This window comes from Paenibacillus sp. JNUCC 35, from assembly GCF_058269095.1.
Genome location: NZ_CM177771.1, coordinates 2,239,158 through 2,354,500 on the forward strand (window position 1 = coordinate 2,239,158; position 115,343 = coordinate 2,354,500).

Below are 115,343 nucleotides of genomic sequence, written 5' to 3' on the forward strand. Positions count from 1 at the left end.
CAAGTCCGAACTGGGCTTGACTCCGGCTAACGACGGTACGGTGATCCGTCTGGTCATTCCGCCGCTTACGGAAGAACGCCGCAGCGAGCTGGTTAAACTAACCCGCAAATACGGGGAAGAGGCCAAAGTTGCGATCCGTAATATCCGCCGTGATGCCAATGATGACATCAAGAAGCAGGAGAAAAACGGTATTTCCGAAGACGAGTCCCGTCGTCACCAGGACGATATTCAGAAATTTACGGACAAATTCACGGCCGAAGTCGAGAAAGTCCTGACAGGTAAAGAAAAAGAAATTATGGAAGTGTAAACGGCTATCGTCGCCCCCTGAAATACCGGGGGCTTTTCATCTTTCCATAGTGGGGGAAAAGAGATGTTCAATCAACTGAAAAAATGGCTTGGAAACGAGTCTGCACAGGACGAGAAGTCTCCCCATTTGGAGTTGGACAACGTTCCGTCTCATATTGCCATTATCATGGACGGAAACGGACGCTGGGCGAAACAGCGCGGACTTCCCCGTGTGGCCGGGCACCATTCCGGTATGAAGAATGTGAAGAAAATCACCATTGCAGCCGACAGCATCGGAGTCAAGGTGCTGACGATGTATGCCTTTTCCACGGAAAACTGGAAGCGCCCTAAAGAGGAAGTCGAATTCCTCATGAAGCTGCCCCAAGAGTTCTTTCCGCTGGAGATTGAGGAACTGATTGAGCGTAATGTGCGGATCCGCATGACCGGCTGGAAAGAAAGCCTGCCGGATTACACACTGAATGCCATTGAAGATGCAATCGAGCGTACAAAGAATAACACAGGCCTCATCCTAAACTTTGCTCTGAATTACGGTGGCCGCAAGGAACTGCTCGCCGGCGTTCAGGATGTGCTGAGGGATGTCCAGGAAGGCAAACTTCGTCCGGAAGAATTATCGGAGGAAACATTTTCTTCGTATATGCTCACTTCCGGGCTTCCTGACCCCGACCTGCTGATCCGGACGAGCGGAGAGCTGAGGCTTAGCAATTTTCTGCTGTGGCAGCTCGCCTATACCGAATTATGGTTTACGGAAGCTTACTGGCCTGAATTCTCGGAAGAGCATTTTTACCGGGCCGTTGCCGAATACCAACGACGGGCAAGACGATACGGAGGCTTGTAAGCATCGGTTTGGAGGAATGAAGCGTTGAAGCAGAGGATTCTGACGGGAGCGATAGCCGGAGCCGGATTTTTGGGACTGCTGGCTGTCGGCGGCAACTGGTTTGCCGCCCTTATCGTATTAATGGCCATAATCGGCTTTGATGAGTATGTGCGAATGAACAAGTTGAAAGACCACCGGATCACATGGTTGGTCGGCATGATCGCCTTGATTCTGCTTACCCTTCCATGGGAAATGCACCGGTTTACCTATGAGCTCAATGAGGTCGGCCTGATCTGGGGAGCCGCCTTCGTACTGATGGCCGCTACGGTCTTGTCCAAGAACAAAATTACCATCGACATGGTGTCGCTTCTTTTTCTTGGAGTCGTGTACATAGGTGTCGGATTTCATTATATGATCATGACGCGGTGGATACCCGAGCATGGTTTGTTTTGGACGCTTCTTATTTTTGTCTGCATTTGGGCGACGGATTCCGGCGCGTATTTTGTCGGATCGAAATTCGGCAAACACTTGCTGTGGCCAGTAATCAGCCCTAAGAAATCGGTCGAGGGAGCCCTCGGCGGAGTACTGATTGCTATTGTAGCGGGACTCTGTTTTTCCCTGGCCCGTCCCGAACTTCTGTCTCCGGCTCGCGCGGTGCTGATCGGTGTCGTTATTGCCGTGTCGGGGCAGCTCGGCGACCTTATGCAATCCGCCTACAAGCGGGTGAAGGGAATTAAGGATACGGGGACCATCCTGCCGGGTCATGGTGGAATTCTCGACCGTGTGGACAGCTGGCTTATCGTTTTTCCGCTTGTCCACTGGCTTGCACTGATTCCGTCCTGAACCCGTGTACCCGTCCATCAGACAGAATCGGCTCAGGCTCATCCAACGGGGGAGAATATGAATAAACGAATAGCGATACTTGGCTCCACCGGATCGATCGGTACGCAAACGCTTGATGTCATTGCCCATCATCCGGATCAATTTACCGTAGAGGCTCTTGCCGGCGGACGGAACGTGGAGCTTCTAGCCGAGCAAATCCGCCGGTTCAAGCCGAAACTGGCTTCCGTGGCTACCCGGGAACTGGCGGATCGGTTGTCCGCTTTAATACCCGCAGGTACGCGTATTTTGTTCGGTGAAGAGGGTCTCCTGGAGACGGCAGCCGGAACCGATGCGGATTTTGTCGTAACGGCCGTAGTCGGCAACCAGGGGTTGGAACCGACGATCGCCGCGATTGAAGCGGGCAAAACGATCGGCCTTGCGAATAAAGAGCCGCTTGTGAGCGCGGGGCATCTGGTCACGGAAGCCGCGAAACGCAAAGGTGTGCGGCTGCTGCCCATCGACAGCGAACATTCCGCGATTTTCCAGTGTCTGAACGGCGAACGCCGGGAGGAGATCAGGAAAATTACCATTACGGCTTCCGGCGGCTCTTTCCGGGACCGTAGCCGGGCGGAGCTGGAAGGCGTTACGGTCGAGCAGGCGTTGAACCATCCGAACTGGTCCATGGGTGCGAAGATTACGATCGACTCGGCCACGATGGTCAACAAAGGGCTTGAAGTCATGGAAGCCCATTGGCTTTTTGACCTGCCCTACGATCAAATCGGCGTGCTTTTGCATCCGGAAAGCATCATCCACTCTTACGTTGAGTTCAAGGATAGCAGCATCATAGCCCAGCTCGGAAACCCGGACATGCGCGTGCCGATCCAATATGCGTTGTCCTACCCGAACCGGCTGCTTTCACCTGCGAAATCCCTGGATTTGGCGGAAATCGCTACACTGAATTTCCGGCCCATGGATTTCGACCGGTTCCCCTGCCTCCGGATGGCTTACGAAAGCGGCCGGACCGGAGGCACGGCGCCAACCGTGTTCAACGCGGCTAACGAACAAGCCGTTGCGAAGTTTTTGCGGGGAGAGATTCCTTTTCTCCGCATTGAAACCATCATAGAAGAATGTCTGCAAAGACACTCGGTCATGAGCAGTCCGCAGATCGGTGATATTTTGGAAGCCGACCGGTGGGCGCGTGAAACCGCGTCTCTGCTCGGCTGAGCCTCGATAAGGATAAACCGACCGCTCTGGAAATTTTCCGGACGGCCGGTTTTTTAGTCTATGAGCTCCATGTTCCTGCGTATACTGACATAGGCGATTGCTTGTATTAGGCCGCTCAATAATGGTACATTAGGAACATACGTAAGCATAAACGAGACGGCTTTCAGGAGAGAAAGCGCCGGAGGAGGCAGATGCGGGTTGGGAAGCATTGAGACAGGACTGAAAATCGTCCTTATGTTCTTCGTCCTCGTTACGATTCACGAGTGGGGACATTTTTATTTTGCGAAACGGGCCGGAATTTTGGTGCGTGAATTCGCTATCGGGTTCGGACCAAAATTGTTTTCATATAAAAAGGGCGAAACTCGTTACACCTTGAGATTGCTCCCGTTCGGCGGCTATGTCCGCATGGCGGGCGAGGATCCGGAAATCGTTCAAATCCAGGACGGACAGACGATAGCCGTAAAGTTAAACAAGGACAATCAAGTCACTAAGCTTTATTTGGACCAGCTTGACCAGCGGGCGAATGTCATTCAAGGTGCCGTGCAGCAGATCGATCTGGAAAAAGACCTTTTTGTAAAGCTTGAAGTGGGAGACGAGCAGGTCCGTTACCCTGTTCAGCCGGATGCCCTCATGGTTACCCGCGGTGTGGAGACACAGATTGCGCCGCTTGACAGGCAGTTTGGCAGCAAGACGGTGGGGCAGCGTTTCCTGTCCATCCTGATGGGGCCGGTTATGAACTTTTTGCTGGCCGCGGTACTGTTTCTTACCCTCGTTATTATGCAGGGAGTTCCGACGAACGTAAAAGTCGACAAGCTGGAGCCAGGCCGTCCGTCCGAGAAAGCGGGACTTATGGCCGGAGACGTCATCGTTTCGGTGAATCAGGAAACGATCGGGGACAACCGCGAGAAGTTTATGAAAGTGGTCGGTTCCTCCCCCAACCAGAAAATGAACTGGGTGATCCAGCGGAGCGGCGTGGAGAAGAAAATCGAAATCACTCCGGATGAGAACGGCAAGGTCGGGGTTTATATCACGGGAGACAAGCGTTCGGCTTCCTTCGGCGAAACGTTGAAGGGCACCTACAACTACGTTTCGACCTCGACGGTAGGTATTCTCGACGGATTCAAGAAACTTGTGCTAGGTCAGTTCAAAATGGACGACCTGGGCGGTCCGGTGCGCATCGTCCAGGTAACCGGCGAATTCGCCAGCCACGGCAGTGAATCGTACATTTACTGGGTCGCGCTGCTCAGCCTGTATTTAGGGCTCTTTAACCTGCTTCCGTTTCCTGCGCTGGACGGAAGCCGGCTCGTATTCCTCGCTATCGAAGCGGTTCGCGGCAAGCCGGTTGATCCCAACCGCGAAAGCATGGTTCACTTTATCGGCTTTGCCATGCTCATGCTATTGATGGTTGCCGTGACCTACAACGATATTTTACGTTTAATTAAAAGCTAATCTGTATTATGATAGATAGATGTAACCGTTAGGTGAAACGATGCCTGTCCGTCCGCCCGGGCGAACCTTGCGTTTGCCCCGCCGGACGGACTTCCGTAGGAGGATCCGTATGTCCAAAGATAAACAGTTTGTCCGGGAAATCACGCCGCAGGGTGAAGATTTCTCCCAGTGGTACATTGATGTCATCAAAAAAGCCGACCTTATGAGCTATTCCCCGGTTCGCGGGTGCATGGTCTTCAAGCCGGACGGCTACGAGATTTGGGAAAACATCCAGCGTGAGCTGGACAAGCGTTTCAAGGAAACCGGGCACCGCAACGCCTACTTTCCGCTTTTCATCCCGGAGAGCTTTTTCCAGAAAGAGAAGGAGCACGTGGAAGGCTTCAATCCGGAACTTCCCTGGGTGACCGAAGCGGGAGGAGAGAAGCTCGAAGAGCGTCTGGCCATCCGTCCGACTTCCGAGACGATGATCGGCCATATGTACGCGGAATGGATCAATTCCTACCGTGATCTGCCGCTCCTTATCAATCAGTGGGCGAATGTGGTCCGCTGGGAGAAACGTACTCTGCCATTCCTTCGTACGACGGAGTTTTTATGGCAGGAAGGGCATACCGCTCACGAAGACGAAGAAGATGCTCGCCGCGAAACGATGCAGATGCTGGAAATTTACAGAGACTTCGCCGAGAACTTCCTTGCCATGCCGGTCATTATCGGTCAGAAAACACCTTCCGAGAAGTTTGCCGGAGCGGTGGATACCTTCTCGATCGAAGCCATGATGAAAGACGGCAAAGCGGTACAAGCGGGTACTTCGCATTACCTAGGCACTAACTTTTCGGTTGCTTTCGATATTAAATATTTGAACCGGGAAAATCAGCACCAGTTCGTGCACACTACCTCCTGGGGAGTAAGCACACGACTGATCGGCGCGACGATCATGGCGCACGGGGACGACCGCGGACTGGCACTGCCGCCTAAAGTAGCTCCTACACAAGTGATCATGATCCCGATAGGTCCTCCTAAAACGAGGGAGCAGGTCGTGGCCCGCACGGACGAGCTGTTTGCCGAATTGAAGCAGGCAGGTGTCCGGGTAAGAGTGGACGACCGTGCGGACCTGAGCCCGGGCTGGAAATTCAACGAATACGAAATGCGCGGCGTTCCTATCCGTGTCGAGCTGGGACCTCGCGATATGGAGAACGGTCAGATCGTTCTCGTTTCCCGGATTACCGGAGAGAAGAAAATCGTCCAGCAGGTCAACTTCGTTCAGGAAGTTCAGCAGCTCTTGGAAGAGATACACCAGGAGATGTTCAACCGTGCGAAGCAGTACCTCGAAGAGCATTTGATCGCGGTAGATACGCTGGATGAGTTCAAACAATACTTGGAAACGAACCGCGGGTTTGCGCTTGCAGGCTGGTGCGGTTCGGAAGCTTGTGAAGCCCAGGTTAAAGAAGAGGCGGGAGCAACGAGCCGTAACATTCCGTTTTCGCCGCGGGAATCGAAAGAAACCTGTCTGGTTTGCGGAGATAAAGCCAAACACACCGTCGTTTTCGGTAAATCTTATTAAGCACGATTACAATGAAGGGCAAACGAGATTACTTTCTCTCTTTGTCCTTTTCTTTTTCCGGCCGGGTGAGAGCAAGGCGGCAATCGGAGCAAACCGGAAGCTTGGGGGAGGGAAGACATGAGTCAGACACCGGATAAAAGGCAGCGGTTCGAGCTTCTGATGAAGCAGGCGGACATACCGCACGAGATGTCAACGGTTCATTTTGCGGACGGGTATATCGACAAAGTAGAAATCAGCCGGAAAAACCGGGAGTGGACCTTCCACCTGGTAAAGCAGGAGTTGGTTCCTCAGGACGTGTACCGGTCTTTCTGCCGGAACGTTCAAGAAAAGTTCGCTCATATCGCCAAGACGCGATTTGTCATACACATGGAGAATGCCGAGCCGGGCAGGCTCGTGGAAGAATATTGGAGCCTTTTTCTGGAGTGGGTACAGCGCGAAGCCGTTACGGTAAACGGGTGGCTGAGCAAAGCCAAAACCGAAGTGCAGGGAAATCAGCTCACTTTGATTTTGCTGGATCAAATCGGTTTTGAACTCGCGAAGAAAAAGAACATGGATAACTGGGTGAAATCCTTCTTCCAGGATTATTTTAAAACCGAGTTTACCGTGAAGTATGCGCTCAGCGAGAAAAGCACCGAGGAATTCGAACGGTTTGCCCAGCAGATCGTCGAAGAGGAGAAGCTTGTTACACAGGAGATTATGCAGTCCATCGAGCAGGAGCTGCAGGCTTCGGCAATCCCGGATGCGGATGTCCGGCTGATGGTCGGCTACGATATCAAAGATGCGCCCGTGCCGATCCAGGATATTGTGGAAGAGGAGAAGAAGGTCACCATTCAAGGGGCCGTCTTCAATCTGGAAGTGAAAGAGCTGCGGAACGGCAGCACCCTTTATTCGTTTAACGTCACCGACTACACCGATTCCATTATGCTGAAATCGTTCGGGAAGACGAAGGAAGACGTGCGCATTCTCAATCTGCTCTCCAACGGCTGCTGGATCCGTGCGCGCGGACGCGTGGAATACGATCGTTTCATGATGGTGCCCGAGCTTGTCATGATCCCGTCGGATATCAACGAAGTACTGCCGCCCAAGGGAAGAATGGATGACGCCGAAGAGAAACGCGTGGAATTCCACCTTCATACGACGATGAGCACGATGGACGGAATCACTCCGGTGGACCAGTACATCAAGACGGCTGCAAAATGGGGCCACAAAGCGATCGCCATCACGGATCACAGCGGGGTTCAAAGCTACCCGGATGCGAACAAGGCGGGCAAGAAAAACGGCATCAAGGTGATTTACGGCGTTGAAGCGAACGTGGTGAACGATTCCGTTCCGATCGTCTTAAACCCGATTGATGCGGATTTGAAGCAGGCCACTTACGTCGTTTTTGATATCGAGACTACGGGGCTGTCCGTTCTGAATAATAAGATTATCGAGATTGCCGGCGTGAAGGTACAGGAAGGCAAAGAAATCGACCGTTATTCTACGTTTATCCAGCCGCATGAAAAAATTCCTTATCACATCCAGCAGCTCACCAATATCACCGACGAGATGGTAAAAGACGCGCCGGAGCTCGCGGACGAGCTTCCCAAGTTTATCGACTTTATCGGCGATTCCGTGCTTGTCGCTCATAACGCGCGGTTCGATATCGGTTTTATTCAGGCCAATTTGAAAAGATTGGGCCACCCGCAGATGACAAATGCGGTTCTCGATACGCTGGAAATGGCCAGGCTGCTTTTCCCTTCCATGAAAAACCACAGGCTGAACACCTTGTCGGACAAATTTAAAGTAAGTCTGGAAAACCATCACAGGGCGATTGACGATACGATTGCGCTGGGACATGTTCTTCAGCATTTGATTAACGAGGCCTACGATCGGAATATCACGAATCTTGGACGTATGAATGATTTTGTCGGGAAAGACTTGTCGAACCAGCGTCCGTTCCACTGCTGCATTTATGCGACAAATGCGGTTGGAAAGAAAAATCTGTTCAAACTGATTTCCATTTCCCATACGGAATACTTCAACAAAGTGGCGACGATTCCGAAAAGCAGGCTCATCGAGCTTAGGGAAGGGCTGCTTATTGCTTCGGGCTGCGAGAAAGGCGAGTTTTTCGAGACGGTTCTTAACAAATCGCAGGAAGAGGCCGAGCAGGTTGCCGAGTTTTACGATGTGCTGGAAATCCAGCCCGTCAGTTACAACATGCATCTGGTGGATAGAGGGCTGGTCGGCAGCCGAGCGGATCTGGAAGACGCGGTGAAGCGGATTGTCGCCATCGGCGCAAAACAGGGGAAACCAGTTATTGCGACGGGGAACGTCCATTACCTGGAGCCCCGGGACAAAGTCGCGCGCGATATTACGATCAATGGCATCACCGGTTTTAGTCCCCTCAAAGACATGAAGAAGCCGGACGCTCATTTCCGCACGACGCGAGAGATGCTGGAAGAATTCCGTTTCCTCGGTCAGGAAAAGGCCCATGAAGTCGTGGTGCGCAATACAAACGATCTGGCCGACCGCTTTGAAGAAATCGAGCTGTTTCCGACCAAGCTGTTCACGCCGATCATTGAAGGAGCGGACGACGAAATCCGCAACACATGCTATGACACGGCTCGTCAGATTTACGGGGATGAAGTTCCTGAAATTGTCGTGCAGCGGCTTGAAAAAGAACTGGTGCCGATCATCAAATACGGGTTCTCGGCCAACTATCTCATTTCGGAACGGCTCGTTAAAAAATCCAACGAAGACGGCTATCTCGTCGGTTCCCGGGGATCGGTCGGCTCCTCCGTAGTCGCCACATTCCTGGGCATTTCGGAGGTTAACCCTCTCCCGCCGCATTATATTTGCCGCTCGTGCAAATTCAGCGAATGGTTTACGGACGGCAGCATTCCGAGCGGGTTTGACCTGCCGGATAAGACCTGCCCGACCTGCGGCGACAAGCTTAAAGGCGAGGGCCAGGACATTCCGTTCGAAACGTTCCTCGGATTTAAAGGGGACAAGGTTCCCGATATCGACTTGAACTTTTCCGGGGAGTACCAACCGGTCGCTCATAACTACACCAAGGTTCTTTTCGGCGAAAAAAGCGTGTTCCGCGCAGGCACCATCGGTACCATTGCGGATAAGACAGCCTTCGGTTATGTGAAAAAGTATGAGGAAGGCCAGGGCAAAAAATGGCGGAACGCCGAAATTGTAAGGCTGGCCTCCGGATGTACCGGCGTTAAGCGAAGCACCGGACAGCATCCCGGCGGTATTGTCGTCGTGCCGGATTATATGGAAGTGGACGATATCACTCCCGTTCAATTCCCGGCCGACGATAAGAATTCCGAGTGGAAAACGACGCATTTCGACTATCACGCGTTTGACGCCAACCTGCTCAAGCTCGATATTCTGGGACACGACGATCCGACCATGATGCGTATGCTTCAGGATTTGACCGGCATTGATCCGACGACGATTCCGATGAACGATCCTAAAGTTATGAGCATTTTTCATTCGACGGATGCGCTCGGAGTTCCGCCTGAAAAAATCCGTACGTCTGTGGCCACCTATGGAGTTCCCGAGATGGGAACGAAGTTTGTCCGGCAGATGCTTCAGGAAACTCATCCGAGCAGCTTTGCCGATCTGCTGCAAATTTCCGGGCTTTCCCACGGAACCGGCGTATGGCTCGGCAACGCGCAGGAACTGATCAAGAAGGGCATTTGCAACATTAAGACCGTAATCGGCTGCCGGGACGATATTATGCTCTATCTCATTTATAAAGCCGGCATGGATGCGGGCCTGGCCTTCAAAATCACGGAGAGCGTACGTAAAGGGAAAGGCCTTACCGATGAGTGGAAGGAAGACATGAAGAAGCACAATGTGCCTGCCTGGTACATTGAATCCTGCGAGCGGATCGAATATATGTTCCCGAAAGCCCACGCCGCCGCTTACGTTATTTCCGCGGTGCGTACGGCTTACTTCAAGGTTTACCACCCGATCTCGTACTATGCGACCTATTTTACGGTCCGTGCGGAGGACTTTGATCTGGAGCTGCTCTGCCAGGGCTACGATGCGATCATGAAAAAGCTGATCGAAATCGAGGAGAAAGGGTTCCAGGCTCTTCCGAAGGAAAAAGCGATGATTTCCATTCTCGAGATGGCGCTGGAAATGACCGCACGCGGATTCAGCTTCAAGCCCATCGACTTATACCGCTCCGACGCCACGAAGTTTATTATTGACGGGGATTCGCTTATTCCGCCGTTCTCGGCCGTACCGGGAATCGGGGAGAATGCGGCCCGCAACATTGCCGCTTCCAAGGAAAGCGGAGACTTTCTTTCGATCGAAGATTTCCAAAACCGTTCGAAGGCTTCGAAGACGGTCGTCGAACTGTTGAACGGCATGGGCTGCTTCCGGGGACTGCCGGAATCCAATCAACTGTCCTTGTTTTAGCGGGCGCGAAGCGTAGGGGTGACAAGGTGAGTAACTTTTTCTTACTATTGTCAACCTTTAGACGGTTATGGTATAATTTTTCTTGGCAATAATGAGGATATCGACTGTGAACCGGAGAGTGGGGAAACCCACTCTTTACATTTTGCTAAGACTTTTTGGCAGGTTCACCGGGAAGGTCATACAGGAGGGTAGAGAGAAAACATATGAATTCACCAATTAAATCCGTCGTGGAAGATATGCTGCTGGATTATTTCAACGAGCAAGGCTTTGAGCTTGTCGACATCGAATACGTCAAGGAAGGAAGCAACTGGTTTCTCCGTGTATTCGTAGACAAAGAAGGCGGCATCGATATCGACGATTGCGGCCGCATCAGCGAATTCTTAAGCTCGAAACTTGATGAGAACGATCCGATTCCGACGGCTTATTTCCTGGAAGTCTCTTCACCGGGTGCCGAGAGGCCGCTAAAAAAACCGGAAGACATTAAGAAGGCTGTTGGCAAACATGTATTTGTAACTACATACGAGCCAATTGACAATAGCAAGGAATTCGAAGGTGAGCTTCTGTCGTTCGACGACGAGGAGCTTGTTGTGCAAACCCCGAAGAAACGCAGCGCCATTCCATACAGCAAAGTGGCCAGCGCGAGGCTTGCCATCGTATTCTGACGCGGTTAACCGCGTCTGCGAACCATTGAAAGGGGGAACTCGGTTCAAATGAACATGGATTTTATCGAAGCGTTGGCTGAAATCGAAAGAGAGAAAGGCATTTCCAAGGATCTGCTGATTGATGCGATTGAAGCCGCGATGATTTCCAGCTATAAACGCAACTTTAACACAGCGCAGAATGTGCGCGTGGATATTAATCGGCAAACCGGCACCATCCGCGTCTACGCACGCAAAACCGTCGTGGAGGATGTGCTGGACCCGAGGCTGGAAATCACGCTGCATGCTGCGCGGGAAATCAACCAGAATTATACGATGGACGATATTGTAGAGATTGAGGTTACACCGCGAGACTTCGGACGCATTGCGGCTCAGACCGCCAAGCAGGTTGTGACGCAGCGTATCCGCGAAGCCGAGCGTGGACTTATTTACAATGCTTTTATCGAGAAAGAAGAAGACATCGTTACGGGTATCGTACAGCGTCAGGATCAGCGCCACTATTATATCGATCTTGGCAAGGTGGAAGCGGTTCTGCCTCTCACCGAGGTCATGCCCAACGAGAAATTCAAGCAAGGCGAGCGTGTTAAAGCGTATATTACCAAAGTGGAAAACACGACAAAAGGTCCTCAGATCATTTTGTCCCGTACACATCCGGGGCTTCTCAAGCGCCTTTTCGAGCTGGAAGTTCCAGAGATCTACGAAGGCGTCGTAGAAATCAAGTCCGTTGCCAGGGAAGCCGGCTTCCGTTCCAAGATCGCCGTGCACTCCCGCAATACCGAAGTGGACCCTGTCGGTTCCTGCGTAGGTCCCAAAGGACTGCGTGTCCAGACGATCGTCGGCGAACTCCGCGGCGAGAAGATCGACATCGTACGCTGGATGGAGAGCGTGGAAGAGTACGTCGCTAACGCGCTCAGCCCTTCGAAAGTACTGGAAGTCAATGTGTTCGAGAACGAGAAGATGGCCCGCGTCATCGTTCCGGATTATCAGCTTTCGCTGGCAATCGGGATCAAGGGTCAGAACGCGCGTTTGGCCGCCAAACTTACCGGCTGGAAAATCGACATCAAGAGCGAGGCGCAGGCGGAGCAGGAATACGGCCGTCCGAGATCGCAGATCGAGGAAATGCATCAAGATTCCGTCAGCTTTGACTGACGCCGGCGGGGCGAGGTGAGGATGACGTGAAACAGCGGAAAATACCTCTGCGCAAATGTGTGGCCTGCCAGGAAATGATGCCGAAGAAAGAATTGATTCGGGTCGTTCGTACCCCCGAAGGGGAGATTCAAATCGATCTGAAAGGCAAAAAATCGGGCAGAGGCGCTTATTTGTGCGGCAAAGTGGCTTGCTTCAGGCTTGCCAAGAAATCCAAAGCGCTGGACCGAGCGTTGAAGCAATCGGTGGGCGCTCCCATTTATGATCAGCTTGAACAGGATTTTATCCAGGTGGAAGAAGAATTCCATGCGGGCAAAGATGGGATGGACGATGACGAATAAAAATTATTTTTCAAACTTAGGTCTCGCCATGAGAGCAGGCAAGCTTGTCACCGGAGAAGAGAGCGTGCTGAAGGCTATCCGATCGGGTGATGCGAAGCTGGTCATTATGGCGGAAGATGCGGCTGACAATACAAGCAAGAAGTTTCAGGACAAATGCCGTTCATACGACGTACCTTTGCTGGTCCTGGGCAACCGTGAGGAACTTGGTTCCAGCATAGGGAAGGAAGCTCGAGTCACGATTGCCGTCGTTGACGACGGCTTCGCCAGGATGCTGAAAAAGTATCGGGTATAACCTCCGGAGGTGAATGGGTTTGACAAATAAACAAGATCCTAAGGATAAACTTCGGGTTTATGAATATGCCAAATCTTTGAATATGAGCAGCAAGGAAATTATAACGATCCTGAAGCGTTTGAATATCCCCGTGAACAACCACATGAGCGTTATGGAAAACAATGCGGTCAGCAGCGTAGAAAAGTTTTTCCGTGACATTAAAGCGAATGCGGCTGCCAAACGGGCAGGATCAGATGGAGGTAACGTGAGTCCAAATTCAAATCAACCCAAACCAGACAAACAGTCCAACCCTAAAGCAGAGGTAAGCGCTAAGCAGCCTGTGCAGCAAGCGGGGTCCGAGCAAGCGAAGAAAGAGGAGCGTCCGGCTGCGGAAGCACGTCCGCAAGGCTCCCAGGATAACCGTGCACCGCGTCCGAGCGGTGACGGAAGAACGGGCGCGCCGCGCGGCGACCGTCCGCAAGGCCAAGGCGCACCGCGCAGCGGCGGCCAAGGCGGCGGACAGCGTCCGCAAGGCGGGCAGGGCGGATACAACCGCGGCCCGCAAAGCGGCGGTCAAGGCCGTCCTCAGGGCGGTCAGCGTCCGCAGGGCCAAGGCGGCGCTCCACGGAGCGGCGGTCAAGGCGGCGGCGGACCACGTCCGCAAGGCGGCCAGGGCGGCGGTTTCAACCGCGGACCTCAAGGCGGCAGCGGCGGCCAGCGTCCTCAGGGCGGCGGCGGTCAAGGCGGCCAGAACCGCGGCGGATCAGCCGGTGCCGGCGCAAGACCGGGCCAAGCTCCGCGCAGAACGGACGGACGTCCGGCTGCGGGCACGGATGCAGGCCGCGGCGGCCTGCGTACGGGCGACAACAGACAGGGCAATCGCGACGACCGCAGCAAATCCAGCCGTTACGACGACGGACGCGGCGGACGCGGCGGCGCAGGCAACCGTGGCGGCAACAACCGCGGCGGGCGCAATAACGGACGCGGACGCGGTCAAGAGCCGATGGTTAAGAAAGAAAAGATCGACAACACACCGAAGAAGATTATTGTGCGTGGCGCAATGACGGTCGGTGAACTTGCGAAACTTCTCCACAAGGACGTTTCCGAAGTCATCAAGAAGCTCCTGTTCCTCGGCGTGATGGCTACCATCAACCAGGAACTCGATCTCGATACGATTCAGCTCGTAGCCGGGGAGTATAACGTCGAAGTGGATCTGAAAATCCGTGTCGAAGACGACCGTTTCGAGCTGGAAGAAGAAGTCGACGATGCGGCGGATCTGAAAGAGCGTCCTCCTGTCGTTACCATCATGGGTCACGTTGACCACGGTAAAACAACCCTTCTTGACGCAATCCGTCATACAAGCGTGACGGAAGGCGAAGCGGGCGGCATTACCCAGCATATCGGGGCTTACCAGGTTGAAGCGAACGGCAAGAAAATTACGTTCCTCGATACCCCTGGCCACGAAGCTTTCACGACTATGCGTGCACGCGGCGCTCAGGTGACCGACATCACGATTATCGTCGTAGCGGCGGATGACGGCGTTATGCCGCAAACCGTCGAGGCGATTGCCCATGCGAAAGCGGCAGGCGTGCCGATTATCGTGGCGGTCAACAAAATCGATAAGCCGGAAGCCAATGTGGAAAAAATCAAACAAGCTCTTACCGAGTATGAACTCGTACCGGAAGAGTGGGGCGGCGACACGATCTTCTGCGAAGTTTCGGCTAAACAGCGGATCGGCCTGGAAAACCTGCTTGAAATGATTCTTCTCGTGGCTGAGGTTCAGGAATATAAAGCAAATCCGGATAAACGCGCCAGAGGTACGGTAATCGAAGCGGAGCTGGATAAAGGACGCGGTCCTGTAGCCCGCATTCTCGTACAGCACGGTACGCTCAAAGTCGGCGACAGTTTTGTTGCAGGCGTATGTTTCGGCCGTGTCCGCGCAATGGTAAATGATAAAGGCAAACGTCTTAAAGAAGCGGGTCCTTCGACTCCGGTTGAAATCACCGGCCTGACGGAGGTTCCGCAAGCGGGAGATCCGCTGCTTGCCTTCGAAGACGAGCGCAAAGCCCGCGATATTGCCGATAAGCGTGCTATCACGCTCCGCCAGTCCGAGCTTACGGCGAATTCCCGCGTTACGCTGGATGATCTGTATAAGCACATCAAAGACGGTGAAATTAAAGACCTGAACGTCATTATCAAAGCGGACGTTCAAGGCTCTCTCGAAGCGCTGCGCGGTTCCCTCGAGAAAATCGAAGTGGAAGGCGTACGCGTGAAGATGATTCACACGGGCGTAGGCGCCATCACCGAGTCCGACATCATTCTGGCATCGGCTTCCAATGCCATTATTATCGGCTTCAACGTTCGTCCGGAGCCTGCCGCTCAAGTAACGGCGGATCAGGAGAAAGTAGACATTCGTCTGCACCGGATCATCTACAATGTGATTGAAGAAATTGAACAAGCCATGAAGGGTATGCTCGATCCGATTTTCAAAGAAAACATTATCGGGCATGCGGAAGTCCGCAACACCTTCAAAATTACGGGCGTGGGCACCATTGCTGGTTGTATGGTTACCTCCGGCAAAATTGCGCGTAATGCGGAAGTTCGTCTGCTTCGCAGCAACATCGTAGTCTACGAAGGCAAAGTGGACGCGCTGAAACGCTTCAAAGACGACGCCAAAGAAGTGGCGCAAGGTTACGAGTGCGGTATTTCCCTGGAAAAATACAATGATATTAAAGAAGGGGACATCATCGAAGCCTTCGTCATGGAAACAGTAGAGAGGTGATCAGCTATGGCTAGAGTTCGTGTAGGCAGAGTGGGGGAGCAGGTCAAGAAAGAGATCAGCCAAATTTTGCAGAGCGAAATTAAAGACCCCCGCATCGGATTTCTTACGGTAACCGGGGTTGACGTAACGAATGATCTGTCTCAGGCCAAAGTTTATCTCAGTGTGCTTGGTACGGACGAGCAAAAGGAAGGAACTTTGAAAGCCTTAAGCAGTGCGAGCGGGTATATCCGTTCCGAGCTGGGCAAAAGAATCCGATTGCGCAAAGTACCCGAGCTTATCTTTAAATTCGACACATCGATTGATTACGGAAGCCGGATCGAAAGTCTGCTTCATGATCTTAACGATGGGAAATCCGCTGAATGACGGCGGGCCAGTTTATAGGCGGCGGCGCCTCCGGCAGCTATTTGGAGCAGTTGGAGGCGGCAAAGCAATTCATGCACGATCATAATGATTTCCTGGTGGTATCCCATGTCCAGCCGGACGGGGATGCCATTTCCTCTACTTTAGCCATTGCTTGGCTGCTTGACCGGATGGGAAAGCGCTATACGCTTGCTAACGAGGGGGACATACCGGAGAAATTCAGCAGGCTCTGGGGGTTTGACGGCATTTGGACTTTGTCCCAACTGCCCGATCACCTGTCCTATGATACGATTATAAGTGTGGATTGCGCCGATTTTTCAAGAATCGGACGGGTCAGCGAGAAATTTACCCCCGATGCCAAGCTGCTCAATATCGATCATCATGCGACTAACGACCGCTTCGGGGAATGTTCCGTTATACAGGCTTCCGCCGCGGCAACCGTTGAAATTATTTATGATTTATCCAAGCACCTTCAAATGGAAGCGGACATCGATTTCGGGACCTGTATTTATACGGGACTGCTGACCGATACGGGAGGTTTCCGGTATTCCAGTACGACACCCAAAGTGATGAAGACAGCGGCAGACCTTTTGGAATGGGGAGTAAAAGGATCGGAACTCGCCGAAGCTTTTCTGGAGAGAATGACCTTCCAGCAGATTCGTATTCTTCAGCAGGGGCTCGCTACGCTTGATTTTCATAAAAACGGGCGGATATCGACAATTGCGGTATCCACCGAAGTGATCGAAGCGACGGGCGCCACCAACGAAGATATGGACGGGCTGGTCAATTACGCCCGCAATGTCGAGGGAGTCGAAGTCGGGCTCTTGTTTAAACAAAGAAATGCATCGGCGGTTAAAGTGAGCCTGCGCTCCGCAGGTGCGGTAGATGTGGCTCAGATCGCACAGTCGTTCGGAGGCGGGGGTCATGTCCGCGCCGCCGGCTGTACGATTAACGGCTCCATTGAGGAAGCCATCCGACGGGTTGTAGAGGAAGTAGGGAATAAACTGCCATGACGATAGAAGGAATACTTCCAATCCTCAAGCCAAAGGGAATGACTTCCCACGATGTGGTAGCGAAAGCGCGCCGTTTTCTTGGGATTAAGCGGATCGGTCATACCGGTACGCTTGATCCTGAGGTTACCGGCGTGCTGCCGCTTTGTATCGGCCGTGCAACCCGCATGGTCGAATACATCCAGGAGCTGCCGAAACAGTATGAGGCAGCTATGGTTTTTGGATTGGCCACCGACACGGAAGATCTGAGCGGGAACGTGCTGGAAGAAATTCCGCTCGTTCAGCTTGCGGAGGACAAGGTCCGTTCCGTCATCCAGTCGTTCGTCGGAGAGATCAGCCAGGTTCCCCCGATGTATTCCGCCGTAAAAGTCGACGGAAAACGGTTGTACGAACTGGCGAGAGCGGGCGTGGAAGTCGAGCGTAAAGCCCGGAACGTAACCATTTACGAGATCGAGCTGCTCGAACTGGACTTGAACCGGGATCACCCGGAAGTCCGTTTCCGCGTGCTCTGCTCGAAGGGCACTTATATCCGTACCTTGTGTGTGGATATAGGAAGAGCCTTGGGCGTTCCGGCGGCGATGAAAGAGCTGGTCCGTTCTTCCACCGGACGAATCGGACTGGAGCAATGCGTGGCACTGGAAGACCTCCCTCGTTTGCGCGAGGAGGGTCTTCTGGATACAAAGATCATTCAGGCGGACCAGGCTGTCGATTATTTGCCTTCTCTCGTACTGAATGAGCAGCTGTCCGTTTTTGCCCTGCAGGGACGCAAAGTCCGGCTCCATGAGGCGCCGGCTCTGCAGGGCAGCCACGACAGCGAAACCGGAGTAGAGCAGACGGGAATTATCCGTGTTTATGATCCTCATAAACGGTTTATCGGTCTCTTTTCTTGGAATGAGACCGAAGGACATCTTGCTCCGGTCAAAGTTTTTAATTAGGATATAAGTAAGCCGGCCATCGGCCGGAATCTTCTAACCCCTGGCGGTATAAAGCGGTTCAAGGAATAGTAGGTGAACTCGTACCCATGCAAACCATTCATTTGTCTTATCCCATCGAAAATGCGGAACTTCTTCCGCTGGCCGGTAAAAAGGTCATCGCCATCGGCGATTTCGACGGTGTGCATCTCGGACACCGTGAAGTTATCCAGCGCGCTGTCGAGAATGCCCGCGAGCTGGGAGTCCCGGCCGCGATTATGACGTTCGATCCGCATCCGCGGGAGCTGCTCGGCCAGGAGAAGTATGCACGGCTTCTGACGCCGACCTCCTACAAGATGGAGCTCTTCGAGAAGCTGGGCGTAGACTGCACGTATGTACTCAAGTTTGATACGGCGCTGATGCAGGCTTCTCCGCAGCAGTTTGTCGATCGTGTCCTGGAGGCGCTTGGCGTTGAAACCGTCGTAGTCGGATTCGACTTTACGTTCGGCTACAAAGGCCGGGGAACGCCCGATACGCTCTGCGAACTGGGGCATGGCCGTTTTGCGGTGGAGGTGATCCGCCCGTACCGGATGAACGGCGCCAAGGTCAGCTCCACGGCAATCAGAGAAGCGTTATTGACCGGACATCCGCCAGCCGCTTCCGAACTGCTCGGCAGAGGGTACGGAATACGCGGTGTCGTCGTATCGGGCGATAAGCGCGGGCGTCAGCTCGGATTCCCTACGGCGAATCTGCAGATGTCCGAGAACTTTCTCGTGCCCGCTTCCGGCGTTTACGCCGTCCGTGCGTTTGTGGGAGGAAGCTGGTACCGGGCTGTTATGAACATCGGAACGAAGCCGACCTTCCACAGCGGTGAAGTCATGTCGCTCGAAGTGCATCTGCTTGACTTCGACCAGGACATTTACGGCAGCACCGTGTTTGTCGAATTTGTCGATTATTTGCGCCCCGAGCGCAAGTTTAACGGCATCGATGAGCTGATCACCCAGCTCAAAAGAGATGTAGCGACGGCCGAAGCGAAGTTTGCGCAGATTCTGTAGGCGTTGGCATTTACTTCTGTCCATCTTGTATGCTATACTGATTTACGTTGCTTCGGCTTTGCCGTAAGCTTCAATTACGAACCTTGGCGCGGAGCCGCGCTTCACCGACGCACTCTGGGCCATAGGCGATTATATGAATAGGAGGTGATTGGGATGGCATTAACTCAAGAGCGTAAACAGGAACTGATTCAAACGCACAAAACGCATGAAAGCGATACGGGATCTCCCGAAGTGCAAATTGCTATCCTGACGGAAAACATCGTAAACCTTACGAGCCATTTCCGTACACACAAGAAAGACCATCATTCCCGTCGCGGACTTCTTAAAATGGTTGGTCAACGCCGCAAGCTGTTGGCATACCTTAAGAACAAAGACGTTAAACGCTACAGTGCTTTGATTGAAAAGCTCGGTCTGCGTAGATAAAATCCGCATTCAGAAAGCAACCCTGCTGTTCTCTGTGGTGGGCTCCGAGCCGAGCTTCCGCAGCGGCTCCGGGTTGCTTTTTGTGTATTTTAAATCGTTGCAAAGAAGGAAATACTGTACATACGCAGAATCATTAGGTGATGCAGGAGGCGCGAGCTTCCTCAAATCCTACCGTTTTTTACCGAATGGAACCATTTTGCGCGGTATATGTTCGATTCCCGCGTGTTTTGAGATAAAATTAGGAGGTTTAGTATGGAAAAACGTGTGCAAATGGACTTGGCCGGACGTCCGCTTATCCTTGAAACCGGTCGTTTAGCCAAGCAAGCCAACGGCGCGGTACTTGCCCGCTATGGCGATACAGTTGTGCTCTGCACCGTGACCGCTTCCAGTGAGCCGAAAGATCTTGATTTCTTCCCGCTGACGGTCAACTATGAGGAGCGCTTATATGCGGCAGGTAAAATTCCGGGCGGGTTTATCAAAAGAGAAGGACGTCCGAGCGAGAAAGCGATTCTCTCCAGCCGTCTGACCGACCGTCCGATCCGTCCTCTGTTCCCGGAAGGATTCCGTAACGACGTACAGATCGTCGCGGTGGTCATGAGCGTGGATCAGGAATGTCCGCCGGAAATTACGGCCATGATCGGTGTTTCCGCCGCTCTTTCCATTTCCGACGTGCCGTTCAGCGGTCCGGTAGGGGGCGTCATTGTAGGCCGCATCGACGGTAGCTTCGTCGTGAACCCCACTCCGGCGCAGGAAGAGAAGAGCGACGTTCACCTCGTTGTGGCAGGCACCAAGGATGCCATTATGATGGTAGAAGCAGGCGCTGCCGAAGTACCGGAAGACGTTATGCTGGAAGCGATTATGTTCGGGCATGACGAGATCAAGAAAGTGATCGCCCTTCAAGAGCAGCTCGTTGCCGAAGCCGGCGTTCCTAAAATGGAAGTGAAGCTTCATACGGTGGACGGCGATATCAGCGCAGCCGTGCGCGAGTTTGCCGAAGCCCGTCTCGTTGAAGCGATTAAGATTCAAGAGAAGCATGCGCGCCAAGAAGCGATCGACACGGTCAACGCGGATGCCGTTGCGCATTTTACGGCGCTCTATGAGGAAACGCCGGAGAAGCTGAAAGACGTCAAAGAAGTGCTTCACGATATCGTGAAAGACGAAGTCCGCCGCCTCATCACGCATGACAAGGTAAGACCGGATGGACGCGCACTGGATGAAATCCGTCCGATCGACGTGGACATTAATCTGCTGCCGCGCACGCACGGATCCGGACTGTTTACACGCGGACAAACGCAAGCATTAAGCGTATGTACGCTCGGGGCGCTCGGCGACGTACAGATCCTCGACGGTTTGGATCTCGAAGAAACCAAACGCTTTATGCACCATTACAACTTCCCGCCGTTCAGCGTAGGAGAAGCAAGACCGCTTCGTCCGCCGGGACGCCGCGAAATCGGACATGGCGCTCTCGGAGAACGCGCGCTTTCGTACGTTATTCCAAGCGAAGCCGAGTTTCCGTATACAATCCGTCTCGTTTCGGAAGTTCTGGAATCCAACGGTTCGAGCTCTCAAGCAAGCATTTGCGCTTCCACGCTCGCTATGATGGATGCGGGTGTTCCGATCAAAGCACCGGTTGCCGGTATCGCGATGGGTCTTATTAAAGAAGGAGAGCATTTCTCCATTCTGACGGATATTCAAGGGATGGAAGATCATCTCGGGGATATGGACTTTAAAGTGGCAGGCACGTCCAAAGGGGTTACCGCTCTTCAAATGGACATCAAGATTGACGGAATCAATCGCGACATTTTGAAGCAGGCCCTGGATCAGGCTAAGGCAGGCCGTACATTTATCATGCACAAAATGCTGGAGCGCATCTCGGAACCTAAGAAAGAACTTTCCGCATATGCACCTAAAATTGTCGTGATGCAGATCAACCCGGATAAGATCCGTGACGTGATCGGAGCAGGCGGCAAAATCATCAATAAAATTATTGAAGAAACCGGCGTTAAGATTGACATCGAGCAGGACGGCAAAGTCTTTATCGCTTCGTCCAATGCGGAGATGAACGAACGTGCCAAGCAGATTATCGAGGGGATCGTACGCGACGTCGTTGTCGGCGAAACTTACCTCGGTACGGTAAAACGCGTGGAGAAGTTCGGAGCTTTCGTAGAAGTGCTGCCGGGTAAAGAAGGACTCGTCCACATTTCCCAGCTGTCAACCGAACGGGTTGCCAAAGTGGAGGATGTCGTTAAAGTCGGCGATACGATTACCGTTAAAGTCACGGAAATCGACAATCAAGGACGCGTTAACCTGTCCCGCAAAGCAACGCTCGTGAACAACGAAGTTTCCACTCAATCCTAATAACCGAATCGCACCAAACATACAAAGAGCCAGATCTTTCTGTCTCTTTTTTGCATGTTTAAACCGAATTTTTACGTGCGCGGCTGTATCGTCCAAGTCATAACCCTGTCCGGCTTTGCATAAACTCTGACATAATCTTTACGGAGGAGTCGGAATCTCATGCAAAAAAAGAAGCTGGTGCTGCTTGGCGGTATAACGGCCGGGTGTATATGGGTACTGCTGCAAAGCGAAAGTGTGCATACCTTTGTGGGAGCGATCCAGCAAGGAAAGCAGCCTTCCATGCAAACACAGACGAAGCTTTCCAATGATGCGGGAGGGCCGGAGGGTAACGGAAAGACCGCACAGCCGGCAGAGGACGCTTTGCTCGGACGAATCCGGGAAGAAGCGAAAGGTCTGTACATCGCTCCCATCGATGCGAAAGTGGACAGAGTATGGAAAGCGGTGCCGGGTTACAACGGGCTGGAAGTCGATATCGACAAGACCTACGAGGCGGCCAAAAAGAATGGGGCGGGAGACAAATTGCCTTTCGTCATGAAGCAAGTTTCGCCTCGAGTCAGCTTGAACGACCTTCCGCCGGAGCCTATTTACAAAGGGAACCCCAAAAAACCGATGGTTTCCTTCATGATCAATGTGGCGTGGGGAGAGGAGTTCCTTCCGTCAATACTGGAGGCACTCCGCAAAGAAAATGTAAGAGCCACATTCTTTTTCGATGGAAGCTGGCTTAAGAAGCATGTGGACATTGCCAAAGAAATTCAGAAACAGGGACACGAATTGTCCAATCACGCGTATTCACACAAAAATATGAGCACGCTCAGCCGCTCCAAGGCGTATGAGGAAATTGTGAAAACCGAGGATCTGCTGAAAAAGGAGCTTGGTGTCACCAATGTTCTTTTTGCTCCCCCCTCGGGAGACTTTGATGCCGAAACGGTCAAAATAGCCGCGGAGCTTAAGTTAAAGACCGTCATGTGGACGCTCGACACAGTTGACTGGAAAAACCCCGGCGCCCCCGCGATTCTTGCCAAAGTCCGCAAAAATATAGAGCCGGGCTCGCTCATCCTGATGCATCCGACCGAGTCTTCCAGCAGTGCGCTGCCCGAAATGATTTCGATTATCAAAAGCAGGGGGCTGCAGCTGGGATCGGTAAGCGAAACGCTGTCTCCGCAGCGGATATCGGCCCCTGCTCCGGGAGCGGGCCAAGCGGGCGACGAGCGGTCAGGTTGAGTCACTTCGACATTTTTGTTAAAATCAAAGTTGAACTTAAGGGCTCCTAAGCGGACCCCATTGTGCGCACATTTGAGGAGGAACAGCTTGGTGAATAAAACCCATTTAAATAACGGGCTCAGAGTCGTGACCGAGAAAATTCCGACCTGCCGTTCGGTAGCAATCGGAATCTGGGTAAAAACCGGTTCACGGAACGAAACTCAGCTGAATAACGGAATTTCCCATTTTATCGAACACATGCTCTTTAAAGGCACAGAGCGTCACAGCGCGAAAGACATCGCGGAAGTGTTCGACGGGATCGGAGGGAATGTGAATGCTTTCACATCCAAAGAATATACATGCTATTACGCCAAAGTGCTTGACGAGCATCTCGGCATTGCGGTAGATATTTTATCCGATATGTTTTTTAATTCCGTCTTTAATGAAGAAGAGCTAGAGAAAGAAAAGAACGTCATTTTCGAAGAAATCGCCATGTATGAAGATACTCCCGATGATCTGGTTCACGATCTCGTTGCGAAAGCGGCGTACGGCAGCCATCCGCTGGGGTACACCATTTTGGGAACGCAGGCGCATTTGTCCGGGATGAAGCCAAACGATCTGCGGGCTTATATGAAAGAATGCTACACCATTGAGAATACCGTCATTGCCGTGGCGGGGAACATCGACGATAGCGTGTTCGAACTGCTGGAGAAGCATTTCGGTCATTTCAACGTTTCGGGTACGCAGCAGAACCAGGAAGAGCCCTCGTTCATGAGCGAGCGCGTTTTCCAGGCCAAGACAACGGAACAGAATCATATCTGCCTGTCGCTCCCGGGTCTTTCTCTTCGTGAAGAAAACCTCTACCCGATGGTGCTGCTCAATAACGCGATCGGCGGAGGCATGAGCTCCAGGTTGTTCCAGGAAATCCGCGAAAAGCGGGGACTTGCCTATTCGGTGTATTCCTATCATTCTTCTCACATCGACAACGGGGTATTTACGATCTATACGGGAACGGCTCCGAAACAAACGGAGGAAGTTCTGAAGGTGACGATCGAAATGCTGAACGATATCGCGGAGAAAGGCATGACGGATGCGGAACTGAGAAAAGGCAAGGAACAGCTGAAAGGCAGCCTGATTCTCAGTCTGGAAAGCACCAACAGCCGGATGAACCGGATCGGCAAAAACGAGCTGATGACCGGAAGGCATTACACGCTCGACGAAATGATCAACCGGATCGAAAGCGTTGAAATGGAGCATATCCACGCCTTGACCCGCAAGCTGTTCTCCAAGCCATTCGCCATTGCGATGGTCGGCAGCCGCGACGAGGCTTTGCAGTCAATCAGAGGAGATGAGCTTCTTGGAAAATAACACACCTGTATTCCCCATCCGCATTAAACGCCTGCCCGGCAGCGAAGGTCTTCCGCTGCCGGAGAAAATGTCCGCCGCGGCAAGCGGCTTCGATCTGCACGCGGCGAATATCGAACCCCTCGATCTGGCGCCCGGTGAGCGGGCGCTCGTTCCGACGGGGTTCGCGCTGGCGATGCCCGTAGAGCTTGAGGCCCAGATCCGCCCGCGGAGCGGACTGGCCTACAAGCACGGCATCACCACGCTGAATTCGCCGGGCACGATCGATGCGGACTACCGCGGCGAAGTCAAAGTACTCCTGATCAATCATGGTCAGGAGACATTCACGATCCGCCGCGGCGAAAGAATCGCGCAGATGGTGTTCCAGCTCGTGCCGGCCGTCTTATTGACGGAAGTGGACGAGCTGGATGATACCACGCGCGGCGCCGGCGGCTTCGGGCATACGGGGCTGACCACCGAAGCGCGGAAATAACCTGCGTCCCTGCCGGTTACAGGCGGGAACCAGGAACGGTCCAGGCTTGGCCGCCGCAGTTGGCGGACCGTGCATGCTCTTATCCGTCAGTTCACTAACCTTGCAAGGTTGAAGTTTTAATGAAGAAGGGCCTCTATCAGTTTGAAGCTGATAAGAGGCCTTTTTTATGTCCGTTTGCCGGAGTCCGCCTTGAAAAAGGGGATGAGCCGTAATGTGCGGATGCCCGGCAAGCGGATGTCACCCTTCGGTAGGCGGCGGCATACTGTATGTTATCGAGACGGATGCACGTAAGGGAGGAACGGAAACAGTATGCTCACCGGAGCGGAAGTAATTTTTATCGGCGGCGATGCCCGTCAGCTTGAAGTGATCGATAAGCTGATCGAGCTCGATGCGTCCGTGACTTTAATCGGATTCGACAATCTGCAGAAGCCATTCGCGGGAGCGGCGGGCAAGCAGCTTTCACCCGAAGCGCTGGAGAAAGCCGACGCGCTCGTTTTGCCGGTTGTGGGAACGGATGAACAAGGGCGTGTGGAAAGTATTTTTTCCGGCAATGAACTGACGCTCACGCCGGATCTGCTGGGCGCACTTCCAAAACATGCCGTGATCTATACGGGTATGGCGAAAGCTTATTTGAAGCAGCTTTGTGCATCGCAGGGTCTTAAACTAGTCGAGCTTCTCGAGCGGGATGACGTGGCGATCTACAATTCGATTCCGACGGCGGAAGGCGCTTTGATGTTTGCCATTCAGAATACGGACATTACGATTCACGGTTCGCAATCGATGGTTTTGGGGTTCGGAAGAACCGGTTTAACGATGGCTCGTACCCTTCAGGGACTGGGAGCAAAAGTGAAGGTCGGGGTGCGAAAACCGGAGCATTTTGCCAGAGCTTTGGAGATGGGTTTTACGCCGTTTTATACGCGCGAACTCTATCAGGAAGTGGCGAATATTGACTTGCTTTTTAACACAATTCCGACTATGATAGTCACAGCGCAAATAATAACGAATATCCCGCATCGCGCGGTATTAATCGACTTAGCTTCCAAGCCGGGCGGAATGGACTTCCGTTTTGCCGAGAAGAGGGGGATTAAGGCGATGCTCGCTCCAGGCCTACCCGGGATCGTCGCACCGAAAACAGCTGGTCGGATTTTGGCGAATACGCTGAGTCAGTTGATGGTGGAAGACATCAGGAATGGGAGTGGTCCGGAATGAACTGGAACGGGATAACGGTAGGGTTTGCGTTGACAGGTTCTCACTGCACCTTGGAAGAGATTATGCCGCAGATTCAAAGATTCATAGACGCAGGCGCCGCGGTTGTACCGATCGTCTCCCAATCCGTTTTGACGACGGATACGAGATTCGGCAAGGCCGTCGATTGGCAGAAGCAGCTCAAAGACATGACTGGCAGCGATCCCATTACGACGATTGTCGAAGCGGAACCGCTCGGGCCTTCCAAGAAGCTCGACGTCATGGTAATCGCCCCTTGCACGGGCAATACGACAAGCAAGCTCGCGAATGCAATGACGGAAAGCCCAGTCCTAATGGCCGCTAAAGCACAGATGCGCAATCATCGTCCGCTTGTACTGGCCATTTCTACTAATGACGGGCTCGGACTGAATTCCGCGAATATTGCGAAATTGCTCGTTACGAAGAACATTTATTTTGTCCCGTTCGGCCAGGATGCGCCGGAAGCGAAGCCGAATTCACTTGTCGCCCGAATGGATTTGATTTCGGAGACATGCGAAGCGGCCCTGAACGGCAAACAGCTTCAGCCGATGATTATTGAGCGATTTCAATATTCTTAATTATAGATCATTTAAATAATGGGGGAGCAAACGACATGTCTAATGAAAAAACTTTTAACGTAGCAGTAGTCGGCGCAACCGGCGCCGTCGGAGAACAAATTATCCGCTTACTCGATGAACGCAATTTCCCCATTAAGGAATTAAAATTTCTTTCGTCCCCGCGTTCCGCGGGTACGAAAATTCGTTTCAAAGACAGAGACATCACGGTTGAAGCGGCAACGCCGGACAGCTTTAAAGGGGTAGACATCGCCCTGTTCAGCGCAGGCGGCGACGTGAGTAAAGAACTCGCTCCGATTGCGGCTGCCGGCGGTACGATCTGTATCGACAACACGAATGCCTTCCGCATGGATCCGGAAACACCGCTTGTCGTGCCGGAAGTTAACATTGAAGAGGTTCACAAGCATAAAGGCATTATCGCCAACCCTAACTGCTCCACGATTCAAATGGTAGCTGCCCTGAAACCTCTCTATGATCGTTTCGGCATCTCCAAAATCATCGTATCTACATACCAAGCCGTATCTGGAGCAGGCAGCAAAGCGATTGATGAGATGCTTCGCCAATCCCGTGAAGCGTTGGCTGGCAATCCGGTGAACCCGGACATTTTGCCGGTCGGTTCCCTTCCCGTTAAACATCAGATTGCGTTCAATGCGATCCCGCAGATTGATAAGTTTCTGGATAACGGGTTTACAAATGAAGAAATGAAAATGATCAACGAAACGAAGAAGATTATGAACGACGAATCCCTTGAGGTTACGGCAACCTGCGTACGGATTCCCGTCGTATACGGTCACTCCGAATCGGTTTACGTGGAATTGAAGGAAGACTTCGAGCTTGAAGAAGTGCGCAGCCTTCTTGCGGACGCACCGGGTATCGTACTCGTTGACAACCCGCAGGAGCAGCAGTACCCGCTTGCAACCGAAGCGACCGGTAAACTGGAAACGTTCGTAGGGCGTGTACGCCGTGATCTTCACAACAAACGCGCGCTTAACCTGTGGATCGTATCCGATAACCTGCTGAAGGGCGCTGCCTGGAATGCGGTACAGATCGCGGAATATTTTGCACAGAACAAGTAAACTCACACAATCGGCATCGTCATCAGACGGTGCCGATTGCTCGCATCATGATTAAACATCGACAAGAAAAGCGAATAGGAAAAGAGGGAAGGATATGCGTATTCGAGTTCAAAAATTTGGCGGCACTTCCCTGTCCACGCCTGAAGCCAGAAAACATGTGCTGGAACATATCCAAGCTGCGCGCAGCGAGGATTGTCAGCTTGTCGTGGTTGTATCTGCGATGGGGCGGCAGGGAGAGCCTTATGCTACCGATACTCTGCTCGGTTTGATCCGGCAGAATGGAGATCAGCTACCTGCAAGGGAGAGGGATTTGTTGATGTGCTGCGGAGAATGGATTTCCGCAGCCAATTTGTGCAGCCTGATTCAAGCGGAGGGTATTCCGGCGGTCGTTATGACAGGCGGCCAGGCGGGTATCGAAACGAATGACGCCTACGGCAATGCCCAGATTGTTTCGGTTCAGCCGAAGCGGATTCTGGAGCATCTGGACCGGGGCGAGGTCGTAATTGTCGCCGGGTTCCAGGGGCAGACGGCCGATCATGAGTTTACGACGCTCGGACGAGGAGGAAGCGACACGTCCGCCACGGCGATCGGCGGGGCGCTTAAGGCCGAAGTGGTGGACATTTTTACCGATGTCAACGGAATTCTGACAGCGGATCCGCGTATCGTGGAAGACGCTAGGCCTTTAACGCGCGTAAGTTATGCGGAAATTTGCAACATGGCCCATAACGGCGCCAAAGTGATTCATCCGCGTGCGGTGGAAGTGGCGATGCAGGCGAATGTCCCGGTCCGGGTACGTTCTACTTTCTCCAAAGAGGAAGGCACGCTCGTGACCAATCCCGATTCCTTGTACGGCGCGGAGAAACGGGTCGAAGACCGCCACGTGACAGGGATCGCCCATTTTGGGAACATTACACAAATTCAAGTGCCCGCGGCCGAAGGCCAATACGACCTTCAACTTCAAGTGTTTAAAACGATGGCGCAGCACAGCATCAGCGTCGATTTTATTAACGTAAATCCTTCGGGGGTTGTTTATACGGTATTTGACCACGTAGCGGAAAAAGCGCTTGACCTGCTGCGCGGGCTCGGCTATAAACCCACTTCACTGAGTGGATGCGCTAAAGTGTCCGTCATCGGGGGCGGTATGAACGGTGTTCCCGGCGTTATGGCCAAGATCGTCGAGGCGCTTACGGAAGAGAACATCCGAATTCTTCAATCCGCGGACTCCAATACCACCATCTGGTGCTTGGTACACGGGGAAGATATGGTTAACGCCGTAAGAGCGCTTCATAAATCATTCCAACTGCATAAATAGGCAAAAAGCATAAGTAGGAGGCGGGAATTTTGGATTTTGGAAGAGTAATTACAGCAATGGTAACTCCCTTAAACGAACAGATGGAAATCGATTGGGATCAGGTCGGCCCTTTAGTCGATTACCTGATTAACGAGCAGCGCAGCGAAGGGCTGGTTGTTTGCGGAACAACCGGCGAATCGCCGACCCTGTCGGGAGAAGAGAAACTGAAGCTGATCGAAGCCGTCGTAAAGCATGCGAACGGCCGGTGCAAAGTCATTGCGGGAACCGGCAGCAACGATACAAACCACACGATCGAGTTATCGCGGGAAGCGGCTAAGCTGGGCGTAGATGCGCTCCTTCTCGTCGCTCCGTACTATAACCGGCCCAGCCAGGAAGGCTTGTATCAGCATTTCAAAGCTGTCGCCGAAGCTGTCGATATGCCGATCGTCCTTTACAACGTCCCGGGCCGCTCCGGTGTCAATATCGACGCGGATACGATAATCAGGCTCTCGCACGTGCCGAACATCGTGGCCAGCAAGGACTGCTCAGGGACCGATCAGTTAACGATCGTAGCCGCCGGAGCCGCCGAAGGCTTTACGGTTTACAGCGGCGACGACAGCATGACGCTCCCCGCTCTGGCCGTCGGCTGTCATGGCATTATGAGCGTAGCGAGCCATGTTGTCGGCAAAGAGATGCAGGAGCTTGTTGAAGCGTATACATCGGGTGATGTAAAACGCGCGGCCGGGCTCAACGCGAAACTGCTCCCGGTATTTACCGGTTTATTCTGCGCCCCGAGTCCCGCTCCGGTTAAGTACGCCCTTAATCTGAAAGGCGTGAACACAGGCAGCGTCCGTCTTCCTCTTGTCGATTTAAGTGAGCAGGAACAGGCTTTCGTGGCGTCGTTGTTCTAATCCAATCGCAAAAATTTCCTTATTACGACCGGTGCCGCCTGGCATCGGTTTTGTCATTTTAGGAGAGACTACAAATCATATACGCACCAACTTGTAATCGGGTAGATCTTTCCTGTATAATGGTGGCAAGTGACTGGTTCGGTTTCATTATAAAAATCGTCGTCAAATGAATTCAAGGAGGTTACTTTTTTGTCTAAGAAAAATAACGATAAAGTTCTGATTTTTGCCCTTGGCGGCGTGGGCGAAATCGGTAAAAATATGTATGTGGTGCAGTATGCGAATGATATTGTGGTTATCGACAGCGGTTTGAAGTTTCCTGAAGAAGATATGCTTGGAATCGACATTGTCATTCCGGATATCAACTACCTGCTCGAGAATAAGGACAAAGTCCGCGGCATTTTGCTGACTCACGGCCATGAAGACCATATCGGAGGGTTGCCTTACGTACTTCGGCACTTGAATGTGCCTGTTTACGGTACGCGGCTTACCCTTGGGCTTGTGGAAAATAAGCTGAGAGAAGCGAATCTGCTTGGCGAAACCAAGCGGATTCTGATCAATGCGGATTCCGAGCTTAATTTGGGAACGATTACAGCCACGTTCTTCAAAACCAACCACAGCATTCCGGATTCCGTCGGGGTTGCTCTTGAAACACCCGAAGGAGTCGTCGTGCACACCGGAGACTTTAAATTCGACCAGACACCGGTTAATGATCAATATGCTGACCTGCACCGGATGGCCGAAATCGGAAAGAAAGGCGTACTGGCCCTTCTTTCCGACAGCACAAATGCCGAGAAACCCGGATTTACGGGTTCTGAGAAAAGTGTCGGCGTTACTATCGAGGAAGTATTCCGCAAAGCCAAGCAGCGCGTAGTTATCGCGACTTTCGCTTCGAACATTCACCGTGTTCAGCAGGTTATCGACGCAGCTGAGGCTACCCGCCGTAAAGTTACGGTAATCGGGCGGAGTATGGTTAACGTGGTGTCGATCGCTTCGGAACTCGGATATCTACGCGTTCCGGACGGCATGCTGATTGAACCTGAAGAAGTAAACCGTATGGCGGCCGACCGCGTGGTCGTTCTCTGTACGGGCAGCCAAGGGGAGCCGATGTCGGCTTTGACCCGTATGGCTCGCTCCACTCATCGTAAAGTGGACATTCTTCCAGGCGATACGGTAATCATTGCAGCTACTCCTATTCCGGGTAACGAGCGCTATGTCGGCCGTACGGTAGACGAACTGTTCCGTTTGGGTGCGGACGTCATCTACGGACCGGGTTCCAAGACGGGCGTACACGTTTCCGGACACGGAAGCCAGGAAGAGCTCAAGCTTATGCTGAACCTCATGAAGCCGAAATATTTTATTCCGATTCACGGGGAATACCGCATGCTTCGTCTTCACGGTCAACTTGCCGAATCCGTCGGAGTGGACCAAGAAGATATCTTCATTCTGGATAACGGGGACACCGTTGAAATCCAGGGTGGTGTAGCTCGTAAGGGTGCAAGAATTCAGGCAGGCAACATTTTGATTGATGGACTGGGTGTCGGAGATGTAGGTAACATCGTCCTGCGCGACAGAAAGCTTCTTTCTCAAGACGGCATTCTGGTCGTTGTCGTGACACTAAGCAAACAGGATGGGACCATTCTTTCCGGTCCGGACATCATTTCCCGCGGCTTTGTATATGTCCGCGAATCCGAAGGTTTATTGGACGAAGCGAATCGTATCGTGACGAGTACGCTGAATAAATTAATGAATGATAACGTAAATGAATGGGCGTCTTTAAAAACACATGTGAAAGACGCGCTTGGACGATTTTTATATGAACAAACCAGAAGAAGACCAATGATTCTTCCGATTATCATGGAAGTTTAGTCTCTCAAACTAGTCACTTAACCCAACCGAAACCAAAGCTCTCTCCATAGCCGGAGAGGGCTTTTTTAAATGCTTTCAGACCTCATTCATCGCTGCCTGAGAAGAGGATGAATAAAGTAATAGCGTTCCTGCCCACACTAACCTCGATGATCAATTAGGAGGAATAGCCATGGGAAACGGAAATCGATATAAAGGACAACAGAATAGACCCGCCTACACGGGAGCAGGTGTATCCTCGGAGCGTTATGCAGGCAGAAACGAATATCCGTTTCAGCAGGCGAACGCGAATGTTTCAGCGGGCAGCGGCGGCTCTTTGAACAGAGGAACCCGGTACAGCGGTCAACAGGGGGCCGGACAGAATGCTTTTCCTGAAGCCGGCAATACGAACCACACCTTTACAAGCGGTGCTCCAAGAGGCTCTTACGGGCAGGTGACTGCCCATACATTCAACCCGGCACCCTACGGCCTCAGGCAAAACGGTTCCTCCTACACAGCGGAAGAAACGGCTAACGATGCCGATAACGTTACGCTGCAGCAGGTTCATTTTGAAGAGCTAGGAGAGGGTGCGGCTGCGCTTAGAGCCGACGCTTCCGTTACAAGCGACTACAACCCGCGTCCTCAGGCGCCTTTTCCCGGACCGGCTCCTTTCAACGAGCCGCCCTCTTTCAGAAGCGAAGAGCAGCCCACGGAGGAACAAAAGAAGCTGGCAGCGGTAGAAACCATCCAGCAGCTCGGGCAAATCAACACGCCGGCCGGTGAGTCGAATATCTACTGCATGAGCATCATCGGTCAGGTGGAAGGGCATATCGTACTGCCGCCGCAAAACAAAACGACGAAATACGAGCACCTGATTCCTCAACTCGTAGCTGCCGAACAAAATCCGAAAATCGAGGGAGTCCTCGTTATTCTGAACACGGTTGGCGGCGACGTGGAAGCGGGGCTTGCTATCGCCGAGATGCTTGCAACGATTTCGAAACCTACGGTTACCCTTGTACTGGGCGGCGGGCATAGCATCGGTGTGCCGATCGCGGTAAGCTCGAACCGTTCTTTTATCGCAGAGACGGCTACCATGACGATTCATCCGATCCGCCTGACGGGACTTGTCATCGGTGTGCTGCAGACGTTTGAATACCTGGAGAAAATGCAGGAGAGGGTAACCCGTTTTGTCACGAAGCATTCCAAAATCTCCGAAGAGCAGTTCAAGGAGCTTATGTTCAAAACGGGCGAACTCACCAGAGACATCGGAACTACGGTTATCGGCCAAGACGCCGTTAAATACGGATTGATCGATGAAGTGGGAGGGATTGGGCAGGCAATCGCCGAACTGAACCGCAGAATCGAGGAACGCCGAGGTTCCCGGGGAGGCGGAACGGCATGACCCACTACACGATCCTGCCGGATGCAGTCGTTTACGAAGGCTGGGATGAATACGAACCCCGCTTCCGGGATGTTGAAATCAGCGGCATCCTGATGCAGGTTGAAGCTGTCGATGAGAGCCGGGTGCGGATTGTGCGGCTTTACAGCCCGGAGCCAAAACATTACTTAAATCCTCTTTTTACGCCAGGAAGTCTGATTAATTACGTGCCCGGCCCGCAGGGGATCTAGGCACTGCCGCCCGTGTTCCGCCTACCGAAACTGTGGTATAATGATTTATCGGAGGTGGAATAGAGTGGCAAAACGCCGTAAGAAAAGCAAGACGGTCAAGACTAATCTCATGTTTGAGCTGTACGGTATTTTAATCCTGATTTTCTCGGTGATTGCGCTGGCCAGAGAAGGTCATGTGGGACGTTCGTTTCATTACGTTTGCCGCTTTTTCATCGGTACGTGGGATTTTCTGATCCCGCTGATCTGCATATACATAGCACTGCATGTTATGGTGAAGCGTTCCTGGCCCTCACGATGGACAACCCGCAAAACCGGGGTTTTGTTAATTGTGACGGGTCTTCTTGTCATGAATCATATTAATTTATTTAAAGCTCTTTTTCCAGAAGGCAACTACGAGACGACAACGATTCTGTCCGTGACATGGGAAGCTCTGAAGCAGGGCCTGCAGCCCGCCAACGGCAAAATTCTTCTGAACGATGTGGGAGGAGGGATGATCGGAGCGATCGTCTACAGCCTCCTGTATTTTTTGTTTGACAATCTGGGTGCACGCCTCGTGCAATTTGCTTTATTTGCCATCGGGCTTATTCTGGTTACGAACTTGTCTTACGTGGAAGCTGTGCAAAAGCTGCGTGCGCGCATGAAGCGCTTTTTTACTTTGCTGGAAAAAAAATTCCAGAATATGCAGCGCGGCAAAGGCAGATCTTCGTCTGCGGCTAAAACAAAAGGGAAGGCTGCTGTTTCCGAGAGCAAAAGCGAACGAACCTACAAAGAGCCTGACTTTCCTTATGACGACGAATTCGATGAGGAAGTGTACCGCCCGGATCCCAAGAGGAAGAAACCCCGTTTCCTTCAGCTGTTAAAACAGCCCGGTCCGCAGCAGGAAGACGATCAGGACGAGGACGATTTGGCGGTTTCCGGCGCCGCCGGCGGTTATCCCGAGGAGAAAGTCGTATACAAGGTCGATTCCGGTAGAGAGCCAGCAGCGCTGGACATGAACGATGAACCTCAAGCCGACCGGGAGTTTTCCACCGTTTTCCGGGACTTCCAAGAGCAGGTGCAGAAGGAAGAAAAGGTCGTACCTTCCTCTCCGGTAACGGCAGGTACGGTAGGACCCGCAGCTTTGGCTGTGAGCGCTAAAGCGGCCCCTTCCGCAAACGGAGGGCAGGCTCCGACCGATGAGCAGCTTGAAACTGTGGATGACCTTCAACTGGTTGACACAGCCGTGCCGCCGGTTCTCCCGCCTTACGACCTGCCGTCTTTGACGCTTCTTACGAAACCGGCGGCGGGTAAGGGCTCCGAGATGGCGGATTACAAGGCCAACGCCCGCAAGCTCGAAGCCACGCTGGAAAGCTTCGGCGTGCGTGCTAAGGTGCTGGAAGTCGTCCGCGGACCTGCGGTGACCCGGTATGAAATTCAGCCCGACGTAGGGGTGAAGGTGAGTCGGATCGTTAGTCTGACGGATGACATCGCGCTGGCCCTGGCCGCCAAAGATATCCGGATGGAAGCGCCGATTCCCGGCAAATCCGCCATCGGTATCGAAGTGCCGAATTCCGAAGTATCCGTCGTTACGATGCGCGAGGTAATGGAAACTTCCGCCTTCCAGGAAGCTACTTCCAGATTGTCCGTTACTTTGGGCAGGGATATTTCCGGACAGCCGATCGTCGGCAACCTGGCGAAGATGCCCCATCTGCTCGTAGCTGGTGCTACAGGTTCGGGTAAATCCGTCTGTATCAACGGAATTATTACGAGCATCCTTTACAAGGCTAAGCCCAACGAAGTCAAGTTCCTGATGGTCGATCCCAAAATGGTCGAACTCAATGTGTATAACGGCATTCCTCATCTCATGGCTCCGGTCGTCACCGATCCGCGAAGGGCGTCTCTTGCCCTGAAAAAAGTCGTCGTCGAGATGGAGAAGAGGTACGAGCTATTCTCCAAGAGCGGTACGCGGAATATTGAGGGCTACAATGCCATGCTGATCGAAAACGGTACGGAAGCGCCTCTTCCGTACATTGTGGTCATCGTGGACGAGCTGGCCGATCTGATGATGGTGGCTGCCAACGATGTGGAAGACGCTATCTGCCGACTGGCTCAGATGGCGCGTGCGGCAGGCATCCATCTGATTATTGCGACCCAGCGCCCGTCCGTGGATGTCATCACCGGCGTTATTAAAGCGAATATTCCTTCGCGGATCGCCTTCGGGGTATCTTCTCAGGTAGACTCGCGGACGATTTTGGACATGGTGGGGGCCGAGAAGCTTCTCGGCCGCGGCGATATGCTATATCTGCCTGTCGGAGCCTCCAAGCCCGTCCGTGTTCAGGGAGCTTTCCTTTCCGATCAGGAGGTCGAGACGGTAGTCAATTTCGTCCGGACTCAACAGGAAGCGAATTACCGGGAAGATATGGTGCCTCAGGTGGAAGAGCAGCCGGAGCAGCAGGACGAGTTCGGGGACGAACTCTACGATCAGGCCGTTCAGATTGTCATCGAAGCCAAGCAGGCTTCGGCGTCTCTGCTTCAAAGGCGGATGCGTATCGGCTATGCGCGCGCGGGACGGCTCATCGATTCGATGGAATCCAATGGAATCGTCGGGCCGCATGAAGGAAGCAAGCCGCGTGAAGTCCTTATTTCACTGGAGCAATTCCAGCACAATCGCATGAGTTCCTGATCCAAGTTCAAGGACGCCCTGCCGGGTTTACGGCAGGGCGTTTTTCTTGCATAGAACGTTTCCTCCTTTCTCATAATAATCACTAACAGCCAGTCATCATGAGAGAAAGGTTGATAATGGAGCATGAATAAACGCATGAACAAACGTTTGATCGCCATCACGGTTTGCGTCGTATTTACCCTGTTTGCGGCTCTGCAGATTAAGCAGAACTTCACGACTGAAGCTACATTCAGCAAGAATCTCATCAGTTATGGAGCCAAAGGCTCCGATGTCAATGAGCTGCAGGGAAGGCTCAAGTTTCTCGGATTTTACACGGGGACTGTAGACGGCGATTACGGCTGGAGAACACTCCGGTCCGTAAAATGGTTTCAAAGCGAGTTCGGTTTGAAAGTGGACGGCCATGTGGGCCCCAAAACCAAGCTTAAGCTGTGGGAAGCCACGAAGAACTGGAAGCCGACCGCGCCTGAAGCCGCCAATACAGGCAAAGCGGCAGGCCAGGCTAACCAGGGCAATCAAGGCGGCACGGCCGTTTCCGGATCGAATCTGACGCCGACGACGCACAAAGGATTTTCCAAATCCGATCTCGATCTGATGGCTAATGCCGTTTACGGCGAATCCCGCGGCGAGCCTTACATCGGTCAGGTGGCCGTTGCGGCGGTCATTCTGAACCGGGTGGACTCGGCCAGCTTCCCGAATACCGTTTCCGGCGTCATTTTCCAGCCCGGTGCGTTTACCGCTGTTGCGGACGGCCAAATCTGGCTTACGCCAAATGAAACCGCCAAAAAAGCAGTCCGGGATGCCATCAACGGCATGGACCCTACCGGCGGCTGCGAATATTATTTTAACCCCGAAACGGCTACGTCCAAATGGATTTGGACACGCCCGCAGGTGAAAACCATCGGCAAGCATATTTTCTGCAAATAACCGGAACTGAACAGAACGACAGAGGAAGTGACCGCTCGGTTGCTTCTTCTGTTTATGAAGGAATATAATGGGTATAGCCATCTGGAGAACCGAATAGTTTAGACCCAAGACGGTTGTGAAGGGAGAACGACAGCATTGAGCACCCAACAGTTTGAACGGAGTACACTGCGTCAGATAAGGCTGCATGTACTGCCTACAGATCGCTATAAAACATTCGCCATTTCCGCTTACATAGGACGTCCTCTTTCCGAGGAAGACGTAACGCAGACGGCATTGGTCCCTTTTGTTCTGAGAAGGGGAACGGAAAGTTATCCCGAAACGAAGCAGTTCCGAGAGCATCTCGACGATCTCTATGGAGCGGGCTTCGGTTTTGACATTTACAAGCGCGGAGACTACCAGATCGTTCAATTCCGCATGGATGTAATTAACGACCGGTTTGTATCGTCCCCGGAATCTCTTTTGGAGAAAGCTCTTTCGTTTCTGGGTGAAGCCATCACGAAGCCGGCAGCTGAAGGAGACGCTTTCCTCTCCAAGTATGTAGAGTCCGAGAAGGAAACGCTGCGCAAACGGATCGAGTCCATTATTAACGATAAAATCCGCTTCGCCGCCGAACGCTGTATTGCCGAAATGTGCAAAGGGGAGCCGTATCGGCTGCATCCGCTGGGCGAGCTGAAGGATATTCCCGCTTCCACCCCCGAATCCCTATTTGCCTATTTCAAAAAATGGCTGGCCGAAGCGCCTATCGACCTGTATGTGGTCGGCAATACGACGCTCCAGGAAGTCGAGAACATCGTGAGCCGTTCTTTCCGGCTGGAGAGGGAAGAGAATCCCGTCTACACGCGCACTGCGCCTCAGCGCCGGACAGGGGAGACCAACGTCGTGGTGGAACGATTCCCCGTCACGCAGGGCAAGCTGAACATGGGCCTGCGCACTCCGGTTACGTACGGAGACGATGCGTATCCCGCCGCGCTTATGTATAATGGCATTCTGGGCGGATATCCCCATTCCAAGCTGTTCTTGAATGTGCGCGAAAGGGCGAGCCTCGCTTACTATGCTTCTTCCCGGCTTGACGGGCACAAAGGCATCCTGACGATCCAATCGGGCATCGAGATGCAGAATTACGAGAAAGCGGTTGACATTATCCGCAAGCAGCTGGAAGACATGAGAACCGGCTTTATCAGCGATATCGAGCTCAGTCAGACAAGAGCGATGATAGCCAACCAGCTGCGGGAAATGCAGGATTCCGCCTTCGAACAGATCGCGTTTGATTTCAATGCCGTTCTTTCGGGCAAAGAGCGCACCGTTCAAGAGCTGATCGACGGAGTGACGAACACAAGCATCGCAGAGATTCAGCAGGCCGCCGAGGGAGTATTCCTGGACACCATCTATTTCTTGAGGGATGAAAAGGAGGAAGCCAAGTGAACGTCATTCCCTATCCTCACTTAAACGAAACTTTGTACGAAGAAAAGCTTCCGAACGGCCTTCACGTATACGTGCTGCCTAAGGAAGGCTTCCAAAAAACGTACGCGACGTTTTCCACCCGCTACGGGTCGATCGATAACCATTTTCAAGTGGAGGGCGGGCCCGAAATCCGCGTGCCGGACGGGATTGCCCATTTTCTGGAGCATAAAATGTTCGAGGAGCCTACCGGCGATGTTTTCGCCACGTTTGCATCCCGCGGAGCTTCCGCGAACGCGTTTACGAGCTTCGAGAGAACGGTCTATCTCTTTTCGGCTACGGGCCAGATTATGGAGAACATCACAACCCTGATCGATTTTGTTCAGAATCCTTATTTTACCGAAGAAAACGTCGAGAAGGAAAAGGGCATCATCGGGCAGGAAATCAACATGTATCGCGACAATCCGGACTGGAGAGCGTACTACGGCCTGATCGAGGCTTTGTACAGCAAACACCCGGTGCGGATCGACATCGCTGGCACCATCCCTTCCATTACCGAAATTACCAAGGATATGTTGTACGACTGCTACCACACGTTCTATCACCCGAGCAACATGACGGTCTTTATCGCGGGCGGCGTGAATCCCGAGGAAGTGATTTCGCATATCCGGGCGAATCAGGCGGCCAAAACATTCAAACCTCAGGGGGAAATCCGCCGGTTTTTCGAATCGGAGCCGGAAGCTGTCGAGACGGAACGCAAGGAAACGCTCCTGCCGGTATCGCTGCCTAAATGCCTGTTCGGTTTTAAAGAAAAAGCTCTGCATGAAGAAGGGAACGCGATCCTCAAACGAGAGCTTACGACGAAACTTGTGCTGGAAGTTCTGCTGGGCGCAAGCTCTCCGATCTACCAGAAGCTGTATAATGAAGGGCTTATCTCGGACAATTTCAGTCATGAGTACAACTCGTCTCCGGAGTACGCGTTTTCCGCGATGGGCGGGGATACGAAAGATCCGGATCTGCTGCTGAGCAGAATCCGTGAAGAGCTGGACCGTGTGAAAACGGAAGGGCTGGACGAAGAAGCTTTCGAAAGAAGCCGCAGAAAAAAAATCGGCGGATTTCTGCGGATGCTGAATTCCCCCGAGGCGATCACGAATGAATTTACCCGGTACCTGTTTAAAGGCGCCGATATGTTTGACATTTTAAAAACATACGAATCCATCACCAAGGATGAGGCGGAGTCCAGACTCCGTGAACATTTTGACTGGAGCCGCTTTGCCGTTTCGCTCGTGCGAAGCGAGCGTCCGTGACGGGGCTTCGGCCGTTTACCGAGCAGACGGTCCTCGTAACGGGCGGCAGCCGCGGAATCGGAGCGGCCATCGCCGAACGGTTCGCCAAGCTGGGCATGAACGTGGTGATCCATTACCTGCAGTCCCACGAATCCGCCAACGAAGTGGCGCGCCGCTGCATGAACCATGGAGCGAAGGTCATGACGGTGTGCGCGGATCTGAATTCGAAGGAACAGATTGTGGCTATGCGCGACAAAATGGAGCAGCGGGGCTTTATGCCCGATGTGCTGGTCAACAATGCGGGGATTTCCCACTACGGCCTGCTTTCCGATGTGACGGAAGAGGAGTGGGACCGTGTTATGAACATTAACCTGAAGGGCACGTTTCTGTGCAGCCAGCTCTTTATGGACGGAATGATCTCCCGGAAATACGGCCGCATTATTAACGTGTCTTCCATCTGGGGAATTTCGGGTGCGTCCTGCGAGGTTATCTATTCGACGGCAAAAGGCGGCATCAACGCGTTTACGAAAGCATTGGCCAAGGAATTGGCTCCTTCGGGCGTCACTGTAAACGCCGTTGCGCCTGGAGCGGTCGATACCGATATGATGTCCGGCTTCGACCATGCGGAGAAAGAAGCGATCGCGAGCGAAATACCGGCCGGCCGTTTTGCGGCGCCCGACGAAATCGCCTCGCTGGTGTATTTTCTGGCTTTGCCCGAGTCCGGCTACATTACCGGCCAGATTATCAGCCCCAACGGGGGCTGGCTGACTTGAACGGCGACCTGCGGTATTCCCTTAATTACCAAGGGTTTGGATAGCTTCGCGGGAATATTTGATTGTTCGGATGCAGATATTACAGGTGTTCCTCTCATCCTAACAAATCAAAGGAGGCCCGACCCATGTCTACGGTACTTACAGTGTTTGACAGATGGAAAGAATTTTTGGCTGAACGGGTGGACCAAGCCGAGAGAGTAGGCCTGAACGACGAGAAAATTTCTAAACTTGCATTCCAGATCGGTGAGTTTCTGTCCGATAAAGTGGATCCGGAAAATCGCGAAGAGCGCCTGCTCAAAGAACTCTGGGACGCAGGTGACGAGAACGAGCGCAAGGTTATGGCACGTTTAATGGTCAAACTGGTGAATAAAGAGTAGAATAGATGATGTACATGCGAAAAGCCCCACTTCAATGCGGGGCTTTTCCATGCCATCATTTCAGGAAAGGATTCGGTATCATGAGTTTCTCGCGGGTAAAACTTGCACTTTTCCTGCCAGTCATCACGGTCATGCTTTCTTCATGCGGGACTCGCGGGCTTCCGACGATCACCGAACAGCAGCTGGCGTCCAAACATTCGGTTCTGGTCGTAACGGCCTCGGATGTATCACAGGAAACGAAAACGAGCGTAGCGGCGGCACTCGCAAAATGGAGAAGCGGCAGCGGACTCACTTCGGAGTGGAAACAGGACGCGGCCTTTGACAGCGTTCTGGGCAAACAGCTGGAATCGAAACGCTATGATTATGTCGTTGTAATCGGCAGCAGTCTTGTTCCTCAAGCTTCGACAGAGGCGGTCAGGCTCAAGAATCAGAAATTCGTCGTGCTTGCGGACCGTCTGGAAGATCCCGGTATGCAGGCAGAGAAGATAGCCCCTCCGAATTCCGTTCTTCGCGGTGTAGATCATGCGATGATCGAACAGGCGATGAGCGGCTGGGTCAAAGAACAGGCGGACAAAAGAAAATCCATCGAATGGGTAACGAAATCTTCGGTTCCCATACCCTCAGGTTTATCCCCTTCCGGCTTATCCGGTCACACCGTAAATACGGACAGCAATCCCGAATGGTTCGACCAACTGAAAAAACAGGCCGCTGAGCATCGTTCAAGCTGGATTATCCAGTATACGGCTCTTCAGAAAACGGATCAGCAGAAAATCAAATCGCTCGGGATTCCCGTCGTGCCGCTGGATCAATCTTTTGCCGTACAAGTGAATTGGGAAGCCGTTATGGCGCAGGAGCAGAACAGAATGGTTCAAGGGGATTGGAAGCCGGGTATACAGACCTATTCTGCGGAAGAAATGAAACAAGTCGAATTTCTAAAAAAGTCGTAGTTACAAAGAAGTTGGCAGGACTTTGTCAAACGTTGTAGAATAATAACTCGGAATGTCTAATTCGTGCCATGGCAAATGAGGTGCTTACGTTTTGGAAATTAAAGAATGGTACATGGAATATCGAATACATAAGAACCGTCCGGGGCTTCTGGGGGATATCGCTTCCCTCATGGGGATGCTCGATATTAATATTGTGACGATCAACGGGGTGGAGGACCGCACACGCGGAATGCTTCTTCAAACCAACGATGATGAAAAAATCGAGTTAATGGGTAAAATGTTAAAAAAGGTGGATAATATCACCATAACCGCCTTTAGAACCCCAAAACTGGTTGATATTCTTGCCGTAAGACACGGCCGGTACATAGAACGCGACTCCGACGACCGGAAAACGTTCCGTTTCACAAGAGACGAACTCGGACTCCTGGTCGATTTTCTGGGCGAAGTATTCAAACGCGAGGGCAATCAGGTGATCGGACTCCGGGGAATGCCGCGCGTAGGCAAGACCGAGTCCATCATTGCAGGCAGCGTATGTTCGAACAAACGCTGGACATTTGTTTCGTCCACGTTATTAAGACAGACCGTTCGCAGCCAGCTTTCGGAGGACGAGATGTCTTTGAATAACGTTTTTATCATTGACGGAATCGTTTCAACTATCCGTTCCAATGAGAAACACTTCTCGCTGCTGCAGGAGATTATGGCTACGCCGTCTACCAAAGTAATCGAACATCCGGATATTTTTATCAAAGAGTCCCACTACACGTATAACGATTTCAATTACATCATCGAACTTCGCAACAGCCCGGACGAAGAAATCAACTATGACAGTTTTACGTATAACACAGAACCATTTTGAGGTTTTGTTCGTCTAAAAGGGAAGGACCCACTGAATTTACGGAGGTGAGAACATGTCGGAACTCGGTCAGCGATTGAAGCAGGCCCGATTGGAAAAGAGAATGTCTCTGGACGATTTACAGGAAGTTACGAAAATCAGAACCAGATACCTCGAAGCAATTGAAGAGGAAAATTATAAAGTTTTGCCCGGCAGTTTTTATGTGAGGGCTTTTATCAAAAGCTATGCGGAAGCGGTCGGTCTCGATCCGAACGAAGTTCTGAACATGTATCAGGGCACGGTTCCGGCAGCTCCGCCGGAGCCGACGGTCGAAACGATCCGCACACCGCGCCGGAGTTCAGCGAGAAGCACGGACAGACTCAGCAAGTGGGCATCCACCATTATGGTCGTTTCGTTCGTGTTGTTGATAGCGGCCATTGTGTATTATTTCGTTGTAGTTAACAACAAGGGAGGCAGCTCGGGCGCGATCAATGAGCCCAACAGGCTGACGGATACGGCGGATCCCAACGCGACGGCCGCTCCGAGTCCTGCTCCGGGCAACGGAGGGGGCACGACAGCCACAACTACGCCGTCTCCTACACCGACGCCTAGCGCGACCCCTACGCCGACTCCGACGCCTGCAGGCGCATTGACGCTTGTGAACAGCAGCAGCAGTCTGGACAATTACACGGCAGTGGGCGGTAAACTCGACATTACCGTGACGGCGGCAGGGACGCAGTGCTGGTACAGAGTCGATAGTTTCCCGAACAACAGCAAGAAAATGGAGAAGCAGGGAACTCTGAAACAGGGCGAAACGGAGACATTCTCCCTGACGACTACCGCACAGATTCGTGTAGGCGCGGCCAACGCCGCTAAAATCACCGTAAACGGGCAAGAGCTCAACGTCGGAGATGCCTCCAACCCTAAAAACATTAAAATTACGCTGCAGCCGCAGCCTTGACCGTGAACTTATCGGTGTAAATACGCAGGAGAGGACGAAGCCAAAATGAGTTCGGAAAGCTCTTTCGATATCGTATCCAAGCTGGATATGCAGGAATTAAACAACGCCATTACGCAGGCCAAGAGAGAAATCGAAACCCGTTTTGATTTCAAAGGCAGCAAGAGCGAGATCACATTGGAGAAAGAAGAACTCGTTCTTCTTTCGGACGACGATTTCAAGCTTCAGAACGTGATTGACATTCTTCACGCCAAGATGGCTAAACGAGGCATCGCCCTTAAAAATCTCGAATACGGCAAAATCGAGTCGGCTTCTTTGGGAACGGTCCGCCAGCGCGTTAAGCTGAAACAAGGAATCGAAGCGGATATCGCCAAGAAGATTAACATCATGATCCGTGATTCGAAGCTAAAGGTGAAGAGCCAGATTCAGGGAGATTCCATCCGTGTAACCGGCAAAAGCAGAGACGATTTGCAGAAAGTGATTCAAATGTTGAAAGGTGCCGATCTTCCTATCGATCTGCAGTTTGACAATTTCAGATAAATAAAGGCAGCCCTCCGGAATCCCGGTTTTTCCCTCGGATATCGGAGGGTTTCCCTATTTTGACACTCGGATTAACGTTGTATTATACTTGTAACGATGGCTTTGCTACGACGTTTGGAGGTTTCAGCATGACGGAAAAGGTAAGGGTAGTAACGCTTGGATGTGAGAAAAACTTGGTGGATTCCGAGATCATGTCCGGACTGGTCGATCAGCGAGGGTACAGCGTGGTCGAGAACAACGAAGAAGCTACCGTGATTATTGTAAATACGTGCGGATTTATCGATGCCGCCAAAGAAGAATCGGTTACTACCATTCTGGATATGGCCGATCTTAAAAGAACCGGGAATTTGAAAGCGCTAATCGTTTCGGGGTGTCTGACACAGAGGTACAAAGAAGAACTGATGAAAGAAATGCCTGAGATTGACGGGATTGTGGGAACGGGCGATTTTCACAACATCAATGCCATTATTGACGAAGCCCTGAAAGGCAAAAAACCGGTCTATGTCGGGAATCCGGTGTTTAACTATGAGCAAGCGCTTCCGCGCAAGGTTTCTACCCCCCGGTATACCGCATACGTCAAAATCGCGGAAGGCTGCGATAACGCCTGTACGTTCTGCTCCATTCCGATTATGAGGGGGAAATTCCGCAGCCGTTCGATGGAGTCCGTTATTTCGGAAGCGCGGCAATTGGCGTCGCAAGGGGTTAAAGAGGTCAGCCTCATCGCCCAGGATTCCACCAATTACGGAACGGATCTGTACGATAAGTTCATGCTTCCCGAGCTACTCAACCGGGTGAGCGAAGTGGAAGGCATCGAATGGGTCAGGCTGCATTACGCATATCCCGGATTTTTTACGGATGAGCTGATCGAAACGATGGCGGCCAATCCGAAGATTTGCAAATACATAGATATGCCGCTCCAGCACAGCTCCGACGCTATTCTCAAGCGGATGAGACGTCCCGGAAGAGATAAGGACGCCCGGGAACTTATTCTCAAAATACGCAAAAGAATGCCGGATGCGGCTTTGCGGACTTCGCTTATCGTCGGATTTCCGGGTGAAACGGAAGAAGATTTCGAACATCTTGTGCAGTTCGTAAAAGATGTCCAGTTCGACCGGCTCGGCGTTTTCACTTATTCGATGGAAGAAGACACACCGGCGTCACGCCTTCCCGGACAGGTGCCGGACGAGGTAAAAGAATACCGCGCGGCCGCTCTGATGGAGCTTCAGCGCGAAATATCCAACCGCCGCGGAGGCCGTAGGCTGGGCGAAGCGGTAGATGTGCTTATCGAGCGCTACGACGGCCGCAGCGACGTGTATATCGGCCGTTCCCAATACGATGCGCCGGAAATCGACGGGGAAGTTTTCGTAACCGGTAATAATATCGGAATAGGCGGCGTTGTAAAAGTGCGGGTTACCCACTCCTTTGAATTCGACCTCTCCGGGGAGGTAATCGCATAATGAATTTAGCGAACAAGATTACACTTGTCAGGATTTTCCTGGTGCCGATTATTATGTTTTTCCTTCTTGTGAACATCCAGTTTCCACATATTAAAATTCAAACGTTTTCCATCACGTACAACCAGATTATCGCGGCGCTAATTTTCATTATTGCGGCGAGCACCGACAGTCTGGACGGATACATCGCCCGCAAAAACAAACTGGTTACGAACCTCGGAAAGCTGCTGGATCCGCTGGCCGATAAATTGCTTGTAACCGCCGTTCTGGTGTCCCTCGTTGAAATGGATAAACTGGGCGCATGGATCGTGATCGTGATCATCAGCCGGGAATGGGCCGTGACCGGACTCAGGCAGATCGCTCTGCTGGAAGGGGCTGTTATTCAGGCGAGCAAATGGGGTAAAGCTAAAACAGCGGCACAAATCACGGCGATTATTGCGCTGCTCATCAACAACTTCCCGTTTGCGTTTATCAACGTTCCGTTTGATTTGATCGCAAGCTGGATTGCCGCGATCATCACGGTGTACTCCGGGCTCGATTACTTCATTAAAAATAAGCATGTGATTGATTTTTCCGAGAAAACACAGTAGACACTGTGTTTTCTTCGTCTCCGGGAACAAGCTGGGGGAGGTTTAGGGATAAATGCGGCAGTGAATGTAACCGGTATGTTCACGCCAACTATATAATGAGCAGGGCTGTTCGCCGGACAAGCGTACTGGATCGGACAAGAGGACGGATTTGTCCGGCGTTCATTTTCGGAAGTAAGAAACAACCCGACCGGCAAATGCAGCTCACATCATGCAAGTTTACATAAGTGAAGGAGGATCTACAGCATGAAAGCAGAATTGATTGCGGTCGGAACTGAGCTTCTGCTGGGGCAGATTTTAAATACGAATGCTCAGTACTTGGCGCAGGAATGCGCGATGCTCGGCATCGACTTGTACTTCCAGACCGTCGTAGGCGACAACCCCGCCCGCATCCGGGAAGCGTTGGAACAGGCCGGGAAACGGGCCGATCTGGTTATCACGACGGGAGGACTCGGTCCGACTCTGGACGATCTGACGAAGGATGTATTGGCCGATATGACCGGCCGCCGGCTCTATATCGACGAGATTTCCATGGCCAAGATCCGCGAGCTGTTTGATTCGCAGGGGCTTCACATGGTCGAGAGCAATTCCAGGCAAGCGAACATGATCGAAGGAGCGGAGCCGCTTCCGAACGATACGGGATTGGCCGTGGGGCTGGGCCTGGATCACGAGGGGACCCGGTATCTGCTTCTTCCCGGCCCGCCGAAGGAAATGAAGCCGATGTTTGAGCGCTACGCCAAGGACTGGTTGAGCGGCCTTATAACCGATGAGATGCCTCTGTATTCGAAGATGCTCAAGTTTGCCGGGATAGGCGAGTCCTCCCTTGAGCATAAGCTGTTTGACCTCATCGAGAAACAGACCGATCCGACCATCGCCCCATATGCCAAGGAGGGCGAGGTGACGATACGTCTGGCGACGAAGGCGCACACGGAGGAAGAAGCTCTCCGCAAGATGGAACAGGTAGAGAAGGAAATCCGCAGCCGCGTAGGGGAACATTTATATGCGGAAGAGGATATTCCGATCGAGGAAGCGGTGCTCGCGATACTTCAATCCAGAAATCAGACCCTGACGACGGCTGAGAGCTGTTCCGGCGGACTCCTGAGTGATTTGATCACATCCATCCCGGGGCGTTCCTCGGTGTTTCTGGGCGGAGTCGTCTCTTATTCCAATGAAATGAAGCATATTATGCTCGGCGTTCCTACGGAGCTGCTGGAAGGGGAGGACGCTCCCGGAGCGGTGAGCGCCGAAACGGCGGAAGCGATGGTACGGGGCCTGCTGGAGCGCACACATGCGGATTATGCCGTATCCGTAACGGGAGTTGCCGGACCGACTACCTCCGAAGGCAAACCGATCGGGCTTGTCTATGTCGGAGTCGGCTGCAAGGACGGAGATATTCATGTTCAAAAGCTTCAGCTCCCCGGGCTGCGGGAGACGATCAAGTTGCGCGCGGCCAAAACGGCTCTGCACCAGCTTTGGAAACTTGTAAAAGCGGACGGCTGATCGGCGTTTTTTGTTGAAAAACCGCAAATTTTAAGCTATAATGAAAGTATGTTAACGGAAGAACCGTAGCGAAGAATTTGTCTTTGCTGCGGTTTTTATTTTTTGCCGCGCAATGACCGAAAGGAGCGCCGTTCCCTTTAAATAAGAGAAGCTTTCTGTCCGAGTTCCTCACCGGGCGGCGATAGAGGGCTGTCACAAAAAAAACGAATGTATGTTCGAAAAAATACTTGGCAACGGGTGAAAAAGAAGGTATGATATACCTATAACAGTTGAAGGAAGTGAGTGTATTGTCAGATCGTCGTGCCGCATTAGAAATGGCATTGCGCCAAATTGAGAAGCAGTTTGGCAAGGGTTCGATCATGAAACTCGGAGAATCGACACACATGCAGGTGGAGACCATCCCCAGTGGTTCCCTTGCTTTGGATATAGCACTTGGAACCGGAGGTTTTCCTCGCGGTAGAATTATCGAAATCTATGGACCCGAATCTTCCGGTAAAACAACGGTCGCTCTTCACGCAATCGCGGAAGTGCAAAAGTCTGGCGGACAAGCCGCATTTATCGATGCGGAGCATGCTCTTGACCCGCTTTATGCAAGCAAGCTCGGAATCAACATTGACGAATTGCTTCTTTCCCAGCCGGACACAGGCGAACAGGCGCTTGAAATCGCGGAAGCCCTTGTACGCAGTGGAGCGGTGGATATTATCGTTATCGACTCCGTTGCGGCTTTGGTTCCTAAGGCGGAAATCGAAGGCGAGATGGGGGATTCCCACGTCGGTCTTCAGGCCCGTCTGATGTCGCAAGCGTTGCGTAAGCTTTCCGGCGCCATCAACAAATCGAAGGTTATTGCCGTCTTTATTAACCAATTGCGTGAGAAAGTCGGCGTTATGTTCGGTAACCCTGAAACAACTCCGGGCGGCCGCGCGTTGAAATTCTATTCGACCGTGCGTTTGGATGTTCGCCGTGTTGAAACGATTAAGCAGGGCAACGATATGGTCGGTAACCGTACCCGTATCAAGGTCGTGAAGAACAAAGTTGCGCCTCCGTTCAAACAGGCCGACATTGACATTATGTACGGCGAAGGAATTTCCCGTGAAGGCAGTATCATTGATATCGGAACGGAACTGGATATCGTGAATAAGAGCGGCGCCTGGTACTCCTATAACGGCGACCGTCTCGGCCAGGGACGTGAGAACTCGAAGCAATTCCTCAAGGAAAACAAGGAAATTGCCGATGTTATTGAACAAAAAATCCGGGAAGCAAGCAATCTCACGAATGTAGTTCCTCCGGCAGGCGTGGATGTAGACGATCCGGACGAAGAACTGGCACTCTTTACGGAAGACGAAGAATAAGAACAAGGGCCGCCTCTTACGTACAGCGCAGGATGCGGCCTTGTTTTAGCTCCCTGGGGAGCTTTTCTTTGTTTATGGACCCAGAAGGCGTCGAAAGGGGAAAGAGCTTATGAAAGACGAAACAGAAGCTTCCGTCATTACAGGAATAGAACGGCAAAAGCGCAATAAGAAACGATACAATATTTACGTCAACGATGAATATGCCTGCTCCGTGCATGAAGATATCTTGATCAAGAACCGTCTGCTCAAAGGGGAACAGATAGATGCGCAGCGCTTGCGGCAAGCGCTGGAGGAAGACGAGAAGCATGAAGCCTACCTGAAAGCGATCCGTTTCGTGGCGGTCAGGCCCAGATCTGTCCAGGAAGTAAAAATGAAGCTTAAGGATCTGGGCTACGAAGCCGACCTGATTGATTGGACGGTGGGCCGTCTATTGGAACAAAAGTACCTGGATGATGCCGATTTCGCAAAGCTTTGGACGGAACAGCGTATTCAATACCAGCGTAAAGGCCGCAATGCCGTCCGCTACGAGCTCGCCCAGAAAGGGCTTTCCCGGGACGAGATCTCCAAAGCGCTGTCTGCGGTCGATACGGAGGAAGAAATGGAAGGGGCCCTTATTGTGGGCCGCAAGAAATGGAAAACGGTGTCAGGCGAGAGGATGGACCGCAAAAGAAAAACGATGGCTTTTCTGCTTCGGAGGGGGTATCCGTCTTCGCTCGTTAACGATGTGATGCGCCGGCTTTCCGAAGAAGAGCTCGAAAATGAGGAATAGCTTCTCCGTGAAAGCGCACTCAGTCGCGGTTGACGAAGCCAATAGCTTGACAATGTTCTTTGTGAACAGATAAAATACAATTGTATATTTTCATAAAAAATCATCAGATTTTCTATGAGGTAACGGAAGCGATTTCCGCCAAGATTGCTTCTGCTCCATGCTGTTCCGAACAACCCCCGTTGTACGGACAAACAAACCGAACCATTTTCTAGCACGGAATGTGGTCCATACGGCTTGAACAAACGAATATCGGATTAAAAAAACCGAATCATCCCAAGCTAACACCTTGGAGGAACCAACGAGGAGGTGAACATGATGAATCCAATTTTCTGGGTCCTGATCATTCTCGTTGTTGGCGTTATTTGCTTAGGGATTGGTTATTTTATCCGCAAGTCTCTTGCAGAAGCGAAAATTTCCAGTGCTGAAACTGCCGCTGCACAAATTGTAGAAAATGCCCGCAAAGAAGCGGAGGCACTGAAAAAAGAAACGGTATTGGAAGCCAAAGATGAAGTTCATAAGCTCCGGGCCGAAGCTGAAAAAGACATTCGTGAACGTCGAAATGAATCTCAACGACATGAAAGACGATTGTTGCAAAAAGAGGAGTCGCTGGATAAAAAATTAGAATCTCTTGAACGCAAAGAAGAGCAAGTCGCCAACAAAGAGAAGAGAATTGAAGAAACGCAGAATCAGATTGATGAGCTCTACCGCAAACAGGTTTCGGAACTCGAACGTATTTCCGGCATGACCATGGAAGAAGCGAAGACCATCATCCTATCCGGCGTTGAACAGGAAGTTCGTCATGAAACCGCACAACTTATTAAAGAAATAGAGCAGCAGGCCAAAGAAGAAGGCGACAAGAAAGCGCGTGAAATCATCACGCTCGCCATTCAGCGCTGCGCTGCCGACCATGTTGCCGAAACGACGGTATCTGTCGTAAGTCTTCCGAATGAAGAAATGAAAGGCCGGATTATCGGTCGTGAAGGCCGTAATATTCGAGCACTTGAAACCTTGACGGGGATCGATCTTATTATCGACGATACTCCGGAAGCCGTTATTTTGTCCGGCTTCGATCCGATCCGCAGAGAAATCGCGCGGACCTCGCTTGAGAAGCTCGTGGCCGACGGACGTATCCATCCGGCTCGTATCGAAGAGATGGTGGAGAAGTCCCGCAAGGAAGTGGACGAGCGGATTCGCGAATATGGGGAACAAGCTACGTTCGAAGTGGGCGTACACGGTCTGCATCCGGATCTGATCAAAATTCTGGGACGTCTCAAATTCCGTACAAGTTACGGACAGAACGTTCTCAAACACTCGATGGAAGTTGCTTACCTTTCCGGTTTGATGGCTGGAGAACTCGGCGAAGACGTGACATTGGCGAAACGTGCCGGGCTTCTGCATGACATCGGTAAAGCGCTTGACCACGAAGTGGAAGGGTCACACGTTGAAATCGGTGTTGAAATCGCCAAAAAGTACAAGGAACATCCTGTCGTTGTGAACAGTATCGCTTCCCACCACGGAGACGTGGAAGCGACCTCGGTTATCGCCATGCTCGTCGGAGCGGCGGACGCATTGTCTGCGGCCAGACCGGGTGCACGGCGGGAAACGCTGGAAACCTATATCAAGCGTCTTGAGAAGCTTGAAGGCATCTCCGAATCGTTCGAAGGTGTGGAGAAATCGTACGCCATCCAGGCCGGACGCGAGGTTCGTGTCATGGTTCAACCGGAGAAAATCGACGATGCGGAAGCATTCAGACTTGCCCGCGATATTACGAAGAAGATCGAGAACGAGCTTGACTATCCCGGTCATATCAAAGTTACGGTCATTCGTGAAACCCGTGCGGTTGAATACGCCAAATAAAAGAAGTATACTTGTGAAAAGTGGCTGCGTAAGCCACTTTTCCTTTTTTTAGCCGAAAAGAGAAAGAGGCAGGAGTGATGGGTTATTAAGATCGTATTTATCGGAGATATTGTCGGATCAGTCGGCCGGAATGCAGTAAAAACAATGGTGCCTAAACTGAAATTAAAATATGCGAACGCGGTATTTATCGCGAACGGTGAAAATGCGGCCGGAGGCCGAGGAATTACTTCGCAAATTACGAAGGAGCTCTACCAGCTCGGGATTCATGGAATAACGCTCGGAAACCATACCTGGGACCAGAAAGAGATCTTTGATTTCATCGACGATGAAGTTCAGATGGTGCGTCCCGCGAATTTTCCCGAAGGAGCACCGGGGCGGGGACATACCGTTTTGAAGGTGCGCAATCAGGAAATCCTGCTTATCAATCTGCAGGGGCGGACTTTTCTGCCTCCGATCGACTGCCCGTTCCGCAAGGTAGACGAGATTCTTGAGGCGGCAAAAGGAAAGTACAAACATATCTTCGTCGATTTTCATGCGGAGACAACGTCGGAGAAAATTGCCATGGGCTGGCATCTCGACGGTCGCGTTTCGGCGGTAGTAGGCACGCATACGCATGTCCAAACGAACGATAACCGCGTGCTGCCGCAGGGAACGGCTTACGTGACGGACGTAGGCATGGTAGGTCCCCGGGACGGCGTACTCGGAATGGAGCGCACAGCCGTTCTGCGTAAGTTTACGACGCAGCTGCCGGTAAGATTCATCGTAGACGAAGGGCAGTGGCATTTCCATGCGACCGTCATCGATCTCGACGATACGACAGGCAAAGCGGGTAAGATCGAACTCATTCGGATCAATGAGGAAGATCTTCTTTTCGAATAAGAGCATGCAGCAATCGGCCTTTTGCCACAGAATTTAACTTGTACCTCCCGGTGATGCCGGTTCAGGAATGTTTGATCACCTGTCCGAATAGGATGGAAAGAGGAAACCTTTATCCTTAATCCTTTATCCATCAACCCAAGGAGGTACTTTTCCATGGAAGTATTAAAAGTTTCAGCAAAATCCAATCCAAACTCCGTAGCAGGGGCGCTTGCAGGCGTGTTACGGGAGCGCGGGGCGGCAGAGCTTCAAGCCATTGGCGCGGGTGCTCTGAATCAGGCAATTAAAGCGGTAGCGATCGCAAGAGGATTTGTGGCGCCCAGTGGAGTCGATTTAATTTGTGTACCCGCCTTTACAGACATCGTCATTGACGGGGAAGACCGCACGGCGATCAAACTCATCGTAGAACCGAGATGATACACGAGCACTCCTCGGGTTGTACATACATGAACGGACCTGTTTACATACTCTGTAGACAGGTTTTTTTCGTATCGTGCAAGAAAGGCAAGGTCCATTAAAGAGCCTGGAGGTAACCATGATTATCGATGCTCACTGTGATGCTCTGATGAAGATGTACCGGAATCCGCTGCTTGATTTTAACGCGGCCGAGCCTGTTTTGGACGTAAGCTACCCGCTTATGAAGCAGGGGGGAGTCAAAATCCAGTTTATGGCGGTCTACCTCCCGGAAGAAATCAAGAATCCGGATGTGGGACACATTCTGGAGTATGTGGACATTTTGTACAGAAGAGTGCTTTGCAATCCGGATATCGTCCTGATCCAGAGCCGCTTGGATCTTCAACACGTGCTGACAACGGGAAAACGGGGTGTGCTGCTGACTTTGGAAGGAGCGGAAGGGCTGAGGGGCAGCCTGGCTCAACTGCGTATTCTTTACCGGCTGGGGCTCAGAAGCCTAGGACCCGCCTGGAATTTCGCCAATTGGGCGGTGGACGGGGCCATGGAGACCCGAAACGGGGGTTTTACCCTGCGGGGGCAGCAGCTGATAAAAGAAAGTAATCAGCTCGGGCTGCTGCTCGATGCCTCTCATCTGTCGGAAAAAGCTTTTTGGGAAGCGGCCGACGTACCCGGCCTGCATCTGTTCGCTTCCCATTCCAATGCCAAATCGGCATGCGACCATCCGCGAAATTTAACCGATGGACAAATCCGCTGCCTTATTGAACGTAAAGGAATGATCGGCATCACCTTCGTTCCCTGGTTTGTGAAAAAGACGGGTTCGGTTTTTATTACCGATCTTTTCCGGCATATCGATCACATCTGCTCGCTGGGCGGTGAAGACTTTATCGGCTTCGGATCTGATTTCGACGGGATAGACAACTATATCCGGGGACTGGAGAACGCCGGCATGTACGCGAACCTGGTCAATGAACTGTACAAGCACTATACGCCCGCCCAAGCCCAGAAATTCCTCTGGCAGAACGGGTACGCCTTCTTGGAACGCAGTCTGCCGGTGTCCTAGAGAGCGATCTCTTTTTGATATGGGTATGATCTAAAAAAGCTATCTGTCCCTTTTACGGAAAACCCTTGCAATTTACGGGGTCTAGGAATAGAATTTGGATAGCTTGAAAAAATTTTTTTATATCCTACAATCTATCATACAAGCATCGTTCTAAGCAGGGCTCGTTTTGCAAAATGGTTTGCAAGAGGCGGAGCAGCTCACCATCAAAAGGAGTGGACGCAAGGTGATTAGTCAGTTATCGTGGAAGATCGGGGGACAACAAGGGGAGGGTGTAGAAAGTACGGACCGTATTTTCTCGACGGCGCTTAACCGTCTCGGATACTATTTGTACGGCTACCGTCACTTCTCTTCGCGCATCAAGGGAGGACATACGAACAACAAAATCCGTATCAGTACGAAACCGATTCGCTCGATTTCGGATGATTTGGATATTCTGGTTGCTTTCGACCAGGAAACGATTGATTTGAACTCTCATGAGTTGGGAGTCCACGGCGTGATCGTCGCGGACGCGAAGTTTAATCCCACCCTGCCGGAAGGCGTTAACGCGCGTCTGTTCCCGGTGCCGATTACGGCGATTGCGGAAGAGCTTGGAACTTCCCTGTTTAAAAATATGGCGGCTTCCGGCGCTTCCTGGGCGCTGCTGGGGCTGCCTTTAGATGTATTCAACAAAGCGGTCGAAGAGGAATTCGGACGCAAAGGCGCAGCCGTAGTCGAGAAGAATGTCGAAGCGGTGCGCAAAGGCGCGGAATCCGTGCTGGAGCTGGCAGGCGGTCCGATCGCGGAACTGCAGCTGGAGCCTGCGGACGGCGAACAGAAGCTGTTCATGATCGGCAACGACGCCATCGGTCTCGGTGCTGTAGCCGCCGGCTGCCGCTTCATGCCGGCTTATCCGATCACACCGGCTTCGGAAATTATGGAATACTTGACGAAGGTGCTTCCTAAATTCGGCGGAGCCGTTATCCAGACAGAGGACGAGATATCGGCTTGTACGATGGCAATCGGCGCCAGCTACGGCGGCGTACGCGCCATGACGGCCTCGGCGGGTCCCGGCCTGTCCCTGATGATGGAAGCGATCGGTCTGGCCGGCATGACGGAAACGCCGGTCGTGATCGTGGATACACAGCGCGGCGGCCCGAGTACGGGACTTCCGACCAAACAGGAACAAAGTGACGTAAACGCCATGATTTACGGCACGCACGGCGAGATCCCCAAAGTCGTGCTCGCACCGAGCACGATCGAAGAATGCTTCTACGATACGATCGAAGCGTTTAACATCGCGGAAAAATTGCAGCTTCCGGTCATTCTGCTGACAGATCTCCAGCTTTCGCTGGGCAAGCAGTCTTCGGAAGTGCTGGATTATAATAAAATCGTTATTGAACGCGGCAACCTCGTCGCACAGCCGGAGGAAGTCGAGGACAGCAAACAGCTGTTCAAGCGTTACGAGCTTACGGAGAACGGCGTATCGCCGCGCGTGCTGCCGGGTGTGAAATACGGCCTGCACCACGTGACAGGCGTTGAGCATGACCAGGAAGGCCGCCCGTCCGAGAGCCCGGTAAACCGGAAGAAAATGATGGATAAGCGCCTGGAGAAGCTCAAGCACGTGGAAGTAACCAATCCGATTCTCGTCAATGCGCCTCATGAAGAGCCGGATGTTCTGATCATCGGCATGAGCTCGACGGGCGGCACGATTGAGGAGGCAAGAGGAAGACTGGAGAAGGACGGTCTTGCAACGAACCATGTTCACGTTCGTCTGCTGCATCCTTTCCCTGCCGAAGAGCTGAAGCCTCATCTGGAGAAAGCAAGAAATATAATTGTCGTCGAAAATAACGCGACTGCGCAGCTGGCGAATCTGATCAAGCTGAATGCAGGCAGTGCCGATAAAATCAAAAACATGCTGAAATACGACGGAACCCCGTTCCTGCCGTCCGAAATTTATCAAGAATGCAAGGAGCTGACTGTAGCATGGCAACGTTAAAAGATTTCCGCAACAATGTAAAGCCTAACTGGTGCCCGGGCTGCGGAGATTTCTCCGTTCAGGCCTCCATTCAGCGCGCTGCCGCGAACGTGGGACTGGAACCGGAGGAGCTTGCGATCGTATCCGGTATCGGCTGTTCCGGCCGTATCTCCGGCTATGTGAACTGCTACGGCTTCCACGGAATTCACGGCCGTTCCCTGCCGATTGCCCAAGGGCTTAAAATGGCGAACCGCGAGCTGACCGTTCTGGCTTCCGGGGGCGACGGCGACGGATTCGCGATCGGTATGGCTCATACGGTCCATGCGATCCGCCGTAACATCGACATGACCTATATCGTCATGGACAACCAGATTTACGGCCTGACTAAAGGCCAGACGTCTCCGCGAAGCGGTGAAGGCTTCAAAACGAAGAGTACGCCGAGCGGCTCCATCGAAACGCCTCTGGCGCCTCTTGAGATGGCGCTTGCTGCCGGTGCGACTTTCGTGGCGCAGTCTTTCTCCAGCAACTTGAAGCAGCTGACACACATCATCGAAGAAGGCATCAAGCACCAAGGCTTCTCGCTGATTAACGTATTCAGCCCGTGCGTCACGTTCAACAAAGTGAACACGTACGACTGGTTCAAGGAGAATATCGTGGATCTGGAGACGATCCCGGATTACGATCCGAGCAACCGGATCCAGGCTATGACGAAGCTGATGGAAACCGACGGCATGCTGACCGGTATTATTTATCAGAACAAAACAAAGCCGAGCTACGAGAACCTCGTTACAGGCTTCAAAGCAGAAGGTCTTGCCAAGCAGGATATGAAGCTGAGCCAAGCTGATTTTGACAAATTGGTTGCAGAATTCAAATAAGCCGTACAGAAAGGCGCGCAGAGCACTCTGTGCGCTTTTTTTTTCTCCGCATAGAGGTTAAACTGAGGGGGAGAGCCTGCTATAGAGACAGAGAATGGACACAGGAAGGGATGAAGACACAATGAAACAAATACCTATCGGGATTTCCGCCCGTCACATTCATTTGAAGCCGGAGCACATTACCCGCCTGTTCGGCGAGGGCTATGAGCTGACTGTTCTGAAGGACCTGTCCCAGCCGGGACAATTCGCCGCGGGCGAAACCATAGCAGTCGTCGGTCCCAAAGGCCGGTTTGACAAGGTCCGCATCCTTGGGCCGGCTCGGAATATTTCCCAGCTGGAAATATCGCGCACGGATGCTTTTGCACTCGGCGTTAATCCGCCGGTACGCGAATCCGGAAATATTGATGGGACGCCGGGAATCAAGATTGTGGGTCCCAAGGGCGAAGTGGAGCTGGAAGAGGGCGTGATCGTTGCGGCCCGCCACATCCATTTTCATACGGAGGATGCGAAGAAATGGGGCATTGAGGACAAACAGCGCCTGCGTGTCCGCGTGGAGACGGATCGTCCCGTCATTTTCGAGGATGTTATTGCCCGTGTGTCGGACCAGTTCGCCTTGGATATGCATATCGATACGGATGAAGGCAACGCCGCAGGGCTTAAAACCGGCGATGTCGGAATTATTGTAGATTAGGAAGCGGGCAGGGACAAGTTGTCCCGTGCACGCAGGGAGCCGGGTACGAGGAGCTGATTTCCTCTGCCCGGCTCTTTCTTCTTTTGTCCGGGGACCAGGCATGGTATAATCAGATTTATGAGTCTAGCTTGGAATATTCAGGAGGAATGGCGAAATGACGGTGAAAACCGCTAAATCCGATAAGGATTTTTCGATCTATTTTCAACCTCCTTCTTATAAGGATGCGAAAAAACGCGGCAAGGAAAACATTGAAGTGCTGTATGATTTCAACATTCCGGAAGAGATGAAGGAGTTTGGCCAAGGCAAGCGGTACATGATCCGCACGTACGGCTGTCAAATGAACGAACATGATACCGAAACGATGAAAGGCATGCTCGAGGAGCTGGGCTATACCTCAACGGAAGAGAAGCAGGAAGCGGATGTGATCCTTCTGAACACCTGCGCGATCCGGGAGAACGCGGAGGATAAGGTGTTCGGCGAACTGGGGCATCTGAAGCACCTCAAACTGGAGAAGCCGAATCTGGTGCTCGGAGTCTGCGGCTGCATGTCGCAAGAGGAAGGCGTCGTTAAGCGGATCTTACAAAAACACGGGCATGTCGATCTCATATTCGGCACCCACAACATTCACCGGCTTCCGGCTCTTCTGCAGGATGCTTACTTAAGCAAGGAAATGGTCGTGGAAGTGTGGTCCAAAGAAGGCGACATTATCGAGAACCTGCCCAAGAAGCGGGAAGGCATGCGCGCCTGGGTAAACATTATGTACGGCTGCGACAAGTTCTGCACGTACTGTATCGTGCCGTACACCCGCGGCAAGGAGCGGAGCCGCCGTCCGGAGGACGTATTGGCGGAGGTACGAGATCTGGCCCGTCAAGGATTTAAGGAAATTACGCTGCTCGGACAGAACGTCAATGCTTACGGCAAAGATTTCGAGGATATTTCGTATTCCTTCGGTGATCTGATGGCGGATATGCGTAAAATTGATGTGCCGAGAATCCGGTTTACCACTTCGCACCCGCGTGACTTTGACGATCATCTGGTCGAGGTGCTCGCGCACAAAGGCAATTTGATGGAGCATATCCATCTGCCGGTCCAATCGGGAAGCACAGAAGTGCTGAAAAGAATGAGCCGCAAATACAGCCGTGAGCTGTATCTGGATCTTGTGCGCAAAATCAAGACGGCTATACCCGACGTGGTGCTCAGCACGGATATTATTGTCGGTTTCCCGGGAGAAACGGATGAGCAGTTTGAAGAGACGTTGTCTCTCGTGAAGGAAGTCCGGTTCGATTTTGCTTATTCTTTCATTTATTCCCCTCGTGAAGGAACGCCGGCTGCCGCAATGGAAGACAACGTTCCCGAGGACGTGAAGAAAGAACGTCTGTACCGGCTCAATGAGGTGCTCGGAGCTTTCAGCAAGGAAAGTAACGAGAAGCTTCGCGGTGAAGTGGTCGAAGTTCTTGTTGAGGGAGAGAGCAAGAAGAATTCGGAGGTCCTCTCCGGACGGACCCGGACGAATAAGCTTGTTCTTTTTAGAGGATCCAAGAATCTCATCGGATCTTTCGCCCATGTACGCGTGACGGAACCGCAAACCTGGCTGGTAAAAGGGGAGCTTGTCGCGGAGCCTCTGCAAATGTTAAGCTAAGAACGCCATAATGAAGAAGCGGAGTGTGCAGGATGGAGCATTACACGAATACCGAAATGATCGTAAGAGAAGATATTTTGGCGAAAACGAAAGAGCTGGCGGAGCTTCTTACCACCTCTTCCGAGGTGCAGTTTTTTCAACAGGCCGAAAAACAGATCAACCAGAACGAGCACATTCAGTCTCTGATTCAAGCCATGAAGAAAAAGCAGAAAGAAATTGTCGCTTTTGAGAAATTCGACAACGAAATTATGGTCAAAAAGATCGAGAAGGAAATCGAGGATCTGCAGGATGAGCTGGACAATATTCCGATCGTCAGTGAATTTCAGCAATCCCAGGCGGATATTAACTACCTGCTTCAACTCGTTATGGGCGTGATCCGGGATACTATTGCGGACAAAATCACGGTGGAGTCCGGTTCGGCACAACCGCCTTCCAGCTGCAGCGAATAAAATGTCCCTGTTACAGAAAGGCCGTTTCCGGTTGCGGAGCGGCTTTTTTGCCGTGCATTCCTTTGATGGTTTGTTGACAAAAAACAAACGATATTATAAATTGTTTATATAAATACAAACGAAGATTGAAGGTGTTTGATTTGAAAGATGTTTCAGAACTTTTTTGGAATGCATCGACGGAGGAAATCAAACGGGGATATATTTTCTCGGATCAGGAAGAAGCTTATGTGTGTCTGGTTTGCGGGAAATCGTTCACTAAAGGAATCATTTACCGCGAAGACGAGACGTTTTACGAAGCCGAAAAGTTTGCGTCCCGGCATATCGCCGCCGAGCATGGGTCCATGTTTCATTACCTGCTCAACCTGAATAAGAAACTGACGGGGCTGACGGATCTGCAGAAGCAGCTGCTCGGTTTTTTTCACGACGGCTTGTCCGACAAAGAGATTGTGGGAGAACTTGGCGGCGGAAGCACCTCAACCATCCGTAATCACCGATTTACGATGAGGGAGCGGGAGAAGCAGGCTAAAGTGTATTTGGCGCTTATGGGGCTCCTGGATCAGCGGCCGGATGCCGGTAAAACGCCCTCCTTTATTGCCGTTCCGAAAAGCGCTACGGTGCTTGATGAAAGATTCGCGATTACGGAGCAGGAGAACGAACAGTTTTTGAAGCTGTATTTTTCGGAAGGGATAGACGGGCCGCTCAACAAATTTCCGAAAAAAGAGAAGCGTAAGATCGCTATCCTGCGGCAGCTGGCAACCAGATTTGAAGCGGACCGGAAGTACACGGAAAAAGAAGTGAACGAGGTTCTGAAAGAAGCGTGGCACGATTACGTGACCATCCGCAGGTATCTTATCGAATACGGCTTTATGAAGCGCCACGACGACGGAAGCGCGTATTGGGTAACCCGTTAAGACAACAGGAAGCATGGCTTGGGTCAAATTCACTAAAAAAGGTTAATATCCGTATAGCAGCAGCTAGAAACAAAGGAGGATATGACCATGCCCTATGATATGACCCATGAAGGCGTTAACGAAGAAATTCAACGCTGTATCGAAGAATGTATAAATTGTATCAAAACTTGCAATTATTGTTTCGATGCCTGTCTGAAGGAAGACCACGCTTCCCATATGGCTCCGTGCATCAGGCTGACCCGTGAATGCGCGGACATTTGTACCTATGCGGCATCGGCCATGACCCGTCAAAGCCCGTTCATTGTGGAAATTTGCAATCTATGCGCGACGGTTTGCGAAATTTGTGCCAAAGAATGTGCGGAACATGAACATGAGCACTGCCAAGAGTGCGCCAAAGTATGCCGCTCCTGCGCGGAAGCTTGCCGTAGAATGGCTGCTTAAGACATTTTAAAAAGGGAACCCCGCATGGGTTCTTTTTTTAGTTTCCGCAAGAGAGGAAAGAAGCAAAACAGATGTAAAAACTATTAAGGTATTCTAATAATTGGGTGACCGGAATGGGGCGGTTAAGGTTATAATGAGGGAAAGAATGCCCGAAAGTGCAACCTTCCTTCCCGCATTACGTCTATGACTGAAAGCCTGTTTCAATCCGCGCTTATTTGGGTAAATGTTGCTGATGTGCCTGTAATCATAGAGAAGACCTAATTTTTGTTGCCTGAGGAGTTATCGTTTATGAAGGAAACTATTATTGTGGGCCTCCCGGCCTACAACGAACAGGATGCCTTGCCTAAACTGCTTCCGAAGATGGAACAATTGTCGGTACAGTTTGGGGAGGCTTTTCGCGTGGTCGTGGTCAACGACGGAAGCTCGGACGGAACGGCCGGAGTCTTGAAGGAAGCATGCCGAACCTACGCATGGCTTCAAGTTATCGACCATGAGCGCAACCGCGGACTCGGGGAGGCCATGAACACCCTGGTCCGATTTGTAACAAGCGAGTACCAGCCGAGCGATGTGCTTGTGACGCTGGACGCGGACAATACGCATAATCCGAACCTGATTCCGGCGCTCGTCGCGAAACTGAAGGAGAACAAGCTGGATCTGGTTGTGGCGTCCCGTTTTGCCAGAGGGGGCCAAGAGCTGGGCTTGTCGTTTATCCGGAGGCTCTACAGCCGCGGGGCGATGGTGTTTTTCAAGTTGTTTTTTCCGATCGAGGGGGTGCATGATTATTCGAGCGGCTTTCGCGCATACCGGATCGGATACCTCAACCAGGCTATGAACCTTTACAAAGAAAGACTGATCACGACCAGCGGTTTCGATTGTATGGCCGAAATGATGGCCCGGTTCAGTAAAATCGGAATTAAAGCGGGGGAGTATCCGCTCGTGCTGGAATACCATTTAAAAGTCGGCCGCAGCAAAATGAACGTAAAGCGGACGATTGCGGGCTATTTCCGCCTGTTGATGAAAGTTAAACCCCCTGTGCAGGGGACGCAAAAGAAAGTGAAGGGTACCGTATGAGCGCACTTTGGGTCATTTTATTATCGGTCGGTATGGGAGCGGTCGGGCAAGTTCTTCTCAAAGCGGGGGCGAACCGTCTGGGCGAACTCTCGCTGGCTCCGGCTACTTTGATTTCGGATGTATTCCGGATGGTCAAAACTCCCGAAATTCTGATCGGACTTATTTTATTCGGAACGAGCTTTCTGCTGTGGGTCAAGGTGCTCACCAAGGTAGAACTGAGCTATGCGTATCCGATGATGAGCTTGAGCTACGTGATCGTGTTCGTCATGTCGTTTCTTTGGTTCCAGGAGACGTTTACGATGCAAAAGCTGGTCGGTATGGCCGTGATTATAATCGGAATCATTATCATTAATAAATAAGGAGAAGCGCATGGAACACAAGACGCGCATTCCTGCGTGGCTCATAACCGCCCTCTTGTTTATTGCGATTGCTGCGCTGAGAATTCCATACATAACTAATTCACCGTATGAAATCGATTCATGGAGACAGTCGGATACGGAATCGATCGCCCGCCATTTTGTGGAAACGAAATTTAATCTTTTCTATCCGCAGTTCAATTATCAGGGGCCGCTTCCCAATTATGTGGAGCTGGAATTTCAGATTACCCCGTTTCTGATTGCGATTTTGTACAAACTGTTCGGGTACCAGTACTGGCTGGCCAGGCTCGTGCCTCTGGCATTTTTTATGGGCTCGGCGTGGTTTCTCTACCTGATCGCCCGCACGTTCTATACGAAGCGGACAGCCTGGATCGCGGTTTTGCTGTACGGGATCTTACCGGTTGCGGTGACGTATTCCCGGGCCATTATGCCGGAAGCGGCATCGCTGTTTTTTTACCTCGGCGCGTTCTATGCGTTCACGGTGTGGATCCGCAAGGGCGGCACGGCTTTTGTGCTTACCGCGGCGCTGTTTACGGCGCTGGCGATTTCGCTCAAGGTCCCGACGGTCTTCGTCGGCATTCCCATGCTTTTCATGGCGGCGGCGAAGTTTAAGGGGAAAATGGTCCTGAACTGGCGCTTGTGGCTGTTCACGGCCATGGCTCTCGGCCTTCCCGCGCTGTATTACGCTTGGGCCTCGTCCATAGCGGAATTCCAATTCGTATCGGGGATAGCGACGAAGCACATTTTCCCGAAAATGGCGACGGCGCTGTTTACCCCCGAAACCTGGAATTTTTTCCTGCGGGAGCTGCCGAAGGCCTTTTCCTGGCCGCTTCTGGCCCTGGCGGCCGCCGGTCTGCTTGCCGGCTTTCGGCAGAAGGATATCCCCGTCCGCGTGTGGGGGTGGGCGATGCTTCTGGAGCTGGCCACAATCGTGGCGGTGATCAAATTCGATTATTATTTGATCTTCTTTGCTCCGGTGGCGGCTTTGCTCGCCGCGAAAACGATCGGCCGGCTGACGGAGCTCCGGTTCGGCTGGATTCCCGCCGCAGTCGTCGTTGCGGGAATCGGATGGGCCTGCGCCCTTATGATGAATCCCGATTACGGGAAGGAGAAAACCGTCATTCTGGAGCAGGCCCGGGCGGTCGAACGGCTGACAAAGCCGGGCGATCTCATTGTCGTCGGCACCGACGACCCTTCGCTTCTGAACGCCAGCCACCGGGTAGGCTGGAGGGTGCTTAATTCCATCCCGGACGATCCGGTCAAAGAGCTGGAATATTTCCGGGCGGGCGGAGCGGCCTATTTTGTTCCGCTCAAAGGGCAGATTGACGGAGATAAGGCCGGGGAACTGCGCCGCTATCTTAACGCGAAGTTCGAGAAAATTCTCGTAGAAGGCGGTTATGACATTTACCGGCTGAACTGAAAAAGAAAGCAGGACCTGCATGCAGGTCCTGCTTTCTTTTGGTTTGCCGCTTAACGCAGCCGCTTATGTACTGCCGGCAGCCAGCGACTACTTGATCACAAGCACCGGAATTTGCGCATGCTGGACGACATAGTGGCTGACGCTTCCGAGCACCCACTCGCGCACTCCGCTCAGGCCGCGGCTGCCGATTACGATCAGATCCCGCCCGGTACGCTCGGCGTGTTCGAGAATGGCCCTGCCCGGGTTGCCGTTCAGCAGATAAACCTCGGCCGGCTGGGAAAGTGAAACCAAACGCTGCTTGGCATCGTCTTTAATTTGTTCGGCCAATTCGTAATATTCTCCGGACATGCCGGCAGGGGTGGAAATGAGGGCTTCACCGACGATAAGGTTAGGCATATTCGCCACATGAACGACTTCCAGTTTGGCGGACGGATTGCTTTTTGCAAGTCCGACGGCTTTTTCCAACGCTTTTTTCGATACTTCAGAACCATCATACGCGACTAAAATATTCAAGAATTGCATGATCGTCACCTCTTTGGCATAATGAATTAGGGAAGCTGTCGAATTTTTAACTTATTTGTAACTCTTTACTTCGTATTTCTCACTATAATTATACCGTCTACCGAACTATAATGAAATCGTCCGCATCATACTCCTGTCTATACAATTCCATGGAACTGTATACCATACTCAAGAATTGAGGTTTTTAATTATGTCCGACCCTATTAATCCGAATTCAACCCCCGTTTCCGGTACTGATTCGCGTAAATCCAAACTTAAAAAGAAAGCCAAATGGTCCTTGTGGAAAAAAATAGCCGTAACCGGCGGCATTATCGTTCTGCTTCTTGTCATCGGCATCGGCACGTACGCCAGCTTTCTCATCAGTAAAGCCAATAACATCATCGACACGGTAGGAACGAAGGAAGTCGTCGCTCCGAAGGATTCCGCCAAAGTCAAACCGATCAGCATTTTGCTGATGGGTGTGGATTCCCGGAAAGAAACCGGCTCGCTGAACAGCGATGTGATGATGGCCATTTCGATGAATCCCGAGACGAAGTCCGCAACGATCGTCTCCCTGCCGCGCGACCTTGAAATGAAGCTCAAAAAGAACGGCGATTCTCATAAGGCTAACTATTTTTACCCTCATTTCACGTTAACTGAACCGGAAACCGCTATGAAAAAGACGAAGGAGTTTTTCGGCAACTTTTTTGAGATTCCTTTTGACTACATGGTGGCCATCGATTTCGAAGGATTTAAGCAGGTTGTCGATCAGCTCGGCGGCGTAACGGTCGATGTGGACCAGGATATGTATTATGTCGACAACTGGGACGGCACCAGAATCGATCTCAAGAAAGGCGTTCAGAAGCTGGACGGTAAAAAGACGCTCGACTTCGTACGTTACCGCAAATCGAATCCGGGCTCGAAGTTCGAAACCCAGGAATCCAGCGATCCTGCGCGTAACGCGAGACAGCAGCAGGTTTTGAATGAAATTCTTAAAAACCTGAAAAGTCTGGGCGGCGTCACGAAAGCTTCCGGTATTCTGGAGGCCGTCGGGAACAACCTGAAAACGGATATCCCTTCCAGCCAGATTCATGATATGATTTCCCAATATATCACAATCGATACGCAAAATATCGAACTCATCCATATGGACGGAGACTGGATCAGCCCTTATATCGTCGTGAAGGACGAAGAAATCGCACAAGCCAAAACCGCCTTAAAGCTCCGTCTGGATCCGAATTGGGTGCCGAGCAGCAGCCCGAATTCCACAAATTCGTCTAAAGGCACGGATAATAGAGGAAACAATACCGATTCGGACGGGAAAATAACGCCGACGCGCACGCCGAAGCCGACGGGCGTCCCGACTCATACGCCGAAGGCGACGATCAAACCGACACCGACATCGACGCCGAAATCGTCCGTAAGACCGAGCCCGACTCCGGAAGACGATGACGTTGTACCGGGCTTGACTCCGGAACCGACCCGCAAACCGGGCGGAAGCGCCACTCCGGTTCCGACAGGTAAGCCGACGACCACACCGAAAAATTCGGAGGTTCCTAAACCGACGCCGACTCCGCAAAACCAGGATACGGTACAAAAAGCAGGATAACATTTTAAATCCCCGCACTTCTCGTTACGAGAGCTGCGGGGATTTCTTTTTCCGGCGCAGAAGATTGTGAACTTTTTCCCCTGAGCTTGTGTAGGAAAAGAAAGTTGCGGGTAATATCAACAGGAGAGAAACTAAAAAGGATGAGGTGTTCGTGATGAGCAAACATATTCAAGCCTATTTCCGCACGGAAAACGATGCGGAGGATGTTCGTATCCGGCTCCAAACCTATTCCGTCGAGCAGCTTGAAGTCGGGGAGACTCAGGGACGCGTCTCACGGACCGGTCTGATTGCGCCTCCGGCCTTTGCGGGCGGGACGTCCGGAGCCGTCGGCGTGCCGGGTGCGACGATCGGCACCTCTCCGAGTCCGGGCGGCTTCATACCGGTCCGGGCGGCGGAGGATCGTCACGATCCCGACCGAACCATCCGTGGCGAAGACGATGGGCTGCTGGGGGATCTTATCTTTGGCGAAGGCGACGATGACGCCGAAAATCTGCGTTATGTGCTGACGGCCAAGGTGCCGGATTCCGACTATACGGAAATCGTGGAGATCATCCGCAGCAGCAAGGGATACGTTGAATCGATAGATTGAAATCAGATAAACGAAAAGGAGTGGAACAACCATGAGTAAAATCGCATTTTTGCTGGCACCCCAATTCGAGGATTCTGAAATGCAGGAGCCCTATGAAGCCTTGAAAGCCGACGGACACGAAGTTGTCATTATCGGATTGAAGCAGGGAGAACTGCTTGCCGGTAAAAACAAGAAAGCCGAATATACGGCCGATCAGGGCATCAAAGAAGCCAAACCGGACGAGTATGATGCCGTCGTTATTCCAGGTGGTTCTTCTCCGGAAGGACTGCGTCTGGATGCGGACATTCAAACGTTCGTGAAAAAGATCGACGAGGCCGGAAAGCCCGTGGCCGCTATCTGTCACGGACCGCAAATTCTGATCAGCGCCGGTCTGATCAAAGGCCGGAAGCTTACGTCCTATCCGCCGCTTCAGGACGATGTGCGCAACGCCGGAGGGGAATTCGCCGATCAGGAAGTCGTGATTGACGGCAACCTGATTACGTCGCGGACTCCGAAGGACGAGCCAGCGTTTATCGCCGCCATCAAAAAGGCGCTTTAAAGATTTTTCTTTCATAGAACAAGAACGTCTGCGGCGCAAGCTTGCAGGCGTTCTTGTTTTTCCTATATGATGGGGGTATCTCATCTGAAGGAGAAGGTATTTTTATGTTGTTCGTCCGTCAAGAAAGCTTCAAGGAGTACATACGCCGGTACCCGGTGACGAGTCTTCTGGTCCTTATCCATGTGGTGCTGTTTGTGCTGATGGAGGTAAGCGGCTCGTCGACAAGCACGAGAACGCTTATCGACTACGGAGCCTTATTTTCCGCTCCGGGTTTTGTCCCCGAGTGGTGGCGTTTTTTCACCGCCATGTTCTTACATATCGGCTTGTCTCATCTGCTGTTTAACAGCTTCGCCTTGGTTATTTTCGCACCGCCGCTGGAACGTCTGCTGGGCAGTGTCCGGTACGCGGTCTTTTACTTAGCCAGCGGGGCGCTGGGCAGCGCGTTCTCCTATTGGCTGCACACGGACGCTTATGTCGCGGCGGGGGCTTCCGGCGCCATCTACGGAATTTATGCGGCCTATCTTTATCTGGCCTTATTCCGCAAGCAGCTTCTGGACCAGCAATCGAGACAGACGGTCATCATCATTCTGGTGAGCGGTCTGCTGTTTTCCGTGATCGTGCCGAATGTGGATCTATACACGCATCTGGGCGGTTTTCTGGCCGGTTTTATCTTGTTTGCCTTGTTCGTGGAATTTATCAAACGCAGCGGAAGAAGATAGAACGGGCCTGATTCGAAGGCAGTGCCGGGTAACCGCAAAAAAGAAGCGGGACTTCTGACGCCCCGCATCGGCTGAACCGAAAGAAGACTCCTGCAAGGTTCCATAGAACCGGACAGGAGTCTTTTCTATTGCTTTTAAAGGATAAAAATTAAGATTTCAGCACATCGTGGTCCACATAACGCTCACCGTTCAGCTCGCTGACGATATTAATGGCCGCCTTGGCGCCGTCGCCCGCCGTTACAATCGTATGTACGCTCATGCCGGCAATCGTGCCCGCCGCCCAGATGCCTTCCACGCTCGTTTTGTTGTTCGCATCCGTCTGAATGATCGTTTTGATCCGCGGCTCTGTGCCTGGAATCGTCGTGACTCCGATTTTATCGGCAAGATCGGCCAGGACTCCGGTTGCGAGCAGGACGTGTCTGGCTTCGTAGCTGCCCTGATCCGAAGTGATGAGAAAGCCGTCGTCCTGCTTGTCGACAGATTCCACTTTGCCTTCGGCAATTTCCGCGCCGAACTTGGCCGCTTGTTTCTTGCCCAGCTCCACCATGTCGGGACCGCTGATTTCGGCGACTCCGTAATGGTTCTCGATCCAGGCGCGTTTCGTCATGCTCTGCCCGCTGTCGATAAGGAGCGTCTTTTTACCCGCTCTGGCGGTAATCAGTCCGGCACTTGCACCCGCAGGGCCCGCTCCGATAATAACAAGATCGTACATGCTCTTCTCTCCTTCGTATGGCAAAATAAAGACTCTAATCCAGTATAGCGGATCGGCAGAAGGAAGAAAAGCGGGCGCTTACATCGTAGATCGGGCCGCGTTTCCAAGACGCACGCCAACCTAACGAGGAATTATACAGCCCTAGGGCAGAACCCGAGGCAGCCCCGAAATGTGGGTTTTTGTCTCCCTGCATGTTATGATAGGAAGAGGATTCATCCACAGTAAGCAGCTAAAAACCTTGAAAAGAAAAGGTGATTAAATGAACAACCGGCTCAAACAAATCAGCGATCATATGGAACAAAACAACCTCGATGCCGTTATCATTACGGTTCCGCGGCACGTGTATTATTTGACGGGATTCGCCTCCGACCCGCACGAGCGCTTCTTGGGGCTCATCCTTCCGAGAGGAGAAGAGCCGTTTCTGCTCGTACCGGCTCTAGATGCGGAAGCGGCCGCGCAGGCGTCCTCGGTACAGCGGATTCATACGCACAGCGACACGGACTCGGCTTATGAAGTGCTTCGCGGACTGCTGCCGGCTTCGCTTGTCAGCATCGGCATCGAAACCGAGCACTGGACCGTCAGCCGCTTTGAAGAACTGAAGAGCTGCATTGGCGTCAGCTGGGTTTCTTCGGTAGACGAGCTGCTGCGGGATATGCGGGTCATCAAATCCGAAGGCGAAATCGGCCTGATGAAGGAGGCCGTGACGCTTGTGGAGGAAGTGCTGAGGCGCGGCCTGCAGAAGGTGGCTGTCGGCGTGACGGAAATCGAGCTGGTCGCGGAACTGGAGTTCCAGATGAAAAAACTCGGGGCACAGTCTCCCTCTTTTTCAACGATGGTCCTGACCGGTCCGGCTTCGGCGCTGCCGCACGGCGTTCCCGGAACGCGTAAAATCAGCCGCGGGGATCTGCTTTTATTCGATCTCGGCGTTTATTTGAACGGCTATGCGTCCGATATTACGCGCACCTTCGCGGTGGGAGAAGTGTCGGAGGAACAACGCCGCATTTACAATGCGGTCCTGGCCGGCAACGAAGCGGCCATTCAAGCCGTCCGCCCGGATGTTACCTGCGCGTCCGTAGACGCAGCCGCAAGAAACCGGATCGAAGCGGACGGCTACGGAACTTATTTTAACCACCGGCTCGGCCACGGACTCGGACTCGACGTTCACGAGTATCCGTCTGTCCACGGAAGAAACGAGGCGATTCTGAAAGCCGGTATGACGTTCACCATCGAGCCCGGTGTTTATGTGCCGGGCGTGGGCGGAGTCCGTATCGAAGACGACGTTCTGGTTACAGCCGGAGGAGTCGAGGTGCTGACTTCCTTCCCTAAACAGTTGACGGTTCTCGGAGGCTGATCTGCTCCGGTGAAAGCCTGCCCCAGGTATTCCTGACGGAATAACGGGGCAGGCTTTTTTTGCATTCGATTAATTCTAGGCCCATAAGGTTAAACATACATAATGAACAAAAGGAGAGGGTGTGACAGCCATGCATGGATGGCGTAAAACCATGAATATTGCCGGCCTCCTCTTGGTTCTGATCGTGAATACGCTGGCTCAAGTGCTGCCTATTAACGGAGTGACCACCGGGGAAATATCGGACCGGCATCATACATATGTTACTCCGGCCGGGTATGTTTTCACGATATGGAGCGTCATTTATTTGGGGCTGATCGGGTTCGTCATTTACCAGACCCGAAAGGATACGGGGAATCGCCCGGCGGTGGAACGGATCAGCTACTGGTTCGTCGTCAGTTGTCTGCTGAATTCGGCCTGGATCTTCCTGTGGCATTATGAAAAAGTCGGCTGGAGCACGCTGGTCATGGCCGCCCTTCTGTTGACGCTTATCGCCATCTACCAGAGAATCCGCTACGGCCGGGAATCGCGGGCGATCGGGGAGTACAGCTTCGTGCAAGTTCCCTTCAGCCTGTATCTGGGCTGGATCTGCGTGGCTTCCATCGTAAACGTCACGGTATGGCTGCAGGACTTGGGCTGGAACGGATGGGGGATCGATCCCCGGATGTGGGCCGTCATTGTGCTGACGGCGGCAGGCGTGCTGGCTGTCGCTTTCAGCTACGGGAAGAAAGACGTTCCTTTCGCGCTGGTTTTTGTCTGGGCCTTCATCGGCATTGGCGTCGAACAGCAGGCAGACACATGGGTACGCAATGCGGCTTGGTCACTGGCCGCCATCGTCGGAGCGGCAACCTTATGGCTCCTGGCCAAAGTGATCCGGGACCGCAAAAGATGGGATCAGTCCTATATCAGCCGGTAATGAAAACCTATTCGGGAAGCTTTTCTTGAAAAAGAGAGCTTCTTTTTTTTTGCAATCTGTCGAAATAAGATGAAAAAGGAGATAATATCCAAAATAATGTAATATTTAAGATGAATATTCCAAAATGCCCAAAATGGTGCTACAATACGTGTAATCGGATTGGCAAACAGGGGAGAAAATAACAGGAGGTGATTAGCGGCTCAGCTTAACCTGCTCGGATGTTCTCCGTTTTTGTGTGTCTGGAGCTAGTTTACACCTGAAGGAGGAAGATGACGGTGAAAAGATCTCTTCGCTCAAGCGGGCTGCTCCGCAGAACGCTGTTTGCTGTCCTGCTTTTGTCCGTTGCGGCTGCGGGCTGCCTTCCGCTGTACGGGACTGCCGGCGCCGTTTCCGGCTTGGCTGCGGCCGAAGCCTATTCGCAGCATTCCGGACCTTACGGAGGCATCGCGGTTCCGCCCGACAGCCCGAAATCCGGGCCTGCCGATCAGGACCCTTTTCGTTCGGCGAACGGGCCCGGGACCCCTCTGCTTCCGCAGACATCTCTTGACGTGACGGTAAATGAATCCGTTTACGGTCCGCATATCAAGCTTCCCGACGGAACTTTGCACCCGGTAGCCGGAATGGATCAGGAGCGCAAAGAAGACGCTCTGACAGTGTACACAAGCACGTACGGAACGTATACATCTCCTTTCGATGACCGGACGATCGAGCTTATTGTGACGGAAGGCATTATCGTTGACAAAATCTCAGACGGCAAAAAAGGAACCTATCTGCCCCCAAACGGATACGTTCTCTCGGGTACCGCAAGTACAAAGGCGCTTCTGCAGCAGCTGAATGTGGGAGACAGCCTTACCGCCGTGAACATAAAAATTCCCGTCTTGCCGACGAAGTATGTGAAGGTCGGCGATTTAATTATCCCCGTGGACCGGGTTAACGGGCCGCGGAATCAGGGCGAAGCGGTGCTTTTCGACCCGGGGTACGGAGCCTCCACCCGCACGAATCCTTGGGGAATCGAAGTGACTTTCCAGAACGGCCGGGTCACGGGAGTTAAAGGAATTCTTATGGATTCCGGCGGAAAATTTATCGACAACGACTCGCCGATCCCCAAGGGAGGTTACGTCCTTTCCGTGCAGGCGGCAAGTCCTTATTACGCCGATCTGCTGGCTCTGGCGGCTCCGGGACTGGCCGTATCGATGGAGCTGAATGCCTATCCCATGTATTTTGCGTCCAAAATGGCTTATGACGCGTTTAATCCCCGGACGAGGGAAGACAATCCGGCAGGGTGGGACGATACGAACAACAAGCCGTATCCCGGGCATCGCGGAGCGGAGCAGCTGATCGTGTACGACAGCAGCTATGGCGCCGCCACCGGCACGAATCCGTGGGGAGGGGAGGCTGCCGTGAACGCGGACGGCAAAATCATAAGCAGCGGAGGCAACAACCGGCCGATTCCTGCAGGGGGATACGTTCTTTCCGGACACGGCTCCAAGATGGCCTGGCTCTCGCGTTATGCGGCGATTGGGGCGACCGTGAAGATCAACCGGACGGAAAAGCAGGTACTGCTTATTTTCACCCCGCAGTCTTATCTGGATAAGGCGCGGTTAACCGCCGGCACTGCGGAGCAGGCAATGGAAGAATCCAAACGCCGGTTTATGGATGTTCCTTATGAGGAAATCTCCAAAGAAATTCAGCAGGTGAAGCAGCTGGAGATACAGACGGGCAAGCATCTGGAGGAAAAAGGCGTCGAAGGGCTGACGAAAGTGCTGGCGGAGCTGGATGGAAAGGCGACGCGCGTTCATTACATGAATGTGGAGTCCAGGAACGTTGAAAACCGGGGAATCTGGATCCGGCCCAAAGAGAAGTCTCTTGAGGAAGTTAAACGGGCACTGGATAAGATTAAGGCGGCTCACCTTAACTCCGTATATTTGGAAACGTTCTGGAACGGGTACACCATCTATCCGACCAAAAACAACATAACGGCTCATAATCCCATGTACGGCGGTTTTGATGTGCTTCAAGCTTATTTGGAAGAAGGGAAAAAACGGGGCATCGAAATCCATGCCTGGGTCGAAAATTTCTTCGTGGGAGGGCCGGAACCCGGGCCGATCGTGGAACGCAAGCCCGAATGGTCGCTGCTCAGCCGGAAAGGCCAAAATTATCAGGAAGATGCGTCCAGCGGATTCCGTTATTATTTTATCAACCCGGCTTTGGATGAAACGCACGACTTCCTGATCGACGTCTATAAGGAGCTGCTCTCCAAATATGACGTAGCCGGTCTGCACCTTGATTATGCGCGCTATCCCGGTTCGGGAGATTTTACGAACGATTTCGGATATGACGGCTACACCCGGAGCTTGTTTCAAAAGAAATACGGAACTGATCCGCTCCTTCTGCACCCGGGAGATGCGCTGTGGGCGCAGTGGGTGGATATGCGAGTCGGGTTCGTCGACAAATTTGTGTTCCGCCTGGCCAAGGAAGTGAAGAAGTGGAAACCCCAAGTAAAGCTAACCGCCGCGGTATGGCCCGAATATGAAATTGCACGCGGAGACGTGCTGCAGGATTCGATGAACTGGGTGAAGCATAACCTGATCGACAACGTGTTCCCGATGTCCTATAAACTGGACACATCGCTCGTTGTGGCGGATGCGCGCAAAACGTTCGAGATCGCAAAGGATAAATCGTATGTGACGATCGGCGTCGGCTCTTTTATCGATCTGACCAAGGACGCGTTCATCGATCAGATCACTTCGAGCCATCAGCTCGGAATCAGCGGTAGCGCCGTGTTCGAGTATGAATCGTTTTTCGATCAGGGCTATGACAAGAATACCGTCCTGGGCGTGTACCGGAATGAAGCGGTCGTTCCCGACAGCGATCCTGCCCGGTCGATTGCAGCTGTACTTGCAGGACAGAAACGGAAAGTAAAGGAGCTGTATGTCCCTTTTAAAGGGATGGATGCCCGCAAAGCCGGCCGGTATACCGATGAGATCGAAGAAATCATTAAAAAACTGGGCGGCGAGAAAAATCCCCGGCTGAATCCCGGCCGTCTGAAGCAGGTAAGGAAATCGCTGGCATCCCTGGTTAATGATATTTTGTCCGATAGCCGTTTGAATGCCGAAGTCAAAGAACGGATGCTGTACGATTTGAAGGGAGCCCTGCGGATTGCCGAAATTACGGCGGCCAAATCGGGGAAGGGCGGGAAAGATGCCGATGAAGCGGATGAATTCAATGAAACCGGGGTGACCCATGCGGAAGATGAGGCCGGTGAGGCACATGAGTAGGCAAGGGCAGCAAGGCGGGACCGGAAGAGCCGGAAGAACCGGAAGGTTAAACAGACCGTATGTGGTTTCAGAAAAGGCTGCAGACATAAGCTTTTCGATCCTTTAGAGGAAGAGAAGAGGTGCAGATCCATGAAATTTACGTTTGCGGTATTGTCCGATATTCATGTGGTAGCATGGGACCCCGAGTCCCACCGCCGTTTGGAAGTCTGCCTGAAAGATTACGCATCCATGAAGCATCCGCCCGAGTTTATCGTGATTAACGGGGATTTAACCGAAGGATTCGTCGAGGATTATACGGTATTAAAACGTATTTTGTCCGAACATGTCCGCGTTCCCGTCTATGTGACGAACGGAAACCATGAATATTACCGCATGTGGTATAAGGACGGGAGTTTTAGCGTGGATACGTTCCCGAACGGATGGTCGACGGCGGAAGCGATGGCAAGGTTTCTCGGCTTTCTGGGAAAGCCCCTGCCCTATTACGACCTGCGCCTGAGGGGGCTGCGCTTCGTCTTTATGAGCGCCGAGCGCTACCGCGACACCGATCCGGCTATCCGGGAGGACGCCTGGATCAGCGACGAGCAGTTCGCCTGGCTGGAGCGGATTCTGCGGGAGGAATCCCCTCCGCGCCATGCCGAAGCGCAAAGCCGGGCCGAAACGGCTTCTGCGTCCGAGGCGGACCCGGCAGCCCTTGAAGCCGTCGGACCCGCAAGCAGCGAAGCGGGGACTGCGGCTTCCCCGGGAGAGGAAGAGGCCGGGCTGCAGCCGGCGGATTCCACGGGAGAAGAAGCATACCGCCCGCATGGCCGGGAGCGGCCGGTGTTCGTCTTCCTGCATCAGCCGCTTCCTCACACAGTGGCGGGAAGCTACGATCCCGGCGAGAAGGGGGTCGTGCAGGATGTGCGGCTTAGAGAGCTGCTGGGCCGGCACCCGAACGTGTGCTTCTTCTCGGGGCACACCCATTACACGCTGGCCAGTCCGGGGATTTATTTCGAGGACGGCTGCTCTCATATGGGGACCTCCTCTGTCCGCAGGCCCATCGGAGACGGCATTGACCCTGCCGCGCCCGTTGAAAGCGAAAGCGTCCTCGTCGAGGTGGCGCCTCATTCGGTAACGATCCGCGGACGCAGGCACAATACAGGAGAGTGGCTGTCTTCGGCACGATTTGTTAAGCGATACTGACTAGCCGCGGGGCCGGGCTGGAAATTCGGGAAACGGGCTGCCGCCGGGAAAACGGGAAAAGCCGCCTTTAGCAGAGCGTTCTGCATAAAGGCGGCTTTTCGGTTCAAGCCCGGGCTATTTCAAGGGGGGTTACAGCGGAGTGATGGTCGGCCATGCGAGCTCTACGCCGTTCCAGGATAAAATATTTTGCAAGCCTTCCAGTTTCGTCTTGTCCGCATGCACTTCACGGGGCTGATATCCGTTCTGTACGCAGTAGCCTGCAAGGAAGCCCGCCGCTTCTCCGATATTCCATTCCACCGGATGGAGACGGTAGCAGCCGTTCGTGATATGGGTCGTGCCGAGGTTCTTACACGCCGGCAGGAGATTGTTGACCCGGACGGGAATGAGGCTGCCGAGCGGAATCTGGAACGGAAGGGAGGACACGTCCAGATAGTTCCGTCCCGTCATGCTCGGATGGAGATCGATCCGGTAAGCGCCGATCCCGACCGAATCCGGGAACACTTCCGCACCCTTGTCGCCGCGGATCGCCGTGCTGACGTGCTGTTCCTTGACGGTGAATTCCGCCTTGATCCGGCGGGATTCCCGGATATACGGCGCTTGGGCCATACCGTCCTCGGTGCCGACGACGTCGGGGCGCAGACGCAGGCCGGGATAACCGGCTTTGCCGTCCGGACGCGGCGCTTCGGTCTGGAGCCAGTAGAGCAGAGAATAGCTGAGCTGCTTGGCCTGTTCGAGATTTTTCTTCGCTTCCGCTTCGGGAACGTCATAAATATTGCCGAGCCAGTAATCGTTCTGCGGCCAGTTCACGAGGGAAATATCGCTCGGGAACGTACCGGGCATAAAATTCGCCTTATCAATTACCCGGCGGTAATTGAACAGCGGATATTTCTCGGTGCCCGGAAACAGGGTATCTTCGGCAGGTTCAAGCGTCACCGGGTTCGGCGAAATCCAGCTGAGCTGCTTGTCCGGCCAGAAGTCCGCCTTATAATTGCGCCAGAACTTGTAATCTTTCGGTTTGTCGATGACATGATTCTCGCCTTCGAAATAATCCATCGCAAAACAGACGGTAAACGCCTGGATATCCTTCGGATCGGCGACTTCCGGCGCGCTCGGCTCCCCCGTATCTTTCCGGGATTCGGCACCTGTCACATACTCGACTTTCGCGAGAGGAAGAACGTCTCCGCACTCCGTCGCATCCAGGAAATACGGAGCGGTTAACGTATGTTTATGACCCAGATCCAAGTGCTTTACTTTGACAGCCCTGATTTTATCCCCGTCCGTCTCGGCCGCTGTAATGCGGTGGCGCGTGAGAATAATCAGTTTGCCACTGTTTACGTAAGGAGCAAGCATCTGCTCAAGGACCGCAAGCATGGCTCTCGGTTCCGCGCACAGACGGCTTACTCCGCCGTTGCCCGGATTCAGATTGACGATGGCGCGAGCCTCTGCCGTTAACGGGAAATAATCGCGGTAGTAAGAACGCACACCGTTGCGGAACTGCCGGAAGCTGCGGGTGCAGCCGAATTGCTCGATCCACTTGTGCTCGTCCGGCGGTACCGCCTGGCTGGTCAATTGCCCGCCGATCCAATCGGTTTCTTCCGTCATAATCACTTTCAATCCCATTTTTGCGGAAGCCAGAGCGGCCGCGCAGCCGCCGACGCCTCCGCCGATAATCACGACATCTGCTTTCAGTTCACGGTTCATAGTCGAATCCCTCCACAGTCTATATATATTTTCCTGATATTGGAATACCCTTTATTTTAACAAACATATGTTCCTGTTTTAATACGACCAAAGTCTCATTTTGAAGCAGGGCTTGTGCGAATAAAAGGAAGAGACCCCCTTTTTCCGAGGCCTGTTTACGTTTTTCCGAAACTTATTTCAAAAAAATTTTCAGCGGTTTTAAAAAAATAAAAGGACCTTCTAGTTTCTATGCGGGGACAAGAACGGCTATGCCTGCATGTCCTTCCGCTTGTTAACCGAAATAAAAATCAAGCATTAAAACAAGAGTTGTTTAGGCCTATATGCCTATATTAATAGTATAATATATTCCTGAAACTGATAAATTATAGTAAATATAAGTTAAAATAAAGTTGTGCTCTTCATCCAAAAATCGACGGTTCTCAGCATGAAAAACCCTTTGTGTGACAGGAAACTACAGAAATCGACCGTCCGAGCGTACAGGCAAACTTTGAAAAATATGGAGATGCACTAGGCAAATCGCCTAGTTTCAAGTACTATTCATGTAGAGACTAGAGAAGAAAACCGTGAACTGATTGTCTGACCGCGCAGAATGACGAAAAGGAGTCCCATCTATGAGCAAAATCGCCGATTTGAACAATTCGCTGCTGCTCCTCAACAGTATTTATTCCTCACTGACCAAATCCGAGCAGAAAGTGGCCGACACCGTATTAAAGGATCCTGAAGCTACCGTTTTCTATACGATTACGGACTTGGCGGAAAAAGCGGAAGTAGGTGAAACCTCCGTCATCCGTTTGTGCCGCAAGCTCGGCTACAAGGGATATCAGGAATTTAAACTATCGCTCGTCCAGGTGCTGGCTACGCCAAGCGAGCAGGTGCACGGCAAGATTGAGGAAAGCGACGATCTCGACCAGATCATGAAGAAAATGACCTCCCAAAACTCGCAGGCGGTGCAGAACTCGACATCTTTGCTTAACGTCCAGGAGCTGCAGCAAGCGATTGACGCTATTCTGGCGGCACGAAAAATTTTGTTTTTCGGAGTAGGGTCCTCGGGGATTACCGCCCAGGATGCCAAATACCGGTTCATGAGGCTCGGATTTAATGTGGACGCCGGTACCGACGGCCATATTATTGCCATGAACGCGTCTTTGGTGGAGAAAGGGGATGTTGTCGTCGGTATTTCTTCGTCGGGCAGCACCAAAGATCTTGTCGACGCTGTTCGCCTGGCCAAGCAGAAAGGCGCTTACATCATCTGCCTGACCAACCACGCCCGCTCGCCGATTGCGAATCAGAGCGATGTCGTTCTTCTCGCTACGGCGAAAGAAACACCTCTGCAGGGCGGAGCCTTCTCCTCGAAGCTGGCGCAGATCCATCTGCTGGATATTCTATCTACGGCCGTTGCCATGCAAATGAAGGATCAGACGTACCGGGCTTTGGAGCACACGGCGAAATCTGTTCTGGATAAACTGTACTAATCGCTACTCCTGCGCGCAGCCGGGGCCTACGGGTCCCGGCTTTTTGCTGCTCCCGGAAGGGATGAACCGCCAGGCGCATCCCGGCCGGAATTATTTCCGAGCATGCCTGTCCATCAGTCGGCTAAGCTCCGGCGGGTAATCCGGAATTTTTAAATCGAATCCATCGGTCGGGCGGAAAAAAATCCGGGAAGCTTTCTTCTTCAGTTTATAGCAGGATGGAAGGGGTGGCAATTGTTGTCAGATGAAGATAAGGTAAACCGTCGCTTGTCCTTATCAGACATGTTTCCTGCAAGAAACCCGTATAGTGTTAGCGGAACCCTAATTCTTAGGCGGGGAGGAAACGGTGTTGCCGGCTGAACAGCGGAAAGAGGCAGAGAAAAGGAGGAATCGCATTTTTTCTGCGCCCCGGACAGATCGGATTATGAAAAGCAGGGCGTACCGGACGGCGGTCCCGGTCATTCTGCTGATCGGATTGGCCGAACATGCGTATTGGATCTATCATTTGGGCAAAAACGAGCCGGCAGGCTTTGTTTCCAGGCAGGAGTGGGCCTCGGTTCTTCTTCTGACGGTGATCCTTTTTAGCGGCTGTTTACGTTATATGGGCTATAAAAGAGCGGAAGGATTCGCGGAAAGCCTGAAAACGCTCCTGTGCATGCTCTTGTTCGTTCTCTACGCTTTTTACTGCGGAGCGGGCTGGTCTTCGGCAGTTGAAGCCGGGGGAGGGCCGGAGGCCGGCCAATCGTATTTGCTGGAAGCCCGGACAACGACATTTGCCGCAGCGGCGGGTACGGCGCTATATGCGATCTGGAAGTGGCTTGGGGCAAAACTTACACGTGAGCGTCGTGAATAACGCAAACCAGCTGCGGCAGGAGCCGGATGAATTTGAGTGTGAGCAGACTTGATCGTACCAAACGGACCCGTGAGGTCCGTTTGGTTTTAGAGCAAGCTAGGGGAATGGCCGTTTAAAAAACCTCGTATTATGGTTAATTTTGCTGGTGATACAAACAGAGGGGGGTCAACGGCATTTTTACAAAAAAATTTATCGGTGCAAAAGGAATCCAACTCCACACTTTTTACGAAATGGAAGATAAGGGCGATCTTTGGTGGAAAGGAGCTCCAACATGAATGAGTGGCCGGAAGATTCGCAGCTAGTGCGCCGTATCGCTCTAAAGCAGCCCCAGGCGCTGGAGCAATTGTACGACCGTTACGAACGTCCGATGTATTCGTTCGCCTATCGCATTGTCAAAGATTCGATGATGGCGGAAGAGGTTGTTCAGGAGCTTTTCCTGCGCATCTGGAATCATGCCGAGCGGTACGAGGACTCCCAGGGCAAGCTGTCAACATGGATGTTCGCGATAGCCCGCAACATTGCCATTGACACGCTTCGCAGGAAACAGACGCGCACGTCCGGGCAGCTTGCCGAGCCGGATAAGCTGCTTCAGGTGGCGGACCGGAGCAGGGGGACTGAAGAGGAAGTGGAACTCCGTTTTATGGGAGAAGAACTTGCTTCGGCGATGGAGGATCTGAACGAGGATCAGAAGAAAGTGATCGATCTTATTTATTTTAAAGGATATACTCATCAGGAAGTATCTCAGAAACAGGAAATTCCGCTTGGCACGGTAAAAAGCCGGGTAAGGCTGGCCATGAAGCAGCTTAAGGAGAAGCTCGCGGGCCGAGGAAAGGAGGGAGCGCACATATGAGCAGACAAGAATCTCCTAACATGTGCGAATGGTTGGAACTCTATATGCTCGGGGGGCTGTCACAGTCCGAAAGAGAACAGATGGAAGAGCATCTGAGTCACTGCGGGGCATGCAAGAAAGAAAGAGAAGAACTGCAGGCTGTAATGGATCTGCTTCCCTATACGGCGGAGCCTGCCCCGGTTCCGGACGGAATGAAACAGCGCGTTCTTGGCCGTATTCTGGGGAGTGAAGCGGATCATTCCGGACAACCGCATTTGACAGGCGCAAGTGCTCTTCAGGAGCAGGCACAGGCGCAATATCGTGTAACGGACACGTCCGCAGCAGCCGAATTACAAAAGCCTGCCGGAAGGACGGAATCCGAACCGGTGCCGGCCGGGGAGCATGAGCCGGTTTCCGCGAGAAGACCTGCGGGCAGAAAAAGCCGGACCTTTATCAGGTGGGCGGCCGGCACGGGAATCGCCGCCGCTGCGGTTATCCTCGGTTGGGTCAACATGCAGCTGAGAGAGGATGTCCGTTCGCTGAAAGGACTTAATGCCTCGCTCCAGCAAAGCGTATCTTCGCTTCAGGGACAGCTTACGCTGGCCGGACAGCCTTCACAGGCATCGAAGGCGAACAAAGTGGTGAAGCTGAACCCTGCCGTTGAAGGCATCGTGGCGCAAGGCCTCGCTACAATCGTGATCGACGCTAAGGGCACCCACCTGGTTGTACAGGCCGAGAATCTTCCGGCCCTGCGGGATTCGCAGGCGTTCCAGGTCTGGCTCATCAAAGGCGAGCAGAAGGTAAATGCGGGAACTTTCCTGCCCCAGGGGGGCTCGGGCGCTCTCTATTACACCTTCGAGCCGCAGGATTACGACACGGTCGCCATCACGCTGGAACCGGATGCGGGGGGAACTCAGCCCCGGGGGTCGCTTGTGCTGGCCGCGAAAATTTGAGGGCGGATTGTATGCTTAAGCCGTCCGTGAGACAGGAAGCGGCCAAACTCAAAAGCCTGAAAGCACCAAAAGCTTAAGCATAACGCCGGTATACCGTTCATCATGCGAAGTGCTTATACCGAAGCGGCGTGAGAGAGAGTTAAACCACGGACGGGGCAAGAAGCGCCCCGAAAGAAGACAGCCTGGCTGCGTAAAAACCGCGCAGCCAGGCCGGAACCCCGGCGGCACGCATCCGCCCGTCCAGCGAAAAGCCCCGAGCACAGCCGGTTTACCGGCGTGTTCGGGGCTTTTTTGACGCTTATAGGAACGGGCGGAGCAATCGCCGGTTACAGCGCTTTGCGGAATTCTTCCGTCAGCAGCGGCACGACATCGAACAGGTCTCCGACGATCCCGTAGTCGGCGACTTTGAAGATCGGCGCCTCCGGGTCCTTGTTGATCGCGATGATGACCCGCGATCCGCTCATCCCGGCCAGATGCTGGATGGCGCCGCTGATGCCGCATGCGATGTAAATCTCGGGCGTGACCACCTTGCCGGTCTGCCCGATCTGCATCGCATAGTCGCAGTACCCGGCGTCGCAGGCTCCTCGCGACGCACCCACCGCTCCGCCGAGCACGCCGGCCAGCTCCTCGAGCGGCTTGAACCCGTCGGCGCTCTTGACGCCGCGCCCGCCGGAGATGACGACCTTGGCTTCGGCAAGGTCGATTTTGCCCGAGGTCTTCTGAACGACCTCGCGGATGACCGTACGAAGGGATGGAGCTTCGTACGCCACGTGTTCGACCGCCGCCGAAGCGCCTTCCGCGGCGGCGGGAGCGGCGATGTTGTTGGGCCGGACGGTGACGACCCACGGGGATGAGGTGAACGCTTTCTTTTCGAGCGCTTTACCCGCGTAGATCGGGCGCGTAAACACGGCTTTACCGCCGTCCGATTCAACGGCCGTCACATCGGATATCTGCCCGGCCCCGAGCAGGGAAGCGATTTGCGGGGCAAGGTCCTTGCCGATGGCGGTGTGGCCGAACAAGACCGCGTCGGGCTCCGCTTGCCGGATAATATCGTGAAGCGCCTTGCCGTAAGCTTCCGGGTTGTAGTCCTTAAGATCGGCATGGTCGGTCACGTAAACTTTCTCGACACCGTATGCGGCCAGTTCATCGGCAAGGCCGGACACGCCGGAGCCGATCAGAGCGGCGAGAACGGAATACCCTTCGGCGGCAGCCGCCTTCGCCGCGCCGATCGTTTCGAAAGAGACCTGGCGAAGAGCGCCGCCTTTAGCTTCAGCTACAATCAGGTATGTGTTGGACATGATTCAGTCGCCTCCTAAATGGACTCATAAAGGGAATAAGTGCGCAAAATGACCGCGGAAAAATCAAAGGACCAATCAGATAACCTTCGCTTCCGTACGCAAAAGCTGCACAAGCTCCGCAGCCGTCTGCGCGGGTTCGCCCTTGAGCGTTTTTCCGGCCTTGCGCGGAGGCGGCAGGAACAGATCCACGCGTTCGGTGCGGGATTCCACTGTGCCAAGACCGATATCGTCCAGTGTGATTTCACGGAACGGCTTCTTCTTGGCCTTCATGATTCCCTGTAGGGAAGGATAGCGGGGCTCGTTTAATCCCTGTTGGGCCGTAAAGAGCGCCGGAAGCGTCACTTCCGCCGCTTCCAGGTCCCCTTCGGCGTCGCGGTGTACATTCGCCTTCCCGCCGGCGATTTCAAGCTTCGTAATCGAGCTGACGTGGGGGATACCGAGCAGCGTAGCGAGACGGACGGCCACCTGGCCGGCACCGTTGTCGACGGAGAAGTTTCCGCCGAGAACAAGATCGTACGCTTCCCGGGACAGGAAAGCATGAAGCGCCTGGGCCACGGCATGCTCATCGCCGCCGATGCGCTTATCGTTGATCAGGACGGCTTCGTCGGCTCCCATCGCGAGCGCGCTCCGCAAAGCCTCGGCGGAACGCTCCGGGCCGGCGGAAACGACGACGACCTTGCCTCCCTGCTCGTCGCGGAGCTGAATAGCCTGTTCCACTGCATATTCGTCATAGGGATTGATGACAAACTTGACGCCATCCTCCGAAATTTGTCCGTTCTCAAGCACGATTTTTTCCTCGGTATCAAACGTTTGTTTCAGCAGCACGAAAATGTCCATCGCTGGTGTCCCCTTCCTCTTTTGAAATGAGTATCCTCTATGGATAATCGACTTTTAAGCCTGAATTCCCTGAAGAAAGAACTGTACAGTGCCGTCCACCTGAGCGGACAACGAATATTTGCGTCCGGAAATGAGCCAGGAGGTGACGACTTCGTCCATCGCCCCGAACAGCAGCAGACGGGTCAGCTTCACATCGAGATCGGCCCGGAACAATTTCTCCTCGACGCCCTGCACAAGAAGTTTCTCGATTAATTCAATATACGGCTTAACGGCTTTTCCTATTTCTTTGCGAAGCTCAAGCGAACTTTGCCGAAGCTCGATCTGAGTGACGAAGGCGAGATCGACGTTATTTTCCAGCTCCGTATAATGGATCTCGCAAACTTTGCGAAGCGCTTCCTTAACGCCGGTGGTCTGCTCGATATGCATATGGAACTTGCCTACAAGCTCACCGAGTTTCTCACGGAACAAGGAGATGAGAATATCCTCCTTTCTTTTGAAGTACAAATAAATCGTACCGTCCGCGACGCCGGCCGCTTTGGCAATCTTGGAAACCTGAGAGCGGTGAAACCCGTGTTCGGCGAATACTTTCAACGCAGCTTCGAGAATTAAATCATATTTTTCTTTTTTTTTGCTTGTCATGGAATCACCTCGGTGCTAAAATACGAATTAAATAGTGAATGAATACTCATTCATTTTCTACAACCATCATAAAATAGATCCAGGGCAATGTCAATGACTGAATGACCCGCTGTTAAGGCGAAGTTCCGAGGTTGTGGCACCATGAGAAAAGCATGTTTGATCCGAACGTTAGTCAGGAGAACCATGCTTTTGTTTGCCGGGGACATGTAAACGCTTTATATGGTGGAAATGAGAAAACGTGTATAGCATCCGAGAAAGGGGTTGTTTCCGATGCTGGGAGCGATCGTGCAGTTGATTCTGTTTCTGGGCGTGACGGGATTCGGCGTTTACCTGTTCGCCAAAGCGGTGTACCACCGTTACCTATATGTGAAGCTCGGACAGCCGGTCGATTGGGGAGGACAGCTTCAGGAAAGGCTGAAAGACTTCGCCGTTCAAGTGTTCGGCCAAACGAAGCTGCTCAAGGACAAGAAAAGCGGCATCATGCACATGGTCATTTTTTACGGATTCATTATTCTTCAGTTCGGCGCGCTGGATATTATCGTCAAAGGGCTTTCCGGTCACGGGCTGCCGCTTCCCGGTTACGAAGCGTTCGGTCTGATCCAGGAAATCACGGTGGCGGCTATTCTGATCGCCATGGGTTACGCCGCATACCGCCGGTACGGAGAGAAGCTGAAACGGCTGAAGAGAGGATGGAAGCCGAGCCTGGTCGTCTACTTTATTTTCAGCCTGATGGTTTCGGTGCTTCTCACGCTTGCTTTCGACCGGATCCGGGAAGAGCTGGAGCCTTCCGCCATGGCACCGATCTCGTCCGTGTTGGCCGCTGCGTTCGAGTGGATGCCTCTTGGGGCGGCCGCCGTTCTGTATCACGTGTTCTGGTGGGCGCACCTGCTCATTCTGCTGGCGTTCCTGGTCTATGTGCCCCAGTCCAAGCATTTTCATCTCATTACGGCTCCTCTTAACATTTTGCTGAAAAGACGAGAACCTGCCGGACGGCTGCGGAAGCTGGATTTGGAAGACGAGGAAGCTGAATCTTTCGGCCTGAGTAAGATCGAAGATTTGACGCAGAAGCAGATGCTTGACCTGTATGCCTGCGTGGAATGCGGACGCTGCACCAACGTGTGTCCCGCCTCGGGCACCGGTAAAATGCTTTCGCCGATGCATATGATCGTGAAGCTGCGCGATCACTTGACGGAGAAGGGGGCGGCGGTTACGAGCAAATCCCCTTGGGTGCCCGCTTTCGCTTTCTCGGGGAGTTCGGTGCATGAGATGAACGCCGATGGACATGAGCTGGGCGCATGGAACGGCTCGGGCATCACCGATATCGGTCCGACGATGAACGCGCAGAAGCACTCCTGGGTGACGACGGGGAAAAAGCCACAGGAGATGGAGCTGGTCGGCGATGTCATGACCGAAGAGGAAATCTGGTCCTGCACGACGTGCCGCAACTGCGAGGACCAGTGTCCGGTAGCCAACGAGCATGTGGACAAAATCGTCGATTTGCGCAGGCATCTCGTCCTGATGCAGGGCTCCATGCCGCATGACGGCCAGCGGGCCATGCAGAACATCGAGCGCCAGGGCAACCCGTGGGGAATTTCGCGCAACGACCGGGCCAAATGGGTGCAGGAAATCGATCCCGAAGGCGAACTCCGCGTTCCGACGGTCAAAGAAAACCCGGAATTCGACATTCTGTTTTTCGTCGGTTCGATGGGTTCTTACGACAATCGGAGCCGCAAAATCACGCGTTCCTTCGTCCGCCTTATGAATGAAGCGAACGTCAATTTCGCTATTCTCGGCAACGAAGAGAAGAACTCCGGCGATACCCCGAGGCGGCTGGGGAACGAGTTTTTATTCCAGCAGCTCTGCGAGGAAAACAGTAAGATTTTCCGGAAATACGGGGTGCGCAAAATCGTGACTACTTGCCCGCATACGTACAACACCTTGAAGAACGAATATCCCGAATTCGGACTGGAAGCCGAGGTTCTTCACCATACGGAACTTCTGGATGAACTGGTCCGCACCGGAAAGCTGACTCCGAGCCATGAGGTGAACGAACGGATCACGTATCACGATTCGTGTTACCTCGGCCGTTACAATAACGTCTACGATCAGCCCCGCAATGTGCTCAAAGCGATTCCCGGCGTGGAATTGGTTGAAATGACCCGTTCCCGTGAGAACGGGATGTGCTGCGGCGCGGGCGGAGGCATGATGTGGATGGAGGAAACGGCCGGCAAGAGAGTCAACCTGGCCCGGACCGAGCAGGCGCTGGAGGTTAACCCGACGGTGATTTCATCGGCTTGTCCGTACTGCCTGACCATGATGGAAGACGGCACGAAATTGAAAGAAGCCGAAGAAACGGTCAAAACCCGGGATATCGCAGAAATACTCGAAGAATCCGTATTTGGTGCGAAGGCACCGGCGCCGTCCAAGACCGTTTCGTAAGATCAAGCGGCCGGACGGCAGACGAAGATCAGGAGGGAATCCGACATGGTGAATCAGATTCAGAAAGCGGCCGTTATCGGCTCCGGCGTGATGGGAGCGGCCATTGCGGCACACTTGGCAGGTGCGGGTATTTCGTGCCTGCTGCTGGATATTGTTCCGACGGTTTTGACGGACGAGGAGACGAAAGCGGGTCTGACTATGGAGCAGCCGAAAGTGAGAAACCGCCTGGCGGCGGGAGCGATCGAGAGGCTGAAGCAAACGAATCCGGCACCGCTGTACAGCGAAGCGTTTGCGGCGCGCATCACACCCGGAAACCTGGAAGACGATCTGGCCCGATTATCGGGCGTCGACTGGATTATCGAAGTGGTCGTGGAACGCCTGGACGTGAAGAAGCAGCTCCTGGCCCGGATCGAGCAGGTCTGGAAGCCGGGAACGATTGTGTCCTCCAATACGTCCGGGATTTCCATTCAAGCGATGGCGGAGGACTGCGGTCCGGAATTCAAGCGGCACTTTTTAGGCACTCATTTCTTTAATCCGCCGAGATATATGAAGCTGCTTGAAATCATTCCGGGAGAATCCACCGATCCCGAAATTCTCCGCTTCATGGCTGATTTTTGCGAGAAGAGGCTCGGGAAAGGCGTCGTAACGGCCAAGGATACGCCGAATTTTATCGCCAACCGGATCGGCACGTACGGGCTGCTCGTCACACTCCGGGAAATGCTGGAGAAAGGTTATACCGTGGAAGAAGTCGATGCCGTAACGGGCCCCGCACTTGGACGTCCGAAAAGCGCCACGTTCCGTACGCTGGATCTCGTCGGGCTCGATACTTTCGTTCACGTAGCAAGGAATGTTTACGACCTGGTCGATAACGAAGCGGAGAAAACGATTTTCGACGTTCCTGCGGAGCTGACCGGCATGGTGGAGCGGGGGTGGACCGGCGAGAAGAAGGGGCAGGGTTTTTATAAGAAGATAAAAAATGAAAAAGGAAAAGAAATCCAGGCCCTCGATCTCGGGACCATGGAATATGCGCCGTCGCGGAAAATTTCCTCTGCGTCACTGGAAGCGGCCAAGAACGCCAAAGGCACGGCCGGTAAAATCAAAACGCTGCTCTCGACCCCGGACAAATATTCCGAGCTGGCCTGGAACGTGGTCAAACCCGTCCTGCTTTATTCGGCCGACAAACTGGGGGAAATCGCGGATTCCATCGTGGAGATCGACAATGCGATGAAGTGGGGCTTCAACTGGGATCTGGGGCCTTTCGAGCTGTGGGACGTCATCGGTCTGGAGCGCTCGGTCAAAAGAATGGAACAAGAAGGCGATACCGTTCCCGCCTGGGTGAAGGAGTGGCTTGCGGCCGGACACACCGGTTTTTACGAAAAGCGTGATGGCATGACGTTTTATTACAACCAGGGCACGTATAAGGAAGTCGACACGCGTCCGGAGCATATCTCGCTAAAAGCGTTCAAGCAGCAGAACAAAGTCATTCTGAGCAATAGCGGCGCGAGTCTGATCGACATCGGCGACGGCGTTGCGTGTCTGGAGTTTCATTCGCCTAACAATGCGATTGGCGCCGATATTTTGACAATGGTGCAGAAAAGCACGGAAGAGGTGAGGCGCAATTATCGCGGGTTGGTCCTCGCCAACGAAGGCCGTCACTTCTGCGTGGGAGCGAACGTGATGATCCTGCTCATGGAGGCGCAGGACGGGGAGTGGGATGAAGTGGACAGCATCATCCGGCTGTTCCAGAACTCCATGATGACGCTGAAAAAGCTGGAGAAGCCGGTCGTCGCCGCGCCTCACAGCATGACGCTCGGAGGCGGTGTCGAAGCGTGTCTGCCGGCCGACCGGATTATTTTCTCGCCGGAAACCTACTTCGGCTTGGTCGAAGTGGGGGTCGGTGTCATTCCGGCCGGAGGCGGCTGCAAGGAAATGGCGCTGCGGAGCAGCCAGCTTGCCGCGGGCGATCCCGAGGTGGATCTTCAGCCGTACATCAACCGTTACTTCGAAACGATCGGGATGGCGAAGGTGTCTGCCAGCGGCTACGATACGAAGCGGCTCGGCTATATGGGCCCTAGAGATTCCGTCGTTCTGAACGGCGATCACCGGATTTATACCGCCAAGCAGGCGGTGCTGGCTATGGACCGCGAAGGCTATGTGCTCCCGCAGGAAGAGAAGATCCGGGTCGTCGGCGACAGTGGCAAAGCTGTGCTGCAAATCGCGTCGTATACGATGAAGCTGGGCGGTTACATCAGCGACCACGACCAGCTTATCGCGAACAAACTGGCGCACGTGCTCGCGGGAGGAGACGTTCCGGCCGGAAGCCTGGTGTCGGAACAGTACATGCTGGATCTGGAGCGCGAGGCGTTCCTGAGCTTGTGCGGCGAACCGAAAACCCAGCAGCGGATGCAGCATATGCTGTCCAAAGGCAAGCCGCTGCGCAACTAATTCAGGACGAAGCGAGGGGAGAACACAATGAAAGAAGCGGTCATTGTATCGATAGTGCGCACTCCGGTAGGCAAAGCGAAGAAAGGCAGTCTTGCCCAGACGAGGGCCGAAGATCTCGGGCGCATCGTCCTGAACGAGGCGGTCAGACGGGCGCCGGGACTGCGCAAGGAGGACGTGGAGGACATCATCATTGGCTGCGCGATGCCGGAAGGCGAGCAGGGGCTGAACTTCGCCAGGACGATGGCCCTGTACGCGGGCTTCCCGGCTGCGGTTCCGGCCGTCACGATCAACCGGTTCTGCTCGTCCGGGCTGCAGTCCATCTCCTATGCGGCGGAGCGGATCATGCTCAGGCAGGCCGACGTGATCATTGCCGGAGGCGTGGAAAGCATGAGCCACGTGCCCATGACCGGGTTCAAGCTGTCGCCGCATCCGAAGCTGGCCGTGGAGATGCCCGAAGCTTACATGGGCATGGGACACACGGCGGAGAACGTTGCGCAGCGGTTCGGCATCTCCCGCGAGGATCAGGACGCCTTTGCGGCGGAGAGCCACCGCAAGGCGGCTGCCGCGATTGCCGCAGGCCGGTTTAAGGAGGAGATCGTTCCCGTCGAGACGAGCGTGAAAGGGGTGGACGCCGGCGGCAAGCGCTGGGAGAAGCCGGTCGTGCTCGACACGGACGAAGGCGTCCGTGCCGATACGACAACCGGTGTGCTCGCGAAGCTGCGTCCCGCCTTTGCGCTGAAAGGCAGCGTAACGGCCGGCAACGCCTCGCAGACGAGCGACGGCGCGGCGGCGGCTGTGCTGATGAGCCGCGAGCGCGCGGAGGAGCTGGGCTTGAAGCCGCTCGCGGCATTCCGTTCCTTCGCCCTGGCGGGTGTAGCGCCCGAGATCATGGGCGTCGGGCCGATCGAAGCGATTCCGAAGGCGTTGAAGCAGGCCGGGATCACGCAGGATCAGGTGGATTTGTACGAGATCAACGAAGCGTTCGCTTCCCAGTGCGTGCACATTATCCGCGAGCTGAAGCTGGACGAAGCGAAGGTGAACGTCAACGGCGGCGCGATCGCGCTCGGTCATCCGCTGGGATGTACGGGCACGAAGCTGACGGCCAGTCTGGTTTACGAACTGAGACGCAGAGGCGGCGGGTACGGTGTCGTGTCGATGTGCATCGGAGGCGGAATGGGAGCGGCCGGGGTGTTTGAAGTTTACGGAGAATAACGGGCCCCGGTCGTTCGGGCGTCAAAGCACGGTTTGCCGGCTCACGGGTCCGCGGATTGAAGGAGCCGTGAGCCGGTCTTTTGGAACCCTCACGGCTCCAGAGACCGGCTTCGTCCTTGCGGGGGTAAACCGAACCATCCACCGGTCAGCCGGAAGCGGCGGAAACGGAAATAAAGCAAGCTTATCTTCGCATATGAATCCATTAAAGGAGAGATTGCATATGATTGAAACGAGAAAGTTAACCAAAGGCGGAAGTTTTGTAATCGAAGATTTGGATGTAAACGCTCTCGTAACCCCGGAGGATTTCACCGAAGAACAGCGAATGATGATGGAGACGACCCGCGACTTCGTAGAAGGAGAAGTGCTGCCGAAAGACGAAGAAATTGAGAAGCTCGACTACGAGCTGACCGTCAAACTGATGCGCAAAGCGGGAGAAATCGGTCTGCTCGGCGCGGATGTGCCGGAGGAGTACGGCGGACTCGGGCTCGATAAAATCAGCTCGACCGTCATTAACGAAAACTTGTCCAAAGCGTCCGCCTTTGCCTTGTCGATCGGCGCCCACGTCGGGATCGGCACCCTGCCGATCGTCTTCTTCGGTACGCCGGAACAGAAGCGGAAATATTTGCCGGAGCTTGCCACGGGCGAAAAAATCGCGGCCTACTGCCTGACGGAGCCTACTTCCGGTTCGGATGCGCTGGGCGCGAAAACGACGGCAAAGCTGTCGGATGACGGACAGCATTATATCTTGAACGGTTCAAAGCTGTATATCACCAACGCGGGCTTTGCGGATATTTTTATCGTGTACGCCAAGGTGGACGGCAAAGATTTTACCGCCTTTATCGTGGAACGCAATCTGAAAGGGTTCTCCGTCGGACCGGAGGAGAAAAAAATGGGCATCAAAGGATCGTCCACATGCCCGCTCTATTTTGAAGATGTGCATGTGCCGGTCGAAAACCTGCTCGGGGAGGTCGGACGCGGCCATATTATCGCATTTAACATTTTGAACATTGGTCGATTCAAGCTGGGAGCGGGCTGTCTCGGCGCCAGCAAGGAAGCCATCGAGCTCAGCGCCAAATACGCCAATACCCGTACGCAGTTCGGGCAGCCGATTTCTTCCTTCCCGCTGATCGGCAAGAAACTTGCGGAAATGAATATCCGTACGTATGTAACGGAAAGCATCGTGTACCGCACATCCGGCATGATCGACACGGCGTTACAGAATCTCGACCACAATAGCGCGGAAGCGGGACAGCAGTCCGCCAAAGCGATCGCCGAGTATGCGCTGGAATGCTCCATTAACAAGGTATTCGCATCGGAATCCCTTGATTTCGTGGCCGATGAAGGCGTGCAGATTCATGGGGGTTACGGCTTCATTCAAGAGTATAAAATCGAACGGATTTACCGGGATTCGCGGATCAACCGGATTTTTGAAGGAACGAACGAAATCAACCGCCTTCTCATTCCGGGAACGCTGCTCAAGAAAGCGATGAAGGGCGAGCTTGATCTCATGGGCAAAGCGCAGGCTCTGCAGTCCGAGCTGATGCAGCTTATTCCGGGCCAGACTTTCGACGAAACGCTGGAGCAGGCAGCCCATCTGACCGCTATGGCGAAAAAAGTATTCCTGATGGCGGGGGGCTCCGCCGTACAGAAATACGGCATGAACCTGGAGAAGCAGCAGGAAGTGCTCAGCAACCTGGCGGATATGATGATTCAGATTTACGCCATGGAAACGACGCTGGTGCGTACGCGCAAGCTCATCGCGAAATCCGGCGAAGTGAAAGCGAAGAACGCGATCCAAATGACGGACGTCTTCGTTCAGGAGGCGTTTGCCGAGATCGAGCGTCTCGCCAAGGATACGCTGGCCGCGATGGAAACCGGCGACGTGCTGCGCACCCAGCTCTCCGTTCTGAAGAAGCTCACGCGCAGCACACCGGTCGATGCGGTCGGACTGAAGCGCGAAATTGCGGCTCGTGTCATAGCTGCTGAGAAATACGTCATCTGACGATATGGCCCGCGAAAGGGATGATCTTGTATGGATTCGGCTAAGCCATGGCTGCATCACTACGAAAGTGAAGTCGCCTCGACTTACGAGTATCCCAGGCACAATTTAGCGTACTTCCTGGTGCAGGCGGCCGGGAAAAACCCGCAGCTGCCTGCCCTTTATTTTATGGGCAAGAAAATCAAGTACGGCCAGCTGATGGAGGCGTGCTACCGGTTCGCCAACGGACTGAGGCAGCTCGGCGTCAAGAAGGGGGAGCGGGTGGCGATTATGCTGCCCAACTGCCCCCAGAGCGTCATCGCCTATTACGGGGCGCTGCTTGCCGGCGCAGTGGTGGTTCAGACGAACCCGCTTTATATGGAGCGGGAGCTGGAGCATCAGCTTCTCGATTCCGGTGCCGTCGCGATCGTTACCCTGGATCTGCTGTACCGGAGAGTCGCCGCGGTTATGCCGAGAACACACCTGAGGCACATCATCGTTTCTTCTTTGAAAGACTATCTGCCTTTTCCGAAGAATATCCTGTACCCGATCAAAGCGAAGCGGGACGGGGCGGATCTGAGCGTTCCGTGGAGTGAGTCCGTCCGTTCCTTCCGCACCTTGCTTGCCGCGTCTTCCGCGATACCCGTCATGGAGGAAGTGAATGCGGCCGAGGATGTGGCGCTGCTCCAGTATACCGGTGGAACGACAGGGCTTTCGAAGGGCGTCATGCTCACGCACATGAACCTCATCGCCAACACGCTGCAGACGAAGCATTGGTTCTATAGGGCGGCAGACGGGCAGGAAATCTACTTGGCAGCGCTTCCATTCTTTCATGTGTTCGGCATGACCGTGCTCATGAATCAGGCGGTCGTCCGCAGCGGCATGATGGTGCTTGTGCCGAAGTTTGAAGTGAGCGAAATCCTGGGCCTCATTTCAAAGCTGAAGCCGACGGTATTCCCGGGCGCGCCGACCATGTATATTGCCCTTATTAATCATCCGGACATCCGGTCGTACGATTTGTCGTCCATTAATGTGTGCATCAGCGGGTCCGCTCCGCTGCCTCTGGAAGTGCAGGAAAGATTCGAAGAGCTTACGGGCGGACGCCTGATCGAAGGCTACGGCTTAACGGAAGCGTCTCCGGTGACGCACGCGAATCCCATCTGGGGAAGAAGGAAGATCGGCTCGATCGGCATTCCGTTTCCGGATACGGAAGCCAAAGTCGTGGACCCCGCAACCGGAGAGGAGGCGGGAATCGGCGAAATCGGCGAGCTGGTCGTGAAGGGGCCGCAGGTCATGAAAGGGTACTGGAACCGTCCGCATGACTCGGGGGCGGTGCTCAAGAACGGCTGGCTCTACACCGGAGACATGGCCCGCGTGGACGAGGAAGGTTATTTTTCGATCGTGGACCGGAAAAAAGATATCATTATCGCAGGCGGTTTCAATATTTATCCGCGGGAAATCGAAGAAGTTCTTTTCGAACATCCGTCCGTCAAGGAGGCGGTCGTGATCGGAATACCGGACCCTTATCGGGGAGAGACTGTGAAAGCCTTCGTTATCGTAAGGGAAGGAGAAATCCTTTCGGAAGAGGAGCTCAATACGTGGTGCCGGGAGCGTCTGGCGGCTTTCAAGGTTCCGCGCCGGTACGAATTCCGGACACAGCTTCCGAAAACGATGGTCGGCAAAGTTCTGCGCCGCAGACTGCTTGAAGAAGAGCTCCAGCAAATTTCCGCCGCGAAGGAATAAGGGAGCCGCTTTACCGGCCCGCTCCATCGCTTAAGCCCCGCAGCGGGGCTTTTTCTTTCCGTAACATCCCGGTATAATGGCGCTAATAGAGAAGGGAGGGAACCCGATGGAACCAAAGAATGCAGTCAGCCCGCAGTTTCAGCAACTGATGGAACGTGCAAGAAATACGTTTTGGGAGTATCTCGGCTGTGAGATCGTGGAGGCCGCCGCGGACAAAGTCGTGGTCCGGCTTGTCGCCCAGCAGCATCATCTCAATCTGATCGGAATTGTTCATGGGGGAGTCACCTCTTCCATGCTGGATAACGCCATGGGCGTCGTGCTCATGCTCGCAAGACCCGACGACAAAATCGTAACGACGAATCTGAATGTGCAGTTCGTGGCGCCCATGCAGCCCGGCGAATTGTACGTGACGGCGGAAATTGTCCACCAGTCGCGGAAAATGTTGACGGCCATCGGCCGGGTCACGGATGCGGAAGGACGCCTGGGCACCTTCGGAACCGGAACCTTCCGGGTAATCTGAGAGCCGGATTTAGTTGAAAAAGAACCTGAAGAGGCGATCTCTTCGGGTTTTTTGCATAAACGGGGGAGCGCCGGTCGTTTGCGGGAGTTTGATCCGGTTGTGTACAATTGAATAATTCATTATACTATTTATAATCCTTATAAACAGGAAGAATGGAAGGGAGCGAAATCAACATGGCAAATTGGACTGAAGTCACTACATTGGAACAATGGAACGAGATTTTCGATCAATCCGCGGAGAAGCCTTTCGTCATGCTTAAGCACAGCACAACTTGCCCGGTCAGCGCCAGCGCACTGGAAGAATACGACGAATATTTGGGCAAGAACCCGAACGAGAAAGTAAACTACTACCTCGTCAAGGTCATCGAATCCCGCCCGGTCTCCAATAAAATTGCCGAGGATGTCGGCGTGAAGCACGCTTCTCCGCAAATTATTTACGTGAAGGGCAAGTTTGCGGAATGGAACACTTCCCACTGGTCGGTAACGTCCAAGCACATTTCCGCCGTACTGGACTAACCGTATCAGATTGAGGTGCGGATTCATCTGCCTATTTAGTCAGGCTGGTAATATATACACGTATATATACGAAGTGATGTACGATATACTTCTCTTACGGACGGGTATCGTGGAAAGTAGCCGTCCGTCGGATCTTTTTTTCATAACCTTTGCCCCGGTGGGCTCAGGTTATTTTTTTGCTCGAAGGATAGCCCTTCTTTTGCAAATCAGGTATACTGATCCGAGTACATAAATTGACCCTTGGTAAAGGAACGCGGAAATCATGACGACACATTCGAACGACAAACCTATGATTCCGGTGCCTCTCGCATTTATCGTCGGCATTATCGGAATCTCTTTCTCTGCCATTTTTGTCCGCTGGAGCGAGGCTCCCGTGGCCGTGACCGCCATGTACCGCCTGCTGCTGACCAACCTGATTATGCTGCCGTTTCTGTTCAAATACACGGCGGAGATCAAAGCGATCCGCTGGAAATCGGTATTCGGCCTGGTCGGCTCGGGCTTGTTCCTGGCGCTGCATTTTCTGCTCTGGATGGCGTCTCTCAGCTATACGACCGTCGCTTCTTCAACGGCGCTGCTTACGCTGGAACCGATCTTCGTGATGATCGGGGCGTACTGGCTGTTCCGCCAGAAGAACAGCTGGGGCACGGTGATCGGCATGCTGATCGCGATGATCGGGGCCGCCATGATCGGCTGGGGGGACTTCCGGTTCTCCGGGGAAGCCCTGAAAGGCGATCTGTTGTCCATCGTCAGCGCCGCTGCCGTTGCCGTTCATATGCTGCTCGGCAAAACGATGCGGCAGTCCATGTCCGCGTTCGTCTACAGCTTCTTCGTTTTCCTGGCGGCCGCCGCCGCTCTCGGCGTCTACAATCTTGTGCAGGGAACGCCGCTTACGGGCTATTCGCAGAAGGACTGGCTGATGTTCCTGCTGCTTGCTATCGTGCCGACGATGTTCGGCCACTACCTCTTCAATTGGCTGCTGAAATATGTGAAGGCCGCGACCGTATCCATGAGCGTACTCGGTGAACCGCTCGGCTCGACGGTGCTCGCATTCTTCCTGCTCGGCGAAGCGATAACCGGCATCCAGATCGGAGCGGGCTGCCTGCTGCTGTTCGGCATCTGGCTGTTTATCCGCAGTCAGGGCAGGAAAGGGAAGGACGAAATGGTGGCGACTCCCGCCGTGCCCGCGCCCCTGCCTGAAATGCCGGAGGAGAGGACGGGCGCTTCCCGGCCTTCTCTGACCGACAGCTGAACGATCAGGATTCCTACTTAATAGAATGGAAAAAAAGGTTGTAAAATACGCCGGCGCGTAACCGAAAGCCCCCTCAAAGGGGCTTTTTTTCATGTAAAAGTGAATTTAGGGTCATGTTGGTCTCGTTTTGGTCATAAAGATTTCTTATAAAAGTTCCTTAATTTGGGTAATCTGCCTGTTTCAAAACTGAAAAATTAGTCTAATGAATAGCAAACTACCCAGATACACATACCGGGTATTGTTAGGCGTTTCTACTAGTTCCTACATTAAAAGAAAGGCGCCATGCTGACAAAGAGGGGGATGCCATGATTAATTTTACGAATGTCAACAAGTATTATGGATCATTTCACGTGCTGCAGAACATCAACCTCGAAGTGAAAAAAGGCGAAGTCGTCGTCGTCATCGGTCCTTCGGGATCGGGGAAAAGCACGATGCTGCGCTGCATTAACCGGCTGGAAACGATCCGGCAGGGGGAGCTGACGGTGGAAGGCGTTCGGGTGAACGACAAGAAAACCGACATCAACAAGCTCCGGCGGGAAATCGGCATGGTTTTTCAGCATTTCAATCTGTATCCTCACAAAAAAGTCATCGACAACATCACGCTGGCTCCCGTTAAGGTGCTGGGGCTCTCCAAAACCGAAGCGGAGAAGCGCGCGATGCTTTATTTGGAAAAGGTAGGAATTCCCGATAAAGCGCAATCTTTTCCATCTCAGCTTTCTGGAGGACAACAGCAGCGCGTGGCGATTGCCCGGGGGCTTGCCATGGAGCCGAACATCATGCTGTTCGATGAGCCGACTTCCGCGCTCGACCCCGAGATGATCGGAGAAGTTCTCGACGTGATGAAGACGCTGGCGAAGGAAGGGATGACGATGGTCGTCGTAACCCACGAAATGGGCTTTGCGCGTGAAGTGGCGGACAGGGTCGTTTTTATGGACCAGGGCCAAATCGTCGAGGAAGCGCTTCCGGAACAATTTTTCGAGAATCCGCGGGAAGAACGGGCCAAATTGTTCTTGAGCCGTCTATTTGCGCATTAACTGATTAAGGGATACACGGTTTAACCCAATACAGAAGCGAGAAAAGGAAGGGATCTACTTATGAAAGTTTGGAAGCCTTTTAAAATCGGCATGATTCTGCTTACCTTTATTCTGGTGCTGGGCGCCTGCGGCAAAGCCAAAGATACCGGCGGATCGACTCCGGGCGGCTCCGCCGCGCCGACGACGGATACGAAAACGCTCGATGCGATCAAGCAGCGCGGCAAATTCGTAGTCGGCGTTAAATTTGATACAAACCTGTTCGGTTTGAAAGATCCGGGAACGGGCCAAGTCAACGGTTTCGATATCGACATCGCCAAAGCGATCGCCAAAAAGCTGCTCGGTGACGAAACGAAAGTCGAACTGAAAGAAGTGACTTCCAAGACGCGGATTCCGATGCTCCAAAAAGGAGATATCGACGCCATCATCGCGACGATGACGATTTCGGAAGAGCGCAAGAAAGAAGTGGATTTCACAGACGTTTATTTCAAGGCGGGCCAATCTCTGCTCGTTAAAAAAGGCAGCGATATCAAGTCGATCGACGACGTCGTGAAGAAGAAGGGCGTTAAAATCCTGTCCGTAAAAGGCTCCACTTCCGCCAAAAATATCCGTGCCAAAGCCCCGGACGCGCAGGTGCTGGAATTTGAAAACTACCAGGAAGCGTTCACGGCTCTGAAATCCGGCAAAGGGGAAGCTTTGACAACGGATAACGCCATTCTCTACGGAATGACGAAGCAGGACCCGGGCTATGAAGTCGTAGGCGGCACGTTCACGGATGAGCCGTACGGCATCGCGGTCCGCAAAGGCGACGCGGAATTTACGAAAGCGGTCAACGACGTTCTGAAAGAACTGAAGGACAGCGGCGAATACGCGAAAATTTACGAGAAATGGATCGGCGAGAAACCGGCCGAGTAAAACGGAGCGGGATAGGCGGGCGGCCGCTTGTCCCGTTTTCTTCCAGGATATCGTTATTAGAAGGAACAGATCGGGGTGCTGCCGGTGGATTTAAACATAATTACAGAGAATTGGGACCGATATATCGAAGGATTCGACAATACCGTGATGGTCAGTCTTCTCTCGCTGGTACTCAGCTTCCTGCTCGGGACGCTGGTAGCCGTCCTGCGGATCTCGCCTTTTAAAGAGCTGCGGGCGATCAGCGGGGTCTATGTGGAATTCGTGCGGAACATTCCGCTGTTGTTGATTATTTTCTTCTTTTATTACGGGTCTTCCGAGTTCGGCCTTTCGCTGGACGGGTTTACCGCGGGAACGATCGGCTTGACGATTTACACGTCCGCGTTTATTGCGGAGGCGATCCGCGCAGGCATACTGGCCGTTCCCGCAGGTCAGGCGGAGGCGGCCCGTTCTTCGGGTCTTTCCTACGGGCAGACGATGATTCACGTCGTTCTTCCCCAGGCGATCAAGATTGTGATCCCGCCTCTTGGCAATCAGTTTCTGAACTTGATCAAGAACTCATCCATACTTGGCGTTATCGCGGGCATGGATCTCATGTATTTCGGGGATTTGATCAATTCCGATACGCTCGATACGTTTAATGTGTATATCGGGGTCGCGCTTTTCTATCTGGTGCTGACGATACCGCTCAGTCTGCTGGTTCAGTATCTCGAAAGAAGAATGGCGCGCGCCTAATCGGTTCCAGACGGGACAAGATCCGGTGAATGTCAAAGTGGGGTGTCGGAATGGATTTCTCAGGTGCATACAGCGCGGATAATCTGATGTTTTTGTTAAAAGGGTTTCTCGTAACGCTGGAAATGGCCGTTATCGCCATTATTTTAAGTTTTGTCATCGGCAGTCTGGTGGGGGTCATCCGTTACTCGAAAATCCCCGTACTCAGCCAGCTCATGGCGGTTCTCGTTGAAGTGATCCGGAACCTGCCGCTGCTGCTCATTATTTTCTTCGTTTACTTCGCCGTGCCGGAAGTGACCGGTGTGGAAATGAGCATTCTGACGTCCGCGATCATTTCCTTGACGATTTTCGAATCGGCGATGATTGCCGAAATCATCCGCGGGGGGCTCAACTCCATCGACAAGGGGCAAATCGAGGCGTCCCGCTCCTCCGGGTTAACCTATGTGCAGACGCTTTGGCACATCGTGTTCCCGCAGGCGGTACGCCGGATGGTTCCGCCGATCGTCAGCCAGTTTATTTCACTGCTGAAGGACACGTCGCTTACCGTTATCATTGCGGCGCCGGAGCTGATGCACAACGCGCAGATCATCAACGGTTCTTCCCAGAAGTTCATCGTTCCGATCTTCCTGCTCGCCGCGCTGATGTATTTCGTCGTCAACTATTGCATCTCCCTGTTCGCTCAGCGCTTCGAGCTGAAGAGGACGTGAAGCCGCGCAAGCCTTATGCGGCTCGAGGACGCGCGAAATTCCGGCTCCGGCCGGACGACAAAGAACCCGCTGTACCGGTCCCGGACCGGTTTACAGCGGGTTCTTATATTGCCAGGCGGACGAAAAGCGGCAGCTTAACGCGCCAAACGTGTGCGCTCGAATTCGGCTTTGATCTCAGCGAGCAGCGCCGGGTCCTTGATCACGTCGTAAGCGGTGGCCGCCAGCATCTTGGCGGCCAGGATCATGCCGTCCAGCGCGCGCTGCTGCATCGCGAGATCGCGGAACTCCGGCGTGTGGAGCAGGTGCTTCTCTTCAATGACCTTCATATACGGGTGAATCGTCGGGCAGTGAAGAGAGACGTTCCCGAGGTCGAGGGAGCCGTGGTCCTTGCCCGTCTGAATCATCTCTTCGGTAATGCCAGCCGAAGCCAGGTTGCGGTTGAACACAGCGGACAGCGTCTCGTTCGTGTTCAGCTCGTCATACGAGTATTCGTAGTTCGAGGCGGTGAGGGTGCAGCCGGTCTGCAGAGCGGCCCCTTCCGCGCATTTCAGCACCTTCGCCGCGACTTCGTTCGTGTACGCGCGGGAAGAGGAGCGGACATAGAACTGGGCGACGGCATAGTCGGGAATAATGTTCGCGGCCTGGCCGCCTTCCGTGATAATTCCGTGAATGCGCACATCGCTGCGGAGCTGCTGGCGCAGCGCATTGACGGAATTGAACAGCATGAGCACGGCGTCCAGAGCATTCACGCCCTCGTAAGGGGAAGCGGCTGCGTGGGCCGCCTTGCCGAAGTACTCGAACTGGATGGCATCCAGGGCAAGGGATTCGCCTGAACGCTCATACGTATAATAGGGATGCGCCATCAGCGCGAAGTCCACGTCATCGAACAGCCCCGCGGCCGCCATGGGAACTTTCGCCCCTTTGGTTTCTTCGGCAGGCGTGCCGTAGACGCGGATGACGCCGCCCGTCTCGTCGATGACGGATTTCAGCCCGACGGCCGCGCCGATGCTCATCATGCAGATGAGATGATGACCGCAGGCATGGCCCAGCTCGGGGAGAGCGTCGTATTCCGCCAGGAAGGCGACGGTCGGTCCGGGCTTGCCGGAGTCGTACACGCCGAGGAAAGCGGTCGGAATGTCGAGCACGGCCCGTTCAACCGTGAAATCGTGCCGCTCCAGCTCTGCGATCAGCCGGGCGCAGGCCAGAAATTCTTCATGGCCGAGCTCGGGATTTTGCCCGATATAAGTGGAAATCGCTTGAAACTCCGGCGTGTGGAAATCGATGGTGTTATAGATACGTTCCTTCATGGCGGTTCTCCTTATGTATGTAAGTGGTGGGGGCGGCGCCCCGTCGTTATCTTTCGGATGTAAGTCCATTGTAATACAAACTCGGACCCGCTACCACTTCCGGCTCCTTTGCGTTACAATAAAGCACGGAAAGCGCAAAGTCCGCGTTTGCTGCAATTCACGCATCTTCCGAAGGGGAATTTCATTCGGCGAAGATGTTTACATAGCCCAGGAGGAGGATATTTATGAATAAATACGGATCGGATAACTGGCAGGATCACCGCTTTACGCTGGCCTGCAAAGAAGTCGAGCGCAGAGGACAGTGGCTGGACATTCATCTGGCGCTTCACCCGGAAGAAGGAGAGACCTTGCCGGAAGAACTGCACGATCCCAGCGTGTACGTCATTTGCGATCTCGGAGGAGCGATCGTGCAGATCATCCTGCTGGATGAAGGCTGTGACTGCGAATATCAGTTTACTCCGGGCGAGAAGGAGAAGATCGCCCGTTTTCTGGAAGAAAACTGCTCTGCGGCAATGGATTCTCTCCTTTTGAGTTAGAAAAGTGGAGACCGGAAGGCCGGCGCCGGAATATACTGTCTTACAGACGTAAGCGACAGGAGGGGCCGCCATGGGAAGAGCACTACGCTACATCGCGTTCGGAGATTCGCTGACCGTCGGGACAGGCGATCCGACACGGGAAGGTTTCACGGCAAGATACCGCGGCATGGCAGAAGCGGCGCTGAGGCGCAGCGTAAGCTTGCGAAATGCGGGTACGAACGGCGCCACATCCGGTGAGCTGCTGCAATATTTGCGCAACGAGGGAGAGCTGAGGCGGGAGCTGGCAACCGCCGATATCGTGACGATTACGGCAGGCGGGAACGATCTCATTCGTTCGGCGATGCCTTATTTGAAAAGCCGCGATACGGGCGTGCTGAAGCGAAGCCTGCGTAAGTTTGGGGGCAATCTGCGGCAGATCGTGGGCTATACCCAGCTTCCGACTCCGAACGGCAAGTCGCCGCTGGTGATTCTCGTCGGATTGTACAATCCGATTTCCATGCTGCCGGAGGCGGAATTCTGGATCAAACGCTTCAACCAGCAAATGGCCGGGCTTGGGTCGCGCACGGTCCGGTACGTGGACGTGTATCCGGCTTTCAAGGGAGCGGAGAGCCGCCTGATTTCCGACGATCTTTTTCACCCGAATGCGGAAGGGTACAAGCGGATAGCGGAATGCATCGCCCAGAGCGTCCCGCTCACTTCCCTTGCGGGAGGCGGCGGGCATTAAAAAAACAGTGAAGCGGCCGCCTCACTGTTTTTTTTCGGTTTACGCGGGGACGGGCAGGACCTGCATCACAGCGAAGAAGTGACAGACGCTGCCTCCGATGACGAACGAATGCCAGATCGCATGGTGGTAGGGAATGCGCCGCCATAGATAGAACACCGTTCCGACCGTGTAGAGCAGTCCGCCCGCGACGAGCCAGATGATGCCGTTTGCCGACAAATGCTCGGCCAGGGGTTTAATGGCCAGTACGATCAGCCAGCCCATGCCGATGTAACAAACCGTCGAGAGGACGATAAACCTTTTGACGAAGAAAATTTTGAGCACGATTCCGAGCAGGGCGAGCCCCCATACGATGCCGAGCAGGGTCCATCCCAGCACTCCCCGCAGTGTAACGAGCATAAAGGGGGTGTAGGAGCCGGCGATCAGTACATAGATAGCGGAATGGTCCATGATTTCGAAAATGTCCTTCAGCTTCCCTCCGGGAGCGCTGTGAACGAGCGTGGAGCACAGATAAAGCAGAATCAGGGAAGTGCCGAAAATGCTGAAGCTGACGATATGCCAAGTGTTTCCGTATGTGGTTGCCTGAATGACGAGAAGAACCAGAGCGGCGACGCTAAGCAAGGTGCCGATTCCATGCGAGACGGCGTTCGCGACTTCTTCGCGCGGTGAATATTCCATAGGTATTACCTCCAAGCTATCCGGGACCGGATGCCCAATTTACTGGCTAATGACTACTTAGACGCGGTTACTCGGCAAACCCCTTCAACGCTTTTTACCCGTTTTTGCGCTTATTTTGATGAAACTTTTAGCCAAAAGGACTGTTACAAGTGCGTCTAAAGGCTCAGAATATGCATAAATATACAGGTTTTATGCCCTATATACGCTTGAAAAAGCATTTTCATAAATCATCTTGCATAAAAGAAGCGATTTCGGTATACTAAGTCATGTTCTTTTTCGAAATTGACCCTGCGTTAATAAACTATATTGAATAAAGGAGCACTTGCCATGAAAAAATGGGGACTGACACTTATCGCCCTTGTACTGACAATGAGCCTCATAGCTGCATGCGGCAAAAAAAACGAAACACCGAAAGATGCAGCCGGCGGCGCTCAAACAACAGCACCTGCGAAGAAGCTTATCCTGGGGACGAGCGCGGATTACCCGCCGTATGAATTCCACAAATCGACGAACGGGAAAGACGAAATCATCGGCTTCGACATCATGATCGCGAAAGAAATCGCGAAAGACATGGGAGCCGAGCTGGAAATCAAGGACATGAAGTTCGACGGTCTTCTTCCGGCGCTTCAATCCGGCAACGTGGATATGATCCTTTCCGGAATGACGCCTACCGAGGAGCGCAAGAAGAACGTTGATTTCTCCAAAACGTATTACACCGCGAAGCAGATGATCGTTGTCCGCGCGGAAGACAAAGACAAGTACAAGACGATGGACAGTTTGGCGGGCAAGCGGATCGTCGTTCAGAAAGCTTCCATTCAAGAGACGGTAGCCAAAGAACAAATCAAGGACGCCAAAATCAAAACACTAAGCAAAATTACCGACATCGTGCTTGAGCTGAAAAACAAGAATGCCGACGCCGCGATTATCGAGCTTCCGGTTGCGACTTCCCACGTGAACCGCGACAAGAGCATCGTGATTGCCGAAGCGACTCCGACGGTTGAAGAAGCGGGTTCCGCGGTTGCTTTCAAGAAAGGCAGCCAGGACAAGATCGACCTGGTGAACAAGACGATCGACCGTCTGATCGCCGAGAAGAAGATCGATCAGTTCGTAACCGAAGCCTCCAGCCAGGTGGAAGCCGAGTAAGCGCAAGGTTATCGGACCGGTAACTGCAATAAATGTGAGATAGCGGAGAACCCTCCGCTATTTTCTTTTTTCAGGGATGGTCACAAGATAGTTGGAAATTGTATAATTAGCGGTGTCCATCCGCACTTAAGGAGGAGTTAAGAGCCCATGAATTTTTCATTTTTAAACGAATACGGGCATTATTTTGTGGACGGAACGAAGGTTACGCTGCTTCTATCCGTGATTACCGTCATATTGGGAGCGATTTTCGGGACGGGCATGAGCCTGCTCCGTTTGTCCGGTATCTGGCCGCTGCGGTGGCTGGCTACGGCGTATATCGAGTTTTTCCGGGGAACACCGATCATTATTCAAATTTTTCTCGTGTATTATGCGCTTCCGCAGTTTATTCCGGACTTTCATTTTCCCCCGTTCCCGTTTCTCGAAGAGTACGGCGGGGAATTTACCGCAGCTGTCATCACGCTCGGACTCAACAGCACGGCCTATGTGGCTGAAATTATGCGCGCGGGCATCCAGTCCGTGGACAAAGGGCAGATGGAAGCGGCCCGCTCCCTCGGGATGAAGCCGTGGATGGCGATGCGTCTTGTCGTGATTCCGCAGGCGTTCCGCACCGTACTGCCGGCGCTCGGAAACGAGCTGGTCGTCGTGATCAAGGAAACGTCGATCGTATCGGTCATCGGCCTCAACGAACTGATGTTCAACGCGGACACGGTCAAAGGAAGCCTGTCGCTTCCGTTCGAACCGCTGATCATCGCCGCTATTATTTATCTGGTCATTACCCTGACGCTGTCCAAGCTCGTCGGAATGCTCGAAAGGAGGCTGACGAAGTCGAATGCTTAACATTACGAATCTTCATAAACATTTCGGGAAATTAAACGTGCTGAACGGAATCGATATCGAGATTGAAAAAGGCGAGGTCGTCGTTGTCATCGGGCCTTCCGGCTCGGGCAAAAGCACGTTCCTGCGCTGTCTCAACCTGCTGGAAGTGCCGACCGACGGCGAAATCCTCTTCGAGGGTATTTCCATTACGAACAAGAAAACGGATATCAATTCCGTCCGGCAGAAAATGGGCATGGTGTTCCAGCAGTTCAACCTGTTCCCCCATCTGTCGGTCAAAGATAACATTACGCTTGCTCCGCGCAAGCTGAAAAAAATGTCGGTGAGCCAGGCGAATGAAACCGCGGCCGATCTGCTTCGTAAAGTAGGATTGGCGGAAAAAGCCGACGCTTATCCGGCCCAGTTGTCCGGAGGACAGAAGCAGCGGATCGCGATCGCACGCGCGCTTGCGATGTCCCCCGACGTCATGCTGTTCGACGAGCCCACCTCCGCGCTCGATCCCGAGATGGTCGGCGAGGTGCTCGACGTCATGAAAAAGCTGGCGAAAGACGGCATGACCATGGTCGTCGTCACGCATGAAATGGGATTTGCCCGCGAAGTAGGCGACCGAGTCGTCTTCATGGACGGGGGCGTCATCGTCGAACAGGGCAGGCCGGAAGAAGTGTTCTCGAACCCGCAGCATGCCCGGACCAAGGAATTCCTGGGCAAGGTGCTGTAAGCGAGATAGAACAAGAAATTGTTATCGCAGAGCAGGGAGGAAGTCTCGTGGCGCCCATTAAAATTTTTACGGACAGCACGAATGATTTAAATCCGCACTATTTGAAGGAAAACGAAATCGGCGTCGTTCCCCTTTATGTCGTCTTCGGCGACGATTCTTACCGGGACGGGGTGGACATTACACCGGCGGTCCTGTACCGGAAAGTCGAACAGTCGGGCAAGCTGCCCAAGACGGCGGCTCCGTCGCCGGCCGACTTCGAGAAAGCGTTCCGGCCTCATATCGAACAGGGCTTCGATATCGTCTATATCGGGCTTTCTTCCGAAGTCTCTTCGACTTATCAGAATGCCGTGTTAACGTCCGACCTCTTTCCGGAAGGACGGGTAACCGTCATCGATTCCCGCAACCTGGCTACCGGCATCGGCATTCTGATCTGCAAAGCCGTGGAAGCGGCCAAGCAGGGACGCAGTGCGGCGGAGATCGAAGCCATGGTAAAATCGTTCATTCCGAAGGTGAGCACGGAATTCATTATCGATACGCTGGATTATTTGCATAAAGGCGGCCGCTGCACAAGCTTACAGGCTTTTTTCGGAAGCCTGCTCAAAATCCGCCCGGTCGTGCAAGTCAAGGACGGTTCCATGATTCTAACTTCCAAAGTGCGTGGTAAGAGGGAGAAAGCGCTGGAACAGCTGGTGGACAACGCGCTGGCCTTCAAGCACGAGATGGACCCGGATGTCCTGTTCGTCACGCATTCCATGGCGCAGGAGGAAGCTGAGCTTGTACGTGCCCGCCTTCTGCAGGAAACGGGTGTCAAAAGGATTGAGATTACGGAAACCGGATGTGTGGTCTCCAGTCATTGCGGTCCTCAGACAGTGGGCATCGTATTTATTAAATCTTAGAAATGAGGGTACTTCTTGACGATCAAGATTATTACGGATGGAACTTCCGATTTGCCTCAGGAGCTGGCCCGTGAATTAGACATCACAGTCGTACCCCTGCTCGTCCGTTTCGGCGACAAGGAAATGACTTCAGACATGAGCAGAACATTATTCTATGAGCTGATGAGGCAGGAGCCCAAGCTTCCTCAGACGGCGAGTCCCGCCCCGCATACTTTTATGGAAGAGTACCGCAAGGCTTCACAAAGTGACATTCTGGTAGTCTCTGTTTCGTCTAATCTCAGCAGTACCTATCATCATGCCCTCATGGCAAGGGAACAACTTATGGAGGACGGCTATACAGGCCGGATTGAAGTGCTGGATTCCCGCACGGCTTCTCTAGGTCAAGGTCTTCTTGCCGTAAAAGCGGCCAAGTTCGCGAAAGAGGGCTTGCCGTTCGAAGAGCTGGTGGCCCGGATGAAGGAAGAAATCAAAAGCCATCATACGTATTTTTTCCTGGACACGCTCGAAAATGTCATAAAAGGAGGCCGCCTCGACCGCGTCCGCGGCGCGGTGGCTTCCGTGCTGAACATCAAGCAGATCATGAAAGCGAGCGAAGAAGGCACCCTGGAGCCTTTCGAGAAAGTTCGCGGGACCCAGAATGCGATCAAGCGTCTGATCGAACGGGTAAGCGAGAAAGTGAGCGAAACCCGGCACGATCTGGAGCGGTGCATCCTCGGCATTGCGCACAGCAACTGCGAGGACCGCGCCCGGGACGTGAGAGATCAGCTGCTCCGGCTGTTCCCGTTCGGTCAGGTCGTCATCACCGAGATGGGGCCGGTTATCGGCACGTACGCGGGAGAGGGCGGCATCCTTATCAGCTGCTGACAGCTGATAACAGCAGCTCCCGGCTGATGGTGAGAGTTGTTTCCGCCGGCTGACCGGTGCACACATACAGGCATGGACATAAAAAAGGCTGTCTACAGGTCCGCGGGACCGGTAGACAGCCTTTTTTTGTGCGCGCATGCGTGGATGCGTTATTCCGCCCGCCGATCCTCGTTGTCTTCCCCGGGAAGCTCCCGGGTTACAATCTCGGGATCGTCGACGCTCACGAGCGGGGAAGGTTCGCCGTCGTAGAGCACCCACAAATCGTGCAGGGCGCGGGTACAGCCCACATAGAGCAGCTTGGCGTCCTGAGCGTCGGCACCGTACCGGAGCGGGTCCGCATCCGTCAGGATGGCGGCGTCGAACTCGAGCCCTTTCGTCAGGTAGACGGGCACGACCGAGATCCCGCCGGCGTACTGCTTCTGGTCCGCGGTGATTCTGCTCGCCGCAAGGCCCAGCTCTCCAAGCTGCGCGTGAAGCCGCACGGCGTCTTCTTCGGTGCGCGTAATGACCGCTACCGTATCGTAGTTCCGGCGGAGAAGCCGCTCAACCGCTTCGCGGAGGAAGACGCTTTCCCGCGCCTTCTCTACCCGGAGCACCTTGACCCGTTCGCCGGACCGGAATACGGGAACGGCGAGGAGACCGGCTCCGACTCCGGTGGAGAGGACGTGGTTCGCGAAACGGATAATTTCCATCGTAGAGCGGTAGCTCCGCTCCAGTTCGAAATAAGCGGTTTCGCCTTCCCCGAAAAGCGACGTGAGCTCGGCCCAGTCCTGCGTTCCCCGGTAGGCGTGAATCCCCTGGGACAGATCGCCCAGAATCGTGAAGGAATGCTGCCGGGTGTACTGGTCGAGCACGGCAATCTGGAACGGCGAAGCGTCCTGCGCTTCGTCGATGACCACGTGGTCGAACCGCTCCGAGCCTTCGATGCCGTGCAGGGAGGCATGGATAAAGACGAGCGCCGGAAGATCCTCGTGGCGCACCTTCTTGCGGCGGAAGGAGGCCAGCGTATCCTTCGCCACGGCTTCGGGAATCCGGCCGCGCAGTTCTTCCGTCATCCAGACGGCCCCGGCTTTGGGATCGAACACGGCTTTATAGAACGACAGCGCATCGAGCTCCGGCCAGCTTTTCAGGTAGGTCTTCAGCCGCTGGGTCGATTTGGTTTTCCGTTCTTTTTTCTGCTTGGCGTCCCAGACTTTGTCCAGTTCCATCGTTATCCAGCGTTTGATCCGGGCGACGACCCGCTCTCTGCGCTTGGCGGGAGGGAGATGTTTGTATTCTTCGTTGTACCAGACGCCGATCATTTCGGCCGGGAGCGTTTTCCCGTCCCAAGGGTGAAAAGGTTCCTGCGGTAGACAGGTCCGCACGTAGCCCTCAAAGCAGCTTTCCAGGAAGTTCCTGAAGGCGACGGAGCCTTTCCAGCGGCCGGAAACGTCGTCGTTCAGCGGCGGACGCTTGGAACCGAGGGCAAACCAGACGGCACTTTCGTCGGCGGGATTCTCCAGCGCGAAGGAAAGTCCGGTCAGCTCTATGGCCCAATCTGCAAACGTGCTCTGCCGGATATGTCCGACGCCGAGCTCCGGGAGAACCCCGGATATGTAATCCAGAAACATGGAGTTCGGTGCGAAAATCATCATATTTTCCGCTTTAACCTGGTCGCGGTATTGATAGAGCAGAAAAGCGAGACGGTGGAGAGCGACGGTCGTCTTGCCGCTTCCGGCGACGCCCTGAATAATAAGGGCCGCGTTCTTGGCCGAACGGATAATTTTATCCTGCTCCGCCTGGATCGTGGAGACGATATCGCGCAGCTTATTGTCTTTGTTCTCGCCGAGTCGGTACAGCAAGAACTCGTCTCCGCCCACTCCGGACAGAAGATCGCTGTCCCGATCGTAGGTGTCCACGACCCGCTGGAGAATCTGCTTGCGGATGACCAGGTTTCTTTTTAAATACACCAGACCTTCGACAAGGCCGTCGGGAGATTCGTACGACGCTTTCTCGTCCCCGCCCGTGTAGGAATAAAACATGCTGGCCACCGGCGCCCGCCAGTCAATGACGTGAGGTTCTCCGCCGTTCTCGTCGTCGACGCCGAACTTGCCGATGTATAAAGCGGACTTACCGGCTGCGTTTTCAGAATGAAAGTCGAGACGGCCGAAATAAGGTTCGTCCGATGCCAAGGCAAGCGACTGCCGGCTGCTTTCGCGTAGGGCTTCCAGCACCTGTTCCGTGAAATCCTGCCCCCGGTATACGGGAACGGCCTGCAGCTCCGCCAGTCTCCGGTTGACGTCCGCCAGGATGGCGTCCAGCCGGTTTTGTTCCTCTTGATAGGCACTTTGATTCTTATCCAAGATCAGTTACCCCCTAAGATCAGATTTTGAGCATGAAGAAACAATATATCATATCCGGCAAACAATGGCAACAACACCGGGCATGGCGCTCAAGCTTGGCGCGGTCTATGCTGAAGGGAAGAAAACAGGCAGCCGAAGGCGGTAAGCCCCGAGTTTCTGGCAGGATCATCCTTGTGGTATAATGACTGCATATTTTCAGAGAACCGCATCATTTAAGATGAAGTGTAAGTTCTCATAACCGAACCTGGAGTGAACTGCCATGAAAAAAGGAAACGAACAACAGGCCGTCATGACGGGCCTTCTTATTGCGGACAAGTCCGGGACGTTTATTACGCGCCATCTCGATTGGGCCGAGCTGCAGTTCGGGGGATTGGCCGGAGACCGGCACTTCGGTCTCATAAGCAAGGCCGACGTACGTCAGCCGATGTATCCGCGGGGAGCCGAAATTATGAACCGGAGGCAGATCAGCATCGTGTCCGAGGAGGAATGCGAACAGGTTGCGGCCGCTCTCGGCATTGAACGCGTCGCGCCCGAGTGGCTGGGAGCGAACATGGCGCTCAAGGGGCTGGAGCGTCTGACCGCACTGCCGCGGGGAACGAGAATTTTGTTTCCGAGCGGAGCGGGACTCGTGTGCGAAGGAGAGAACGAACCGTGCGTCCATCCGGGTAAGGTGATCGCCGAGCAGATGGGGAATCCCAAGCTTGCGGGCAAGTTCGTCAAAGCCGCCTGGAACCGCAGAGGAATCGTGGCTTCGGTCGAAAGACCCGGCATCGTTTCCGCCGGGGACGAGGTAAGGATTCTTTTTCCGGACGAATTGTAAGCTAATACTTGCCGTTTGAAAGGAGTTTTGCGCATGAGAATAGGAGTATTGTCCGATACGCATATGAGGCAGACGGCAGGTAAGCTGCCCGACGCCGTTCTGAAGGGTCTGGAGGGGGTCGACCTCATTCTGCACGCCGGAGACTGGACCAGTCCGGAAATTATCGGGTGGGTGGAGAAGATCGCGCCCGTGGAATCCGTCGCAGGGAACAATGACGGTCCGGACATTGTAAACAGATTCGGATACAGCAAGCTGATCGAAGCCGGCGGGCTCACCATCGGGCTCGTTCACGGGGACCGCGGCCGGGGAAGATCGACGGAGCAGCGCGCCCTGTTCACTTTTCAGGACGACAATCCGGATGTGATCGTGTTCGGCCATTCGCATATTCCGTATTCAGAACGGATCGACGGCCTCCTTCTTTTTAACCCCGGCTCGCCTTGGGATAAGCGCTGGCAGCCTCGGTTTTCGTTCGGGTTGATCGAGACGGACGGGGAAAAAACCGAAGCGAGGCACATTTTTTTCGATTCCCGGGAATAGCCGGGCAGAGACTGTGAATGAACGGCAGGGAGCATGACAAATGGATAGGAAAATAAGGACGGCTGCGGAAGATGCGGCTGTCTTTTTTTTGCGGAAAAAGGGTACCTTAAAGCGGATGCTTAAAAATGATGAAACGTTTAATCGTTGATCTATCAAAATATTCCGGAGTACAATCATTTCGTAAGAACTATAAAGAAAGATACACTTTTCTTTTAGATGTAAAACGATTAATCAATTTTCTGACAAATCGGCCGATTTGGGGGAACGATGAACAAAATAACGATTAAAGATATAGCAGCGGAGGCAGGCGTGTCCATCGCGACCGTATCCAACGTGATGAACGGCACCGGAAGAGTCTCCGGTGAAACCGCCAAGAGAGTGCTTCAGGTCATCGACAGGCACGATTATGCGCCCAGCACGGCGGCCCGTTTTCTGAAAGAAAGACGCTCCCAGCTCATCGGGATTCTGGTCCCGACCGGCGAGAGGGGACGGCTCGAAGACAACCCGTTCTACTGGCAGCTCGTCATGGCCGTCGAAGCGGAAGCGAGGGAAGAGCGCCTGCATGTTATCGTTTCGGGCGTGACGGAAGAGGACCCGCTCACGTTTGTGCAGGAGCGGCAGCTCGACGGCATTATCGCTATCGGGATAACCGGCGATTCCCCGCTGCTGGGGCGCATCGCCCAGCTCGACGTTCCGTGCGTGTATCTGGACTGCTACCTCGCCGGAGGGGAGAACCTTCAGGTCGTCAATATGAACGACCGGATGGGCGGTTACCTCGGGACGAAGCACCTGCTTTCGCTCGGGCATGAGCGGATTGCCGTCATCGCGGGCGACATCGTCACTTCGGGCGTCTATGAAGAACGCTGGCTCGGCTATACCCGGGCACTGGAGGAGAGCGGCATCGAAGCGGACCGCGCTTTGCTCGTCGAGACGCCGGTCTCTCTGCTCGGCGGCTATCACAGCGCCCAGCAGGTTTACATGCTCAGCCCGAAGGTCACCGCCGTGTTCGCTTTTTCCGATGTGGCGGCAATCGGGCTGATGAAAGGGCTGCAGGAGCTCGGCGTACGCATTCCCGACGATCTCTCCGTCATGGGATACGACGATATCGACTACGCGGGCTTTCTGACACCCTCCCTGACCACGATCCGGCAGGATATCGGCACCAAGGGGAAGACGGCGATACGCCGCATTCTCAGTATGATCCGCGGAAGCGTTCCGGCCGAGCATTCGGTTACGCTGCCCGTTGAACTTAAACGCCGCCAGAGCACCGCCCGGCGTTTCCAACCCAACTCCATTCAGAAAGAGGAATAGGCCATGCAAACGAGCGAAACCATTCATCCCGACAAATCCATCGATACGGTGCTGGAAGTGGCCCCTAAAGCACCCGGACGCGCTACACACGTAACGGAGCTGGACGATTCTTATCTTATTCACGGACAGCACGCCAATTTGCTGCTGACTTTTTTGGAAAGCGGGCTGTTCCGGATCAAATTGTTCCACGGGAATAAGCCGGAATTCAAGGCCGCGACCGTAGCTGTACTGGCGGAATCGTTTCAACCGGTTAAAGCCGACCGGACGGAAAGCCCGGAAGCGTTCGAATTCCGCACTTCCGCGCTGCGCCTGATCGTCGAGAAAGAAACGTTCGCTTTGACGGTTCAAACGCCGGAAGGCGAGCTTCTGATGAAGCAGCCCACGCTTTCGTGGACGACACGCGGTTCGCTGAGCGGCTCCTATGTGATGGGGACGGACTCTCATTTTTACGGCCTCGGGGAGAAAACGAGCTTCCTGGACAAGCGGGGAGAGCGCTATGCGATGTGGAACTCCGACGTGTTCGCGCCGCATGTGCCGGAAATCGAAGCGCTGTACGAATCGATCCCCCTGCTCATTCACATGCATCAAACCGGAACGTACGGGCTGTTTTTGGACAATCCCGGCCGCACTGATTTCGATATGCGCACGCATCCCGATCTTTTTACGATTCAATGCACGACCGGGGAGTATGACCTGTACTTCATTTTCGGTCCGCAGCCCAAAGACGTCGTCGGCCGTTACACGAAGCTGACGGGCCGCATCTCCATGCCGCCGAAATGGTCCCTTGGTTACCATCAGTCCCGTTACAGCTATATGAACCAGCAGGAAGTGCTGGAGCTGGCACGCACGTTCCGCGAGAGAAACATCCCGTGCGACGTTATTCATCTCGATATCCATTACATGGATCAGTACCGCGTCTTTACGTTCGACAAGGACCGTTTCCCGGACCCGGAAGGAATGATGGCGGAGCTGAAAAAGCTCGGCATGCGCATCGTGCCGATTGTCGATCCCGGCGTCAAAAAAGATCCCAAATACCCGATTTACCGGGAAGGGATCGAGAACGGCTATTTCTGCAAAAAGCTGGAAGGCGAGCTGTTTATCGGAGACGTATGGCCCGGTAAAAGCGCGTTCCCCGATTTCACGGAAGATGCCGTGGGCAAATGGTGGGGGGAGAAGCACAAGTTCTACGTGGACCTCGGCATCACGGGAATTTGGAACGATATGAACGAGCCGGCTGTGTTCAACGAATCCAAAACGATGGATCTCGACGTCATCCACGGCAATAACGGGGATAGCAAGACGCACGAAGAACTGCATAACTTGTACGGCATGATGATGTCCAAAGCGACTTTCGAAAGCCTCCGGGAGCAGCTGGGCGGTGAGCGGCCGTTCGTTCTGACACGCGCAGGCTACAGCGGAATACAGCGTTATGCCGCCGTATGGACGGGCGACAACCGCAGCTTCTGGGAGCATATGGCGATGGCGATTCCGATGGTGCTGAACCTGGGGTTGTCCGGAATTCCGTTCACGGGTCCCGATATCGGCGGCTTCGCGCATCATTCCACGGGACAGCTGCTTGCCCGCTGGACGCAAATGGGGGCGCTGTTCCCTTTCTGCCGCAACCACAGCGTGATCGACTCCGTCCGCCAGGAACCGTGGTCGTTCGGCGAAGAGACCGAGGCAATCTGCCGCACCTACATCGAGCTGCGCTACCGCTGGATGCCGGTATTGTACACGCTGTTCCACGAAGCATCCCGGACCGGGATGCCGATTCTGCGGCCGCTTGTGCTGGAATATCCGCGCGATCCGCAGGTGACGAACCTCAGCGACCAGTTCCTGCTCGGCAGCAGCGTTCTCGTCGCCCCGGTCTACCGTCCCGATACGGAGCACCGCGCCGTATATATCCCGGAAGGCGAGTGGATCGACTACTGGAGCGGGGAGAAGCATGCGGGACCGAAGCATATCCTCGCCCACGCGCCGCTCCACATTATGCCGATGTATATCAAAGCGGGAGCTATCCTTGCGGAAGAGCCGCTTAAACAGCATGCGGACGAGGAATCGGCATCGTCTCTGACGTGGAGCATCTATACTTCCGGCGGCAGTTCCGAGGGAACCGTGTACGAAGACGACGGGATCACTTACGGGTACGAGCAGGGAGCGTACAATGTGATCCGGATGTCCACGGAAGCGGCGGACGGAGGCATGAAGCTGGCCTGGGCTTACGAGCACAGCGGGCTGCCAAACGCAGACCGCAGCTTCCTGATCCGCATCAAGCATGCGGGATTCACCCCTGCGGCGATGGAAGGCCTCCAGCGTCTGGATGCCGGCACGATCGGCGGAGACCGGGCCGCAAGCGGCTGGGCTTACGACGAAGCTGCCGGAGAGATTCTGATCCGGACGGCGGACACCCCGCAGCAAGTTGTGCACATCCGCGCCTGATCGTTCAGCGCCCGGTCAGACCGCTTCCGGCGCTAAAGCTCCGGCCCCTTCAGGGGTCGAAGCTTTTTAGCGCGCCCGGGTGTATGACCGCTGTATCGCGAATGAGCTGACGGGGCGGAGAGCAGCCCGGGAGCATCTGTGGCAGCTGTGCACAAAACAGGTGAGGATAAGCTCAAATCCGCCCGCTTCTGTCCGATTCGTGCGGACAGTCCCTCTGCTGCTTACTCCGTCTCGGCACCGCTATTTCAGCTTGGTGATCACAAAGCCGCCGACCACGATACCGAGGCCGACCCAGGTTTTCCAGTTCGGAATTTCCTTCAGGAAGATGTAACCCATCAGCACGCAGATAAAAATCTCGATGCCTTTGGATATGCCTAGGGACAAGGTCAGGTTGCCCGTCGTCTTATAGCAGAACTTCACGCCGTATCCGATCATGACGTTGGCCGCAAACACCAGCGGGATCATTTTGCACTGAAACCACAAGGTTTGCCAAAGCGAAGGATCAATGTGTTTGCTTTGGTACGAGAAGATACTGTTGATCGTCAGAAGTCCCGCCAGAAGCAGGGCGATTCCGTATACCATAAACATGTGCAGGTTCTCCTTTGTCTGTTTCTTCCCGTTTAATGTTTCCGGCACGCAACAAATTAACCGCAGTAAAACTTATTTGTTCCGGACAAAATAAACTATTCACACAATGTTAACGAGAATAGCCCTGTTGAGTCATATTAAAAAGGGCAGCCGCGTGTAAGAATAATGGAAGCGAAAGGAAAGGAGGCCTTGCCTTGCTAAAACCGATCAGCCGATTTCTGCTGGCCGTTCTTCTGGTGTTTGCCGTCACGGCTTGCTCGTCCGAACT

104 protein-coding genes (2 of these 104 cut by a window edge) are annotated in these 115,343 nt (G+C 53.5%); 94 read left to right on the forward strand and 10 right to left on the reverse strand.

Annotation, left to right across the window (positions count from 1 at the left end):
• The 58 genes from frr to AC2TF6_RS10640 form a co-directional block, all read left to right on the forward strand.
• A protein-coding gene (gene frr / locus AC2TF6_RS10355; RefSeq protein ID WP_009676785.1) for a ribosome recycling factor crosses the window boundary here: on the forward strand, positions 1 to 307 show its 3' portion. Its footprint begins 248 nt before the window's first position; the window shows 307 of its 555 coding nt (coding positions 249-555); the start codon falls outside the window, past its left edge; its stop codon occupies positions 305 to 307.
• A 63-nt stretch (positions 308 to 370) separates the two neighbouring features.
• The gene (gene uppS / locus AC2TF6_RS10360) at positions 371 to 1,141 is read left to right on the forward strand and encodes an undecaprenyl pyrophosphate synthase (protein ID WP_491310925.1); all 771 of its coding nucleotides are present in this window, start codon (positions 371 to 373) and stop codon (positions 1,139 to 1,141) included.
• Positions 1,142 to 1,165: 24 nt separating this feature from the next.
• The gene (locus AC2TF6_RS10365; RefSeq protein WP_009676789.1) at positions 1,166 to 1,963 is read left to right on the forward strand and encodes a phosphatidate cytidylyltransferase; all 798 of its coding nucleotides are present in this window, start codon (positions 1,166 to 1,168) and stop codon (positions 1,961 to 1,963) included.
• 57 nt (positions 1,964 to 2,020) lie between these two features.
• Positions 2,021 to 3,166: a 1-deoxy-D-xylulose-5-phosphate reductoisomerase gene (locus tag AC2TF6_RS10370; protein WP_491310926.1), complete on the forward strand. Its 1,146-nt coding sequence runs from the start codon at positions 2,021 to 2,023 to the stop codon at positions 3,164 to 3,166.
• Positions 3,167 to 3,364: 198 nt separating this feature from the next.
• Positions 3,365 to 4,615 carry an RIP metalloprotease RseP gene (gene rseP / locus AC2TF6_RS10375; protein ID WP_218228522.1) on the forward strand — a complete coding sequence of 417 codons (1,251 nt, stop codon included), beginning with the start codon at positions 3,365 to 3,367 and terminating at the stop codon, positions 4,613 to 4,615.
• A gap of 109 nt (positions 4,616 to 4,724) precedes the next feature.
• Positions 4,725 to 6,173 (forward strand): proline--tRNA ligase, encoded by a 1,449-nt coding sequence (gene proS / locus AC2TF6_RS10380; RefSeq protein WP_491310927.1) that lies wholly within the window; start codon positions 4,725 to 4,727, stop codon positions 6,171 to 6,173.
• A gap of 117 nt (positions 6,174 to 6,290) precedes the next feature.
• Positions 6,291 to 10,595: a PolC-type DNA polymerase III gene (locus AC2TF6_RS10385; RefSeq protein WP_491310928.1), complete on the forward strand. Its 4,305-nt coding sequence runs from the start codon at positions 6,291 to 6,293 to the stop codon at positions 10,593 to 10,595.
• Positions 10,596 to 10,798: 203 nt separating this feature from the next.
• Positions 10,799 to 11,257, forward strand: coding sequence for a ribosome maturation factor RimP (rimP, locus tag AC2TF6_RS10390; protein WP_009672012.1), 459 nt, complete (start codon positions 10,799 to 10,801; stop codon positions 11,255 to 11,257).
• A 48-nt stretch (positions 11,258 to 11,305) separates the two neighbouring features.
• Positions 11,306 to 12,403 (forward strand): transcription termination factor NusA, encoded by a 1,098-nt coding sequence (gene nusA, locus AC2TF6_RS10395; RefSeq protein ID WP_009672008.1) that lies wholly within the window; start codon positions 11,306 to 11,308, stop codon positions 12,401 to 12,403.
• Between the two features lie 26 nt (positions 12,404 to 12,429).
• Positions 12,430 to 12,741 carry an RNase P modulator RnpM gene (gene rnpM / locus AC2TF6_RS10400; protein WP_009672016.1) on the forward strand — a complete coding sequence of 104 codons (312 nt, stop codon included), beginning with the start codon at positions 12,430 to 12,432 and terminating at the stop codon, positions 12,739 to 12,741.
• Entirely contained in the window at positions 12,707 to 13,033 is a 327-nt protein-coding gene (locus AC2TF6_RS10405) for a YlxQ family RNA-binding protein (protein WP_016423451.1), read from the forward strand. Before rnpM ends, AC2TF6_RS10405 begins: the two co-directional genes overlap by 35 nt.
• Positions 13,034 to 13,046: 13 nt before the next feature.
• Positions 13,047 to 15,794, forward strand: coding sequence for a translation initiation factor IF-2 (gene infB, locus AC2TF6_RS10410; protein WP_491310929.1), 2,748 nt, complete (start codon positions 13,047 to 13,049; stop codon positions 15,792 to 15,794).
• Between the two features lie 6 nt (positions 15,795 to 15,800).
• Positions 15,801 to 16,157 (forward strand): 30S ribosome-binding factor RbfA, encoded by a 357-nt coding sequence (rbfA, locus tag AC2TF6_RS10415; RefSeq protein WP_009672009.1) that lies wholly within the window; start codon positions 15,801 to 15,803, stop codon positions 16,155 to 16,157.
• Complete coding sequence (locus AC2TF6_RS10420) at positions 16,154 to 17,167, forward strand: DHH family phosphoesterase (RefSeq protein WP_491310930.1); 1,014 nt, start codon at positions 16,154 to 16,156, stop codon at positions 17,165 to 17,167. Before rbfA ends, AC2TF6_RS10420 begins: the two co-directional genes overlap by 4 nt.
• Positions 17,164 to 18,099 (forward strand): tRNA pseudouridine(55) synthase TruB, encoded by a 936-nt coding sequence (gene truB, locus AC2TF6_RS10425; protein WP_491310931.1) that lies wholly within the window; start codon positions 17,164 to 17,166, stop codon positions 18,097 to 18,099. Before AC2TF6_RS10420 ends, truB begins: the two co-directional genes overlap by 4 nt.
• Positions 18,100 to 18,185: 86 nt before the next feature.
• Positions 18,186 to 19,130: a bifunctional riboflavin kinase/FAD synthetase gene (locus tag AC2TF6_RS10430; RefSeq protein ID WP_016423449.1), complete on the forward strand. Its 945-nt coding sequence runs from the start codon at positions 18,186 to 18,188 to the stop codon at positions 19,128 to 19,130.
• 153 nt (positions 19,131 to 19,283) lie between these two features.
• The gene (gene rpsO, locus AC2TF6_RS10435; RefSeq protein WP_009674959.1) at positions 19,284 to 19,553 is read left to right on the forward strand and encodes a 30S ribosomal protein S15; all 270 of its coding nucleotides are present in this window, start codon (positions 19,284 to 19,286) and stop codon (positions 19,551 to 19,553) included.
• Between the two features lie 252 nt (positions 19,554 to 19,805).
• A complete protein-coding gene (pnp, locus tag AC2TF6_RS10440) occupies positions 19,806 to 21,911 on the forward strand; it encodes a polyribonucleotide nucleotidyltransferase (protein ID WP_491310932.1) in 2,106 nt (701 codons plus the stop codon).
• A gap of 159 nt (positions 21,912 to 22,070) precedes the next feature.
• Complete coding sequence (locus AC2TF6_RS10445; protein ID WP_491310933.1) at positions 22,071 to 23,132, forward strand: polysaccharide deacetylase family protein; 1,062 nt, start codon at positions 22,071 to 22,073, stop codon at positions 23,130 to 23,132.
• A 90-nt stretch (positions 23,133 to 23,222) separates the two neighbouring features.
• Positions 23,223 to 24,479, forward strand: coding sequence for a M16 family metallopeptidase (locus AC2TF6_RS10450; protein ID WP_491310934.1), 1,257 nt, complete (start codon positions 23,223 to 23,225; stop codon positions 24,477 to 24,479).
• Positions 24,460 to 24,948 carry a dUTP diphosphatase gene (gene dut / locus AC2TF6_RS10455; protein ID WP_050803027.1) on the forward strand — a complete coding sequence of 163 codons (489 nt, stop codon included), beginning with the start codon at positions 24,460 to 24,462 and terminating at the stop codon, positions 24,946 to 24,948. Before AC2TF6_RS10450 ends, dut begins: the two co-directional genes overlap by 20 nt.
• A gap of 309 nt (positions 24,949 to 25,257) precedes the next feature.
• Positions 25,258 to 26,157, forward strand: a complete 900-nt coding sequence (gene dpsA, locus AC2TF6_RS10460) for a dipicolinate synthase subunit DpsA (protein ID WP_491310935.1) — start codon at positions 25,258 to 25,260, stop codon at positions 26,155 to 26,157.
• Positions 26,154 to 26,750: a dipicolinate synthase subunit B gene (locus AC2TF6_RS10465; RefSeq protein ID WP_009674970.1), complete on the forward strand. Its 597-nt coding sequence runs from the start codon at positions 26,154 to 26,156 to the stop codon at positions 26,748 to 26,750. Before dpsA ends, AC2TF6_RS10465 begins: the two co-directional genes overlap by 4 nt.
• Before the next feature lie 35 nt (positions 26,751 to 26,785).
• Entirely contained in the window at positions 26,786 to 27,823 is a 1,038-nt protein-coding gene (locus tag AC2TF6_RS10470; RefSeq protein WP_491310936.1) for an aspartate-semialdehyde dehydrogenase, read from the forward strand.
• A gap of 94 nt (positions 27,824 to 27,917) precedes the next feature.
• On the forward strand, positions 27,918 to 29,135 hold the full coding sequence (gene dapG, locus AC2TF6_RS10475; protein WP_491310937.1) for an aspartate kinase: 1,218 nt from the start codon (positions 27,918 to 27,920) through the stop codon (positions 29,133 to 29,135).
• A gap of 29 nt (positions 29,136 to 29,164) precedes the next feature.
• Positions 29,165 to 30,025: a 4-hydroxy-tetrahydrodipicolinate synthase gene (dapA, locus tag AC2TF6_RS10480; protein WP_491310938.1), complete on the forward strand. Its 861-nt coding sequence runs from the start codon at positions 29,165 to 29,167 to the stop codon at positions 30,023 to 30,025.
• Between the two features lie 189 nt (positions 30,026 to 30,214).
• Positions 30,215 to 31,891, forward strand: coding sequence for a ribonuclease J (locus AC2TF6_RS10485; RefSeq protein WP_372007756.1), 1,677 nt, complete (start codon positions 30,215 to 30,217; stop codon positions 31,889 to 31,891).
• Between the two features lie 529 nt (positions 31,892 to 32,420).
• Positions 32,421 to 33,269: a ClpP family protease gene (locus AC2TF6_RS10490; protein WP_491311622.1), complete on the forward strand. Its 849-nt coding sequence runs from the start codon at positions 32,421 to 32,423 to the stop codon at positions 33,267 to 33,269.
• The gene (locus AC2TF6_RS10495) at positions 33,266 to 33,496 is read left to right on the forward strand and encodes a YlzJ-like family protein (protein ID WP_491310939.1); all 231 of its coding nucleotides are present in this window, start codon (positions 33,266 to 33,268) and stop codon (positions 33,494 to 33,496) included. Before AC2TF6_RS10490 ends, AC2TF6_RS10495 begins: the two co-directional genes overlap by 4 nt.
• Positions 33,497 to 33,560: 64 nt before the next feature.
• Positions 33,561 to 36,158: an FtsK/SpoIIIE family DNA translocase gene (locus tag AC2TF6_RS10500; RefSeq protein ID WP_491310940.1), complete on the forward strand. Its 2,598-nt coding sequence runs from the start codon at positions 33,561 to 33,563 to the stop codon at positions 36,156 to 36,158.
• A 135-nt stretch (positions 36,159 to 36,293) separates the two neighbouring features.
• Positions 36,294 to 37,082 carry a spore cortex-lytic enzyme gene (gene sleB, locus AC2TF6_RS10505; RefSeq protein ID WP_491310941.1) on the forward strand — a complete coding sequence of 263 codons (789 nt, stop codon included), beginning with the start codon at positions 36,294 to 36,296 and terminating at the stop codon, positions 37,080 to 37,082.
• Positions 37,083 to 37,217: 135 nt separating this feature from the next.
• Positions 37,218 to 38,504 carry an EF-P 5-aminopentanol modification-associated protein YfmF gene (gene yfmF / locus AC2TF6_RS10510; protein WP_405082624.1) on the forward strand — a complete coding sequence of 429 codons (1,287 nt, stop codon included), beginning with the start codon at positions 37,218 to 37,220 and terminating at the stop codon, positions 38,502 to 38,504.
• Complete coding sequence (gene yfmH / locus AC2TF6_RS10515; protein ID WP_491310942.1) at positions 38,501 to 39,787, forward strand: EF-P 5-aminopentanol modification-associated protein YfmH; 1,287 nt, start codon at positions 38,501 to 38,503, stop codon at positions 39,785 to 39,787. Before yfmF ends, yfmH begins: the two co-directional genes overlap by 4 nt.
• Positions 39,784 to 40,539: an elongation factor P 5-aminopentanone reductase gene (gene ymfI / locus AC2TF6_RS10520; protein ID WP_009674962.1), complete on the forward strand. Its 756-nt coding sequence runs from the start codon at positions 39,784 to 39,786 to the stop codon at positions 40,537 to 40,539. The genes yfmH and ymfI overlap by 4 nt, the downstream gene beginning before the upstream one ends.
• A 125-nt stretch (positions 40,540 to 40,664) precedes the next feature.
• Positions 40,665 to 40,916 (forward strand): DUF3243 domain-containing protein, encoded by a 252-nt coding sequence (locus AC2TF6_RS10525; RefSeq protein WP_009674942.1) that lies wholly within the window; start codon positions 40,665 to 40,667, stop codon positions 40,914 to 40,916.
• Positions 40,917 to 40,996: 80 nt separating this feature from the next.
• Positions 40,997 to 41,863, forward strand: coding sequence for a hypothetical protein (locus AC2TF6_RS10530; protein ID WP_491310943.1), 867 nt, complete (start codon positions 40,997 to 40,999; stop codon positions 41,861 to 41,863).
• A gap of 91 nt (positions 41,864 to 41,954) precedes the next feature.
• Positions 41,955 to 42,719 (forward strand): DUF3388 domain-containing protein, encoded by a 765-nt coding sequence (locus AC2TF6_RS10535; RefSeq protein ID WP_326052375.1) that lies wholly within the window; start codon positions 41,955 to 41,957, stop codon positions 42,717 to 42,719.
• 52 nt (positions 42,720 to 42,771) lie between these two features.
• Complete coding sequence (locus AC2TF6_RS10540; protein WP_009674965.1) at positions 42,772 to 43,656, forward strand: helix-turn-helix domain-containing protein; 885 nt, start codon at positions 42,772 to 42,774, stop codon at positions 43,654 to 43,656.
• A 45-nt stretch (positions 43,657 to 43,701) separates the two neighbouring features.
• The gene (locus AC2TF6_RS10545; RefSeq protein ID WP_042233112.1) at positions 43,702 to 44,193 is read left to right on the forward strand and encodes a YajQ family cyclic di-GMP-binding protein; all 492 of its coding nucleotides are present in this window, start codon (positions 43,702 to 43,704) and stop codon (positions 44,191 to 44,193) included.
• 128 nt (positions 44,194 to 44,321) lie between these two features.
• Complete coding sequence (gene rimO, locus AC2TF6_RS10550) at positions 44,322 to 45,650, forward strand: 30S ribosomal protein S12 methylthiotransferase RimO (protein WP_218228538.1); 1,329 nt, start codon at positions 44,322 to 44,324, stop codon at positions 45,648 to 45,650.
• Positions 45,650 to 46,237 carry a CDP-diacylglycerol--glycerol-3-phosphate 3-phosphatidyltransferase gene (gene pgsA / locus AC2TF6_RS10555; protein WP_491310944.1) on the forward strand — a complete coding sequence of 196 codons (588 nt, stop codon included), beginning with the start codon at positions 45,650 to 45,652 and terminating at the stop codon, positions 46,235 to 46,237. Before rimO ends, pgsA begins: the two co-directional genes overlap by 1 nt.
• Before the next feature lie 243 nt (positions 46,238 to 46,480).
• Positions 46,481 to 47,734: a competence/damage-inducible protein A gene (locus AC2TF6_RS10560; protein WP_491310945.1), complete on the forward strand. Its 1,254-nt coding sequence runs from the start codon at positions 46,481 to 46,483 to the stop codon at positions 47,732 to 47,734.
• 287 nt (positions 47,735 to 48,021) lie between these two features.
• Complete coding sequence (gene recA / locus AC2TF6_RS10565; RefSeq protein WP_377593209.1) at positions 48,022 to 49,083, forward strand: recombinase RecA; 1,062 nt, start codon at positions 48,022 to 48,024, stop codon at positions 49,081 to 49,083.
• Between the two features lie 109 nt (positions 49,084 to 49,192).
• A complete protein-coding gene (locus tag AC2TF6_RS10570) occupies positions 49,193 to 49,852 on the forward strand; it encodes a RecX family transcriptional regulator (protein WP_491310946.1) in 660 nt (219 codons plus the stop codon).
• Positions 49,853 to 50,164: 312 nt separating this feature from the next.
• A complete protein-coding gene (gene rny / locus AC2TF6_RS10575) occupies positions 50,165 to 51,709 on the forward strand; it encodes a ribonuclease Y (protein WP_454233207.1) in 1,545 nt (514 codons plus the stop codon).
• Between the two features lie 84 nt (positions 51,710 to 51,793).
• Positions 51,794 to 52,588, forward strand: a complete 795-nt coding sequence (locus AC2TF6_RS10580; RefSeq protein ID WP_036739441.1) for a TIGR00282 family metallophosphoesterase — start codon at positions 51,794 to 51,796, stop codon at positions 52,586 to 52,588.
• A gap of 153 nt (positions 52,589 to 52,741) precedes the next feature.
• Entirely contained in the window at positions 52,742 to 53,002 is a 261-nt protein-coding gene (locus AC2TF6_RS10585) for a stage V sporulation protein S (protein ID WP_005550495.1), read from the forward strand.
• Between the two features lie 118 nt (positions 53,003 to 53,120).
• Positions 53,121 to 54,059 carry a dipeptidase gene (locus tag AC2TF6_RS10590; protein WP_491310947.1) on the forward strand — a complete coding sequence of 313 codons (939 nt, stop codon included), beginning with the start codon at positions 53,121 to 53,123 and terminating at the stop codon, positions 54,057 to 54,059.
• Positions 54,060 to 54,282: 223 nt separating this feature from the next.
• Positions 54,283 to 56,034, forward strand: coding sequence for a 2-oxoacid:acceptor oxidoreductase subunit alpha (locus AC2TF6_RS10595; protein ID WP_491310948.1), 1,752 nt, complete (start codon positions 54,283 to 54,285; stop codon positions 56,032 to 56,034).
• Positions 56,022 to 56,888, forward strand: a complete 867-nt coding sequence (locus AC2TF6_RS10600; protein WP_491310949.1) for a 2-oxoacid:ferredoxin oxidoreductase subunit beta — start codon at positions 56,022 to 56,024, stop codon at positions 56,886 to 56,888. The genes AC2TF6_RS10595 and AC2TF6_RS10600 overlap by 13 nt, the downstream gene beginning before the upstream one ends.
• 121 nt (positions 56,889 to 57,009) lie before the next feature.
• On the forward strand, positions 57,010 to 57,579 hold the full coding sequence (gene pduL / locus AC2TF6_RS10605) for a phosphate propanoyltransferase (RefSeq protein ID WP_491310950.1): 570 nt from the start codon (positions 57,010 to 57,012) through the stop codon (positions 57,577 to 57,579).
• A gap of 154 nt (positions 57,580 to 57,733) precedes the next feature.
• The gene (gene miaB / locus AC2TF6_RS10610; RefSeq protein ID WP_009674948.1) at positions 57,734 to 59,218 is read left to right on the forward strand and encodes a tRNA (N6-isopentenyl adenosine(37)-C2)-methylthiotransferase MiaB; all 1,485 of its coding nucleotides are present in this window, start codon (positions 57,734 to 57,736) and stop codon (positions 59,216 to 59,218) included.
• Positions 59,219 to 59,250: 32 nt separating this feature from the next.
• Entirely contained in the window at positions 59,251 to 59,667 is a 417-nt protein-coding gene (locus AC2TF6_RS10615) for a YlbF/YmcA family competence regulator (RefSeq protein WP_009674934.1), read from the forward strand.
• A 140-nt stretch (positions 59,668 to 59,807) separates the two neighbouring features.
• Positions 59,808 to 60,578: a DUF2087 domain-containing protein gene (locus tag AC2TF6_RS10620; RefSeq protein ID WP_491310951.1), complete on the forward strand. Its 771-nt coding sequence runs from the start codon at positions 59,808 to 59,810 to the stop codon at positions 60,576 to 60,578.
• A gap of 87 nt (positions 60,579 to 60,665) precedes the next feature.
• Positions 60,666 to 61,019 (forward strand): four-helix bundle copper-binding protein, encoded by a 354-nt coding sequence (locus AC2TF6_RS10625; protein ID WP_491310952.1) that lies wholly within the window; start codon positions 60,666 to 60,668, stop codon positions 61,017 to 61,019.
• A 288-nt stretch (positions 61,020 to 61,307) separates the two neighbouring features.
• Complete coding sequence (locus AC2TF6_RS10630; protein ID WP_491310953.1) at positions 61,308 to 62,090, forward strand: glycosyltransferase family 2 protein; 783 nt, start codon at positions 61,308 to 61,310, stop codon at positions 62,088 to 62,090.
• On the forward strand, positions 62,087 to 62,449 hold the full coding sequence (locus tag AC2TF6_RS10635; protein ID WP_491310954.1) for an SMR family transporter: 363 nt from the start codon (positions 62,087 to 62,089) through the stop codon (positions 62,447 to 62,449). The genes AC2TF6_RS10630 and AC2TF6_RS10635 overlap by 4 nt, the downstream gene beginning before the upstream one ends.
• Before the next feature lie 10 nt (positions 62,450 to 62,459).
• A complete protein-coding gene (locus AC2TF6_RS10640; protein WP_491310955.1) occupies positions 62,460 to 63,887 on the forward strand; it encodes an ArnT family glycosyltransferase in 1,428 nt (475 codons plus the stop codon).
• 87 nt (positions 63,888 to 63,974) lie between these two features.
• Here the strand turns inward: AC2TF6_RS10640 and AC2TF6_RS10645 are convergent, their stop codons facing one another.
• A complete protein-coding gene (locus tag AC2TF6_RS10645) occupies positions 63,975 to 64,409 on the reverse strand; it encodes a universal stress protein (protein WP_491310956.1) in 435 nt (144 codons plus the stop codon).
• 190 nt (positions 64,410 to 64,599) lie between these two features.
• Here AC2TF6_RS10645 and AC2TF6_RS10650 point away from each other — a divergent pair, with 190 nt between their 5' ends.
• The 4 genes from AC2TF6_RS10650 to AC2TF6_RS10665 all read left to right on the forward strand — a co-directional run bounded on the left by AC2TF6_RS10650 (position 64,600) and on the right by AC2TF6_RS10665 (position 67,843).
• On the forward strand, positions 64,600 to 65,997 hold the full coding sequence (locus AC2TF6_RS10650) for an LCP family protein (RefSeq protein ID WP_491310957.1): 1,398 nt from the start codon (positions 64,600 to 64,602) through the stop codon (positions 65,995 to 65,997).
• Positions 65,998 to 66,151: 154 nt separating this feature from the next.
• Complete coding sequence (locus AC2TF6_RS10655) at positions 66,152 to 66,586, forward strand: hypothetical protein (protein WP_491310958.1); 435 nt, start codon at positions 66,152 to 66,154, stop codon at positions 66,584 to 66,586.
• A 31-nt stretch (positions 66,587 to 66,617) separates the two neighbouring features.
• Complete coding sequence (locus AC2TF6_RS10660; RefSeq protein ID WP_218228544.1) at positions 66,618 to 67,124, forward strand: type 1 glutamine amidotransferase domain-containing protein; 507 nt, start codon at positions 66,618 to 66,620, stop codon at positions 67,122 to 67,124.
• 104 nt (positions 67,125 to 67,228) lie between these two features.
• Positions 67,229 to 67,843, forward strand: a complete 615-nt coding sequence (locus AC2TF6_RS10665; protein ID WP_491310959.1) for a rhomboid family intramembrane serine protease — start codon at positions 67,229 to 67,231, stop codon at positions 67,841 to 67,843.
• Positions 67,844 to 67,991: 148 nt separating this feature from the next.
• Here the strand turns inward: AC2TF6_RS10665 and AC2TF6_RS10670 are convergent, their stop codons facing one another.
• Positions 67,992 to 68,555, reverse strand: coding sequence for an NAD(P)/FAD-dependent oxidoreductase (locus AC2TF6_RS10670; protein ID WP_491310960.1), 564 nt, complete (start codon positions 68,553 to 68,555; stop codon positions 67,992 to 67,994).
• A gap of 259 nt (positions 68,556 to 68,814) precedes the next feature.
• Between AC2TF6_RS10670 and AC2TF6_RS10675 the strand changes: the two genes are divergently transcribed.
• The 4 genes from AC2TF6_RS10675 to AC2TF6_RS10690 all read left to right on the forward strand — a co-directional run bounded on the left by AC2TF6_RS10675 (position 68,815) and on the right by AC2TF6_RS10690 (position 75,279).
• Entirely contained in the window at positions 68,815 to 69,906 is a 1,092-nt protein-coding gene (locus AC2TF6_RS10675) for a M24 family metallopeptidase (protein ID WP_491310961.1), read from the forward strand.
• Positions 69,907 to 70,036: 130 nt separating this feature from the next.
• A complete protein-coding gene (locus tag AC2TF6_RS10680; protein ID WP_491311623.1) occupies positions 70,037 to 70,819 on the forward strand; it encodes a TspO/MBR family protein in 783 nt (260 codons plus the stop codon).
• Positions 70,820 to 71,088: 269 nt separating this feature from the next.
• A complete protein-coding gene (locus tag AC2TF6_RS10685; RefSeq protein ID WP_491310962.1) occupies positions 71,089 to 74,097 on the forward strand; it encodes a glycoside hydrolase family 10-like protein in 3,009 nt (1,002 codons plus the stop codon).
• 129 nt (positions 74,098 to 74,226) lie between these two features.
• Entirely contained in the window at positions 74,227 to 75,279 is a 1,053-nt protein-coding gene (locus AC2TF6_RS10690; protein WP_491310963.1) for a metallophosphoesterase family protein, read from the forward strand.
• Between the two features lie 129 nt (positions 75,280 to 75,408).
• Here the strand turns inward: AC2TF6_RS10690 and AC2TF6_RS10695 are convergent, their stop codons facing one another.
• On the reverse strand, positions 75,409 to 76,980 hold the full coding sequence (locus tag AC2TF6_RS10695; RefSeq protein ID WP_009672881.1) for an FAD-dependent oxidoreductase: 1,572 nt from the start codon (positions 76,978 to 76,980) through the stop codon (positions 75,409 to 75,411).
• A gap of 611 nt (positions 76,981 to 77,591) precedes the next feature.
• Between AC2TF6_RS10695 and AC2TF6_RS10700 the strand changes: the two genes are divergently transcribed.
• The 4 genes from AC2TF6_RS10700 to AC2TF6_RS10715 all read left to right on the forward strand — a co-directional run bounded on the left by AC2TF6_RS10700 (position 77,592) and on the right by AC2TF6_RS10715 (position 81,084).
• Entirely contained in the window at positions 77,592 to 78,452 is an 861-nt protein-coding gene (locus tag AC2TF6_RS10700) for a MurR/RpiR family transcriptional regulator (protein ID WP_009672812.1), read from the forward strand.
• Positions 78,453 to 78,873: 421 nt separating this feature from the next.
• Positions 78,874 to 79,302, forward strand: coding sequence for a hypothetical protein (locus AC2TF6_RS10705; RefSeq protein ID WP_491310964.1), 429 nt, complete (start codon positions 78,874 to 78,876; stop codon positions 79,300 to 79,302).
• A gap of 271 nt (positions 79,303 to 79,573) precedes the next feature.
• Positions 79,574 to 80,152, forward strand: a complete 579-nt coding sequence (locus AC2TF6_RS10710) for an RNA polymerase sigma factor (protein WP_491310965.1) — start codon at positions 79,574 to 79,576, stop codon at positions 80,150 to 80,152.
• Positions 80,149 to 81,084: an anti-sigma factor gene (locus tag AC2TF6_RS10715; RefSeq protein WP_491310966.1), complete on the forward strand. Its 936-nt coding sequence runs from the start codon at positions 80,149 to 80,151 to the stop codon at positions 81,082 to 81,084. The genes AC2TF6_RS10710 and AC2TF6_RS10715 overlap by 4 nt, the downstream gene beginning before the upstream one ends.
• Positions 81,085 to 81,410: 326 nt before the next feature.
• On the opposite strand, the gene AC2TF6_RS10720 is transcribed toward AC2TF6_RS10715, so the two are convergent.
• The 3 genes from AC2TF6_RS10720 to fadR form a co-directional block, all read right to left on the reverse strand.
• Positions 81,411 to 82,382, reverse strand: a complete 972-nt coding sequence (locus AC2TF6_RS10720) for an electron transfer flavoprotein subunit alpha/FixB family protein (RefSeq protein WP_491310967.1) — start codon at positions 82,380 to 82,382, stop codon at positions 81,411 to 81,413.
• A gap of 75 nt (positions 82,383 to 82,457) precedes the next feature.
• On the reverse strand, positions 82,458 to 83,219 hold the full coding sequence (locus AC2TF6_RS10725; RefSeq protein WP_491310968.1) for an electron transfer flavoprotein subunit beta/FixA family protein: 762 nt from the start codon (positions 83,217 to 83,219) through the stop codon (positions 82,458 to 82,460).
• 54 nt (positions 83,220 to 83,273) lie between these two features.
• Positions 83,274 to 83,858, reverse strand: coding sequence for a fatty acid metabolism transcriptional regulator FadR (gene fadR, locus AC2TF6_RS10730; RefSeq protein WP_016423441.1), 585 nt, complete (start codon positions 83,856 to 83,858; stop codon positions 83,274 to 83,276).
• A gap of 270 nt (positions 83,859 to 84,128) precedes the next feature.
• Here fadR and AC2TF6_RS10735 point away from each other — a divergent pair, with 270 nt between their 5' ends.
• From AC2TF6_RS10735 to AC2TF6_RS10790, 12 genes are all read left to right on the forward strand, one after another.
• A complete protein-coding gene (locus AC2TF6_RS10735; RefSeq protein ID WP_491310969.1) occupies positions 84,129 to 86,297 on the forward strand; it encodes a (Fe-S)-binding protein in 2,169 nt (722 codons plus the stop codon).
• A 45-nt stretch (positions 86,298 to 86,342) separates the two neighbouring features.
• Entirely contained in the window at positions 86,343 to 88,742 is a 2,400-nt protein-coding gene (locus AC2TF6_RS10740) for a 3-hydroxyacyl-CoA dehydrogenase/enoyl-CoA hydratase family protein (RefSeq protein ID WP_491310970.1), read from the forward strand.
• Between the two features lie 27 nt (positions 88,743 to 88,769).
• Positions 88,770 to 89,954: an acetyl-CoA C-acyltransferase gene (locus AC2TF6_RS10745; RefSeq protein WP_491310971.1), complete on the forward strand. Its 1,185-nt coding sequence runs from the start codon at positions 88,770 to 88,772 to the stop codon at positions 89,952 to 89,954.
• A gap of 220 nt (positions 89,955 to 90,174) precedes the next feature.
• Positions 90,175 to 91,956, forward strand: a complete 1,782-nt coding sequence (locus AC2TF6_RS10750; RefSeq protein ID WP_491310972.1) for an acyl-CoA dehydrogenase FadE — start codon at positions 90,175 to 90,177, stop codon at positions 91,954 to 91,956.
• A 30-nt stretch (positions 91,957 to 91,986) separates the two neighbouring features.
• Positions 91,987 to 93,675, forward strand: a complete 1,689-nt coding sequence (locus AC2TF6_RS10755; protein WP_491310973.1) for a long-chain-fatty-acid--CoA ligase — start codon at positions 91,987 to 91,989, stop codon at positions 93,673 to 93,675.
• A gap of 106 nt (positions 93,676 to 93,781) precedes the next feature.
• Positions 93,782 to 94,195 (forward strand): PaaI family thioesterase, encoded by a 414-nt coding sequence (locus AC2TF6_RS10760; protein ID WP_491310974.1) that lies wholly within the window; start codon positions 93,782 to 93,784, stop codon positions 94,193 to 94,195.
• A gap of 173 nt (positions 94,196 to 94,368) precedes the next feature.
• Positions 94,369 to 94,710, forward strand: a complete 342-nt coding sequence (gene ytxJ, locus AC2TF6_RS10765; protein WP_491310975.1) for a bacillithiol system redox-active protein YtxJ — start codon at positions 94,369 to 94,371, stop codon at positions 94,708 to 94,710.
• A gap of 262 nt (positions 94,711 to 94,972) precedes the next feature.
• Positions 94,973 to 95,959 (forward strand): DMT family transporter, encoded by a 987-nt coding sequence (locus AC2TF6_RS10770; protein WP_491310976.1) that lies wholly within the window; start codon positions 94,973 to 94,975, stop codon positions 95,957 to 95,959.
• 305 nt (positions 95,960 to 96,264) lie between these two features.
• Complete coding sequence (locus AC2TF6_RS10775; RefSeq protein WP_491310977.1) at positions 96,265 to 96,993, forward strand: amino acid ABC transporter ATP-binding protein; 729 nt, start codon at positions 96,265 to 96,267, stop codon at positions 96,991 to 96,993.
• A 60-nt stretch (positions 96,994 to 97,053) separates the two neighbouring features.
• A complete protein-coding gene (locus AC2TF6_RS10780; protein ID WP_491310978.1) occupies positions 97,054 to 97,905 on the forward strand; it encodes a transporter substrate-binding domain-containing protein in 852 nt (283 codons plus the stop codon).
• Positions 97,906 to 97,980: 75 nt separating this feature from the next.
• The gene (locus AC2TF6_RS10785) at positions 97,981 to 98,637 is read left to right on the forward strand and encodes an amino acid ABC transporter permease (protein WP_491310979.1); all 657 of its coding nucleotides are present in this window, start codon (positions 97,981 to 97,983) and stop codon (positions 98,635 to 98,637) included.
• A 50-nt stretch (positions 98,638 to 98,687) separates the two neighbouring features.
• Entirely contained in the window at positions 98,688 to 99,341 is a 654-nt protein-coding gene (locus AC2TF6_RS10790; protein ID WP_009672796.1) for an amino acid ABC transporter permease, read from the forward strand.
• 134 nt (positions 99,342 to 99,475) lie between these two features.
• On the opposite strand, the gene AC2TF6_RS10795 is transcribed toward AC2TF6_RS10790, so the two are convergent.
• On the reverse strand, positions 99,476 to 100,648 hold the full coding sequence (locus tag AC2TF6_RS10795) for a M20 family metallopeptidase (protein WP_491310980.1): 1,173 nt from the start codon (positions 100,646 to 100,648) through the stop codon (positions 99,476 to 99,478).
• A gap of 224 nt (positions 100,649 to 100,872) precedes the next feature.
• On the opposite strand from AC2TF6_RS10795, the gene AC2TF6_RS10800 reads away from it, so the two are divergent.
• Positions 100,873 to 101,184, forward strand: coding sequence for a hypothetical protein (locus tag AC2TF6_RS10800; protein WP_491310981.1), 312 nt, complete (start codon positions 100,873 to 100,875; stop codon positions 101,182 to 101,184).
• A 70-nt stretch (positions 101,185 to 101,254) separates the two neighbouring features.
• Positions 101,255 to 101,908 (forward strand): GDSL-type esterase/lipase family protein, encoded by a 654-nt coding sequence (locus tag AC2TF6_RS10805; protein ID WP_491310982.1) that lies wholly within the window; start codon positions 101,255 to 101,257, stop codon positions 101,906 to 101,908.
• A 39-nt stretch (positions 101,909 to 101,947) separates the two neighbouring features.
• Here AC2TF6_RS10805 and trhA read toward each other — a convergent pair whose 3' ends face one another.
• Positions 101,948 to 102,583 carry a PAQR family membrane homeostasis protein TrhA gene (trhA, locus tag AC2TF6_RS10810; protein ID WP_218228565.1) on the reverse strand — a complete coding sequence of 212 codons (636 nt, stop codon included), beginning with the start codon at positions 102,581 to 102,583 and terminating at the stop codon, positions 101,948 to 101,950.
• Between the two features lie 327 nt (positions 102,584 to 102,910).
• Here trhA and AC2TF6_RS10815 point away from each other — a divergent pair, with 327 nt between their 5' ends.
• From AC2TF6_RS10815 to AC2TF6_RS10835, 5 genes are all read left to right on the forward strand, one after another.
• The gene (locus AC2TF6_RS10815; protein WP_491310983.1) at positions 102,911 to 103,726 is read left to right on the forward strand and encodes a transporter substrate-binding domain-containing protein; all 816 of its coding nucleotides are present in this window, start codon (positions 102,911 to 102,913) and stop codon (positions 103,724 to 103,726) included.
• A gap of 147 nt (positions 103,727 to 103,873) precedes the next feature.
• Positions 103,874 to 104,563: an amino acid ABC transporter permease gene (locus AC2TF6_RS10820; RefSeq protein ID WP_491310984.1), complete on the forward strand. Its 690-nt coding sequence runs from the start codon at positions 103,874 to 103,876 to the stop codon at positions 104,561 to 104,563.
• Positions 104,556 to 105,278, forward strand: coding sequence for an amino acid ABC transporter ATP-binding protein (locus AC2TF6_RS10825; protein ID WP_369996570.1), 723 nt, complete (start codon positions 104,556 to 104,558; stop codon positions 105,276 to 105,278). Before AC2TF6_RS10820 ends, AC2TF6_RS10825 begins: the two co-directional genes overlap by 8 nt.
• A 47-nt stretch (positions 105,279 to 105,325) precedes the next feature.
• Positions 105,326 to 106,174 (forward strand): DegV family protein, encoded by an 849-nt coding sequence (locus AC2TF6_RS10830; RefSeq protein WP_491310985.1) that lies wholly within the window; start codon positions 105,326 to 105,328, stop codon positions 106,172 to 106,174.
• Between the two features lie 15 nt (positions 106,175 to 106,189).
• A complete protein-coding gene (locus AC2TF6_RS10835; protein ID WP_491310986.1) occupies positions 106,190 to 107,038 on the forward strand; it encodes a DegV family protein in 849 nt (282 codons plus the stop codon).
• Between the two features lie 149 nt (positions 107,039 to 107,187).
• Here the strand turns inward: AC2TF6_RS10835 and AC2TF6_RS10840 are convergent, their stop codons facing one another.
• Positions 107,188 to 109,380 carry a HelD family protein gene (locus AC2TF6_RS10840; RefSeq protein ID WP_491310987.1) on the reverse strand — a complete coding sequence of 731 codons (2,193 nt, stop codon included), beginning with the start codon at positions 109,378 to 109,380 and terminating at the stop codon, positions 107,188 to 107,190.
• Positions 109,381 to 109,639: 259 nt separating this feature from the next.
• On the opposite strand from AC2TF6_RS10840, the gene AC2TF6_RS10845 reads away from it, so the two are divergent.
• The 4 genes from AC2TF6_RS10845 to AC2TF6_RS10860 all read left to right on the forward strand — a co-directional run bounded on the left by AC2TF6_RS10845 (position 109,640) and on the right by AC2TF6_RS10860 (position 114,487).
• On the forward strand, positions 109,640 to 110,200 hold the full coding sequence (locus tag AC2TF6_RS10845) for an MOSC domain-containing protein (RefSeq protein ID WP_491310988.1): 561 nt from the start codon (positions 109,640 to 109,642) through the stop codon (positions 110,198 to 110,200).
• Between the two features lie 33 nt (positions 110,201 to 110,233).
• The gene (locus tag AC2TF6_RS10850) at positions 110,234 to 110,737 is read left to right on the forward strand and encodes a metallophosphoesterase family protein (protein WP_491310989.1); all 504 of its coding nucleotides are present in this window, start codon (positions 110,234 to 110,236) and stop codon (positions 110,735 to 110,737) included.
• Positions 110,738 to 111,004: 267 nt separating this feature from the next.
• On the forward strand, positions 111,005 to 112,048 hold the full coding sequence (locus AC2TF6_RS10855) for a LacI family DNA-binding transcriptional regulator (RefSeq protein ID WP_491310990.1): 1,044 nt from the start codon (positions 111,005 to 111,007) through the stop codon (positions 112,046 to 112,048).
• Between the two features lie 3 nt (positions 112,049 to 112,051).
• A complete protein-coding gene (locus AC2TF6_RS10860; protein WP_491310991.1) occupies positions 112,052 to 114,487 on the forward strand; it encodes a glycoside hydrolase family 31 protein in 2,436 nt (811 codons plus the stop codon).
• A 240-nt stretch (positions 114,488 to 114,727) separates the two neighbouring features.
• Here the strand turns inward: AC2TF6_RS10860 and AC2TF6_RS10865 are convergent, their stop codons facing one another.
• Positions 114,728 to 115,075, reverse strand: coding sequence for a hypothetical protein (locus AC2TF6_RS10865; RefSeq protein WP_009672845.1), 348 nt, complete (start codon positions 115,073 to 115,075; stop codon positions 114,728 to 114,730).
• 194 nt (positions 115,076 to 115,269) lie between these two features.
• On the opposite strand from AC2TF6_RS10865, the gene AC2TF6_RS10870 reads away from it, so the two are divergent.
• Positions 115,270 to 115,343: the 5' end (the start) of a FixH family protein gene (locus AC2TF6_RS10870; RefSeq protein ID WP_491310992.1), read on the forward strand. It continues 310 nt past the right edge of the window; the window shows 74 of its 384 coding nt (coding positions 1-74); its start codon is at positions 115,270 to 115,272; the stop codon falls past the right edge of the window.

Excerpts from the sequence above, each read along its gene's own strand:
- AC2TF6_RS10695 (WP_009672881.1), bottom strand. The coding sequence starts at position 76,980 with ATGAACCGTGAACTGAAAGCAGATGTCGTGATTATCGGCGGAGGCGTC.
- AC2TF6_RS10700 (WP_009672812.1), top strand. The coding sequence starts at position 77,592 with ATGAGCAAAATCGCCGATTTGAACAATTCGCTGCTGCTCCTCAACAGT.
- AC2TF6_RS10795 (WP_491310980.1), bottom strand. The coding sequence starts at position 100,648 with ATGAAGGAACGTATCTATAACACCATCGATTTCCACACGCCGGAGTTT.
- sleB (WP_491310941.1), top strand. The coding sequence starts at position 36,294 with ATGAACAAACGTTTGATCGCCATCACGGTTTGCGTCGTATTTACCCTG.
- AC2TF6_RS10635 (WP_491310954.1), top strand. The coding sequence starts at position 62,087 with ATGAGCGCACTTTGGGTCATTTTATTATCGGTCGGTATGGGAGCGGTC.
- pnp (WP_491310932.1), top strand. The coding sequence starts at position 19,806 with ATGGAAAAACGTGTGCAAATGGACTTGGCCGGACGTCCGCTTATCCTT.
- fadR (WP_016423441.1), bottom strand. The coding sequence starts at position 83,858 with ATGACAAGCAAAAAAAAAGAAAAATATGATTTAATTCTCGAAGCTGCG.
- infB (WP_491310929.1), top strand. The coding sequence starts at position 13,047 with ATGGGTTTGACAAATAAACAAGATCCTAAGGATAAACTTCGGGTTTAT.
- pduL (WP_491310950.1), top strand. The coding sequence starts at position 57,010 with ATGAAACAAATACCTATCGGGATTTCCGCCCGTCACATTCATTTGAAG.
- AC2TF6_RS10845 (WP_491310988.1), top strand. The coding sequence starts at position 109,640 with ATGAAAAAAGGAAACGAACAACAGGCCGTCATGACGGGCCTTCTTATT.
- AC2TF6_RS10740 (WP_491310970.1), top strand. The coding sequence starts at position 86,343 with ATGGTGAATCAGATTCAGAAAGCGGCCGTTATCGGCTCCGGCGTGATG.
- AC2TF6_RS10865 (WP_009672845.1), bottom strand. The coding sequence starts at position 115,075 with ATGTTTATGGTATACGGAATCGCCCTGCTTCTGGCGGGACTTCTGACG.
- AC2TF6_RS10760 (WP_491310974.1), top strand. The coding sequence starts at position 93,782 with ATGGAACCAAAGAATGCAGTCAGCCCGCAGTTTCAGCAACTGATGGAA.
- rbfA (WP_009672009.1), top strand. The coding sequence starts at position 15,801 with ATGGCTAGAGTTCGTGTAGGCAGAGTGGGGGAGCAGGTCAAGAAAGAG.
- AC2TF6_RS10850 (WP_491310989.1), top strand. The coding sequence starts at position 110,234 with ATGAGAATAGGAGTATTGTCCGATACGCATATGAGGCAGACGGCAGGT.
- rimP (WP_009672012.1), top strand. The coding sequence starts at position 10,799 with ATGAATTCACCAATTAAATCCGTCGTGGAAGATATGCTGCTGGATTAT.
- AC2TF6_RS10570 (WP_491310946.1), top strand. The coding sequence starts at position 49,193 with ATGAAAGACGAAACAGAAGCTTCCGTCATTACAGGAATAGAACGGCAA.
- AC2TF6_RS10750 (WP_491310972.1), top strand. The coding sequence starts at position 90,175 with ATGATTGAAACGAGAAAGTTAACCAAAGGCGGAAGTTTTGTAATCGAA.
- AC2TF6_RS10655 (WP_491310958.1), top strand. The coding sequence starts at position 66,152 with ATGAGCAAACATATTCAAGCCTATTTCCGCACGGAAAACGATGCGGAG.
- AC2TF6_RS10710 (WP_491310965.1), top strand. The coding sequence starts at position 79,574 with ATGAATGAGTGGCCGGAAGATTCGCAGCTAGTGCGCCGTATCGCTCTA.
- ytxJ (WP_491310975.1), top strand. The coding sequence starts at position 94,369 with ATGGCAAATTGGACTGAAGTCACTACATTGGAACAATGGAACGAGATT.
- truB (WP_491310931.1), top strand. The coding sequence starts at position 17,164 with ATGACGATAGAAGGAATACTTCCAATCCTCAAGCCAAAGGGAATGACT.
- AC2TF6_RS10370 (WP_491310926.1), top strand. The coding sequence starts at position 2,021 with ATGAATAAACGAATAGCGATACTTGGCTCCACCGGATCGATCGGTACG.
- trhA (WP_218228565.1), bottom strand. The coding sequence starts at position 102,583 with ATGGAATATTCACCGCGCGAAGAAGTCGCGAACGCCGTCTCGCATGGA.
- rny (WP_454233207.1), top strand. The coding sequence starts at position 50,165 with ATGATGAATCCAATTTTCTGGGTCCTGATCATTCTCGTTGTTGGCGTT.
- AC2TF6_RS10800 (WP_491310981.1), top strand. The coding sequence starts at position 100,873 with ATGAATAAATACGGATCGGATAACTGGCAGGATCACCGCTTTACGCTG.
- uppS (WP_491310925.1), top strand. The coding sequence starts at position 371 with ATGTTCAATCAACTGAAAAAATGGCTTGGAAACGAGTCTGCACAGGAC.
- AC2TF6_RS10685 (WP_491310962.1), top strand. The coding sequence starts at position 71,089 with ATGACGGTGAAAAGATCTCTTCGCTCAAGCGGGCTGCTCCGCAGAACG.
- AC2TF6_RS10680 (WP_491311623.1), top strand. The coding sequence starts at position 70,037 with ATGCATGGATGGCGTAAAACCATGAATATTGCCGGCCTCCTCTTGGTT.
- AC2TF6_RS10560 (WP_491310945.1), top strand. The coding sequence starts at position 46,481 with ATGAAAGCAGAATTGATTGCGGTCGGAACTGAGCTTCTGCTGGGGCAG.
- AC2TF6_RS10590 (WP_491310947.1), top strand. The coding sequence starts at position 53,121 with ATGATTATCGATGCTCACTGTGATGCTCTGATGAAGATGTACCGGAAT.
- AC2TF6_RS10860 (WP_491310991.1), top strand. The coding sequence starts at position 112,052 with ATGCAAACGAGCGAAACCATTCATCCCGACAAATCCATCGATACGGTG.
- AC2TF6_RS10470 (WP_491310936.1), top strand. The coding sequence starts at position 26,786 with ATGTCTAATGAAAAAACTTTTAACGTAGCAGTAGTCGGCGCAACCGGC.
- AC2TF6_RS10405 (WP_016423451.1), top strand. The coding sequence starts at position 12,707 with ATGCGGGCAAAGATGGGATGGACGATGACGAATAAAAATTATTTTTCA.
- dapG (WP_491310937.1), top strand. The coding sequence starts at position 27,918 with ATGCGTATTCGAGTTCAAAAATTTGGCGGCACTTCCCTGTCCACGCCT.
- AC2TF6_RS10820 (WP_491310984.1), top strand. The coding sequence starts at position 103,874 with ATGAATTTTTCATTTTTAAACGAATACGGGCATTATTTTGTGGACGGA.
- AC2TF6_RS10650 (WP_491310957.1), top strand. The coding sequence starts at position 64,600 with ATGTCCGACCCTATTAATCCGAATTCAACCCCCGTTTCCGGTACTGAT.
- AC2TF6_RS10670 (WP_491310960.1), bottom strand. The coding sequence starts at position 68,555 with ATGTACGATCTTGTTATTATCGGAGCGGGCCCTGCGGGTGCAAGTGCC.
- rimO (WP_218228538.1), top strand. The coding sequence starts at position 44,322 with ATGACGGAAAAGGTAAGGGTAGTAACGCTTGGATGTGAGAAAAACTTG.
- AC2TF6_RS10805 (WP_491310982.1), top strand. The coding sequence starts at position 101,255 with ATGGGAAGAGCACTACGCTACATCGCGTTCGGAGATTCGCTGACCGTC.
- AC2TF6_RS10525 (WP_009674942.1), top strand. The coding sequence starts at position 40,665 with ATGTCTACGGTACTTACAGTGTTTGACAGATGGAAAGAATTTTTGGCT.
- AC2TF6_RS10725 (WP_491310968.1), bottom strand. The coding sequence starts at position 83,219 with ATGGACATTTTCGTGCTGCTGAAACAAACGTTTGATACCGAGGAAAAA.
- AC2TF6_RS10780 (WP_491310978.1), top strand. The coding sequence starts at position 97,054 with ATGAAAGTTTGGAAGCCTTTTAAAATCGGCATGATTCTGCTTACCTTT.
- AC2TF6_RS10465 (WP_009674970.1), top strand. The coding sequence starts at position 26,154 with ATGAACTGGAACGGGATAACGGTAGGGTTTGCGTTGACAGGTTCTCAC.
- dut (WP_050803027.1), top strand. The coding sequence starts at position 24,460 with ATGAGCTTCTTGGAAAATAACACACCTGTATTCCCCATCCGCATTAAA.
- AC2TF6_RS10690 (WP_491310963.1), top strand. The coding sequence starts at position 74,227 with ATGAAATTTACGTTTGCGGTATTGTCCGATATTCATGTGGTAGCATGG.
- AC2TF6_RS10675 (WP_491310961.1), top strand. The coding sequence starts at position 68,815 with ATGAACAACCGGCTCAAACAAATCAGCGATCATATGGAACAAAACAAC.
- proS (WP_491310927.1), top strand. The coding sequence starts at position 4,725 with ATGTCCAAAGATAAACAGTTTGTCCGGGAAATCACGCCGCAGGGTGAA.
- AC2TF6_RS10775 (WP_491310977.1), top strand. The coding sequence starts at position 96,265 with ATGATTAATTTTACGAATGTCAACAAGTATTATGGATCATTTCACGTG.
- AC2TF6_RS10770 (WP_491310976.1), top strand. The coding sequence starts at position 94,973 with ATGACGACACATTCGAACGACAAACCTATGATTCCGGTGCCTCTCGCA.
- AC2TF6_RS10420 (WP_491310930.1), top strand. The coding sequence starts at position 16,154 with ATGACGGCGGGCCAGTTTATAGGCGGCGGCGCCTCCGGCAGCTATTTG.
- AC2TF6_RS10495 (WP_491310939.1), top strand. The coding sequence starts at position 33,266 with ATGACCCACTACACGATCCTGCCGGATGCAGTCGTTTACGAAGGCTGG.
- AC2TF6_RS10790 (WP_009672796.1), top strand. The coding sequence starts at position 98,688 with ATGGATTTCTCAGGTGCATACAGCGCGGATAATCTGATGTTTTTGTTA.
- AC2TF6_RS10645 (WP_491310956.1), bottom strand. The coding sequence starts at position 64,409 with ATGCAATTCTTGAATATTTTAGTCGCGTATGATGGTTCTGAAGTATCG.
- AC2TF6_RS10545 (WP_042233112.1), top strand. The coding sequence starts at position 43,702 with ATGAGTTCGGAAAGCTCTTTCGATATCGTATCCAAGCTGGATATGCAG.
- pgsA (WP_491310944.1), top strand. The coding sequence starts at position 45,650 with ATGAATTTAGCGAACAAGATTACACTTGTCAGGATTTTCCTGGTGCCG.
- rpsO (WP_009674959.1), top strand. The coding sequence starts at position 19,284 with ATGGCATTAACTCAAGAGCGTAAACAGGAACTGATTCAAACGCACAAA.
- AC2TF6_RS10665 (WP_491310959.1), top strand. The coding sequence starts at position 67,229 with ATGTTGTTCGTCCGTCAAGAAAGCTTCAAGGAGTACATACGCCGGTAC.
- AC2TF6_RS10625 (WP_491310952.1), top strand. The coding sequence starts at position 60,666 with ATGCCCTATGATATGACCCATGAAGGCGTTAACGAAGAAATTCAACGC.
- AC2TF6_RS10855 (WP_491310990.1), top strand. The coding sequence starts at position 111,005 with ATGAACAAAATAACGATTAAAGATATAGCAGCGGAGGCAGGCGTGTCC.
- AC2TF6_RS10600 (WP_491310949.1), top strand. The coding sequence starts at position 56,022 with ATGGCAACGTTAAAAGATTTCCGCAACAATGTAAAGCCTAACTGGTGC.
- AC2TF6_RS10825 (WP_369996570.1), top strand. The coding sequence starts at position 104,556 with ATGCTTAACATTACGAATCTTCATAAACATTTCGGGAAATTAAACGTG.
- nusA (WP_009672008.1), top strand. The coding sequence starts at position 11,306 with ATGAACATGGATTTTATCGAAGCGTTGGCTGAAATCGAAAGAGAGAAA.
- AC2TF6_RS10705 (WP_491310964.1), top strand. The coding sequence starts at position 78,874 with ATGAAAAGCAGGGCGTACCGGACGGCGGTCCCGGTCATTCTGCTGATC.
- AC2TF6_RS10445 (WP_491310933.1), top strand. The coding sequence starts at position 22,071 with ATGCAAAAAAAGAAGCTGGTGCTGCTTGGCGGTATAACGGCCGGGTGT.
- AC2TF6_RS10385 (WP_491310928.1), top strand. The coding sequence starts at position 6,291 with ATGAGTCAGACACCGGATAAAAGGCAGCGGTTCGAGCTTCTGATGAAG.
- AC2TF6_RS10715 (WP_491310966.1), top strand. The coding sequence starts at position 80,149 with ATGAGCAGACAAGAATCTCCTAACATGTGCGAATGGTTGGAACTCTAT.
- AC2TF6_RS10720 (WP_491310967.1), bottom strand. The coding sequence starts at position 82,382 with ATGTCCAACACATACCTGATTGTAGCTGAAGCTAAAGGCGGCGCTCTT.
- AC2TF6_RS10660 (WP_218228544.1), top strand. The coding sequence starts at position 66,618 with ATGAGTAAAATCGCATTTTTGCTGGCACCCCAATTCGAGGATTCTGAA.
- AC2TF6_RS10735 (WP_491310969.1), top strand. The coding sequence starts at position 84,129 with ATGCTGGGAGCGATCGTGCAGTTGATTCTGTTTCTGGGCGTGACGGGA.
- AC2TF6_RS10640 (WP_491310955.1), top strand. The coding sequence starts at position 62,460 with ATGGAACACAAGACGCGCATTCCTGCGTGGCTCATAACCGCCCTCTTG.
- AC2TF6_RS10540 (WP_009674965.1), top strand. The coding sequence starts at position 42,772 with ATGTCGGAACTCGGTCAGCGATTGAAGCAGGCCCGATTGGAAAAGAGA.
- AC2TF6_RS10615 (WP_009674934.1), top strand. The coding sequence starts at position 59,251 with ATGGAGCATTACACGAATACCGAAATGATCGTAAGAGAAGATATTTTG.
- AC2TF6_RS10745 (WP_491310971.1), top strand. The coding sequence starts at position 88,770 with ATGAAAGAAGCGGTCATTGTATCGATAGTGCGCACTCCGGTAGGCAAA.
- dpsA (WP_491310935.1), top strand. The coding sequence starts at position 25,258 with ATGCTCACCGGAGCGGAAGTAATTTTTATCGGCGGCGATGCCCGTCAG.
- AC2TF6_RS10585 (WP_005550495.1), top strand. The coding sequence starts at position 52,742 with ATGGAAGTATTAAAAGTTTCAGCAAAATCCAATCCAAACTCCGTAGCA.
- AC2TF6_RS10755 (WP_491310973.1), top strand. The coding sequence starts at position 91,987 with ATGGATTCGGCTAAGCCATGGCTGCATCACTACGAAAGTGAAGTCGCC.
- AC2TF6_RS10430 (WP_016423449.1), top strand. The coding sequence starts at position 18,186 with ATGCAAACCATTCATTTGTCTTATCCCATCGAAAATGCGGAACTTCTT.
- AC2TF6_RS10530 (WP_491310943.1), top strand. The coding sequence starts at position 40,997 with ATGAGTTTCTCGCGGGTAAAACTTGCACTTTTCCTGCCAGTCATCACG.
- miaB (WP_009674948.1), top strand. The coding sequence starts at position 57,734 with ATGACGGTGAAAACCGCTAAATCCGATAAGGATTTTTCGATCTATTTT.
- AC2TF6_RS10815 (WP_491310983.1), top strand. The coding sequence starts at position 102,911 with ATGAAAAAATGGGGACTGACACTTATCGCCCTTGTACTGACAATGAGC.
- AC2TF6_RS10630 (WP_491310953.1), top strand. The coding sequence starts at position 61,308 with ATGAAGGAAACTATTATTGTGGGCCTCCCGGCCTACAACGAACAGGAT.